Genomic DNA, 115343 nt, shown 5'->3' with positions numbered 1-115343 from the left:
CAATCCAGTGGTCAACCCCGAACGTGCTTTAGAACGTCGTAACTGGATTTTGGGTCGTATGCTCCAGCTAGGCTACATTAACCAAAGCCAATATGAAAAAGGCATTGCAGAACCAATTAACCTCGATATGCCTGACCGCGGGGTAAGCAACCGATTTCCCTACATCGGTGAAATGGTCCGTAGCGAACTGATTGAAAAGTTCGGCGAGCACGCGATTGACTCTGGTTATAAGGTTTACACCACCATCAACAGCGAACGCCAAGCCTATGCCGAACAAGCGGTACAAGATGGTTTAGAAGCCTATGACCGTCGTCATGGTTGGCGTGGTGCGGAAGCCCATGACAAACCCTTAAGTAGCTTTAGTGCTTTTGCCAATACCTTCCCTGCCGAAGTCACCCGTGTGAATCAAAATAGTTTTGATGCCTTAATGCAAGATGGCTCAACAGTAACCGTGCCATGGTCTGGCATGTCTTGGACACGTCCTTATCGCAACGCGAATGCCGTAGGCGGTACACCATCAAGAGCATCTCAAATTGTTAAAGTGAAAGACATCGTACGTCTGCGCCCCAATGACAACAAAACCTCATGGGCTTTGGTGCAACTGCCTAAAGTTCAGGGCCAACTGATTGCACTTAACCCAAACAATGGCGCTGTAGAAGCACTGGTTGGTGGTTATAATTTTTATCAATCTAAATTTAACCGAACCACCCAAGGCTGGCGCCAACCAGGTTCAATTATTAAACCCTTTGTCTATGCACTCGCTTTAGAGCGCGGTATGACACCGTATAGCATGGTCAATGACAGCCCAATCACGATTGGGAAATGGTCACCACGCAATGCCGATGGCCGCTATTTAGGCATGATTCCCCTGCGTCGTGCACTCTATTTATCGCGTAACACCGTGTCAGTTCGACTCCTGCAAACCGTGGGCATTGAACGTACACGCCAATTGTTCATGGACTTCGGCTTAACTGATGAACAGATTCCACGCAACTACACGATTGCACTCGGAACACCTCAGGTTTTACCAATTCAAATGGCTACTGGATACTCAGCCTTTGCCAATGGCGGTTATCGTATTCAACCGCACTTCATTAATCGTATTGAAGATGCCTATGGCAAGATCATTTATCAGAACAACCCTGAATATGCATGTATCAGTTGTATCTCTCAACAAGAATCAAAGCCTCAGTCTGCTGACACCATCACGCCTGATGATGAAGTAATTGAAGTCACCAACCAAGAGCTGAACCCTGCTGAAAAATCGGCAAATCCTGTTGAGATCAACAGTGACTATCGTCAAGCGCAACGTATTTTAAAATCTAGCTCTGCTTATGATATGGCGAATATTTTAAAAGACGTGATTCAACATGGTACAGGCCGTGCTGCGCTGCGTATTGGACGAGATGACTTGGGCGGTAAAACAGGAACCACCAATGATGCAAAAGATGCTTGGTTTGCCGGCTTTAATGGCAAATTGGTCACTGTAGCGTGGGTTGGTTTCGACCAACCAACAACTTTAGGACGCCGCGAATACGGCGGTGTGGCTGCGCTTCCAATTTGGACGGACTTCATGGGCAAAGCCTTACAAGGCACGCCTTCGGCGTGGGTTCAACTCGATGCCAAAGCCAAAGCACCGATTCAACGCCATCAGAAAGAAACACCTCAGAGTAACTTAGGCCCAACCCCACCTTTGGCGCAGCCGTTGTATCGCCCTGCACCGGTGGTAGTTCCACGTGCTCCTGAGCATGACTTTGATGATTTGCCGGGTGAAGAGGAAACGCTGGTTCCAAAGAACAGCACCCCACCCACCATGCAAGCACCCAAAGAACAACCAAAACCTAAATCGGATGCGCTCGATCATTTGATTGATCAAGTCCAATAATAAAAGCCCGCATCTGCGGGCTTTTTTATACTTATGCTTTTTTCTGAAACAGTAAAATTTGATACTGTGCCTGTAGTTCAAAAGCTGTTTGAGCCTCTAAAGCTTCACGGCGCTCTTGTTTCGCCTTATAGGCATAAGGTGTCATGGCAATCAGGTTTTTTAAGTCCTGCTGATTAAGCTTAAGATCAGCATCAACAACATCATCACTCACCAAATCAAACGCATCACTCAACTGCTCTACAAATTTGCTCGGTTCATGCGGCTTCACCTCTTCGAACAAAGCCTCACGCATGGCATATAAATGCTGAGGCGCAGGCGTCACCACCAACAAATATCCTTGCGGTTTGAGTACCCTTAAAATCTCTTGTATTGGAATCGGGCTAAACAAACTACTACATAAATCAATCGATTGATCCAACACGGGTAAAGTTGCTCCTGTACCCACTACCCACGTGATATTTTTATTGATTTTCGCAGCCACTTGCACTGCATTTTTTGCAATATCTACACCGACACATTGCAGTACCTCCGACTGCATTGCATCGGTGTAATAGCCTTCACCACAACCAATATCGAGTAAATTTTCAATACGTAACTCACGTACCTTATTGATCACTGCTTGCTGTAAAGGCGCGTAATGACCTGCACTTAAGAAGGCACGGCGGGCTTGTACCGACTCACGCGTATCCCCCGGATTTTTGCTGTGCTTGTGTTGAACGACATGCAAATTGACGTAGCCTTGTTTCGCCACATCATAACTATGTGAATTCGCACAGCGCCATGTTCTTTCGTTTAAAGTTAAAGCCTCACGACACACAGGACACATGAGCAGATTCATTATTTTCTCCAAGACCTTACCTCAGGCATAAAAAAAGCCGGCAAATACCGACTCTTTTCATACTTTTGCTTAACGCAATTTTAAGGTCATTAGACCTAAAACTACCAGCATAATTGTGATAATCCAAAAACGAATCACCACTTGGGTTTCACGCCAGCCTTTTTTCTCATAATGGTGGTGTAATGGTGCCATCAGGAATACCCGTTTATTGCGCATTCTGAGGGAACCAATTTGCAAGAAGACTGAAATCGCTTCGACCAAAAACACACCAGCCATAATGGCAAAGACAATTTCCTGACGAACCATGACCGCAATTGTACCGAGCATTGCACCCAATGATAATGCGCCCACATCGCCCATAAAAACCTGTGCAGGGTGTGCATTAAACCAGAGGAAGGCTAGACCCGCGCCAATCATGGCTGCACAAATCACCACCAACTCAGAAGCAAAGCGCACATAAGGAATATGTAAATAATTGGCAAAACGGACATCACCAGCCAAATATGCAAATACACCTAAACCCGCTGCAACAAGCACTACAGGCATAATCGCTAAACCGTCCAAACCATCGGTCAGGTTCACGGCATTTGATGCACCATTAATTACCAAATAGGTGAAAATGATAAAACCAATACCCAACGGAATCACCGACAAAGGAATACTTAAATCTTTAAAAAATGGAATCAGCAGATCCAGCATATTTGCGGTATGCACAGGATTGCTCTGTTGTTGCGCAATTACATATAGCGCAATACCTGCGCCCAATGATGCAAGCGACGTCCAAAAGAACTTTTTACGGGCAGGTAAGCCTGCATTGTCTTTATAGCGAATCTTGATCCAGTCATCGGCCCAACCCACTGCACCAAAAATCACCATCACTGCCAAGACAATCCATACATAAGGGTTGGATAAATCTGCCCACAACAGTGTGGAGATACCAATTGAGAGTAAGATCAACACACCACCCATGGTTGGTGTGCCCATTTTTTTGGCATGATTTTCAGGAGCATATGAACTCACGGCTTGACCATATTTGAGTGCTTGCAACTTGCGAATCATCACAGGACCGAGCACTAGACCAATGGTCAGTGCGGTTAAAACACTGAGCAAAGAACGCAATGTTAAATAACGAACCACCTGAAACGAACTATGGTAGCCCGCCAGTTGTTCAAACAACCATAACAACATTTAGAGTTTCTCCATCAAATCAGCCATCAACGTTTCCATATGGGTATAACGAGAACCTTTAAACAGGAAACTCATAGACTGGGGTTGATGTGTTTCAATTAAACTGAGTAAGAACGGCAAAGCCTGCTCTTGAGTTAAAAAAGCCTGCATTTTTTTGCCATATTGGGTGCTGCGTGCACCTTCTTGTGCCGCAGGTGCAAATTCACCGACAGCCACCACGAAGTTCAGCCCTTTCACTGAGACCAAATCGCGCCCCAGCATATAGTGCTGCTGTGCAGCAGAGCTACCTAGCTCACCGATATCACCCATCACCATCACTCGAACCCCCTCTTGCTGTGCAAGCACTTCAGCAGCGGCACGCATAGAGGTTGGGTTGGCATTGTAGGTATCATCAATCAACAAATGACGGCCTTGTTGAATAAAGTTCAAACGCCCTTTTGCACCGACCGCTTGCTCAAGGCCAAGCACAATATCATCCAAGCTAATACCAATCGCTAAAGCAAAAGCTGCCGCAGCAGTTGCATTTTGAACATTATGCTCCCCAGCAAATGGTAAATTCACCTGACGCACGCCTTGCGGGGTATTTAGCTTAAACGTTGCAGATTGTGCCTGTAACTCAATCTCAGTGGCAAAGATTTCACCACCCGCACCAAAGCTGAGCACCTGTTCAGTTTGCACTGCTTGGCGAATGCTATCGGCAAAATCATCGGCTGCAGGAACAATTGATGTGCCATTTGGAGCAATATGCGCATAAATCTCAGACTTAGCACGGCAGATGCCATCGCGTCCACCAAACTCACCCAAGTGTGCTGTACCAATATTGATAATGCCTGCAACCAAGGGCTGGACCAAATTCGAAGTATAGTCAATTTCACCTTGATGGCTTGCACCCAACTCCATCACTGCATATTGATGCTCTGGATGTAATTCCAATAACATGACTGGCACACCCAAGTCATTATTCAGATTGCCACGGGTCACCAACGTTGGTGCTATACGTGACAAAATACTGCCTAACATTTCTTTGGTGGTGGTTTTACCACTACTACCCGTCAGCGCAATCACTTTTAGCTGTGGGTTTTGTGCACGGCGATAAGCCCCCAGTTGTCCCAATGCCAAACGTGTATCGGGCACCACCAACTGACAAACCTCTGCATCTATAGGCTGACTCACAATGGCCACTTGGCAACCTTGTTCAGCAACTTGCGTAATAAAAGCATGTGCATCAAAACGTTCGCCTTTGAGTGCTAAGAAAGCATCTCCTGCTTCTGCATCACGTGAATCCGTCAAAATGCGTTTAATTTCAGTATTTGGCGCTTGATCATTTAGCCAATAACCTTGGGTAGCTTCGAGCAACTGTGCGGCGGTCCATGACACTAAAGGCACTGTGCTTGTTGTTGAGGTATGCATACGACTTCCTTAGTGTGCAGGATAAGCAGAATCAGTAGTGTGGTGCTGTGTATCAATCGCGGATTGCACTTCGACGACATCGTCAAACCAATGCCGAACACCCTCTATTTCTTGATAGTTTTCATGACCTTTGCCTGCAATCACGACAATATCACCCGCTTGGGCCTGTTGAACGGCAAATTTAATCGCTTCACGACGATCATGGATTTCATGAACCACACGGTTTGAGAAATCAATCCCCGCTTTCATATCGGCAAAAATTTGCTCAGGATTTTCTGTACGTGGGTTATCTGAAGTCAACAACACCACATCTGCTCCGTTTAATGCTGCTTGGGTCATGAGTGGCCGTTTGCCACGGTCGCGGTCTCCACCACAGCCAAATACTGCCCAGAGTTGCTGTTCCACATGGCGCTTCAACGTACTTAAGACTTGCACCAGAGCATCAGGCGTATGCGCATAATCAACCACAAACAAACGCGCATCATCACGAATCACTTGCATACGACCTGGCGCACCCTTGAGCTGTGCTGTTGTAGCAACCACATCGGCTAAATCAAAACCCGCTTGTTCAACCATAATTAAACTGGCGACCAAATTTTCAATATTAAAATGACCCAATAATGGGTTCTGTACCTGATATTCGGCCTGTGCCGTACACAAGCTAAAGTTTGCACCCGTCAGGCTATATTGAATATTCTTTACCAGATAGTCTGCAGGCTGCGTGGTTGAATAAGTTAAAATTTTCGGTTGGGCTGGATTATTTTGTGCCGCTTGAATCATGACTCCAGCATGCTCATCATCCAGATTGATGACTGCAACTTTCAATGATGGAAATTGAAATAAGCGAGATTTAGCTTCGGCATAGACCTCAAGCGTGCCATGGTAGTCCAAATGGTCGCGACTTAAGTTGCTATATGCAGCAATTTCAATTTCACTGCCCGCTAAACGGCCTTGTTCCAAACCATGTGAAGAGGCTTCAATCGATGCAAATTCAGCACCTTGCTTGGCATAGCTATGTAGTGCATTTTGTAGATGCAGCGCATCCAAGGTGGTATGCGACGATGCTTCTAAATTGGGCAAAATGCCATTACCTGTCGTGCCCATTACCGCACATGATTTGCCTTGTAGCATCAACAGTTCTGCGACTAAACGAGAAATGGTGGTTTTACCATTGGTTCCTGTCACCGCTAAAATACGAGCAGGCTGTACTTGGCTAGTGGCCAACAAAAATTGCTTTTGCCAGCCTCCCATCAAGTGACGCACATTCGGCACCACAATACTGTTTGCAAGTGCAAGCTCAGTTTCACTCACCACTGCTAAAGCCCCTTTGTCCAAGGCTATTTGCGCAAACTGCTCTGTTTTCTCAGGTTGTGAAAGTGATGTCAGCGCAATAAAAATTTGCCCTGCCTGTACTTTACGACTATCAAGAACAAAACCTTGAAATGGCTGTGCCATCCATTCAGCGCTTAAGTTAGCGGTGTAGAGTTGTTGAAATGTAATGGACATTCATCACCTATCTCTTGATTACAGGAGCATCTAAAGGTTTATCTAAAGGCACGTTCATTAAACGTAAGGATTCTTGCATAACACGGGCAAATACAGGCGCAGACACCGTACCACCATAGTAGGTCCCTTGCGGGTTTTCGACCACAACCACCATCGCTAAACGCGGGTCGCTGACTGGTGCAACACCGGCAAAAAGTGCACGATATTCATTGGTTGAGTAGCCTTTACGGTCAGCACGTAACTTATGCGCGGTTCCTGTTTTACCACCTACACGGTAACCCGGAATGGTTGCACGAGTCGCGGTACCACCCGGTAAGGTTGCCGTTTCCATCATCAACAAAACTTGATCCGCAATTTTTGGATCAATCATTTGTTCACCACGGGGAGGCGCATCTAACTTATACAAACTCAAAGGCATTTTCACACCTTTGTTAGCCAACATGGCATAAGCATCCACCATTTGCAGCACAGTCGCATTTAAGCCATAGCCATACGCCATGGTCGCCACTTCCGATACATTCCATTTACTTGGTGGAAGAATTAAACCACCACTTTCACCCGGGAATTTAACAGCTGAACGCTGACCAAAACCGAGACGTTTATAAAAAGTCGGTAAAGTTGCATAAGGGAGAGACAAAGCAATTTTAGCCACACCCACGTTAGACGATTTTTGAATAATTCCACCCAAAGTCAGTGGACCATAGTTATGTGTATCTCGAATGGTGTGGTTGCCGACTCGCATCGAACCCGGAGTGGTATTAACCACAGTATTCGGCATGTATTTGCCGCTTTCCAAGGCCATTGAAATGGTCAAAGGCTTCATGGTTGAACCCGGTTCGAAAGAGTCAACCGCACCACGGTTACGCATGGCGTCTTTATTGGACAAACTGTTTTTATCGTTCGGGTTATACGACGGCCACGACGCCATCGCTAAAATTTCACCCGTTTTCACATCGACCGCAATTGCTGTGGCAGAACGAGCATTATTGGCTACACCCGCAGCGGTCAGTTCACGGTACATAATGTACTGAAGGCGCGAATCAATACTGAGCGTAATATTTTCGCCCGGCTCAACTTCTTTAACCACCTCGGCATCTTTAAAACGATTGCCCTTTTTATCTCGAACAATTTGCTGCTCACCATCAATACCCGACAAGCGTTGATTCAGCTGCATTTCTAAACCTTCAATGCCCGAACCTTCACTGTTGGTCAAACCAATAATTTGCGCATTCGGTTGTGGCTGCGGATAGTAACGTTTGTAGTTCTTTTCGGTATACACACCTTGGAACTCACGTTTTGCAATCAGTTCGGCTTGCTGAGGTGGCACTTCTTTTTTCAAAACCAAGTAGCGCGAACGCGGACGTTCATTGAGTTTCCGCTTCAGTTCCGCACGATCCATGCCCACGGCATCAGCCAGTTCATCCAGATTTAGATTTTTGTCTGGTAATTGACGCTTCAATTTACGATTGTGTGGATCTTTGGCTAATTCAGCGGTAATTTCATCAAATAGTTTTTTATTATCAAAATAATCACGTGGGTCAATCACCACTTTCATAATCGGCGTACTGATCGCCAAAGGCACACCATGACGGTCATAAATCACACCGCGCATGGCCTTAATTTTTTCAGTTCTTAAAATATTGGCATTGGCTTTATTTTGCAAAAATTCGGTATTAATGACTTGTACGTAAAAAGCACGTCCAACCAAAGCAATAAAGCAGGCTAAAACCACCGCCCACATGAGATAAAAGCGCCACATTTCAACCTGTAGAGCCGATTTTTCAGTCACCGCTTGCTGTTTTTTACGAGTGGGTTTACGCTTTTCTACCATGTTACAGCGGCCTTATTTTTTGTCTTCTGAAGTCGTGGGTAAAGAAATCACTACGGTTTGCGCCGCAGGTGGTGAATACATCCGCAGTTGCGTCACCGCGCGCGTTCCAATTTGTGCAGTTGCGCCAAAAGTTTGCTGTTCAATCAGCAAACGGCCCCACTCTGCATTTAAGTCATCACGCTCGCGCATAAAAGAGCTCATTTCGCGATAGTCATGACGGTATTCAAACACTTGGAACACCACCATCATGGCACTGATAAACACCAGCACCAATAAAATGACATAGGCAATCAACTTCTTAAACTTTAACTTTGTTGGAATTTTTTCAACGACTTCAGTTTTCATTATTCGCCTTTAAGTGCTAAGCGCTCTGCAACTCTAAGCCATGCACTACGTGAACGTGGATTAGCTTTAACCTCTGCATCACTTGCTTTCACACGTGATACTTTCTTTAAACGACGCGTATCTGGTCGTTGTTGTGGCATACCCCAACCCATATCTTCCTCAAGTGTCGACTCTTTTTGAATAAATTGTTTAATTAATCGATCTTCTAAGGAATGGAAGCTAATCACAGCCAAGCGACCATTCGGTTTTAATACTTCTACCGCTTGCGGTAGGAAAACTTCAATATCTTCTAATTCTTTATTAATGGCAATACGAATTGCTTGGAAAGTTCGTGTTGCGGCATGTTTATTTTTTTCCCATTTCGGGTGCGCTACTTTCACAATTTCAGCCAACTGCGCTGTGGTTTCAATCAATCCGGCCGCTTTAATCGCTTTGGCAATACGACGGCTATAACGCTCTTCACCATATTGAAAAATAATATTGGCTAACGCCTCTTCCTCAATATTAACCAACCACTGCGCTGCGGTTGGACCTTTTGAATTGTCCATACGCATATCCAGTGGTCCATCTTTCATAAAACTAAAACCACGCTCCGCCTGATCAAGCTGCGGTGAAGACACGCCCAGATCGGCCATAACCCCATCGACCAAGCCAATGCCGCGTACTTCTAACTCATGTTTAAGGTCAGCAAAGCTGGCATGAATAATTTTAAAACGTGGATCTTCTTGTTCTAAAATCGCGGCTGTTTCCAGTGCTTGCGGGTCTTTATCAAAACCATAGACACGTGCATTTTCATCTAGCTTAGACAACAGCAAACGCGTATGTCCGCCACGACCAAACGTCCCGTCAATGAAAATCCCTGTATTGCGATCTGCTACCAAAGCATCAACAGTTTCGTGAAGTAATACAGAAATATGCGACATAAAGACTCAATATGATCGGAAGGAAAAATGTAACTGCACATTATTACCTTGTTTTAACAAAGCTCCAAACGACTTTTTGTAGGGAAATATTACTTTTCATAGACAAAACCGTTTTTAAACGGCATTCATTATCAAAAAAGCCTCCCAAGGGAGGCTTTGTAAGCAGCAGCTGAAATAATTAACTGGATTATTTACGGCTATTATAGATTTGGTCGAAAGTCGCCCCATTCACAAAGTGGGTCTTTTGAGCATTGGCCCAACCACCAAACACTTCATCAATGGTGAAGGTTTTTAACGGTGGAAATTGCGCTTTATATTTTTCTAAAACCGCAGCATTACGTGGACGATAGAAGTGTTTCGCCGCCATTTCCTGACCCAGTGGTGAATATAAATAGTTGATATAACCCTGTGCTAACCACTTGTTGCCATTTTTCGCCACGGTCTTATCCACGATTGCCACCGAAGGCTCGGTTAAAATCGAGATCGATGGATAAACAATATCGAACTGATTTTTACCTAAAGTTTTTTGTGTCACTAAGGCTTCATTTTCCCAAGTCAATAACACATCACCAATGCGACGTTCTGCAAAGGTGGTCATAGACGCCCGTGCCGCAGAGTCCATGACTTTCACGTTATGGTACATTTTACCTACGAACTCTTTGGCTTTGGCCTCATTGCCACCAGGTTGTTTCAGTGCGTAACCCCAAGCAGACAGATACACCCAACGTGGTAGACCACCTGTTTTAGGATTAGGCGTAATAATTTGTACACCCGGTTTGGTTAAATCAGACCAGTCCTTAATTTTTTTCGGGTTGCCTTTGCGTACCATGAACACAATGGTCGATGTATAAGGTGCAGAGTTATTTGGGAACTCTTTTTGCCAACCCGGCTGAATTTGACCTGATTTGACAATTTCTTCAATGTCATTGGCTAAGGCCAAGGTCACCACATCCCCTTTTAGACCATCCACGACCGAACGGGCTTGTTTACCTGAACCCCCGTGTGACTGTTTAAAGTCAACCGTTTGCCCTGTACGACTTTGCCAATAAGCACCAAAGGATTTATTGAACTCATCGTAAAATTCACGTGTTGCATCATAGGAGACATTGAGCATAGTACGGTCAGCTGCTTGAGCTGATGTCATACTGAATGTCAGACCTGTTGCCACTACGGCAGCAGCCCAGAGAGATTTCAAATGCGTTTTCATAGCGTATTAAATTAAATATCAAGAATTATGCTAAATATATGAAACAAAATCATAAATCGCAATTCGCTTTTGTTTTTTAAATACACATTATTTTTACATCACTAAGACTTAATGAATTGTTTTTATTTAAAATAATAGCAAACACTTTACTTATTCTTATTATATACATTTTTATGCTTAAAATATAATAAAAGTGGATATGCGTATATCCACTTTTATGTCCGAACGTGATCTCATTAAACCGCAGCACGTTTATTTTTCAGTATAAATTTGATCAAAGATCGCACCATTTACAAAGTGAGTTTTCTGCGCTTTGGCCCACCCTCCAAAGACATCATTAATATTAAAGGTTTTTTGCTTTGGAAATTGCGCAAGGTATTTGTTCGCCACTTGTTTATTTCGTGGACGGAAGAAATGCTTCGCCGCCAACTCCTGCCCTTTTGGCGAATACAGATAGTTTAAATAGCCCTTGGCCAAATTTCGATTGCCATTTTTGTCCACGGTTTTGTCTACAATCGCAACTGACGGCTCCGCTAAAAACGAAATAGACGGATAAACAATATCGTATTTGTCTTTACCTAGGCCTTGAGTTGCCAGTAAAGCTTCATTTTCCCAAGACAACAACACATCACCTATGCCCCGTTCAGCAAACGTGGTCAATGAACCTCGCGCGCCTGAATCAAGAACTTTGACATTTTGATACAGTTTTTCACCAATTCTTTGGCTTTAGCATCATTACCTCCAGGTTGTTTTAACGCATACCCCCAAGCAGATAAATAGATCCAACGCGGCGCATCGCTTGTTTTTGGTTTTGAGGTAATGATCTCACCCCCAGCTTGGTTAAATCATTCCAGTCTTTAATTTGTTTGGATTACCTTTACGCACTAAAAAAACAATGGTTGAAGTATAAGGTGCAGAATTATTTAGAAATTCGGTGGTGTATCAAAAAGTATGCTAAAAAAAAGCAGGTTGAATTTTGATAAAATAGAGAAATGCAAATAACTCTAGAAATCAAATGTCCAACCTGCCTCAGTGACAGTATAAAGAAAAATGGCATCAAAGTAGATGGGAAACAAAACTACCAATGCAAAGACTGCAAACGTCAGTTTATTGGTGACCATGCTCTGAGCTATCTAGGATGTAATTCTGGCATTACTCGTAAAATATTACAGTTAATGGTCAGAGGCAGCGGTATACGAGATATCGCTGAAGTTGAGCGCATTAGTATCGGTAAAGTCTTACGGACTTTAACTGAATCGGCCTATCAAATTCAGCCTAAACAAAGTCATTATGAATCTCTCGAAGTAGATGAATTCTGGACTTTTGTTGGAAATAAAAATAATAAACAATGGCTTATTTACGCCTACCATCGAGAAACAGGTGAGATTGTTGCTTATGTTTGGGGTAAGAGAGATTTAGCTACAGTCCAAAGGTTGAAGACAAAGCTTAAACAATTAGGTATTCACTACACCCGAATTGCAAGTGATCATTGGGACAGTTTCATCACTGCTTTTAAAAACTGCAAGCAAAGTATTGGTAAGTTGTTTACTGTAGGAATTGAAGGTAATAATTGCAAAATAAGGCATCGAATAAGGCGTGGTTTTAGAAGAAGTTGCAATTTCTCCAAAAAGCTTGAAAACCATTTTAAAGCCTTCGACTTAACCTTCTTTTACATCAATAATGGCTTCATTTAATGTCAGCATACTTTTTAAAACACCACCAGAAATTCTTTTTGCCAGTTTTTTATCAATTTGTCCAGTATTCACAATTTCATCAATATCATTGGCCAAGGCCACCACATCTGCTTGGAGACCCGTTGCAACGGCACGTGCTTGCTTGCCCGATCCACCATGAGACTGTTTAAAGTTGACCTCCTGCCCAGCTTTGCTTTTCCAATACTGATACTGTCCAAAGGCTTGGTTATATTCTTGTTGACATCCTCCCAGACCTAAAGAACGGGGATTCCTCCTCCGAGACGCTCATGTCCGAGCGCAAGAATATTCAGTGCGGAATTTATATCCCGATCATGGAGCGTACCGCACTCCATACACTGCCATTCTCTTATTCCAAGACCTGCTCTACCTTTCGGACTGCTAGAGCGTGAGCCACAGCACGAACATGTTTGGGTCGTATAGGCTTCGTTGACTTCTCCATACCATACTCCTGCGTTCTCGCATTTATACTTGAGCATGGTTCTTAGTGTTGTCCAACTGGCATCTAACACTGACTTCGCTAATCTAGTTTGTGCTAATGCTTTAGCATTCACATTGCCAACAAAGATTGCTGCATGTGCATTCACCAGTTTATGGCTGAATTGATGCAACATATTTTGGCGTATATTTTTAATCTTGGCGTGAATCGCTTTGACACGTTTCTTATTTTTTGCTCTTTGAGCAATGCCAAGTTTTTCCTCATATTGGCGATAGATTTTAGGAGCTTCGAGTTTCACACCATCTGAACAAGTGGCTAAATCTTTCAAACCCAAGTCTATGCCAATTGAGCCTTTAGCTATAGCTTTAACTTGTTGAATATCATCAACCACACACAAGGCAAACATACCAACGTCCACGACTGTCTTCTACAAATGAGCCTGTTTTGACGTTGTATTTGCTTAGTCCGTAGCTGTCCCATAGTTTAAATTGGTGCTTGCCATATTGCACATAGCCATCGGCGTATTTAATGGCTACTTTCTTAAAAGGTATCCAGCCTAATGAGCGTCTTGCAGATTTGTTGTTACTGACACGCCATTTTAGCTTGGCTTTTTTAAACTGCTTTCTTCGTGTAACTAATTCTTCTGCAATTGCCTGTATGGTTTGGCTATGTAAGTTACATTCTTTTGATGTGCCTTTCGTGTATTGAGCAATATCGTATGCTGAAAAGAATTGTTGTTTACGTTGTAGGTGCTTGAAACACAAATCATTGACATAATTCCAAACAAAGTTCACCTCTACTGCTAGTTGGTCTAGCATCTTGCAATGTTTGTCTTTTATTCGTAATTTAAGTGTTTTCATTACTAAAATATATTTGGTCTATGAGCAATAGTCAAGAGATTAGAACAGGTCGTCATTGTGTTTTTAATATGCACGTTCATTTAGTCTTTGTCGCTAAATATCGTAGAGATGTTTTTACCAAAGCAATGCTTGAAACAATGCGTGAAGTGTTTGAGCGTGTTTGTTTAGACTTTGAAGGTAAGCGTCCGCTGAACCCCACTTTTTCTAACTCATTAATACCGCGATAGTGTCCACTAAAATTTAAGTGGACACCTATTTATGGATTTAAAGACAGTTATAGACAGCACACCAACCCTAAAAAAGCCCCGTCGAACCTTCACGGCTGAATTTAAACATCAACTTATTCAGCAATGTCAGCAGCCAGACACATCAGTGGCCAAGGTGGCAATGCAACATCAGGTCAATGCGAATCTGTTGCATAAATGGATTCGTCAGTCCAGATCAATGGTTCCATCATTAACACCCCCATCTATTCCACAGACCGACTTCCTTCCCGTCATTCTTCACCCGACTCCAGTCAGACAAGAAGCACCTCCGCCACCTGTACCAGAGAAGAAAGTTGTCGCTCATATTAGGATTCCACTACATGAGGAACCAGGTTCCGTAAGGGGTCAGATGATCGAGATCGACTGGCCGGTGGAGTCAGTAACTGAATTACTGGTGCTGATCCAGGGTTTGACTCAATGATCCGTATTGATGAAATCTGGCTTGCTACCCAGCCGATGGATATGCGTGCAGGTATGGATACTGTCATGACTCAGGTGGTGAGAGTCTTTGGCTACATTAAACCGCATTGTGCTTACCTGTTCTGTAATAAACGTGGCCATCGCATGAAAGTGCTGGTACATGATGGACTGGGCATCTGGCTGTGTGCCCGGCGGTTGGAACAGGGAAAATTCCACTGGGCGCAGGTTCACCAGGGTGAAAGCATGGCGATCAGTCCGGAACAGTTACAGGCACTGATCCAGGGTTTACCTTGGCAGCGCATTGGACGACAGCAGGTGGTGACGATGCTCTAAACTAGGCTGGTCCATTCTACTATTCTCCAAACGTTCTATTTCCTCTGCGTCATGACCTCATGCATACTTCGGTCATGAAAATGCTGCCCGATTTAAGCCAACTGACCCATGAACAACTGCTGGAATTTACCCAGCAGTTGGCAATGCAGCATCAGTCTCTGGCACAATCAAATCAAGAATTAGAAAAATCAAACCAGCAATTGGATGCCAAAGTTCAACATCTTTCCATTCTCACGCAAAAATACGAGCATGAGCTCGCACTATTTAAACAGCACAAATTTGGCAGTAAAAACGAACATCTCACTGCAAAACAAATCCATCTATGGGATGAAGCGGTCGAAGAAGATATTGCCGCTGTTGATCTGGAACTGGAACGGCTGAATGCAGATAAAACTGATGCAGCGACACACAAAGCCACAGTCAACAAACCTAAACGTCGACTGCTGCCCGATCATCTACACACCATCCGTATCGAGCATGAACCAACATCAACCCAATGTGCTTGTGGCTGCACCTTGCGTCGTATCGGCGAAGATATCAGTGAAAAACTGCATTTCAGACCGGCACAGTTCTATAAGGAACAGCATGTACGTGGCAAATGGGTCTGTGATCAGTGTGACACCCTGACTCAGCAAGCGATGCCCGCCTATGTTATTGATAAAGGCATTGCTTCACCTGAACTGCTCAGCCATGTGCTGGTATCGAAGTATGCCGATCATTTGCCGCTGTACCGTCAGCGCCTGATCTATCAGCGGGCGGGCATTGATCTGTCCAGATCCACGTTATCTGACTGGATTGGTCGCTGCGGTGTGGAACTGGAACCTCTGGCCAATGCCTTAAAACAGGTGGTGCTGCAACAGCGGGTGATCCATGCCGATGAAACGCCGGTCACCATTATGCGGATGGGTGATAATGAGAAAAAACCAAAGAAAGGTTATGTCTGGGCCTATGCCACCACACAGTACAATCCAGTTCAAGCGGTGATCTATGACTTTCAGGATAGCCGTTCAGGTCAGCATGCAGAAGAGTTCCTGAATGGCTGGCAGGGCCATCTGATCTGTGATGATTACAGTGGTTATAAAGCACGCTTTAAATCAGGCCAGGTCATTGAGGTGGGCTGCATGGCACATGCACGTCGTAAATTTCATGAACTGCATGTGACCGGGAAAAGTCAGATCGCTGAACAGGCATTAGTGCTGATTCAGAAACTGTATGCCATAGAAGCAGAACTCAGGAAAAAGACCGATGGTACAGCAGAACAGCGCCGCGAATACCGACAACAGCATAGTCAACCGGTGATGCAACAACTGTATGAATGGCTCAACCAGCATCAACTGACGGTGCCATCGAGTTCTCCAACCGCCAAGGCCATCAATTACACTCTGAAGCGTTGGCCAGCTTTAAGCCGCTATCTGGATGATGGCAATTTACCTATAGATAATAATTGGGTTGAGAATCAGATGCGTCCCTGGGCGTTGGGGCGCAAGAACTGGCTATTTGCAGGTTCGCTGCGTAGTGGTCAACGAGCGGCCAATATCATGACCCTGATCCAGTCAGCAAAACTGAATGGGCTGGATCCGTATGCCTATCTCAGTGATGTGCTGAAAAGGTTACCGATCCATAAAGTGACCCAAATAGAAGAATTACTGCCACACCGCTGGAAATCCAACCCAAGTTAAAAAATAGCTATGGGGTTCAGCGCACGCTTACCTTTGAAGCCGAGTTGGCAGAATTTGATGGTGAAGATGATCATGTCCATCTACTTGTGCATTATCCGCCAAAGGTCGCTATTTCTAGCTTGGTAAATAGTTTAAAAGGTGCTTCCAGTCGTATTTTACGAACCAAGCACCCTGAAATTAGAAGCAAGTTATGGGGTAATGCTTTGTGGTCGCCTAGCTATTTCGCTGCATCATGTGATGGTACACCTATTGGGATTATCAAACAATATATTCAGCAACAGCAAACTCCGCATTAGCAATCCTAGCTAATCCCCACAAGGGGACTAGCGGATTGCAGCCTTACATCCCCGCCCTGAAGGTATAGGTATCTACACATCTTCGTGTGGATACCCCAACGCAATTTTAGCCATTTCCTTTAACTCATCCACCGAATAACTTTCCAGTAGCTTCAAGGTGTTTAATAAGATTGAAAGTCCAGCAAGTATTGATGGTGCACTTTCTCTTTTCCCTCGCTTTTGCTGTCGCCCAGATAGTCGTGTTAGTACGGCTCTTACTCGAGTAGTTTGTTCATCATTACAGCGTTTTATTCGCCATGTCAGTACGCAGGCCATACTCGCAACAAGTAGTTTTCTTAAAATTGCTTGAGGGGTCGTTTGGAGCCACGATTCAACATCATGACCCGCTTGTTTTAGAAGCTTGAAGTAGCTTTCAATTGACCAACGCCAAATTGACGATCCAACAAGTTAGGCGCTGTAGGCAAACGATGGTTTGAATCAGTCGTATGCTTGTATTTACGTGCAATCCTGCTACGTAAACCAAGCTTTTTAAGCATTCTTCCAACGGTTCGTTCGCTCATGCTGTAACCTAAATCATGCATGTCATGTACCAATGAAGGTGCACCCAATCGTGCATGATGCTGCCAATATACGGCTTTTAAATCATTATATTTCTGCGCTAGATTGGCCTGGCATTTTCGCCAGGCATAATAGCCTGAAGTGCTGACACCCAGGCATTTACAGGCAGAAGATACAGTGACTTCATTCACATCCAGATCTTGAATTACCGTGTACTTTTCTTGGCATGATCTGTCAGAAAGTACACATGCGCTTTTTTTAAGATGTCATTGGCGTCCCTGAGCTGTTTGACTTCTTTCTCTAATTCTAAAATCCGCTGTTGTTCTGATGAAAGTTGGCGTTTGCTTGAACCCACTGGATTGGCTTCACGAATCCATTTATCCAATGTTGAATAACCAACACCTAATTTCTGGGCGATTGCAGCTATAGGTTCGTGGGGGTTTGAAAGTGCATAATCAATCGCTTGCTGTTTAAATTCAGGACTAAAACGTTTAGCCATTTCTTGAATCTCCAAAGATTAAAGTTACGTTATCTTTAGAGGGACGTGCTGTCCATTATTTTGGCTAGGATCATAGATACCTATGCCCTGAAGGCGAGGTTTTACGGCTATACTGATAAAAAGATATCTCTAAAAGGACTATTTTGTGCACTTTTAAGGATAACCCATATCCACCCTCCACAGATCAAGCTCAAAATCTCCATGCTATCTCCACAGTTATTTGGTACAAAAAGCCAAATGATTTATATTTGATGTTTAAATGTCAATTTAGCCCAAATTTGTTTATAATTTTGTAAATTGTGTGACACGGTTCTACTTTTTTATTTGTGAAATCGGTTAAATTGAAACTAGATTACCAATGACTTTAATAAAAATCTGTTCCAATACCATGTTGAGAGGGGAAAAGGACATGAAAGCAACATTTTTACATACCGTTACGTTGAGTATCGGCTTGGCTTGTTTTAGCCAACTGGGACATAGTGCAGCCATTCAAAGCAATGATAAAGCGACGATGCCCACTGAGAAAACATCGTTGATTGAAAAAGCGCTCAGCCAACAAAAAGGCAGTGACCGAACCACGATGATGGATAATGATTTAAAAATCATGACCTCAATCAAAGTTGCACCGACACAAAATTTCTTTGCTACACAAAACCAGCGCTTTAGCCGTTTTGTGCAATCATTGTTCCTCTAAACTAAAAATAAGCCACAGTGTCGTAACCTCTCTCAAGTTATGACATTTGCGCACAAAAGCCTGATCACTGAATGTTGAATTAAGCATTAAGTGGTCGGGCTTTTTCGTTATAATAGACCTCAATTTACATTCTGAATCATAATTGGCTATGACTGTTCGTACTCGTATTGCACCCTCTCCAACTGGCTTCCCGCATGTGGGCACAGCATATATTGCGCTATTTAACTTATGCTATGCCAAGCAACATGGTGGTGAATTTATTCTGCGTATCGAAGATACCGACCAACTTCGTTCGACTCCTGAATCGGAAAAAATGATTTTAGATTCATTGCGTTGGTTAGGATTGAATTGGTCTGAAGGTCCGGACATTGGCGGGCCATATGCACCGTATCGCCAGTCTGAACGCATGCATATTTATAAACAATATGCACTGGATTTGGTTGAAAAAGGTCATGCGTTCTACTGCTTTGCTACGAGCGAAGAGTTGGATCAAATGCGTGCAGAACAACAGGCCCGTGGTGAAACACCAAAGTACGATGGTCGTGGTTTAAAATTATCTGCTGAAGAAGTTCAAAGTCGCCTTGCTGCAGGTGAGCCACACGTGATTCGTATGAAAGTGCCCGAAGAAGGCATTTGTACAGTCAATGACTTACTGCGCGGGGAAGTAGAAATCCCTTGGGCACAAGTGGACATGCAAGTCTTGCTTAAAACCGATGGTTTACCGACATATCACCTTGCCAATGTGGTCGATGACCATTTGATGCAAATCACCCACGTTTTCCGTGGCGAAGAATGGTTGCCTTCTGCACCTAAACATCAGTTGCTGTATCAATACTTTGGTTGGGAAATGCCTGTACTGGGTCATATGCCATTACTACGTAACCCAGACAAATCAAAACTGTCGAAACGTAAGAACCCAACCTCTATTAACTACTACAAAAATATTGGTGTCTTGCCTGAAGCCTTGTTGAATTACTTAGGCCGTATGGGCTGGTCGATGCCAGATGAACGCGAAAAATTCACATTGGCCGAGATGATTGAACACTTTGACATTCAACGTGTATCCCTCGGTGGTCCAATTTTTGATGTGGAAAAACTGAATTGGCTCAATGGTCAATGGATCAAAGGCTTAAGCCCTGCTGAACTGTTAGATACCCTATTGGCATGGAAAGCAGATCGTAAGATGCTCGAAGACATCGCCGCAGCAATTCAACCTCGTATCAACTTACTTTCAGAAGCGGTGAACTGGTCTGCGCATTACTTTAACCAGTTCCCAAGCTTGACCAAAGAACAGTTTGAAAGCAAGAAACTGAGCGAAGAACAAGTTCGTCAAAGTCTGCAATTTGCGATTTGGCGTTTGGAAAGCATGTTCACATGGAACAATGACACCGTAAGTCAAACCTTGATGGACTTAGCCAACCAAATGGAAATTAAGCTCCGTGACTTTATGCCAGCGTTCTTTATTGCGATTGCCGGTTCAACCGCTTCGACTCCAGTGATGCAAACCATGGTCACCATTGGCCCTGACTTAACCTTCGCGCGCTTACGTCATGCCCTTGAAATTGTCGGTGGTCCAAGCAAAAAAGAAGCAAAAGTTTGGGAAAAACTCAATGAAAGCCTAAAATTGCCGAAAAATGACGCAGTTGATGAAGCTTAATTGATTTTTTAGTTGACGCATGGGCGTTATATCCCTAATATAGCGCTCACACAGAGAGACGGTGTTAACCACTCAACGTGATGCCTCAATAAGTCCCTATCGTCTAGAGGCCTAGGACATCGCCCTTTCACGGCGGTAACCGGGGTTCGAATCCCCGTAGGGACGCCATATTTAAGATGGCAACATCTGGTAAAAAACCCAAGCATTATGACTTGGGTTTTTTATTGCCTCAAAATTATCAGCACTTCATTACCACGCTTTTTTGGCTTTCTGCTCCAATCCGATTAGAATACGGCATAGATTCGAATTTTGGAGTTGTAATGCAATATCGTTGTCCTCAATGTCAAAGCCCAAAAATTATGCCAGTTGCTCAAGCAGGGGTTCCAGCAACGCGCCCTGTTGTGCCTAAAAGTCTGGTTTTTTTGGTTCCAGCCATTTTTGTATTATTACTTTTGGTGCTCATTAGCATCGCAATGTGGCTGTTCGGGGATGGCGCTGGCTCAACACTACAAATTGCAACGGTCGTGGTTTTTATCGTGTGTGTGATTGCAGGCTTCCTGTTTTACCGTGACCTTCCTGATTTTAAGATTTCAATGCAAGGCTTCATGCAGTCTCAGAAAAAATGGAAATGTCGCGAGTGCGACCATGAGTGGGAAATCTAAGTTTTAATTTAGAACCCGCATCCAAAAAGGGAGTCTATGTACTCCCTTTTATCTGCTCAAAGAATAAATAATAATTATTATCACTTGTTAGTTTTTCTCGATATAATCAAAAACCTCATCTTACGAAATATTTTTAGGCCTAGTCTCTATGAAAAACGCTCTACTCTACACACTCTTGTTCTGTTCAGTGGCTCAAGCACATGAACCCTACGTCGCTCCACTGGCGTATCACACTGAAAACACCCAAGTCCCTGTATTGAGCGCCTATGCGGAACAAGCCTTTCATCCTGAATATGCCCTAAAAGATATTTCATTCAGCGTTTTCCAACCAAACCAAACACAGACTACGATTCAAGCACAGAAGCACTTAGAATCTGCAACTGCATTTGATCTTAAGCTACCAGAAAAAGGCACCTATACCATTTTTGCCAAAACCTCATATCCAATTGAATATGTACAACATAATCATCAATGGAAAATATTTGCCGATGTCGCAGCAGACAAAGTCCCTGCCTTAAGCGAGCGTGACTATGTCATTCCAAGTGACTTTAAAGGCAAAGTGCCAAGCAAAGTCTCTACGGTTCGCGAATGGAGCATTCAAAGCTATGTGAGCAAAGACAGCACCTCACCTGTTGCTGTAACGCCAGCCCCAATTCAAGTCAACTTCAGAACCCATCCAAACCAAATCACGGTGCAACAGCCTGTACAACTGCAAATTACTCAAGCAGGCAAAGCCCTAGCGCATGCAGAACTCATGGTTCGTGCTCAAGGTGAGCTTGAGCAACAAGCGAAAAGCACACCTGTCGACGCACAAGGCCATGCCACACTCACGTTTGCACAAGCTGGGCAATACCTGATTGAAGTGAGCGAAAAAGTCGATACCAAAGCAAAACCTAAAAATCAGTATTACACCATTATCAGCTTACAAGTGAATACCCCTAAAACACCTTAAGAGGCAATTGATAAGCATAAAAAAACCAGCCCGAAGGCTGGTTTTCTAATTGAATTAACGGAAGCGTTAACCGCCAATTTTCTTGTATTTGGTACGTTTTTGAACTGCAGCATCACCCAAACATGCTAAACGATAGGCTTCATACTCAGCATAGTTACCTTCGTAGAATTCAGGCTGTTCGTTCTCAAACGACAAGATGTGCGTTGCAATACGGTCAAGGAACCAACGGTCGTGCGACACCACCATTACCGTACCTGGGAATACAAGAATTGCATCCTCAAGCGCACGTAAGGTTTCGATATCCAAGTCGTTCGATGGCTCATCCAGTAAGATGACGTTTGCACCCATTTGCAGGATTTTCGCCAGTTGTAAACGATTACGCTCACCACCTGACAACTCACCTACACGCTTCTGCTGGTCTTGACCTTTAAAGTTAAAGCGACCGATATAAGCACGTGATGCAATTTCATAATCGCCAATTCTTAAGATATCCAAACCGCCTGAAACTTCTTCCCAAACCGTTTTGTTGTTATCTAAGGTGTCACGAATCTGACCAACATACGCCACTTTAACCGACTCACCCAAAGTCACTGTACCTGTATCTGGCTGTTGTTCACCAGTCATCATACGGAACAGTGTGGTTTTACCCGCACCGTTTGGACCCACGATACCCACAATTGCTGTAGGAGGTACGGTAAAGCTCAGGTTTTCGTACAGTAAGCGACCATCAAATGATTTACTGATGCCTTCCACTTCTACGACTTTATTGCCTAGGCGTGGGCCCGGTGGAATATAGATTTCAGAAGTTTCGTTACGCTGTTGGAATTCACGTGAGTTAAGCTCTTCAAAACGCTCCATACGCGCTTTGTTTTTCTTTTGCTGACCTTTCGCATTTGAACGAACCCATTCAAGTTCTTTCTTCAATGCTTTAGCAAAAGACTCTTCTTGCTTGTTCTCTTGTTCTAGACGCGCGTTCTTCTGCTCTAACCAAGAAGAATAGTTACCTTGATATGGAATACCCATACCACGGTCAAGCTCAAGAATCCATTCCGCCACGTTATCCAAGAAATAACGGTCGTGCGTAATCGCCACAATCGTGCCAGCAAAGTCTTTCAAGAAACGCTCTAACCAAGACACAGATTCTGCATCCAAGTGGTTCGTTGGTTCGTCTAGAAGTAACATGTCTGGCTTAGATAAAAGCAAACGACACAATGCAACACGACGACGCTCACCACCTGAAAGTAGTGTGACATCCGCATCCCAAGCAGGTAGGTTCAAGGCAGCTGCAGCTTGATCCATTTGGTTGCTCAGATTATGCGCATCCCATGAATGGATAATCGCTTCAAGTTTTTCTTGCTCTTTTGCCAATGCATCAAAGTCTGCATCTTCTGCTGCATATTCAGCAAATACTTCGTCCAAACGTGCCAAAGCATCCAATGGTTCACGTAAACCATCTTCTACGTTTCCACGGACATCTTTATTTGGATCAAGTGGCGGTTCTTGTTCTAGGTAACCAATTTTGATACCCGGTTGCGCACGAGCTTCACCAGAGAAATCTTTGTCTACGCCTGCCATAATACGAAGCAAGGTCGATTTACCTGCACCGTTTAAACCAAGTACACCAATTTTTGCACCCGGGAAAAATGACAAAGAGATGTCTTTTAAGATTTCGCGCTTAGGCGGAACCATCTTAGACACTCGGTTCATCGTATAAATATATTGGGCCACGTAGGACTCCTCAATAGAAAAACCAAAAAATCGCAAGAAGCGAAAAAATATTTGCGGGCATTATACGATGAATACGTTGAAAAAATAAGGCATGAAACCGATCTTCAATGCAATGTTACAACTTTCAGTGCGGTTATTTTTTAAACACTCTCTTTATCTTACTTTTCCGCAGAAAAGAAGCTACGCTCAGCTCATCTTTATGAATTTTTTAGATAAATATTCATTATTTTCACACTTTCACTCATATTCATTGATGGTAGACTGTGCAATATTTAACTCACGTAGATGAAGTCCCATGACCTATAAAGATGAAACTTTGGCTATCCATGCTGGTTATAGCCCCGAAGCCACCACCAAAGCAGTGGCCGTACCGATTTATCAAACCACCTCTTATGCCTTTGATAATACGCAACATGGTGCGGATTTATTTGACCTTAAAGTACAAGGTAATATTTATACCCGAATTATGAACCCGACCACTGCGGTGCTAGAACAACGTTTGGCTGCACTCGAAGGAGGCATTGGCGCGTTGGCCTTAGCCTCTGGCATGGCAGCCATTACTTACGCCATTCAAACCATTACCGAAGCAGGGGACAACATTGCTTCAGTATCGACCTTGTACGGTGGCACTTATAACCTGTTTGCCCACACTCTACCGAAGCAAGGCATTGAGGTACGTTTCTTTGATTATCAAGATCCAGAAGCCTTACGTGGTTTAATTGATGAAAAAACCAAATTGGTCTTTGTTGAATCGATTGGCAACCCACTCGGCAATATCATTGACCTCGAAGCCATTGCCAAAATTGCGCATGAGTATGGCGTGCCTGTAGTGGTCGATAACACGGTTGCAACTCCTGCGCTGCTGAAACCTTTTGAATATGGGGCAGATATTGTGGTGCATTCCTTGACCAAATATATTGGCGGGCATGGTAACTCGATTGGTGGAGCGATTGTCGACAGCGGTAAATTCCCTTGGGGCAAGTATCCTGAGCGCTTTAAAGTGCTGAATACGCCAGACCCAAGCTATCACGGCGTGAACTATGTCGAAGCTTTAGGCGAAGCAGCTTATATCGCGCGTGCCCGCGTGGTACCACTACGTAATACTGGCGCTGCGATTAGCCCTTTAAGCGTGTTCTTGATTCTACAAGGCTTAGAAACGCTAAACCTGCGTATGGAACGTCATACTGAAAATGCGCAGAAAGTCGCAGAATATTTACAAGCCCACCCCAAAGTGAAATGGGTCAACTATGCGGGACTGAAAGACCATCCTCAGCATGGCTTGGCGCAAAAATATGTCAAAGGAAAACCTTCGGCGATTTTATCTTTTGGGGTACAAGATGGCCGTGAAGGTGGCACCCGCTTTATTGATGCTCTGCAACTCTTCACTCGCTTGGTCAATATTGGCGATGCCAAAAGTCTGGCGTGCCACCCCGCCACCACCACACATCGCCAACTGAATGAAGCGGAATTAAAGTCTGCTGGAGTAAGTCTTGACATGGTGCGGTTATCTGTAGGCATTGAACATATTGATGATTTGATTGCAGATTTAGAGCAAGCCTTGGCTCAAGTCTAAAATACAGACCGCTAAACTTAAAACCTCAATCACATGATTGAGGTTTTTTATACGCTTGTCTTTTATATTTATAGCCCTTTCACTTTGATTGAATTCATGTTAAAAACAATTAATTAGAACCAATAAAATAGAGCTTTTACTCTAATTTTATTTATTATTTCAATAACTTATGCAGTGATATTTTTAAGCAGTTTAGGTATTATACCGTGAAGGAAAGCCGCTACATTTCTCAGAAAATGTAGCCTTAATAATCGAATATAAAAATAGCCATAACCCTCAAATATTTGACTTAGATCAGGAATGATAACGTGAATTCAAGAATGGATAGACTTTTTAAAGAACGTGTAAATGGAAAAACCGTCTTAATTACAGGCGCTTCAAGTGGTATTGGTTTAACCGTTGCACACAAACTGGCTGACGCAGGAGCGCACGTCCTTTTAGTTTCGCGCACCAAAGAAACACTAGAAGAAGTGAAAGCAGAAATCGAAGCCAAAGGTGGTTCAGCCTCTGTTTTTCCATGTGACCTAAATGATTTAGACTCGATTGATGAAGTCTCTAAGCAGATTTTAGCTTCAGTCGATCATATTGATATTTTAATTAATAACGCAGGTCGTTCGATCCGCCGTGCTGTACATGAGTCAGCAGAACGCTTCCACGACTTTGAACGCACCATGCAACTCAACTACTTTGGTGCTGTACGTTTAGTCATGAACATCCTGCCACAAATGATGATTCGTCGTGATGGGCATATTATTAACATTAGCTCGATTGGCGTATTGGCAAATGCCACTCGTTTCTCAGCCTATGTGGCGTCTAAAGCCGCATTAGATGCATTCAGTCGCTGTCTTTCTGCCGAAGTGCATTCACATAAAATTGCGATTACTTCGGTTTATATGCCTTTGGTACGCACTCCAATGATTGCGCCGACGAAAATTTATAAATACGTTCCGACTCTTTCGCCTGAACAAGCAGCAGATCTAGTTGCTTATGCGATTGTGAAACGCCCGAAGAAAGTGGCAACTAACTTAGGTCGTTTGGCATCAATCACTTATTCAATCGCACCAGACATCAACAATAAGCTCATGTCGATTGGTTATAACTTATTCCCAAGTTCTACCGCGTCTGTAGGTGAACAGCAAAAACTCAACTGGGTGCAAAAAGCGTATGCACGCTTATTCCCAGGTGAACACTGGTAAGTTTTCTTACAATTTACCCAACCTTTGATCAAAGGTTGGGTAGCTAAATTTTTTACAACTCTTTTATAGTTATTAATATTCGCTTAAGAAAAAAAGCCCATCATAAGAGCAACAATAAAAGGGGAAAAGAAATGCAGACATTTTATTTATTCAAGCTTTTTTGCTTCATCTTTGCTGCAACCACTGCTTTTAATCTATATACAGAACTTACCCTCTCTCATATTTCAATCTGGCAAGTGCTGATTCATGGCGGTTTGCTGATGATCTTGCTCGAATTTGGCTTTAAGAGCCAACGCGCACCGCAACAGCCTACCCCACTGACGAGCGAAATATACTCTCTAGAAACAAAAAACAAGCCAACCTCACAACCCTCAAGCATGTATTGCAATATTTTTTCAAAAATAGGTTTAGTCTCCATTTTTTCCAGCCTGATTGCACAAAGCCTAATCAGTTAAGACTCATACCTTTTTTTGTGGACAAAAAATAAAGACGACGTGACCCTTCTACTTTTTGTGTTATAAACAGCCGTCTTTTTTTATTTTGTGAATTTATGCGCGCTTTTACTTTCGTACTGCAATATGTGTGTATCGCTTTTGCGATTTATCTCTGCTACCGAGTAGGCAGTAGCCTGTATTTACAAGATTATGTATTGATGGATATCGTGGCCAATGTCGGGACGATTCTAATCTGTATCGACCTTGCTGTTTTCCTGTGGCATAGCCGCAGCACCCAAGCCATAAGCCTCAAAGATTATGCCACTCGACTGGAACAACCCGCTCCAACTTTTGTCAAAGTTTGCCGAAAGCTTGGGCACTTTGGCATTATGCTGATTATCACCAGTTGGATCGTGCCCATCATCAACGGATAAAAGTAACCATAAAAAAAACCTCCCACTTGGGAGGTTTTTTTATTCAAATCTTAAAGATTATTTCGAACCTTTAATCCCTGCTTGAAGTAACAATGCACCTAAACCACCAATTTTATTTTCTTGAGGTTTAGCCGTTTGCGGCTTCTTATTTGTTTGAGCACGCTCGCCTTGAGGACGTGTTTGTTGTGGACGTTTACCTTGTGGTTTACGTTCACTACGCTCTGTATTTTCACGACGTGGTTGACGCGGAGCTTTAGCCGCTTCAGCACCTTCCGGACGCATCGACAAATTCACACGATTACGCTCAGCATCTACAGTGAGTACACGTACTTGCACAATTTGCCCCGGCTTCACCACTTTATGCGGATCTGCAACGAATTCATTGGCCAACTCTGAAATATGAACTAAACCATCTTGGTGTACACCCACATCCACAAAAGCACCGAAGTTCGTCACATTGGTCACGACACCTTCAAGCTGCATGCCTTCAGTCAGTTGCGCAACTTCCGTAATGTCTTCACGGAATTTTGCTGTACGGAACTCTGGACGCGGATCACGACCTGGTTTTTCCAGTTCAGACAGTACATCTTGAATAGTTGGTAAACCAAATTTCTCATCTGCAAATTCTTCAGCATTCACTTGGCGAATGATTTCAGAGTTACCAATGATATCTTTCACCGTCGTCGCTTTCGCTTCAACAATTTTACCGACCAGCGCATAAGACTCTGGGTGAACAGCAGAAGCATCCAGTGGCTCTGAACCATCTTGAATACGTAAGAAACCTGCCGCTTGTTCAAAAGTACGCTCGCCTAACCGCGGTACTTTTTTCAAATCTTGGCGGTTGTCGAAACGGCCATTTTCTTTACGAAAATCGACAATTTGCTGCGCAATCGACTTATTCAAACCTGCGATATAACCCAAGATAGCAGATGATGCAGTATTAACATCCACACCCACTGAGTTCACACAGTCTTCAACGACTGCTTCAAGGGTTTTCGCTAAACCAGTTTGGTTCACATCATGTTGGTACTGACCTACACCAATCGATTTTGGATCGATTTTCACCAGTTCAGCCAATGGGTCTTGTAAACGACGTGCAATCGACACTGCACCACGAATCGACACATCTAGCTCTGGTAACTCCGCAGAAGCCAATTCAGATGCTGAATAAACCGATGCACCGGCTTCTGATACAGAAACACGCGTCAATTTAAGATCGCTATTTGCAGCCATCATTTCAGCCACAACGCTTTCTGTTTCACGGCTTGCTGTACCATTGCCAATGGCAATCAGGTCAACATTAAACTCGCGGCATAAACGGGCAAGTTCTGCAATTGAACCCGCTTTATCATCTTTGGGTGCAAATGGATAAATCGTGCTATGTGTAAGTACATCACCCGATGCATTCACCACAGCCAATTTCACCCCTGTACGGATACCAGGGTCCACACCTAGGGTTGTACGTGCGCCCGCGGGTGCAGACAACAGCAAATGACGTAAGTTTTCAGCAAAAACATCCATTGCTTCAGATTCAGCTGCAAGACGTTTTTCAGTGAGCAACGAATGTTCGATACTTGGACGAACCTTGCCTAACCAGAACAATTTAGCTGTTTGTTTTAAATAGTCTTGACGTGCTTGCGGCTGTGCAGTTTCAAGGCTGTATTCATTTTCAATACGCGCCACTGGTGCATCATCTTCACCATCAACTTTTAAACCTAAAACGTTTTCTTGACGGCCACGTAACATAGCCAATAAACGGTGTGACGGGACTTTATTTAAATTTTCAGAAAAGTCGAAGTAATCGCGAAATTTTTTGCCAACTTCTTTTTTCTCATCACTTGCCACTAAACTTTTTAAAGTGGCTGTTTTTGCAAACATTGCTTTAAGTTCAGTGGTCAGTGCAATGTTCTGCGCCCAGTCATCAATTAGAATATGTTGAATCGCATCCAACTGACTTTCTAGATCTGGATAATCTTCATGGCTAAAGTCTGCCAATGCTTCAGCTGGATCAACCGCTTCTGCAAAGATTTTTTCTGCAATCGGGCCTAAGCCTGCTTCTTTGGCTTTAAATGATTTACTGGTCCGTTTTGGACGGTAGGGTGCGTAAATTTCTTCTAAGGCATTTTTAGTTTCAGCAGCATTTACACGTGCCAATAAATCATCAGACAATTTGTCTTGTTCTTTTAATGATTCGATTACCTTGTCGCGACGTTCAAATAAGTCACGTAAATAAGCCAAACGTGTATCGAGCTGACGTAACTGCGCATCATCTAAGCCTTGCGTGACTTCTTTACGGTAACGCGCAATAAATGGAACGCTAGCACCTTCATCAATCAACTTGATGGCAGCCTCGATTTGATTTGGACGTACGGCAATTTCTTTTGCCAACTGCTGAACTAAGTCAGTCATCGTATGTGATCCCACAAGGATATGTACTAAAAGCCATGATTATAAAGACCAAGACTATAAAATCCACAACTGTTTTTATTAATTTAATGGCTTAAATGTGACATATTTCAGGCAAATTTCATAAATCCATCTCATTTTCAGTGTTAAATCTTATTTTTAGGTATTCTTTGCCATTTTTTTCTATGGGCTAAGATGTATACATTTGGTATCTATGTCTTGATTTTACCTGCAATATTTGTTGCTTTAGAGCATAGTAAAGACATACAAATGAGTCGTATACTCAAGACTATCCCGACTTTTGTTTACGATGACAATAAAGAATAAAGGAGCACTTCAATGAGTTTAGTTGTACCTGCTGAAAAAACAGATGCTGTACATAGCGATGCAGATCGCGTTGAACGCATTTTAGTGGTAGATGACGATGTGCGTTTACGTACGCTACTCCAACGCTTTTTAGAAGATAAAGGCTTTGTGGTGAAAACAGCGCATGATGCAACTCAAATGGATCGTCTCTTACAGCGCGAACTGTTTTCACTGATTGTGCTCGACTTCATGCTCCCTGTGGAAGATGGTTTAAGTATCTGCCGTCGTCTACGCCAATCCAATATTGATACACCTATTATTATGCTTACCGCACGTGGCAGTGATTCAGACCGTATTGCAGGTCTAGAAGCAGGTGCAGATGACTATTTACCGAAACCATTTAATCCAAATGAGTTGTTAGCACGTATTCGCGCTGTACTGCGCCGCCAAGTCCGTGAAGTTCCAGGCGCACCAAGCCAACAAATGGAAGTAGTCAGCTTTGGGCCATGGTCACTTGATTTATCAACACGCACTCTCACGCGTGAAGGTCAAGTCGTAACCCTAACTACAGGTGAGTTTGCGGTACTGAAAGCCTTGGTACAACATCCACGTGAGCCTTTGACTCGCGACAAATTGATGAACCTTGCACGTGGCCGTGAATGGGGTGCAATGGAACGTTCAATTGATGTTCAAGTATCGCGCCTCCGTCGCCTTGTGGAAGAAAACCCTGCGCGTGCACGCTATATTCAAACGGTTTGGGGTGTGGGTTATGTGTTCGTTCCAGATGGCGCGGAATAATTCAAAACTGAAAAATACGGCTTCGGTCTTTTTAAGCTGAGTAGCAATAATCAGCACGACGGAGTCCTAAAATTAAGCTCAACTTTATCGATTAACCTGCGGTTCGCCTTACTTTTGTTTCGACAAAAGTAAGCAAAACCATTGTCATCTGCAAAACTCGGCATATTTCTGCATTTCAACATCATGCTCGCAGAAACTTTATAACACCCAGACCTCCTGCCTCGAACAATTGCAGATGACTTTTCGCGTATCGCATACCTGTCACCATTGAACTATGTCTCTTACATAGAAACAGGAAATCACGTGAAACTCGAACCCATCGACCCTCAAAAATTTACAGATTACGAAGCGTATTCAGAACGGAAACGCACGCGTTGGGAACGCTTTTTAGATAAAATCAAGCCGCGTTCTGCTGCCATGCGCACCACCGTACTGGTACTCTTCATTGTATTTTTCAGTTTATTTATGTCCTTGTGGTTCTTTTGGCGAACTCTATATCTTCCAGAAATCCAACAACATGCTCGTTACCTTGCTGTTGAAATAGAAATTCTCAACAACCCCGATTTACGGATTTATCATCAAAATACTGAAGTCGATGTCGATGACTGGTTAAGAAGCCGTGTTGGCATTGAATACGTCACCGATCCCAAAGAATATCCCAATGTCAAAGATAAAGTCATCGCCGAATTCTTTACTAACCAAATTGAAGCTAAGCTGGCCAAAGAATTAAAAGTCGAACATGCCACGGTGTATTTCCAATTTAAGCCCAGTCCGCGGATTTGGATTCAAACTCCTGAAATGAACGGCAACTGGGTCCGCGAACCCCTGAAAACCTATGCCAACTACAGCCCTGAATTAATTTTCGGCTGGCTACTTGGCGTACCACTTATTGCAGCAGCCATTATTTTAACCTTGGTTCGTCAGCTCAATCGCCCGCTGCGTCGTCTGCAAAATGCTGCCAACAGTTATAGTAAAACAGGCACAGCACCATATTTAGAGACCAATCACGGCCCCCAAGAAATTCGTGAGGTCAACCAAGCGTTTAATCACATGATTTACACCCTAGATCAGACTGAACGTGACCGCCGGATTATGTTGGCAGGGATTTCACATGACTTACGCACCCCACTGACCCGTATTCGACTCAGTGCAGAAATGATGCCCGATGATGATTTTTTAAAAGAAGGGCTGATTTATGACGTTGAAGATATGGACGCGATCTTAAATCAGTTCATTTCCTATATGCGTGATGGTTCGGATGAGGAAATCCAAGACACCGATTTAAATATGCTATTACAAGAATTGGTGGTGCAATTCAAACCGCTGGATATTCGTTTTGAACCTGCTGAATTACCGATTATTCAGGCACGGAGTCTATCTCTTAAACGCCTGATTGGTAACTTGATTAATAACTCAAAACGCTACGGTGCTGAGCCGATTGAACTTTCCGCAACAGTGGAAAATGAACATATTTTAATTAGCGTAGCAGACCATGGTGAAGGCATTCCTGACGATCAAATTGAAGAACTCATGCAACCTTTTGTGCGTGGCAATGAAGCCAGAACAGTCCAAGGCAGTGGTTTAGGTCTCGCCATTGTGAAACGCATTGTTGATATTCACCAAGGTCAACTCAGCATTCATAATCGGGAACAAGGGGGACTTGAAGCAATTATTTCACTGCCTCTTCATCACAATCAAGATGTTGAAATTTCCAGCAACAACCCACTCGAAAAATTAAAGCAAACCTTGGTTGAGCATTTTTAAATTTTGTACAATAGTTGATCAAACGATTTTGTTCAACTATTCAACAATTTAATTTTACCAAATATATTTCAAACACTTGCAAATCATCAGAATCCCTTATACCCACATTTTTTCAAAAAATTAGACCTTAGCCTAACAGGTATGCACAATGTCGTTCTTGATCGGTACAATCGGTACCAGATCCAGAATATTAACGAGAGTAAACCATGTCTTTAGATCGTATCCGTTTAGCTTCACTTCACGATAAAGTCATCAGTGCAGAAGAAGCGTCTGCTTTTATTGAAGATGGCATGACTGTAGGTATGAGTGGCTTCACTCGTGCTGGCGAAGCGAAAGCTGTACCTTTGGCATTGGTTAAACGTGCACACACAAATCCTTTAAAAATCACATTAATTACTGGTGCTTCTTTAGGTAATGACCTAGACAAGCAATTGACTGAAGCGGGTGTATTGGCACGTCGTTTACCGTTCCAAGTCGACAACACTTTACGTAAAGCCATCAACAATGGCGAAGTGATGTTCATTGACCAACACTTGTCTGAAACTGTTGAGCAAATGCGTAACCTTCAGTTGAAAAAACCTGATGTAGCAATCATTGAAGCGGTTGCGATCACTGAAGATGGCGGCATTATTCCAACAACATCTGTGGGCAACTCTGCAAGTTTTGCAATTTTCGCAGAAAAAGTGATTGTTGAAATCAACACCAACTTAAGCCCTGCATTTGAAGGCTTACACGATATTTACATCCCAACTTACCGTCCAACACGTCAACCGATTCCATTGACTCAAGTGGATGAACGTATTGGTACGCACGCGATCAATATCGATCCTGCAAAAATCGTGGGTATCGTCATCAACAACGACTTACACGACTCTCCATCGACTGTGACAGCGCCAGATAATGAAACTCAAGGCATTGCAGACCACTTAATCGCTTTCTTTGAAAAAGAAGTGGCTGAAGAGCGTCTACCGAAAAACTTAGGCCCATTACAAGCAGGGATTGGCTCAATTGCCAATGCTGTACTTACAGGCCTTAAAGATTCGAACTTCGAAGACCTCGTGATGTACTCAGAAGTGCTGCAAGACTGTACCTTTGAATTGATTGATGCAGGTAAAATGAAGTTTGCTTCAGGTTCATCAATTACCCTTTCAGCTAAATACGGCGAGAAAGTATTTAATAACCTTGAAGCGTACAAAGATAAATTGGTTTTACGCCCACAAGAGATCTCAAACCACCCTGAATTGGTTCGTCGTTTAGGTATTATCGGCATCAACACTGCACTTGAATTTGACATTTACGGTAACGTGAACTCAACTCACGTTTGCGGTACGAAAATGATGAACGGTATTGGTGGTTCAGGTGACTTCGCACGTAATGCACACTTGGCAATCTTCGTGACCAAATCAATTGCAAAAGGTGGCGACATTTCTTCAATCGTTCCATTTGCATCACACGTTGACCATGCAGAGCACGACGTGGACATCCTGGTAACTGAACAAGGTTTGGCAGATCTTCGTGGTTTAGCACCACGTGAGCGTGCTCGTGCGATTATCGACAACTGTGCACACCCACTTTACCGTGATGCATTAAATGATTACTTTGATCGCTCATGTGCCAAAGGTGGTCATACACCTCACCTTCTTCGTGAAGCGTTGTCTTGGCATTCTAACTTTGAGGAAACAGGTCATATGCTTCCTGTTCAAGCAGAAGCGAAATCTGCTTAATTTAAAGTTTTAAAAACGCCCGATTGGGCGTTTTTTATGGCTGATGAAAAGTATAAGAAAACACTTATCAAAATAAAAAAACTCAATTAATCTAAAGGCATCCAAAAATAAAAATGCCAAGCTCATGTTCATTATTCGCCCCTATCTCGAAACAGATTTAGAAGACGTCATTGCACTTTGGGAGGTATGCGACCTCACTCGCCCTTGGAATAACCCTGAAATTGATATTTTTAGAAAAACTGCGCAAAAAGATGGTTTATTTTTACTGGCTGTTAAAGATGAACAACTCATCGCCACATTGATGGGTGGTTATGATGGCCATCGCGGCTGGATTAATTATTTGGCAGTACATCCACACTTTCAACGCAATGGAGTCGCAACTGCACTCATACAACAGCTCGAGAAGCGCCTGATTGCGTTAGGCTGTCCCAAACTACAACTGCTTGTACGTAAAGAAAACATCGACGTGCAAAGCTTCTATGAGCAGCTAGGCTATGAGGAAATCGAAGTCGTGTGCTTTGGTAAACGTCTGATTGCCGATTAAGCTCAGACACTCAATGCGCCGATACAGGTAGACGACCCAATCTTAAAAAAATTGGAAATTTAAGCTCAAAGAGTTGGTTCGCGTGATCATCCAACGCAAAGAATGCTTTGAACTCAAATAAGGGGTCATCTGAATTTTTCGCTCGATAATGTTTCAGTGCAGACCATGTATTTAAATAATCCAACAATTGAGCAGCAGACCATTGAAATGACATCGACAATTCAGACGTCGCTATTTTCTCAAAAGGAAAAGGAATGGTTTGATAGGCCTCGTCGATATAACGTCGTTCGGCATCCCAATAGCCTTTCAAAGTCTTAAAATAAAGTCGCTCAATACACCCCTGTAACTCAGGTTGCTGCAACTGAATTAAACCATAGCCAATGACCGCCAAAATGCCTTCAGGTCGTAAAGTCCGCCTCACTTCTGCATAAAAACCATCAAAATCAAACCAATGAATGGCTTGAGCCACTGTGATTAAATCAAAACTCTGCTCGGCAAAACTGGTGTGCTCTGCAGACTGAACTTGATAACTGACATTTTCAAAATAAGGTGCATGTTGTAACTGATGAGCACTGATATCTGTCGCCACCACGGCATCAAAATGCGGCGCCAACAATTGAGTCAATTGCCCCGACCCTGCGCCACAGTCCCATGCAAATTGAGGAGTCGCCACATGCTTGAGTATTTCTTGAATCAAACTTGCTGGATAACTTGGACGTGCGAGTTGATAAAGCTGACTTCCTGACGAAAAGCGGTCTTTCATAAGCTATTCTCAGTCTTATTTTTGACTCAAAATTAGCACATTTTCCATTAACTAAAGCATGATGTTGTCCAACATCTTACACAATCGCACTTTTCATGGGACAAAAAAAAGCCCCAAACATTGTTTGAGGCTTTTTTGAATATGGTGGCGAGACCCAGGATCGAACTGGGGACACACGGATTTTCAATCCGTTGCTCTACCTACTGAGCTATCACGCCGATGCCGTGTATTAAGCCGTATCTCGGATGAATAGTCAATAAAAATCATCACTTTTTTATTTGATCGGATAAATTTCAGGCAAAAAAAATCCCTGATGGGATCAGGGATTGAAATCTTTTAAATAAGATTTTGAATATGGTGGCGAGACCCAGGATCGAACTGGGGACACACGGATTTTCAATCCGTTGCTCTACCTACTGAGCTATCACGCCGATGTCGCGTATTAAACAGTTTAAGCGAAGCAGCGTCAAGTGCGTTTTCAAAAAAATCAGTTGAGTGTTTACTTTTACAGCAAACTCAGCACCCTTCGTACATTTTTTGAGTCATTCTTTGTACTTAGAGTGCATCACCATCACTATCCATGAAAAAAAGCAGTGTATAAACTGCTTGAAAAAAGCTTAAATTTTACCAATGTGCTCTAAGCAACGGTGAATCGCACCACAACCCGGCTCGAACACTTTGACACCTTTGGCTTCTTCCATACGACAAACTTCTTCAACCAGCCGCTCCGCAACCCCTCGTCCACGGTTAGCAGGATGTACTACGATGTATTCTAAGGTTTTATTTTCACCCTGCCCACTACACCAAATGGCGCCAATGACTTTAGTATTAAATTCTGCGGTATAAAGTAAGGTATACTGAGCTAGATTTTGCTCAAGTTGTTCTACGGCATCATGCCCATCGCCAAATTCAGGACTGGTGTCGTACAGTCGCTCTAGCTGGCTGCGCAACTCTTCTTTTTCCAGTGAAGTATAAGCGTGTACGGTAATAGGCATTGATAAACCCTCCTGAGCAATCTAATATGCGGTGACTTCGTTACGGCGAAACATTTTACATCAATTATTTGACGTCTTTGAGGAACGTGTCTATGACAGAACGTATCAGTGAAGTGGTAAGAAATACCAACGAAACCAAAATTCGAGTTCGTGTAAACCTCGATGGTACGGGTCAAGGCACGCTCAACACAGGTATTCCCTTTTTAGATCATATGATTGATCAAATCAAGCGACATGGCTTATTTGATATTGATATTGAATGTGATGGCGACTTAGATATTGATGATCACCACACGGTTGAAGACTGTGGTATCACGCTTGGACAGGCTTTTGCCAAAGCTTTAGGTGACAAAAAAGGTTTACGTCGTTATGGTCATTTTTATGCACCGTTAGATGAATCTTTAAGCCGTGCTGTGGTGGACTTATCAGGCCGTCCGGGTTTGTTTATGGATATTCCATTTACCCGCGCCATGATTGGTCGTTTTGATGTGGATCTCTTCTCGGAGTTTTTCCAAGGCTTTGTGAACCATGCGCTCATGACGGTACACATTGATAACCTCAAAGGTAAAAATAGCCACCACCAAATTGAAAGTGTGTTCAAAGCGTTTGCGCGTGCACTTCGTATGGCCTGTGAAATTGACCCACGTGCAACCAACACCATTGCTTCAACCAAAGGTAGTTTGTAATGACCCGTATTGCCCTTCTTGACTATGGTATGGGTAACCTACACTCAGCCGCAAAAGCGCTTGAGCATGTTGGTGCAACAGTCGATGTAACCAATGATCCCAAGTTAGTGGCTCAAGCTGATAAAATTGTGTTCCCCGGCGTAGGCGCTATGCGTGACTGTATGCAAGGCATGCATGAAGCAGGGATTGATGAAGTCGTTCGTCATGCGGCATTTAATAAGCCCGTATTAGCGATTTGTGTGGGTATGCAAGCGCTGATGCAACGCTCTGAAGAAAATGGCGGAGTCGATGCTCTCGGTATTTTTGAAGGCAGTGTGAAACGCTTTCCTGATGTAGACGGCTTGAAAGTACCCCATATGGGTTGGAACCAAGTTCATCAGGCTGATCCGAGTCATCCAATGTGGAAAGACATTGAGCAAGATGCACGTTTTTACTTCGTGCACAGCTTTTATGTTGAACCGAAGAACTCTAGCATTGTGGCTGCAACTTGTGACTATGGTTTAGAGTTCTGTACCGCCATTCACCAAGAAAATTTGTTTGCGACCCAGTTCCACCCTGAAAAAAGTCATACCGCAGGTTTGCAACTGCTGAAAAACTTTGTGGAATGGAGAATTTAATTCCTTCCAGCTTCTGTTTGATTGAAAAAGCTCAACTTCGGTTGAGCTTTTGTTTATCCAAAATTGATGCATCTAGACTAAAAATAAATCAGAAACAGCTTAAGTAAATGAGGCATGTGACCCCACTCCTGTGCCTTTCAATGTATAAAATCTTTGCTTTACAGCAGACTAGTGTACTCAAGATGGCTGAGATGCCTTTTCATTGTCACCAAATTTGATTATGATTTGCCTGCTTTTTAGACATTTTTATTTATAAAAAACTTAATTTACAACGATAAGGTAAGTCACTATGACTCAATATGCACAAGAATCTGCGCTGAATGCCGCAGGTCGTTTCGGACGTTTTTCATACCTAGCATGGAACTGTCTACTTGCCATTGTAGCGTCAATTATTCTTGGTATTTTCATCGCCATCTTTCCTAATACATTCGTGAACTTGGAAACAGGCAACTTCGGTGGCGGCATGATTTTTATCATCCTGATCTATGTTGCGCTGATGTACTTCACGTTTGTATTTACTATTCGTCGCCTACATGACCGCAACCATACGGGCTGGTTATCACTGTTGATGTTGGTGCCTCTTGCCAACGTGATCTTAATGCTTTACCTGATTTTCGCACCAGGCGATGATCGTAGCAACAGCTATGGCTCACCACGCCCAACCGCAGGCTGGGAAGCCGTTTTGGCATGGATTTACATCGTGATTTTCGTTTTAGCAATTATCGGCGGTATTGCGGCTGGTTTTATGTCCTAAAATCACCCGTGCAAAACAGCCTGCCTAGGTCGGCTGTTTTGCTAAATCAACCTAAAAGCTTTAGGCTTAAGCAACAATGGCATAGTCAAAGCATGATGGATTCTTCTTTTCAACACATCCTTCCCAGCAAAGTCGAAATTCAACAATTTCCTCGTTTTCAAAATTTGCCAAAACAAGCAATTCATGTCATTCAAAACTTAGAACAGTGTGAAGCAATCCGCGCTGAACTAGAACAGGTTTCCATCTTCGGTTTTGACAGCGAGTCCAAACCGACCTTTCAAGTGGGAGAAGTCTCCACGGGTCCGCATTTAATTCAACTAGCCAGCGTCGAGCAGGCTTATTTGTTTCAAATGAGTCCACCCATTTGGAGCTTCCTTGCACCATTTTTGGCGAATCCAGACCAGCTCAAAGTGGGCTTTGGTTTAAAAAATGATACCCATCTTTTCCGCAAAAAAGGTTTTGAGCTCAAAGGCGTGGTTGAGCTGTCAAAATGCTTTGCAAGCTTTGGTTTGACCAACCCTGTCGGCATTAAAAATGCCATCGCCCTGCTGTTTCAACTCAACTTCCCCAAAAGCAAAAAAGTCAGCACTTCAAATTGGGCGAGGAAAGTACTCACGCCTGAACAAGTTGACTATGCTGCTGCCGATGCCTATGCCGCGCTGTTGGTTTTTGAAGAATTGCGGCGTTTAGAGCGACTCCCAAAAGATATTTCCAAAGAATTAGAAAAAACAACAAAACCTTGTCGTCATGAAAAGCTGTAACAGATGCTTAGAAAATTGCCAATACTTTGCTAAGATGACGGACATTGATTTTATTTAAGATTTGGCTAGGAGCGAAAGCATGCTGATCATCCCTGCAATTGACCTGAAAGATGGCAAATGTGTTCGTTTAAAACAAGGTCGTATGGAAGACGATACGGTTTTTTCTGATGATCCTGTTGCAACTGCACAGCACTGGGTAAATGAAGGCGCGCGTCGCTTACATTTGGTCGATTTAAATGGTGCTTTCGCTGGTACGCCAATTCATAAACCTGTGGTTGAAGCCATTGCTCGCGCACAACCTGAACTGCCAATTCAAATTGGCGGCGGTATTCGTTCACTAGAAACCATTGAACACTACTTAGAAGCGGGTGTGTCTTTTGTCATTATTGGCACCAAAGCTGTTCAAGATCCTGAGTTTGTAGAAGAAGCATGTAAGAAATTTGCAGGTCATATCATTGTCGGCATTGATGCCATGAATGGCATGGTGGCCACCGATGGCTGGGCCAATGTGACCGATGTGAAAGCAACCGATTTGGCCAAACGTTTTGCCGATGCGGGCGTATCGAGCATTGTCTATACTGACATTGCACGTGACGGGATGATGCAGGGTGTGAACGTTGAGCAAACTGTTCAACTGGCACAATACTCTGGCTTACCTGTAATTGCATCAGGTGGTGTGACCAACCTTGATGACGTGCGTAACCTCAAAGGCCAACCTGGTATTTTGGGCGCAATTACTGGTCGTGCGATTTACGAAGGCAGTTTAAACCTACGTGAAGCACAATTGCTGTTAGATGAACAATCGCTCTAATTGTAGAATTTAAAAAAGAGGTCTATTGACCTCTTTTTTATGCGCTAAACATCAGTTTTTAAGATCTGCTTCTTAATAAATTGCATTACGAATAAACTTTAACGGTACAGTTCCACGGTTGATATATTGGTATTCGATGGCACTGGAAAAAACAATCGACTCTCCTACACCCAAGACTTTCATGTCGCCTGCCAGATCCAAAGTTAGCTCTCCCTCCATCACATAGAGCATCTCACGCCAACCTTCTGGGTCAGGTTCTGCACTATAGTGTTCATTTGGGGCAAGTACCCATGTCCACAATTCAACTTTTTGTGTTGCTGCCGCCGAAGCCATTAATTTTGCTTCACTGTGTGCTTGTGTGCCTTGCCAAGCTAAAACATTGACCACCGCTTGCCCTTGCTGTTCAGGCGCAGCAATGATCTGTACAAAATCGACCTCAAGCACATCGGCAATCAAGCTGAGTTTCGCCAAACTAATATTGTCCTGCCCTGATTCAACTCCAGCTACCATACGACGGCTTAAACCAGCCAAATCCGCCAGTTGTTGCTGGCTCAAGCCTTTTAAACTTCGATAATGACGCACATTTTGACTGACGTGTTGTAGTACCGCAGGAGACTTCATAAAGTTCAATCAAAAAAATATTGAGCAATATATTGCACACAAAAACAAAGCATGACAAGCTATGTGCAATATATTGCACACCAGTTCTTTTATGTTGAATACTCAGCTCGGTTCTAAAGCGCCTGTCATTGCACTGATTCTAATTACCTTTATTTGGGGCGGTACCTTCTTGGCCGTGAAATATGCCTTAAATTTCAGCTCCCCCATGTTCTTTGTGGGTTGTCGTTTCGCCTGCGCCGCGACAATTATTGGCTTATTTTCCTATCAACATTTAAAACATATTACCCGACAGGACCTGTGGGCAGGTGCACTCATTGGCTGTATGGTCACTATTGGCTATGGCACACAAACGGTCGGACTACAAACAGTCAGTAGCAGTGAATCTGCCTTTTTAACTGCACTGTATGTACCCCTAGTACCCGTACTATTGTGGTTAATCTTTCGTAAAGTGCCCCATTTTATGATTTGGATTGGTGCGCTCTGTGCGTTTATGGGCTTAGTCTTACTTACAGGCAATAGCCTGAATTCAATTTCACTGAATTTTGGCCAGACCTTAACCTTATTCGGTGCAATCGCTATAGCGATGGAAATTATCCTGATTGGTTATTTTGCCCCAACAGTCGATATTGGTCGAGTGACGGTGATTCAACTGGCGGTTGCCTCTGTGCTCGCCTTTGCAGCCATGCCACTGGCAGGTGAACACCACATTCCAGACTTTTCATGGCCTTTACTGAGTATTGCACTCGGCTTGGGGCTTGCTAGTGCCGTGATTCAATATGTCATGAATTGGGCACAGCGCTCAGTCAATCCATCTCAAGCGGCAATTATTTATGCAGGAGAGCCGGTGTGGGCGGCACTGTTTGGGCGACTTGCAGGAGAACGTTTGGCACCACTGGCTTTGTTGGGTGGGCTTTTGGTGGTGTTTGGTATTATGATCAGTGAATGGAAACCGAAACTGTTAAAATCGAAAAAGAATGTCGAACAACTTTAGCCTATCTCTGAAATGCAAAAACTGCTGAATCGAGTGATCAATGGACATCGATTCAGCAGTACGGTCAGGTATTTAGAATGACACCATCTTGCTCGGGTTCATCATTACTCCTAGTCTATACATGCTTTTGGCTATTGGAATCACCAGCAGCGCCAGTGCACAACCAAAAGGAATGTTTTGATGGTGAATACGGGTCAAACTATTTTTTATTGATACATCGGTTGATTGTCATTTAAACGAATAATGCCTTTAATGGCACGATATACAATCCACACCCATGACAACCCAATCACAGACACGCAGAATGTTGAAGCACCGAGTGCGACACCTGCGAAAGCGGTGGCATTTTCACCCGTAAAGAATAAGAAAATAAATGGCACAAAGGCAATCACGTTCCAAATCAAATACCACCAAAAGGTGCGAATCTGCCAAGTAAAATGGCTCTCAAAAATGGAACCACGCACAGAGCCACGCTTCACATAATTAATCACTAAAGCAATGATGGCTAAAATCCCTGCGGAAAAAATCGCAACGATATACAAAATATAAAGAATAAAAGTCAGACTACGATTCGGATCTTGATCGACTGAATAATTCATATTGTCCCTCATGAAGTGGGCTTGAACTTTAAATAGGCAAACTATTGAAAGGAGAAATAAGCCATAAAATTAAAAGAATATTGAATAGAATTGTACAAAAGTAAATCTTTCTAAACGGTTGTTTTTGTGTTTTATGTCGTAGCTTTTGCTGCGCTAACCATGCTGCAGGCCAACCGCCCAAAAATGAAAGGAGATGTAATGTATTTTCAGGGACACGGCGCTGTCCATTTTGTGCAGCCTCTTTGTCTTGTGCATAGAACCAATAACTGGCCGCATTCATCACACTAATCAACAGCAGCACTAATCCACTCAAACGCCCCAGCAATACCAATAACGCCAAAAACACGATGTATGCCACCGACGCAATTTGCATTGGACTCCAGCGTTGTGGTTCGGTCTTTTTCGGGGAGACTTTTTGGGTACGACTCTTTTGGGTTTGTGATGCTTTTAAATAACTAACTTGCTGTGCACGATAACGCCCTTGCGCATCCACAAGCACGTTGTATTCCAACGCACAGCCTAAAATAGGACGAGGACCTTGCCGAGCAAAGTCCTTGATATGTAAAAACACGCGATCTTTGCTGTCATCGTTGGGCTGAATAAAGCCATAGCCTTTTTCATCAAACCATTCAACGAGTCGTCCTTGGTCACGCATTTTTCTTTCCTATTTAAGCAGTTACAAATTTTAGGCGGTCAATCACCATATTACGCATTTCGGCAGGATTTTTCTGCAAAATGTCATCCCCCGTACGGCCTTGTTCAGCATTTTTTTGTGCCACTTGTAAACGCATCATCCAAAAACGCGCAGCAGCCATTGCGAGATACAGCTCTAGACAAGATTTTTCATCAGTCGTCAAAGGACGAATGCTTTCATATGCGTTTAAGAATGCGATGGCCTTGTCTTCATTTAAATGCACACTTGGATATTCGGTACAGAAGTCATTCAGGGTAATCGCAATATCAAACAAGAACTCATCTTTATTCAGTTCATAAAAGTCTAAAATGCCTTTGAGCTGATTGTCCTCAAACAAAGTGTTATCACGGAATAAATCCGAGTGGATAAAGCCCTTTGGACGATTCGGATAAACCGCCGATAATGCATCATATAACCCCAACAACTTATTGAGTAGTGCTTGATCCGCTTTACTTAAAGTTGGTTTCATCTGTAAGGCTACAGCAAGCCAGTAGTCATGGTCACGGTATTCTGCACGCTCCAATGGAAAATCTTGCAGTGCGACATGCATTTGCGCTTGCGCAATTGCAATCGCCTCGGCTTGTTCAAGGGTCGCAGGCATGGGATGCTTGCCCATCATTCGTGGGGCAATTTGCGCAGGCTTCTCTTTTAAACTATGAATGGCTTTGCCTGAGTGACTTAAAGGTACAGGAACCGCTAAACCAGCCTGACCTAAATGCTCAAGTACAGGAACTAACTCGCCTGCGCCCTGTTCATCCATTTCTTCAAATACAGTCAATACATACTGCACAGCATTTTCACACACAATAAAATAGTTCGTATTTTGAATACCGCCTTGAATTGGGATCAGATCGATTACCTCAAGTCCATAAGGTGCTGCAAACGCCTGAACTTCCTGTAAAGTCAAAGTGGTATAAACCGACATATAAAACCTGCAAAAAAACTTACATAAGTTTGATAGAATACCCGCTCCGACTATTAAGGTGTAGCATCTAAGTCGCGAAGTTTCATAATCGGCTGTTATTTTTGGAAAAAATTATGCTAGCTAAACGTATTATTCCTTGCCTCGACGTGGACAACGGTCGTGTAGTGAAAGGTGTTCAATTCCTTGATATTCGTGATGCAGGTGACCCAGTAGAAGTAGCACGTCGATATAACGAACAAGGTGCTGATGAAATTACCTTCTTAGACATTACCGCAACTTCGAATGGTCGCGACACGACTTATCGTACGGTTGAACGTATGGCTGAAACGGTTTTTGTTCCCTTAACGGTCGGTGGTGGCGTTCGCAAGGTTGAAGACATTCGCCTCTTACTCAATGCTGGCGCGGACAAAGTCAGCATTAACTCAGCAGCGGTGTTTAACCCAGAATTTGTACAAGAAGCATCGCAACGCTTTGGCGCACAATGTATTGTGGTTGCCATTGACGCAAAAAAAACGGGCGAGAATAAATGGGAAATTTTTACCCATGGCGGCCGTAAACCAACGGGTATTGATGCAATTGAATGGTCCGTGAAAATGGCCGACTTTGGTGCAGGCGAACTGCTGATTACCTCGATGGATGCCGATGGTACTAAAGCAGGTTATGACCTTGAGCTGATGCGTCAAATCAATGACCGCGTGACAATTCCAACCATTGCTTCGGGCGGTGTCGGAAACTTACAACACTTGGCCGATGGTATTTTAAAAGGTGGGGCAGACGCTGTACTGGCTGCTTCGATTTTCCACTTTGGACAACACACCATTCCTGAAGCGAAGAAATACCTTGCAGAGCAAGGCATTGAAATGCGTCTATAAACAGACTATCACCGTAAAACCTATGAAAAGAGTGCTTTCGAGTACTCTTTTTATCATTTTAAAGATGAGCAAAAATGTATCACTTAGAACTAATCTTATTTATTTGTGGTCTATTGATCTGTTTTGTTTTCATTCTGTTGATGAAGAAATATGCTGGCCGCCCTTTCGGTATGCTGGCCGTACTGTTACTCCTCGGTTTATGCCTGTTTAGCTATATCAGCTTCTGCAAATATCAGTTTAAACAGTATTATGAAAAAGCGCTGATTGCACCTGATCAAATTCGTGCTTGTGGTATTTTTACACAATGGTCGGAGGTCACCCATTATCGACGGCACAACATCAGTACTGAAAAAGTGTTTTACTTTCAGAGTGATCGACAAGCTTTTTTATTTAGCAATAGTCCGCGTGCCAGACAAAGCTTCCCTGATCTCAAAACCTTAAACATCAACGAGCATGTTTGCTTTCAGTTTTCCCCGGACTATACCGATGAAATGGATCGCTATATTTTAACCGACTTTAAAAAGCAGACGAATTAAAAGGCTCAGTTACGCTGTACTTCGGCACAGCTGAGCTAATGCTAAGTCGGACAGTAACTATCGCCTCTATTATGCAGCAAATGTTAAAGCTTAGAATGTTCGCTGGATCTTGATCGAACTTACGCTCTGAATTGTTGAGATAAAAAAAGGGAGTCTTGCGACTCCCTATAAACCTAGAATAACGACAACATTGTCTTGTTAAACTGGAAAATGAAAAATGACGTACTAGTGCTCATGAGATGATTTAACCTCATCAACAGCTTTACTATAGAATGTTCAAATGACGAAATATTGACAATACATACCAATATTATTGACAAATCACGACAAAAATACCCCATTCCATTATCCTGCAACCGTTTCCGTCGTCTGCGCTGAGTTCAGTGGAATCGCTTCAGGTACCTTAACCCATTTTGCAGGGAAGACCTGATTGACCCACTGGGTGAGCTTATCCGACACCACTTGAGGTAAAGCAATACCCAACGGATTTTGCTCTTGCAAATCCAGCGAGGAAATGACCCGCGTTCCTAAAATATAATCAAACCACGGCTTGGTCACACACCAGTTGGCATCCTGATTGGAGTTCATATGATGATCATAATGCCAAGGAATCTTACGCATTGCCCAGTCTGGCTCTAAGTGCGCACGGCGGTGGATATAATAATAATTTCCTGCACTGTACAACACAGACAACGTCATGCCTTTGGAGACTGGATAAAATAACGTCCCAAACACACCCGCCACGACAGCGAGTGATACGATTTCATTTTTGGTACGCCAGTTGCTCCAACCTTCAACATAACCATGATCGTGAAACGTGGTTTTCCGCACTTCTCGGTGATGCTCCCAATGCGATTTCATACTCTCAGGCACAGGGCTATAACGTGGCTTTCCAGCACGGTGTGTTCCATGCAAAATATATTTATGTGCAACCCACTCAAACGCATTGACAACCACTAGTCCTGCGACAAAACCCTTCCACATGGCAAATTCCTCCTATATTCAGATTGAATATAATGTGGAAACTATGCTAAATATTGACCCTAGCATTCAAATTCATTGACAAATTACGACAAGAACAATAGAGCCAATAAATGCAACATTTCAAAGATTACACAGGTTCTGTCTACGGTGGACTGGGACATTTACTCTATGCCTATTGCCAAGCCGTGGGCTATCCAATTTCTGAACAGCTTGAAAAAGCACAGAACTTAGAACGTTTTGATTATGCCCTGTGGTTAGAATTACTGAATGATCTTGACAGCCATCTGCACATCCCTGCGCTCGGACTCGAGATTGCAAAGTATGTACAGCCCAAGCATTTAGGCATTTTGGGCTATATTGTGCTGTCCTGCGAAAATTTAAGCGAAGCGCTCACCCGTTATCATGACTTTCACCGTCTCATTTATGATGGCAGCTCGCTATATGTTGCAGTTGAAGGTGAAAATCTATGCTTTGGTTGGGTGGAGATGCCAATTGAACTGACCACACAACTCAGCAATGAAGTGGCAATGGCGCTGATCATTCAGTTTATGAAACACTTTGTCGCCCATGATGACATCCAGCTCAGCGAGGTTCATTTTACTCACCCAGCCCCGAAAAATATGGCACTGTATGAGCAGTACTTTAATTGTAAAGTTCGCTTCTCTCAAAGCCGTCCGATGATGATGATTCCCCTCAGCGAATTATCCATGCCCTTTCAGCAAGGTGATCAAACCCTGCAAAAACTGCTCTTACAACAAGCCGAAGTATTGCTGGAAAAACTTCCCAACTCTACTCACATCGACCAGCGCTTACAGCATGCGATTTTAACGGGGCTACAAAAAAACCAATATCAAATTGAACATATTGCTCGGCAACTGAATTTTTCAGTCCGACAGCTGCAACGTTACTTACAACAACAAGGCACGACCTACCAACAGCGGATGCAAGAAGTCCGACGTATTTTGGCGGAGCAATACTTAAAAGATCCACACCTTAGCTTGCAGGAAATTGCACTGTTGCTAAGTTACTCTGAACAAAGTGCTTTTCAACGTGCCTTTAAACACTGGACCCAAGTCACACCTCAGCAGTGGCGTATCCAGCATTTTCACTAAAATCTGATCTGTTTGATCTACGTCATCAGGATGTCATGCTTTTTTTGTTAAATTGACTGAAAAACGAGCATTTTCTCGTTAAATATAAAGTTCTACGCGAATAAAACATCAATAACTACAAAAGGCGCATTATGAATAAATATCTTGCTGAATTCATCGGAACGTTTTGGTTGGTCTTCGGAGGCTGTGGCAGTGCCATTTTTGCAGCAGCTTTTCCCGAGTTAGGCATCGGCTTTCTTGGCGTTGCGCTTGCCTTTGGTTTAACCGTTTTAACGGGTGCCTTTGCACTTGGACATATCTCTGGCGGGCACTTTAACCCTGCGGTCAGTGTCGGCTTATGGGTCGGTGGACGCTTTGATACCAAAGATCTGATTCCTTATGTGGTCTCCCAAGTGGTCGGTGCAGTTTTAGCCGCTTGGGTGTTATACCTGATTGTCCAAGGCCAAGCTGGTTTCACCGGCACAGGAGGCTTTGCGACCAATGGTTATGCCGAGCTGTCACCAGGAAAATACTCCTTAATCTCCGCTTTAATGATTGAAATTGTACTGACCGCAATGTTCTTAATCGTGATTATGGGTGCCACAGATAAACGTGCACCTGCTGGTTTCGCACCGATTGCGATTGGTTTAGCCCTAACCTTGATTCACCTGATCAGTATTCCTGTGACCAACACCTCGGTTAACCCTGCACGAAGTACAGGTGTTGCAATATTTGCTGAAACAGCCGCGTTAAGCCAGCTCTGGTTGTTCTGGGTTGCTCCGATTGTCGGTGCCATTATCGGCGCTATTATTTATAAAATTTTAGAAAAAGAGGATTAATTTTTTCTCTCCCCATTAATAACAAAGCCCACAATCTGTGGGCTTTTCCTATTGTTCCACATGGAACATAGATAGGCCTATATTATAAAAAAGGATTGTCAATTTCACCCAACTGCGGATGTTCAATTTTCTCAGGAAGCTGAGCTTCACTTTCAAGCTGTTGCACAATGGCATTCAGATACGCCTGCAATGCTTTGGCCGCAGCTAGGCCAGCTTGGTCTTTGGTGAGTTGTAAATTGCCATAAATACTAACGCAGTCCGTGTCATTTTCAAGGGTCAAATCATGAATGGCATGGGACTCGTTACCTTGTACAAAAGGTTTAAACATTTTATTTTTACTCTTGTTTGTTTTTCAGGCATTGGGCACTGCAGTCGAAGGTCTATACATCCAACTGCATAGAACTTTAACGTAACAGCTGCAAAATATATTGCAATAAGGCGTCGACCAATTGTTTCACAATCGCATCTTGATCCGCCGCATCAATACCCGTGCCTGTTTTGACTGTGCTACCACTACTCGACTGAGTAGAGCCCGATTTAAAGTTTTTTTGTAAGGCTTTGAGCTGCTCGGATGAAACCTCTTCTGCACACTGACTTTCCGCATCCCAATGTGAATACTGAATTGCACTATTGGCTTTTACCGCCGTTGCTGTCAACGGTAGTTTATAGGTATTACGTTTTTGCTCTTCTGTCAGTTGGGGAAATAAATTCACACCCAACTGCTCTTCCAAATAGCAGACACTGACAATTCTTACCTGCTGTGAATTATCATTCGGTGCGTAATAAGCGCCAATTGCACCCGTTTTTGGCATATAGACCGCTTTGTAAACCGCACTCGGAACAATCACTCCCTGACCAATGGTCTTGAGCTTTTTGCCCTGAAACACTGGTCCAGTCACCACAAAAACATCTAGCTTTTGCTTGGTCACAAGCGCCCGTGTGGCTTCTTCCAATTCACGCCACACTTGCTGATTATTTTTAGGGGCCTGTGTTCTGTGTACTACATTCAGTATCATATTTAAACAAAATAACAATAACAAACTGAATAAAAAATAGACAAAATATTTAAAAGCTCTGTTATGCTTTTGATATTATAATCAAGTTGATAATAAGGTATAAAAGAATGATAACTAAATTAAATGTTTTAATAAAACAAGATTTAAATAGTAGTTCATTAAAACTACCTGTATTATTTATTGATAATTATCCATTCCTACCACTTCTACATTATATGATTGATAGGAATACCTCACCTTCTAAAAATGAAAAATTAATCCAAGCATGGAAATTATTTTTAAATTTTTTTTTAGTTAAGGGAAACTTATATAACTCTCCCAAAAATATATTATCTGAATTCATAAAGAATTTATATGATGGCACCATTGGCCAAGATGGCATTGACCATTCAAATTTATATTGGGAAGTAAGAAATATTAAAAATGCTAATACAATAATTTCAGAGATAAATTGTGCATTTGATTATTTCTTAGAAATAAACCCCAATGCAACACATTTAAATCCATGGCGTAAGGCTACAACCTTAGAACAGAAAATATTAACAAGCGCATGGTACTACAAAAAAAATAATTCTTTCTTTAATCATCTAATTGGGAAAGATGATAAATCGAATAATACAACAAAGAAAAGATCAGCACATCAAAGAATTCCTACTAGCTTTGATAAGCTTAATAATACAAAAAGCTTTCCAGAAGAAATTTTCTCTAAATTACTTGTAGAAGGGTTTAGAAATAGAAAAAATATCTCAAACTCTGATATATGTAAGATTTCTCATGAAACACATAATATTCGAGATATATTGATTACACTTTTAATGCACTATGGTGGGCTCCGTATAAGTGAGGTGTTCCATCTCTATGTGACCGATGTTATACCGGTTCCTGATGATTCTGATGATTCTGATGATTCTGATGATTCTGATATTGCATTAGTTCGTATATTCCATCCAGAATATGGTCTTCCACCAGAAGATAAATCTATAAATAATAGAAAATCTTTTTTTAAAAACAGAAGAGATTGGTTAAATAAAAAATATGGATTACATCCGAGAAATATTTTAAATAAAGATGATATTTATTATGCAGGATGGAAAAATTTAAGATTAGATGACCAGCAGAATCAATCTATTACCATCCAGTGGTTTCCTAAAAGTGCAGGTAAAATTTTTCTTAAACTCTGGTATGTATATTTAATTGAACGAGCAAAGCATACTCGTCTCTCTAAAAAACACCCTTATGCTTTCGTAAACTTAGAAGGTCATCCATACACAATAAAAAGTTATCAAAATGCTAGAGATAGGGCATTCAAGAGAATAGATTTGATAAATTCAACCTCGTATGGAACAAATACACATTCGCATAGACATGCATATGGTCAACGTTTAGCAGACTGTCATGTTACTGATAAAGTGATCATGAAATGTATGCATCATAATTCATTAAAAAGTCAGTTGATATACACATCACCAACTCAGGAAAGGGTCAGAACAGAATTAGATATTGCAGAGAAGAAACTACAAGAAAAAATATCTAAATATCCTTCTAAGGTTGACAAGCTATCTACTAATGCTAGCTATGAAATACAATCTATTTTAGTTCTTGAAAATTTAATCAGAGAATAACAATCATGAATAATAAGACATATATTAACGCAGATACAGGAACAACAAGATCTAAAGAACAAATAAAATTGGGGCTTTTCCCTAGTAGATCCTCATCTTTTTCGTGGCTACTCATTTATGATCCATTGCTTGAAAGTTGGATTGAGCCTTTAGAAAAAGCAATAACAGATATTGCAAAAGATACGAGTAGGTCACGAACTGACTTTATTTATAAAACTATCAATTTATTAATAAAAAATATTGAAGCTTTGGGGTTATCTAAAAAATGTAGTGAATCTTTTTCAACTAAGAATAAAATAGATTTTGATCTTTTTATTAAACTAGAGTTGGATAATAAAAAGCCAATTCAAACTTATACTGGGCGAATTCAAACATGAGGTGCGACAGTTTCAAAAGCCTTATGATAATCAACAAGCTGAGCAAATTTCTCTAATGGTGTAAGCCAATCTAACGCTTTTCTAGGACGAGTATTCAGTGACATGGCAACTTGATTTAAATAATGCTGATCTGCCTGATTTAAATCAATCCCTTTAGGTAAATATTGCCTAATTAAACCATTCATATTTTCGCATGTGCCTTTTTGCCAGGGTGAATGTGGGTCACAGAAATATACATCTATGCCTAAATCTTCTTCGAGTATTTTATGTTCTGACATCTCACGTCCACGGTCATAGGTCAACGTTTTACGCAGTTCTGCAGGTAAATATTTCAGAGCTTCAGTTAAAGCCTTGCGCACTGATTCTGCCTTTGCATCAGGTAATGTTGCCAAGATACAGAGCCGTGTATTTCGTTCAATAAGTGTTGCTATCGAACTTTTATTGTCTTTACCTTTAATTAAATCAGCTTCCCAATGACCCGGTATTTTTCTTTCTTGAACTTCGGCTGGGCGCTCATGAATAGTTTTAATATCCTGTAATATAGAATCTTTTTTAGGTTCACCGTTAGCTTTTCGCTTTTTATTTTCATGACGCAGACAGGATAATAAGTCTTTTTTCAACTCACCCTTTGGTAATGCTCGTATCGTTGAATAAATCGTTGTATGGCTTACATTCATTGTTTGATCCAAATCAGGAAATGTCTTTAAACGCTTTGCTATTTGCTGAGGAGACCATAAACAACGGATCGCTTCAACAATAAATTTCCAAAGGATTGAATCGATTTTGAGTTTTCTATGACCACGTCTACGTCTAGCGAAGGTGTGATCAGAAGCATATCGGGCTTGATAAACGTCATTGATGCTATTTCTTTTAAGTTCACGATAGATCGTACTAGGATGTCTTTTAATAAGTTCAGCAAATTTTCTGGGTGAAAAGCCTTCTTTTCTTGATTCAAGCATTAATGCAGTACGATCTTCAAAGTTAAGATGATGGTATGACAATTTTATATACTCCATAAACCCTTTAAATTAATTAGGTGGTTTATGTCGCACTTCAAGTTTTACTCTGCCCTGCTATGAGATTGATATTGGAAAAAATTATAAAAAATGAATATTCTACTTTCAATAAAAATGAAGTAAAAGTTTTTAGTAATATCAAAAATCCAATGATCCCTATCCCTATAAATAAACAAAATGGTTGTTCTGTCATAACAAATCAATTTTGGGATAAAGATTTCAAATGGTTAACAGATTTAGATACCGAGCTAGAATCGTTACGAGAAATGTTAGTCAGGCAATGGCCCAAAATATGTCAAGAAAAAAATTATTCAAAAAATACTCAAGCATCATTACAACCAGTTCTTAGATGGTTTTTCAGCAATTTAGATAAATTAAATTTACCTAAATATATTAGAGATATCTTATTATCTTCTAGAAATCTTGATTTTTTTGAGTTTTCAGCATTGATACCAACTCAGACAAATTTATCAGCATCATTTCAACTCATTCATACGATTTTTATGAGTGAAATTATTGATAACTACAGCTATATTGATAACGGTAAATTACGAGCACATAAAGAGCATGATAGCCCTTTAAATATTACGAATATAATTCAACCTAAAACAGAAAAGTCCATGCTTTGGATAAGGGACATAAGTACTAAATTATGGAAAATCCAAGAATTCTTCGAATATTATATTCCAATTGTTGGTGAGAGATTTGAACCACACACTCTCCTAGCACATTTACCAAAAATCAATGTACTAGTTAAAAAATTATCAGAATTAGATCTGCCCTCATCGCCAGAAAAAATCATTATTTCTGAAAAAAAAATTCACCTAGATGATTTTTCTAAAATTTATGGATTCAGTAATATTTCACAAAGTTGGGACTTTATTTGTGATATTTTTGATGAGTATATCCGAACAGAACACTCTCATCTCAACGAAAATCAATATCGCATTCCAAACAAAGGGTTTTCCAATCCCTTTGTTCGAACAAAAATATTATTCAAGCCAAATATAACATACTCTAACCTATTAAAATATAATGAAAATTATATTAATTGGATTCCAATTCTTACAGAATTTACCACCACATATTATCTTAATCAAGATAATACTTTTGGCAAAGGCAAAGCTAGCATACATTGGGAAAGGCAAGTAATTAGCTGCTTACATATGTTTTTTTGTATTTTAATGCCCACTTTCAATATAAATTCTGAAATAAAGAGTTTACTTTTTTCATCTGAATTAGAGGAAAGCTATACTAAATTTGCAGAAAGTGAAAAATACTCTGTTGAATATCAAAAAAAACACAGATCAATAATACATGATTTATTTTATTTCATACTGAGAAAAAGACCTGAATTTATCGGTATGACATTAGAGGAGACATGGGATATTGAACCCAATTTCAAAAGAAATTCAACTCGTATGAAGGGAATTAAAAGATATGGATTTAAATTTATATCTCTTATAAATCCAAATATGAATGATTGGGTTAATTTTGCAGAGAACTATATTGCTGACAAAAGAACAGAAAAGTTAGATGGATTAAAAAACAACCTAATTCCTTTTTTAGAGTACTTACTTAAATATAATATTATTAATCCTATAGAATACATAACTAGAACTAGTTTTGATTCTGATTTTTTGAGTTTTTTAAATTTTAAGCATAGCAATTTAGCTGAATATTCGAAAAAAGATAGAGTATTCGAAGCTTATAAATTTATTGAATATTTGAGATTGACTTTATTTGAGAATGATCCCGACTCCCCTGAAACAGTATATGGATTTAATCCCCTAAAAAAAATCTATAATGATTTTCTAAGTATTAGAGACCCTGTTTTATCAGAGTCTAACAAAGTAGCGATGCCTGCTTGGCTTGTTCAAAAAATAAAAAAATTATATTTTCCTCTGGATTCAGAATACTTTTCTGAATGGATAAACTGTCACTTGGCACTTGAAAAAGACTTCGTAGAAGTCCCTGAAAATTTGATAGATAAAAATGATCCTGATTGCGTGTGGAGATCAAGAAACATACAGCAACGAGGTCAAATTTTTGAAATATGGAATCCAGTTACTGCAATATTATTTTTTTTATTATTACATACACCACTTCGAAATATTCAGATTAGAGCACTAGATTCTGGAGAATTTGATACATTTACTTTTAATATTAATAAATCTAAAAGTTGGTTTTCAAAAAATAATAACCCTCTGATTACCCATCACACGAAAAAACCTATTTGTCGTGGTGTATTTCATATCTCTGATATAAACAAATTAGATCAAGATTGTAACTCATTATTTATTAATACAAATAAAACCGCTGACATAGATAAAGCTGCAAATAACAAAGGCTATGTAATGCCCTTATTAAATGCCCATCACATCTTGTTTTGGTTGCATAAACTGCGTACTTGGCAACAAAAATATAACCCTATTACTAAAGCCACCCAATGGGAATCAATAACAAATTCCATATATTTTGGCACCTTGAATCCAAAAGTCGTACGACACCGCAATCCAGTAGCATTTCTTTTCCGCAGTGTAGCCAATAATCCTAACGAAAGTCACCTACCTATCCCTGCTGGTAACTGTCCTAATAGATGGTTGGATTTTTTACTATATGCAGAATTATATTTTAAAAACAACAACTTACTTGGAGAAGATAATGACCTAATAATCCTAACAAAGAACTCAGAAACCAATGAAAATAAAAAAAATCCTGTTTATACGCAACATGGTATGCGTGTAACCATGATTTCATTTTTAGTGCTTGATCTAGGAATCCCTTTGGAAATAGTTTCTAAGATGATAGCAGGTCATTCTAGTATCATTATGACTCTTCACTATACGAAACTTAATACCGCTTATGTCAGAGATATATTAGACGAAGCTGAACGTAAGGTACTAGATGCTCAACAACAAAATTCTTTAAGAAGTTTAAAGCAAAAAACTATCGATTCTCTTAGTAGTGAATTTGCATCTCTAGATGTCGTTAATGCACTCTCTTTAGCTAAAGGTTGCAATGAGTTAGGCTACATAGTCACTGAGGTTGGTATATGCCCAAATGGTGCCTCACTATGCCATATTGGAGGGGAGTGTCTAACACCTGATAGAAACAAAAATATTGAATGGGCTTCTGTTTCTGGTTATCCAAAGAAAAATTGCATCAGATGCCGATTTAATTTGAGCAGTTTAGCCTTTATTAATGGTTTGAAATTCCAGTTTGACCAAGCTGTATATAATATCAATGAACTACAAACTGAAATTGCGAAGGTTTATTCCGAAATCAATCTGTTGGAATCAATTGAATATCAATCATCAATAAATAGCTTACCTTTTTCAGAGGTTAACAAATTAAGAAGATCTAGAGAAAGAGAAGTCGAAATTTCAGCTCAATTGTCTGAAAATATTTCTAATATGCAAGCTGCTCATCATCTTATACAAACATTAATAAAGCTTAATTCAGATTCTTCTAGCAATAATCATCAGCTTGTCACTATAGGAAATATAGGTGATTTACATACAAGCATACATGAAACCTCAAGTAAACTTTACAGCCTGAGCATCATATGTCAGCAAGCTGAAATATATCATACAGATGACGCTGGGAAATATGCAATAAAACAAGCTCAGGCTATAGATTGTATGTTAGACATGAATGGATTAAAGCCTATCATGTATAGGATCCCAACTGAGCTTCAACTTGCAGCGGGTAATAGTTTAATAAAACTTATGCAAAGCCATATGCCTAATGACACCATTATTGAGATTATGCCTTTTCTCGAATGTGAACGTAAATTAGAAGAAATTGGTTTACTACAACCATTTAAAGAAAAGATAGAAAAAATGTCTATTCAATTAACGGCACCGTCAACCTTTAGTCAAGATTTTAAACTCAAATAAACAGAGGTAAAGAAAATGAATGATCCTGAAACATTATTTCAAGAACTATATATCTCAGCTTCAGAAAGGAAAAAAAAAGTTTTGAAGAGAATTCATGATGCCTGTAAGTCTCAATATGAAATACATAAATCCAATGACTTTTCGGTGGCCACCATTTCAAAAATCATTGAAAATGAAGGACCATCAGAGAGAGCTATACATAATAAAACAGGTGCAGATTATAAAGCTTTAATATTAGCTTGGGCTGCATTTGCTGGTCCTAAAAAAACTATAAAGAAGGTCTCTTATGCGAGCCAAGTTGAGCAGGAGCTTTCTCTTATAGAAGATATTGGCTTAAGAACCTTGGCATTAAGTTTATACTCCCAGCTTAAGCAAAAAAAATCTGAAGTTAATCAACTTAAAAAAATTCTCGAATCTAATCTAACAATCAATTTAGCAACTAATCAAAAGCCTTCTGATCAATACATAGATCTAAATATAACTAAAATTGATACCTTACTCCCTATTGAGGTCTCTGCTTTACAAGAGGCAATAAGTAGGTCAACAATCGAAACGAACAATTGGATCATTGACGAAAATGGTGCAGTGAAAGCAGAAAGTGGGCGTAGAATATTTAGAGCTGGGTATGTTTCCGCTGTAAAGAAAATTTTATCAAACTATTGATTACTCTATGTGGATATCAGAAATATAAGCTTAATGACCAATCTGTAATCTAACTGACTTATTACAAAAAACACTGTTATCAACAGTTGGACAAAGTGAACCGTACCAGGTTTGTCGGAGAGTCAATATTCTGAGAGACTACCCCGATGACAAAATTAAAATATACCCCTGAAATCAGAGAAAGAGCGGTTCAATTATTGATTGAATCTGAAAAAGATTATCCTTCTACTTGGGCTGCAATCACAGCAATTGCGCCTAAGATTGGTTGTACTCCTGAAACACTTCGTGCCTGGCATCAAAAGCATTTAGATCAGCAAAATCCTATTAAAGTACAACAGATATCTGATCAAGAAAAAATGAAGCAAATGGAACGTGAAATTAAAGAATTAAAGCGTGCCAATGAAATTCTACGTAAAGCAGCCGCTTTTTTCGCCCAGGCGGAGCTCGACCGCCCACACAAATAATGGTGGATTTCATCCATAACAATAAAGACTTATATGGTGTTGATGCGATTTGTAGGATTTTACCGATCGCAGCTTCAACCTATTACCGGACTTTAGATCTCTGTGAAAATCCAGAACATCGAGCGAAACGAGATCTACATGATGAGCATCATGCTGAGCAAATCAAACGAATTTGGAAAGAAAGTTCAGGTCGATATGGTGTGCGTAAGGTCTGGCAACAATTGAAACGTGAAGGTTATGTTATTGCACGTTGTACAGTTGCTCGATTGATGCAGAAGCTAGGTATACAAGGTGTTTGGCGTGGTAAGAATAAACAAACCACCCGTAGCCGAGATGATCAAAAAAGAGCAGATGATTTAGTGAAACGTAATTTTAGTGCTGATCATCCAGATCAGCTGTGGGTTGCTGACTTTACGTATATTCAAACTCATTCAGGCTGGGTCTATACCGCCTTTATTATTGATGTGTTTTCACGAGCAATTGTTGGATGGAAAGTATCTACACGAATGAATACAGATATGGTGCTCGATGCATTGGAGCAAGCATTGCACGATCGAGGCATGCCAAAGAATGTGATTCATCATTCCGACAGGGGTGTGCAATATCTTTCCATTCGCTATACCAATCGTTTAGAAGCAGCAAATTTACGAGCATCAGTCGGTACGACTGGTGATTCATACGATAATGCTCTGGCTGAAACGGTGAATGGCTTATACAAAACAGAGGTGATTGAATATTTAAAAGCAGATTGGCAAGGTTTAGCAGATGTACAACTTGCGACACTAAACTGGGTAGATTGGTTCAATAAAAAGCGTGTACACAGTGCACTGGGTTATGTATCGCCTTTTGAGTTTGAAGCAATGTACTATGATAAGATTAACCCGTTAGGTCAGGTGGCCTAACTTAAATAAAAAAGCCTCCGACAAACCCGGTACGGTTCACTGTCTGAGATAGTATTCATTTTTTCTTTTAATACTTTTTCAATCTTTTCGTTAATTTTTTTCGCTCTATAATCCACAATTGGTTGTGTCTCTGTGTACAAAAACACTTTACTGTTTTTGGGATTTTTCTTACGTGTTAAATAACCACATTTATAAAGAACATTAATTCCTTTATAAATTTTTTTCTTATTTTCATCATTGATAAGATCTTCTGATAAAACATTGTTAATAAAAGTCTTAGCCTCCCATTCTTCAATTACAAGTCTATCAAAAAGATCAAAAAAACGATTATAGAATGGCAATACTCTCTTAGACATCCAGCAATCCAAAATTAAAATGAGGATTATAAACCGTGGACTTATAAACATCAAAAATTAATAGTTCTATTTTTTACTGATCCATCTGAATGAAAGAGTTAGCTAAAGATATTGGAAAATTAATACGCAAAAATCGTGAGATTAAAAAAATTAGCCAAGAGCATTTGGCATTACTGACTGGGATAGATAGAAGTTATTTAGGACGTATCGAAAGAGGGGAAGTCAATTTAACTGTCTTAAAACTTTATATAATTGCTAAGTCAATCGATATAAACCCTAAAGATTTATTGCCCTAATATTCTATCTTCTCAAATACTTAAGAACATTTTAAAATATTATTTCTCCGCCAGTCCCATGGAGGGGTGGGACATTTTTCTTTCCATAATCCTATTTTAGATTTACGACTTTCTATTTCTGCATTAGAGTACAATTGGCGATCAAGATCTGTCTGATCTTTTTGATAAAATTTATAGTGCCAAGCATAACCTTGTTTTATTTGAGACAAATTACAGTCTGTTTCATCTACTAAAACTTTTCCAAGTAACCTTCCATATTTGTCTTTTTCAGTCCATTCAATACGAATTTTTTTAGCTTTATACAAACAGTTAGCTAAAACACGCATGCTCTCTTTACCAAATGCTTGGTCTTTCTCTGGTGCATCAATTCCTTGTAAACGAATTTTTTTCCATTCATCTTTATCTTTTATATGGATGGTATCTCCATCAACAACATATAAAATATTACTAATTACGATACCTGCTGAAGAATAGCGAGGATTATTAGCATAGATAGAAGAAATGCAATTTAGATTTAGAAACAATACTAAACTGCAAGTCATTAATTTATTTAAACTTATTAAGAATTTCAAATGTATTACTTCATCAATCTTAGAAACTGCGGGTTCTTAATTTGCATTTGCATATTATTCTTATATTCCTCTATAGTTCCTCGACCACAAAATCTCTGCCCAATTTTTGCATCAATTTTACCAAAGCGCTCTTCAAACCAACGGTAATCATTATCCCATACTAATATTGTTAATGTTTGGTTTGGATACTTTCTATCCAGATTCAAATAATGTCGATTAGATAAATGCTTTATTTCAACTAATTTACCGCAAGCCATGACTGATTGACCTACATAAAAAGGAGCCTTTATAGCTTCTACTTTCACTTCTGCGGCAAATGCAGAGGACACCATACTTAAACAAAATAAACTTATGCTAAATTTCTTGAACATTATTTTCTTCATGACCTTAGATATTCCAAACAGTTATAAAAACTACTAATGCAACAATAATTATGAGTAAATACCATAGTATAATTTGATCTTTATTAAGTCCCATATTTTTTAAATTACTTTTATTTAATAATTTTGACTTATATACCTCAAGAGCTATACGGTCTTTTTCCAACTTTAAGCTATGTAATCTTTGTGCTTCTAATTTTCGTTTAGCATCATCTTCTGCTTTTTTCCTGTCTCGTTCCTCTTGATCTTTAAAATATTGTTCTAAAACGAGGAGAAAAAAAACAAAACCTACTATTCCTATGATGATACCCATAATATTAATTTACTTGCTCTAAACTGCTTAATTCAATCTGTGGCGTACCTCTATATGACGTAATTTCACCAGAAATACAGATACTATTACCCACATATTGATTCAAATTTCCAAAATTAGAAATATCACTTGACCAAACGACAGCTGTTAAATTTTGTCTAGGATAATTATTACCAAAATTTAAATATATGCCTTTTGAAAATTCTTTTATTTGTACAACCTGTCCACAAACTTTCCTGTATTCACCAATATATTTTGACGCGTCGCTAGCATGTATAAATGATGAGTCTTCTGTATGTGATTCAATATTCTGCTCCTGAGCAGTAACCTGTTCCACTTCAATTTGAGGTGAATCATTCACTAGAGGATCAATGTCTGGAGACTCATTAGAAATTTTATTAAAAGAAGGTTCAGAGTCCACAATTTTGCTTACTGTATCTTTAGAATCAGTATATTTAATATCTGAAGATTTTTCATTTTTCAAAATATATGTAGTTATACCTACTATAAAAATAACTATGAGCCCTAATAAAGCCATATGGATATGCTTTATACCAACAGATTTATTTGATGTAACTATTAATTCAGGACTAGTATTAAGCACTTGTTCCGGCCATTGTAGGTTTGTAGCACTTACCTCTTTATCTTGTTTAGATTCTGGGTTGATGTCTTCTTTTGACTTTGCCTTCAATTCATCAATCTGTTGGCTAAGCCCTTTCATCATTTGTGCAATATTTTTTAATTCATCAGTAGTTCCTACCTCATTCGGAGCTTCTTTTTTCTCAGCCATTTGTGCTTTTAAAGCCATAATTGCTGAGTTTAACTTTTTAAGTTCCTGCTCATGATTATTTTTTATGCTAAGTTCTTTTACCTCCAGTAATTCTTTTTGATAATCACTTAGAGATTTTTGTATCTGTTTTCTAGACTCTGCATCATTCATGTGCTTAATTTTTTGCTTATATAAAATTGTCTGAATTTCGTTGATAACTCTATTTGGATTATTCAACCAAGTCGTATTTGCATAACGTACTAAAGTACCAACATTAGCAACTAATGCATTTTGTCTTTCTAAAGTTTTTTCCAATAGATCATTTTGAAATTTAAAACGACCATCAAGCTCGATTGATAAAAAATACCCTTTTTCTGCATTTTTTATACAAAAGTCAATATAACGATTACCTCCATCAAAATCAGTAAAATGATATTGAGGAATAACATCCTCTGGCTTTAAACCATTAATTTTTTTAAGGATATCAATAACAAATCTTTCTTCAAAATCTACAGGGTGCTGCATCAATTTCCTATTGGAATCTAACCAATTTTCCCAAGTTTGCATCATGCACCCGAAATAATAATATTAAAAATATTGTATTAATAAATAAAGTTTTTTCATCAAAAATCAGAATAACTTCTTTGTTGATATTATCATAAACAACTTATTCAAAGCTAAACTTCTTCTGAAGCATGCTTATATCTTTTTCTGAAATATCAGTTGCACATTGACTTTCGGCATCCCAATAAGAATATTCAATTTCTTTATCTGATGCTAAGTCATTTGGGCTTAAAGGAAGACTATATGTATTTCTTTTTTGATCTTCCTCTAACTGAGGAAAAATATTAATTCCAGTGAGATCTTCCAACGCACATACACTGATCACCTGCACTTTTGGAACAGTATTTTTCAGGGTATTTTCGGCATAGTACACACCTGCAACCCCTGTTTTTGGCATATATATGGCTTTATAGGTTGCTGTTGGAACAATGACCCCCCTACCTATCGTTTTAAGTTTTTTCGTAGCAAATACTGGTCCAGTAACCACATATACATCTTGATTCTTCTTAATCGCAATACCCCGTATTAAATATTCTATTTTTGTTAGTACTTCTAAATTTGCAACTGGTGCTATATTCGCCAATGAAAAACTGTCAAATTGAGCAGTTTTATTTGGCATATCTGCATTTGGAGCTAAACGCCAACGAATATATCCAGAACCACGATAGTCTGAAAGCTTAGAACGATAATCAAGAGGAATCCTTTCCTCTTCATGAAAATTAACTTCTCTAGGCACATTTTGACTTAATCGTTGAACAGTTAAACGCTCAGCTACCCAAAGTGGAGTTTTTGATACTCCTGAGTACATCAGATTAAAACCATTAAAACATAATGGATAAGTATCTCTCTGCAAACTCTCTTTATTTAAATAGGGTGGAACATTTTTGTAAAACTGTTCTAAGCATTTTTTATCCCCTATTGGATAGAGCTTAACCAAAGTTGTTGATACCTGATCATAATAGAAAGCTAATCCAAAACTACTGATTGCTATAATTGCTAAAACTACTTTAATAAAATTTCCAGATAAAAAACCAGAGTCAGTTTTATATTGACTTTTATGTTTTGGCATAACAATCCGACTAATTAATAAAAATATACATTATTTAAAATAATCTCTTAATGAAGAATTTTAACAATTAAACTTTGCAGAAAGTTCTGCAACCATTCCAAAATTTTTGATTTTATATTCTCAATGAATATATCTTGTTCTTTAACAGGCTGACTAGATGAATTATAACTAGACCCATTACTGTTAATGAATCCAAATTTTATTCCTGTCTCAGTAACAAATTCTTCATAAGATATTGGTTCAGGTACAATCTTTATAGATTCATTTTTAATGAGATATACCCAAACTTTATCTTCGCTAGGGTTATAAATTAATTTAAATATTCTAGATGGTTTCCAAACTCTATTTTTACCGATCTTAACTGAATTTTCTTTTTTATCGAAAATAATGCCAGAAAGAATATAAGTATCTCCTTCAGATCTTAAGATATATTTTCTAACATCAGTCTCAATTTTTTTCCATGGACCTCTATTATTGTCTGAATCTTGCGGAAAAATATTAGATAATGCAAAAGTTTGAGCCATACCCCGAGCCGTAATTGAATTACCAGCTGGTACTAGATGTCCTCTATCAACGCTAGGCCGAACATTTTTATAATCAGATGCTTTTGCTCTACCATTAGTAGGTGTTCTAGGATCAGAATAAAAGAAATCTGTCCGTTTCAAACCTTCGCTTTTATTTTTAATTTGTTTAGCACTTAATTTTTCAATAACTAGAAGCGGTGTTTTAGTACGATCTGAATATACTACAGCAAAGTTATCAGAACATAGCTCCCTTATACTCCACTTCATCTTATTAAAATATGTTAACTCAGTTGTCTCTTTTGGATTTTTTTTAGGAAATAAATCAGAACAACCATCAAATGAATTTTGTTTTTGTTTACTGCTATATAATTCTATCGGTCTTTTCTTAGCAATTTCTGAATAATCTATACCACTAATATTTTCTTTAGCAAACACTAATGAACTATTTAGGCAGATACTAAATATGATTAAATAAAAACTAAATTTCACGATTATCAACTTAATAAAAAATTTATATGATATAAAAATATGACTATCATATTTCTATAATTATTTAAAAACAAATACTTAATACCAAATATGATATGATTAGGTGGACAGAACACAGGGCACCATATTGGCCAAAGAAAAACTGTCGAATTGTGCGGCTTTGTTGGGCATATCAGCATTCGGTGCCATATGTCCACGGTCATAGCCTGAACCACGGTAGTCCGACAATGTCGCTCGATGTTCGGTTGCAACATTATTTTCTTCGTGAAAACTATCTTCACGTGGAATTTTTTGGCTCAGGCGCTGTGGCGTCAGGGCCTCTGCAACCCAGAGAGGTGTTTTCGAAACGCCCGAATACATCACATTAAAACCGTTAAAGCACAGTGCATAGCTGTGTTTACTTAAACTTTCTTTGAGTAAATAAGGTGGAATTTCCCGATAAAATTGTTCTAAACAGGCTGAATTTGAGCTTGGGCTTAAAGACACGTATTGCTGAATTTTTTCTTGACCAAAGGCAATCGCAAAACTTCCCGTTGCCACCAATCCTAAAATCACTTTCAGGCCATTTTGATTAAACATGTTAAAGACTGACTTACCTGAACTACTTTTCTTCTTCGCCATCACAACTACAATAAACATCGGTTTTTCACGAGCTTAACAATCAGCGTATACGAAGTATATCGCTCGAGTTCTATTCGCATAACAATTAAACAAAACGCCATATTTAGATGATTTTGCATGTAACAAAATGTCTTTTTTGTAGAGTTTTTCTACGGCAACGTGATGCGATTGCGTATCTTTGATTGCTGTCGTTTCAAAAAATATGCCAAGGTAAAAAAGAATCGAACGAAATAATACATGCAATTTACGGAGTTCTTATGCATTCTAAGATTTTAGCTTCTCTTGGTTTAATCGGCACAGTGATAAGTGCTTCAGCCTTCGCCGAGCCACCTATCCAACCGGGTGACACCTTAGAAAGTCTCTCTCAAGCCAAAGTCACGACTACTGTTAATGGCCAACCGGGTTCTATTCAAGAACTCGTAAGCTCAGGGCAAATTAAATTGCTTGATCCAAATGCAGCAGCTATCAGCCCAGCGGGCCAAGGTGTACCCAATGACCAAGCAGTGATGCCAACAGCACCACAGAGTGAAGCTCCTGTTCAACAGGCCGCACCTAATACCACAGCGCAACAACAAGTCGCTGCGACTCCAACAGAGCAACATCCGCTGGTACCAAATGCAGAACTCTCAGCACAACAAGCTGAAGCGGCGTTAAATGATGCTGTCGCACCCACGGCAAATGCAGACATGAATGCTGCCCCAGCTGCTGCACCTCAATTAGATTCATCAGCAGAGGCACCCGTCAATGCGGTTGAGCCTGATTCACTGCCATCACCTGATGCCTCTGCACAGGCACTTCCTGACGCTTCAGCAGAACAGCCTGTCCAAGCGATGCCTGAGGCACCTATAAATGACCCAATGAACTAAGACTTCACTGATTTATCCTCCAAAAAAAACCAGCATATATGCTGGTTTTTTTATTGATGTTTTAAATCTCGATCTGACTACCGAGCTCAACCACACGGTTAGGTGGAATCTGATAGAAGTCACTCACAGGACTGGTATTCCTTTGCATTGAGATAAAGAGCTTTTCACGCCACGGCGCCATACCATCACCCACGGTACTGATAATCCGTTCACGCGATACAAAGAAGCTGATCTGCATTAAGTTATATTCCAATTCAATCGCTTGATACACCGCTTCAAGCGCTTGAGGAATGTTCATTTCATCTTTAAAGCCATAGTACAATTCAAGACGATAGAAATGCTGATTCATGGTTTCGACATGGAAGCGGTTGGACTCTTCCACATAAGGAACATCTTGAATTTTAACAGTCAGAATAATGTTCTTTTGATGCAGTACTTTATTGTGCTTCATATTGTGCAACATGGCATGTGGCACAACGGTCGGCGTTCCTGTTAAAAAGACCGCCTCGCCTTCAACCCAATTGGCTTGATCACCAATACTTTGTACAAATAAATCGAGTGGTAGCGTATCTTGCTGAAGCTTGGCAAAGGTTAACTCGCGACCTTGTTTCCATGTCATTAATAACATGAATGCGATACCGCCAATCAGCAATGGAACCCAACCGCCCGATAATACTTTAAGTGAGGTCGCGCTCACCAAGACCAAATCTAAAACAAGGAATGGAATAATCAGCAGCACCAATTTTGGCATGCTCCATTTCCATGTATAACGAATAAATACCGCAATCAATAAGGTGTCACATAGCATGGTCATGGTGACCGCTAGACCATAGGCATGCGAAAGCTGTGAGCTGGTTTGGAAGATTAAAATTAAGACAATAATTGATGCCAACAATATCCAGTTCAGTAAAGGTACATAAATCTGCCCCTGTTCCGAGTCTGAAGTATGCTTCACATTTAAACGTGGTAAATAACCCAATTGAATGGCCTGACGCGCTAAAGAGAAGACCCCTGAAATTACGGCCTGTGAAGCAATAACGGCGGCCATAGTGGCCAAGAAGATCATTGGGTACAAGCCCCACTCTGGCACCAACAGGTAAAATGGATTTTCAATCGCAGTCGGATCACGCAAGAGCAATGCACCTTGCCCTGCATAATTAAGCAGTAAACACGGCAAAACCACAATAAACCAAGCCAAACGAATCGGCACAGGACCAAAATGGCCCATATCTGCGTACAGGGCTTCGCCACCTGTGACGGTCAACACTACCGCACCCATAATGAAAAAGGCCATTAAAGGGTTGGTCACGATAAACTGAAATGCCCAATGTGGGCTCAGCATGCCCAAAACCAAAGGCGTTTGAATAATGCTCGAGATCCCAAGAAGACCGAGAGAGAAGAACCACAATAAGGTCAGTGGGCCAAAGAACTTACCGACAAAGGCTGTCCCATACTTTTGCATGACAAATACAGCAGTGACGATGCTAATCGCAATTGGCACAATATAAGGATCCAGTGCATCGGTTGCGATGGATAAGCCTTCTACGGCAGACAAGACTGAAATGGCTGGGGTGATGATCCCATCCCCAAAAAATAGTGACGCCCCAATAAAGCCAATCGAAATTAACAGTAATTTTTTCCGATGGCTAAAATTGGTATTGCGCAAGTTCAGTGCAAGCAAAGCCATAATCCCACCTTCACCATTGTTATCTGCACGCATGACAATTGCAGAATATTTAATGGTAATGACCATGGTCATGGTCCAGAAGATAATGGACAAAATACCCAATACGTTTGCAGGGGTGATGCCCAAGCCATGTGCAGCGTGAAAGGATTCTTTCAATGCATAGAGTGGACTGGTTCCAATATCCCCAAACACGACCCCTAATGCTGCCAAGGTCATCGCAGGCAAGGCGGCTTTTTTTGCAGTACTTTGCATAAGCTTGTCTTCAATTATCGACACTATTTTTGCGAATCATATCATTGAGCTAAAACTTTTGCTCGAATTCAATTGTTTCACCTTGTCGATGGCTATGTTTTTCGATATTATCCTCCGCCATGGTGAAGTGTCCGAGTGGCTGAAGGAGCACGCCTGGAAAGTGTGTAAACGTTTATAGCGTTTCGAGGGTTCGAATCCCTCTTTCACCGCCAAATTAGCTTCCTATGGCATCTCATAGGATCTTAAAAGACTTAAATCTTAATGGTTTAAGTCTTTTTTATATCTAATACTATCTAACAACATCTATTGAAATCCTATACCTATTGGGGGTATAAATGGGGGTAAGTATTTATACCCCTATTTTTATACCCCCAAATACTCCATAGGACATGCTGTCATGCTTACAGATGTAAAAATAAGAAATATAAAACCATCAGAAAAAAAAGCCAGATACTCTGACGAAAAAGGCATGTATTTAGAAGTCACACCCTCAGGTGGCATGTATTGGCGAATGAAATTCCGTTTTAATGGCAAAGAGAACATTTTTAGTATTGGGACCTATCCTGAAATTACACTCGCTCAGGCTCGCCGTACTAGAGATGAAGCACGATTAAAACTTAAAGATGGGATTAATCCCAATGAAGATAAAAAACAGAAGAAACAACAAGTCGATGAAAATATTCTTTTCAAAGCTCTTGCTATGGAATGGATGGAAGATCGTAAGGCCGTCATTAAAGAAGGAACATATTTACGTGACTTGTCTGTATTTGAAAAAGACCTGTTCCCTTCTTTAGGTAATATACCTATTGATCAGATTAAAGGAAAAGATGTCCTTGCTTGTGCTAAGCAAATTGAAGCACGTGGTGCTCAGGAGATGGCTAAACGCTCTATTCCTTTAGCTGGGCGTATTTTTCGTTATGCGATCCGTAAAGGACTCATTGAGAATGACCCTACACCCCACCTTCAAGAAGCTCTCAAGCCACGTAAAGTAAAACATATGGCTCGCCTAGATATTTCTGAGTTTCCGCCTTTCTTAGAACGGATGGATCGTTATCACGGCAATATCTTGGTTAAGACAGCTTTACAGTTTATGACTCTAACATTTGTAAGAACTGCCGAGCTCATTAACATGGAATGGAATGAGATTGATTTTGATAATCATTTATGGAGGATTCCAGCTTATAAGATGAAAATGGCGTTACCACATATTGTTCCTTTATCTAGGCAGGCTATTGAATTACTCGAAGGGTTACAGCCCATTACTGGTAATAAGCAATTTGTTTTTTATAACCACAGTACAGCTAAGCCTTTGAGCAACAATGCTCTGTTAAGTGCGATTCGCACCATGGGATATACGGGAAGAATGACTGGTCATGGTTTCCGTGGACTTGCATCTACAACATTACATGAGCAAGGCTATATGCATGATGCCATTGAAATACAGTTAGCACACACTGTAGGTAACGCAGTATCTCAAGCCTATAATCATGCGCAGCATTTAGAATACAGAACAAAAATGATGCAGGAGTGGGCTGATTTTATTGATGGGTTGAGAAACAAAATAGTGCCTTTTCCAAAACGAAAGGTGATGTAAAAGTCTATGTAATAAACTCAATTCTGATTCCATTTTATATGGCTATTTTGTAGAGACAATGCTTTTTCTACTTAAAATTTTTACAAGTTTCTATGGTAGGTTTCTTATTTCAGCAGCCACCGAAGTGGCTGCTGAAATAAAATTTGGATATTATTTTAATAAATAATTAAACAGCATAGTGAACTAGGTAAAATTACTTAAGATCGCCTTGACCTATAGTTTCTTATAATACCTCTATAGTTACTTGATCTATGTTTTTACGTTGCTCCTCTTCATCAGTAAACTTATATTGGTCTATTCTTTGTCCATTAATTGTCCAAGACAAAAGAGCTAAATTAAGTAAAACTTGCTGACGCTGGTGAATCTGCTCCTTTTTCCATTCATTAAAAGCATAGTTATAATCATGAATAAATTGATTCGTTGAGGTATTTTTACCAATACTAAATTCAACATCTAGCATTTTGCTCAATACTAGTGCTGAATTTTTATATTCAGATTGCTTTTGCTTAAACCAATCTGCACTTAAGTCATTAAAATTATTAACTGCCTGATTAATCTGACTTTCTAATAATGTCACGTTACCTAACATGTAAACGTGACTAGAATATTCTAAATAGTCAGCTCCATATGCTTCAGGAATTACATCTGCTTTAGGTGTCTGAGGTAAAATATGTTCGACTTGAAGATTTTGGATAAATCCATGATCTTTCAGTGGCATATTACAAAGTTCAGCTGCTTTATTTTCTAAAGTACCTAAAATATAACGTAAACGATAAAGAGGATTAAAAGCATCATGACGTTTCGTTAAGAGAGTTTGTTTAAATTCCGCTGCCTTTTTAGTAATATATTTTGCAATGGTTTTTTCAACAGCAACTTTTACTTGTTCAATAGTTTTTAAACCGCGGAAATATTGCACCCAAATACTAAAATTATTCTCATTATATTTAGCTTGTATACCTAAGGTATTGTTCACAAAAAATAAAGTTTCTAGTTGTTTCGCTAGATAATTAATTACTTCATCTTCACAATTCACATCTAATGCCAATAATAGCAATAAATGCTGTCTGGACATATATTTATTAATGTAGCCTATGTTAACCACAGCAGGATAAGTTTGATGGTGATCGACCAAACTTGTCGCATTAACCAATTTAGAATAGCGCTCTGAAGCACTTAATAATGCATTCACAAATTCTATTGGCTTATTTTTATAGTTGATTAATGGCTCGCCCTCAGAAATGATCCATTTATAGATATCTTCCTCACGTAAAATTCCATTATCACAGTAGCGTGCCATTAAAAAATAGCGTAGAAAGCGTAATGGATTCTCCCCTTCCTTGCAGGCATGAATATTACCAACAACTATTTTCCATTTAGCTTTAATATCAGGAAAGTCTTTTTCATTAGCTTCACTAAAAATCAGATTTTTAACCAAATCCATAGCATCTAGACTTGCGCCACGCTGATTACTGGTTTCAAATATTTTCAATGCGCCATGAAGATCTGCAGAAACAATAAAAACTAGGACTATTTTATTAAAGAAGAAAGCAATAAAATCAACTAAATGCTCTTGTCTTTCATTATTCAAACTTGCAACATACTCATACATTGCATCATAGGCAGCCTGCATTTTTTGAATAGATGGCGTGACTTTTCCTTTGTATTCTTTTTTATGGATAAGATAGCTTAAATAATTTTGGCTTTCTTCGTATTGCAACTCTACGCGGTTTTGATGGGATGCCGTCTTCATGTTGAAAGTAGACAACCATGATTTAATCGCATTATAAAAGTTTTCAGCAGATTCAGTACGGGTAATGCTTTCTAAAAAATCTTTTAATGCACAAAGAGTTAATACAATTGTAGTAAGACGTTGCTGACCATCTATGACATCATAATTATCTTGTTTTTTAACAATAATGACTGATCCTAAATAGTAACTCGAATCATTATTCGAAGTCTCAAAAGCATTATCTATGTCTGTGATAAATTGTTTTACTTGATCATTAGCTTTCCATACATATTCTCTCTGATAATCTGGAACAATAAAGAATTGATTAATATCTGAAATACTTTTTACTTGAGCATCAATTTGCATTTTACCCCCTCTCCATCTCTAAAATTATTAACTTTTTAAGTACCGCATTCTCTAATTACCTAACGTAGTGGCATCTGCTCACGATTCGCCAACATATCAAAAATCAAATGACCAAAAATATGTGCCTTAGATGGATCTGAAAGCAATTGCATCATTTGCTCTCTATGCGCTTCATGACTGCCTAGAATGGCATCATCAATAGCACGAGGGAAATCACCTAGCATCGCTTGCTCACGTGTATTATTGGCAATCTGTGACATCACCCCATTATTTTCATATACCTTGTCTGCAATAGTATTGGCATAATTGATCATGTCTTGATCGGTTAGCTTATCTGTCACAAAGACTTCATTTAAACGATGAATAATGCTTGATAAAAAATCTTCCTTTTTGTCTTTTGCGGTCGCACTCCCCACATCATTACTTGGCTCTAACTGATGTTCAGTGCTATTGGCTTGTAACTCAATATCAATCTGACGCAGTTTAGACAACCGATAGTGACTCATCTCGATATTACTTAAATCAATTTCATCATCTAAGATGATATTTTCACGTAGCATCGGTCTCAGGTTACGCGCAAACAGACTTAGCTTCTCCAGCTCCTTATCATCATAATCCACGATTTGTGACATGAACTCATAAAAGCGAGTGAAAGTGCCTAAATCCTTTTTAAAGATTTCCAGTTCATCTTTGGCTTTTTTGGCTTCAGCAAAATCCCTTTCTGCATTACCAATCAAGACAGCATCACCCGTTTGTTTACAGCGTTCCAGCATGTCTTTGGTTTTACTATATGCAGCAATCGCCGTGTTATAACGCTGTTGCCAACGTTCAATCGCAGGCTTGCAGATATTGGCCAGTACTGCATTGGATTTATTACGACTAAAGAATGCCGTGGCAAATTGCTCAACTTCCGACCACAAAAAGATGCCATTGCTTTTGAGTTTGTTAAATAGCTCAAAGACTTTATCGGGATCGGTCACATCTGCCAGTTCAGCGGTTTGATAATAGGGCTGGAAGGATTCTAAAATTTCATCCGGTTCATTAAAGAAATCCAGCACAAAAGTGCCTGACTCGGCTTTACCCGGATAGGTCCGGTTTAAACGCGACAAGGTTTGTACGCACTCTACCCCGCCAAGTTTTTTATCCACGTACATGGCACACAGTTTCGGTTGATCAAAGCCAGTCTGGAACTTGTTGGCGACTAACATCACCTGATAGTCATCACTGTCAAATGCCTTACGCATTTCACGCCCTTTTAAATTCGGGTTCATGTTGTGTTCAGTAAATTTCTGCCCGACCAAGGCACTGCTGTTGGGATCTAAATCATTAAACTCAACCTCACCCGAGAATGCCACCATCGCTTGAATCGACTGATAACCTTGTTCGGTGACATATTTATCAAAGGCCAGTTTATAGCGCACGGCTTCTTTACGTGAGCTGGTTACCACCATAGCTTTGGCTTGACCGCCCAATAGGCCCATCACATTCTTTTTAAAATGTTCAATGATCACTTTTACTTTTTGTGAAATATTGTGGTCATGCAAACGTACCCATTGATTGACCTTCACCTTGGCTTTTTTAGCATCCACCTCATGGTCTTTGCTTGCCAGCTTTTGCGTCAGTTTATACACCACTTTATAGTTGGTGTAGTTCTTCAGGACATCTAAAATAAAGCCTTCTTCAATCGCTTGGCGCATGGAATAGATATGATAGGCTTCAGGTTTATTCTCTACTGACGGTGGCAATAAAGGATTTGGGCAACGTCCAAACAATTCTAGGGTTTTGGCTTTAGGTGTTGCGGTAAAGGCGTAATAACTGACGTTTGGATTGGCACGACGCGCTGCCAAAGTTGCATCTAAAATATCTTCTGAAGACAGCATGACATCTTCATCACTGCTGTCCGTCATCAAGACTTCTTTGAGTTGTCGCGCCGTTGAACCGCTTTGTGATGAATGTGCTTCGTCGGCAATGACTGCGTAACGTCTTTCTTTTAATGCGGTGCTATTTTCAATGGCTTTGAGTACAAAGGGGAACGTCTGAATGGTGACAATAATAATCGGTTGAGATTTTTCCAGTGACATTGCCAGTTTCTCCGACTTGGAGCCATCACCTTCTTTATTATTAATGCGTCCGACCACGCCATCGGCATGTTCAAACTGATAAATCGTATCTTGTAGCTGCGCATCCAAAATGGTGCGATCTGTCACCACAATCACAGAATCAAACTGTTTATTGCCATGTTCATCGTACAAAGTGGAAAGCTGATGTGCTGTCCATGCAATCGAATTAGATTTACCTGAACCGGCGCTGTGCTGGATCAGGTATTTATGCCCTGTGCCATTCTCTTTGGCATCTTGAACCAGTTTGGTCACCACATTCCACTGATGGTAACGTGGAAAGATCAGACTTTCTTTTTTGTATTTACGCCCTTCAGCATCTTCTTTGTCTTCAATATTCAAATGAACAAAACGTCCTAGAATATTCAGCAAATTGTCAGGCGTTAAAACTTCATTCCACAAATAATCGGTGGCATAGCGGCTCTGGTCTTCAGGCACATCATTGCCTGCACCACCGTCATGCGTACCTTTGTTAAAGGGCAAGAAAAAGGTGCTATCTCCTGCCAAGTGTGTGGTCATATAGACTTCATACTGACTTACGGCAAAATGTACCAGTGCCCCACGTTTAAAGGTCAGTAAGGGTTCAGGCTTGTTGGTATCAGGGTCTTTCGGCAAGCGCGTTTTTTTATATTGGGTAATGGCGTTTTGCACAGTTTGCTTAAATTCAGATTTAAGCTCCAATGTAGAAACAGGTAAACCATTAATAAACAGGACCAGATCAATGCGCCATTTTTTGGCTTGCACACCGGTACTTTCTAATTCTGCTTTTGTGGCATATGGGCTATACACCAACTCAGGCACCACACGGCAAATGTTCTGTTTGTAACGTGCCAAGGTCTCGGCATTGAGATGATGCTCAGGTTTAAACTGGCAGAGTTTAAAACGAGCATTACGGATTTTTAGCCCATGACGTAACACGCCCAGGGTGCCGTAACTACGTGAAGCTTGATCGGTGGCATTGATGTCGGCTTTTTTTAGTTGCGCCACCAAAGCATCAATAAATTTTTGTTCTGAGTCGACAGGATAGTTCTGGCAAAACTTTTTCCATTCTTCAGGCTGCGTCGTTTGTACAAAGTTTAGAACGTCTGCGCTATACAATGCATTTTCACGGTCGTAGTGTTTGGCTGTACCCAATACCCAACCGTTGGCTTGCATGTGCTGAATCATGTCGTTTTGGAAGATATTTTCCCGAGTAGCATCTAAACTCATGCGCTCAACTCCGTTTTAGCCTCATTGTTATTCTTGGGATTTTGCCAATTTCTTACGTCGATTTTGCCAGTCACGGCTGCTGAGATTAAGGCGGTTCGGCGTTCTTGCATGAGTTGAATTGCTGATTGCGCCTTATTCATCAAGTATTCATTTTTTATCAAGTATTGATTTAAGTATTTTGTGATAGCTATCTGTTCTGACAAAGGCGGTAAAGCAAATTCAAAATTATTCAAAAATTCTGATGGTACTCGTTTTAGTCCGCCTGCTCCTGTCATTGCACCTGTTCCCAATTCCATAAATTGGTCTTCTTGCAAACGATAGTATAAGAATTGAGTATTAACCTTATGATTCGTTCTCAACACATAAATTTCAGAAGAACCAAAACCAATTCCATTCTTTAAATCACTTGCAACGACCATATTTTTGTTCTCAAAACATGGTGTTACCTTAGCTAAAAGTAAATCACCATTTTTGAAATATGTATATCCGCCAATAACTTCAGAAATAGGTTTTTCTTCATCCTTAATTAGACTACCTAGTTTTAATTTCTCCATTGGGACGAAAGTACACAGTCGATTATCATTGCTTGATACTTCACTTTTCTTCGGTGTTAGTTCCGCAACATATTTAATTTTGGTTGTGTCCCAATGCTCCGGCACTTCCCCTAACCATTCCACACCTGAATCTTTCATTGCCACATCAGGATTTAAACCTTTGGTTACGGCATGGCTAATCACCGCTTGACGTTTTTCTTTAAGCAGTTCAATCAGCTTTTCTTGTTTGACAATTAAGCTGTCAATTTTTGCGGTTTCATAGTCGAGAAATTTAAAAATTTGATTTTGCTCAGACTTAGGAGGTAATACCAATTCGATACGTTGAAACTCCTCTGGATCTAAATCCCATTGATTTACACGAATCCCTTTTGATTGTCTTAAATACTGTGCGATATAACGAGGATTTCTCAATAAATAATGCACATACTTCGGAAGAGCCCTCTTGAATAGGCTTCTTAATGGCTGATAAACAAAATAAGCTGGACTAACGATACCTTCATATTCAGATATAGCAATTGAGCCTTGCCATGCTTTCATCTTATTCATTACCAAGTCATTTGGATTAACTAATTGATACTGACCTAAATCATCCGAAGGCTTATTGTTATTATCATCACGGCTTGATTTTGGAATTACACCGTAGTCTCTATAAACAGATAAAAGCTCCTGATCAGGAAACCCTGTTCTTTTAAGTCGTATAAATAATCTACCAACAGGAACAATCTCCCAATGGCTAGGGATGTTACCTAACCAATCAACACCTGAATTTTTATATTCAGCATATTTCTGGTACTTCGCCATTAAGAATGCACCTCTTGCAAAAGTGCCATAATTTCACGGCTGACCGCATCTAGATCCGCATCAATCTCGGCCAGGTCACGTGGCGGTTCATACACATAAAAATGACGGTTAAACGGAATCTCATAACCCACAATACCAATCTCGCCATCTTTATCATCACGCTTATCTGCATTCATCCACGCGTCCGGCACATGCGGCTGAACTTCGCGTTTAAAGTAAGACTCGATTAAATCGGTGGTATCTACGTTTGGATTAAGCGCAATATTTTCTGCATCACGCAAATCACCATCCTGTACAAACTCAACCACTTTACCTTTATAGCTAAACTGACCATAAAGCGGGTTTTCAGCACCTTTTACCACTTTACCAATCACGGGTTCCGCTTCAGGGTTTTTCCACGTAATCGCATCAAGGAATTGTTTTTTCTCTTTATTGTCTAGTTTTAAGCCGAGCTTAATATCAATCGCTTTAAAGGCTTGCTTTAAGGTTTCATCAAAACGATTAAAGTCATCAGATTGCGCTATGCCAATGTAGTCTTGTAAGGCTTGAGCCTTGTGCATCAGTTCTTTCTGCAATAGCCAGATTTTGCTATCCAGTACATCTTTAATGTCTTTTTCTTTCAGCTCGGGATATTCAGCTTTAATCAAGGCACGTACTTCAAGCGCAACCTCGGATAAATTGCCATAGCTTTGGTCTGTAGGTGCATCTGTCCATGTCTTACCAAACTGCGCATAAATGCTTTGCATTACCGCATTAAATGGCTTCGGTGCAAAACGTAAAGAAGCAATCGCCTCATCGGTAATCTGTGCCGATAAACGCAATGGACGTTCAATGGTCACGCGGCGATAACCGAATTCATAGCTGTTAAAAATTTTACTGGCAAAGGTTTTGGCAGACTCACTTTTAGGATTAGCAGACTGGCGACCACGATTAGACTTAACTTCTGCTGGTTTATCCAGTGTGCGTGCGTCCATCACTTCAAAGTCACCAAAGCTGCGGATAATGGTCTTGATATCGTCTTCGCTCATCTCATTACGTTTAGAGCCGAGAGACTTACGCATCTTGCTGTATAGATGACTGCCATCAATCAGCTGTACTTTTCCTTTACGCTCGGCATCTTTCTTGTTACTGAGTACCCAGATATAGGTGGCAATACCAGTGTTATAGAACATGTCATTTGGTAAAGCGATAATCGCTTCAAGCAAATCAGCTTCTAGAATATAACGGCGGATTTCACTTTCACCGCTGCCGGCACTACCGGTAAAGAGGGGCGAACCGTTCAGGATAATCCCGATACGACTACCTTGATCATTGGCTTGATCACGATTACGCATTTTGCTAATCAGGTGCATCAGGAATAGTAAGGAACCATCCGATACACGTGGCAAGCCTGCACCAAAACGGCCTTCAAAGCCTTTGACCTGATGTTCATCTTTAATATCTTGTTCAATCTTTTTCCAGTCCACACCAAAAGGTGGATTGGACAGCATGTAGTCAAATTTGTCGTGTGAGAGTTGGTCATTAGATAAAGTATTGCCGAGTTTGATTCGGCTGACATCCTGACCTTTAATCAGCATGTCTGCTTTACAGATAGCATAAGACTCAGGATTTAGCTCCTGACCAAAAGCACGCATCACCGCATTCGGGTTGAGTTCTAATACATATTCCATCCCTGAGGATAAAAAGCCGCCCGTCCCCGCCGTTGGATCGTATATGGTACGAATGATGCCTTCTTTACTTAAGGCTTCATCATCCTCCATAAATACGAGAGAGGTGGTTAAGCGCACAATGTCACGCGGGGTAAAGTGCTCCCCTGCGGTTTCGTTCGAACCTTCGGCAAAACGACGGATCAACTCTTCAAACACTAAACCCATTTCATGGTTAGAAACGGCTTCAGGACTGAGATCAGTCGTGGCGAACATCTTTACGACTTTATAGAGTAAGTTGGCATCATCGAGTAAACCGACAAATTCATCGAATTTAAAATGCTCAAAAATCTCACGTGCATCTTTAGAAAAACTTTGCACATAAGTTTTTAAATTGGCTTTAATATCGGTTTGACCCATCTTGCCTAAATCCATAGGCGATGTATTAAAGAATGCCAATTCATTGGTGACACGTAATAAGAACTTTTCTTGTGCTTCTTCAGGCAGGTTCAACAGCTGAATTCTTTCATGCTCTGCCACAACAGCTGCTTTACTTTCCGCAAGGACACACTCTAGGCGACGCAACAAAGTGAACGGTAAAATGACACGTCCATATTGCGATTGTTTAAAGTCGCCCCGAAGTAAATCTGCAACCGACCAAATGAAGGCTGCAACTTGAGAAAAGTTATTATTTGACATACCAGCAATTTCCAAAGCGTGAAAGCTATAGCATTTTTAAATTAGTTTGATTGTGCCTGAAAAAAGCATAGATTTTCTAGAGATAAAAAAAATAACGTCAGTACATGTCGTGCTGACGTTATTGATCGTTTATTCATTATGCCCTTTAGAGCTATTGAAATAAATAAGGAAATAAAACCTCAACAGCATGTGGTGATAAGCGAACTTGTAAAGGTCGTTTAGGTGGAGCAAAGATCAGGTGATCTTTCGCCATTTCAGTGATGATATCCCTTAGTTTCCGTTCACTCACTTGCAACTTATCTTGTAACTCTTTACGCGTATGTGGGCCATTGTATAAAAGCGTTTTATAAATATCTTTCGCTTCTAATGGTAGTTTTTTTAATGGCTTGCCTTTACTGTCAAACAAACCACCATTAAAGCGCAATTGGAAATAAACATTGATTCTTTCTTCCAGCTTATAAGGCTCTAAAAGACTGGTGAAGTAAGTCATTTGATCAATTGCGACATCCACAAAATATTCAGTAAAACTTACTAAACCCGCATCAGATAGGATTCCACGACCATCTTCTCCACCTTGTCGTGGTCTATCAGCAATCGATAGGTAACGATAGTACTGCTCACTCGAACGAGCAAAACCCCGAGACATTGACCATAATCCATAACTTTTCAAACCAATGGCTCGCATAAAGCAATCAGTAAATAAACGGGTTACTCGTCCATTCCCATCTAAAAATGGATGAATCCAAGCAAGGCGATGATGCGATGCGGCCATAGCGTAGTACTTACTTAAGCCATGCAAATATTCAATTTTATAAGCACTCGCAAACCAACTCATGTAGGCAGGCACTAAATCTGGTTTTGGGGGTCTGTGCTGTCCTACAACAACATCCGTAGCCCTATATTCGCCTGGCTCAATTTCATAAAACTTAGCGTTATCGCTGGATGAAACTAAAAGCTCATCAGGTGTACATTCAGCATAGAAAGCTTTATGAATTGCTTTTATAAAATCTTGCTTCGCAACATCCTCACGAGGATTATTCTCAAAATTAAGTTTTACTTGAACTTCAATATGGCGCTTAATTTCCAAAAGCCCTTTCGATTTATGTTCGATTGAATCATCTACCAATGCAATCAATTCACTTGGCTTAGTCGGGTTACCTTCGATTTTATTACTGTAATATGAGTTCACTACTCGAAGTAAGCCTTCTACCGACTCACGAATAGTGACAGGCACAGTAGCATCCAACTGCGCATCTAAACGAGCTATTTCTAATAATTTCTCTTCAAGCTCAGGTGAGTACACACGTGCTATAGGGGTAATATCCACTTTAACGACCTCCACAAACAACTAGCATTAGTATAGGGTATTTGTGCCGAAATAAAAAAAATATAAACTCATATATATCAAAAATATAAATAATTTTAATAAAAATATTTGCCGCTATTTTTGCAGCTATAAAAAATAATTGAGATGGGCTCTATATTACAAATAAAAGGATATCAATGGACTACATGCACTTTATTTACTTTTTATAGTTTCCTACTCGGAGTAGCATAAATTACGATTTAGATCAATTCGATCATCAATCGTCTGGTTGATTACTTGGATATGCTTGTTTAACTGTTCAATACCTTTATTAATAACCTCTTAGCAAGGGCTAACTGTTGCTTAATAATTGAAAGCTCACAAGGGCATAAAAATAAAAAAGAGCCTACTCAATAGGCTCTTTAATTAATTTAAAGATTAAATCCAAAACAATCTTTTTTAAATATCACTAAGAGTTTTTGGTTTTTCTGACGAACTTGTTGGGACTTTAAATTCGATACCCGCTTTTTTAAACAGTTTCGGGTATTCCACCAAAGCCATACTTGAGTTTTTAGCAATACCTGTGATATCACCAACCATACCTTTAGCATCAACTAAAGACATTCCTGTATTAGTTAGGCTGCTTGGATTTGCAATTAAACTGGTGCTCACCTTTTTAGCTCCTACAGCTAATTCGCGAGCAGTTAGGCTTGCTATGGCAAAATTAGTTGCAGAATTCAATAAATGTTTTTTCTGCTCAGCATTCAGTGCCGAAAGTTTAGCTACAGTTGCTTCCTCATCTTTTTGTGAAGCTTCTAAAACACTGTCTGATAATGCAACAATCTGTTTTTGAATTGCTTCTTTTTCTTTCAAGTCAGAGGTCGTTTTCAAGCTTTTCTGTTTTGCTTTTAATTCATCTGAATCCTGCTTACTTGCAAGCAATGAAGCTAAAGCCGTACGACTCTGAATAAACATTGCATTTGTTGCTTTAGCCTGCGTGAAAAAACCATTGAGGTCCATATTTGAAGAAGATACGCCAGTTACAGATTCAGATAATGATGACGAAAGATTACTCAACGATCCAAAACCCGCATAGACACCTGATGCACTTATTGAAGCAGCTGCTGCTAAAACAATCGCAATTTTTTTCATACCCTGTTACCCCTATTGTGAAGAATCGGCTTTTTGCACGATTTGATTTAAAATTTTTGGTAAAGCCTCAAACATCTGAATGTTATACATTTCATGACGATGCTGATAATCAATACCCTTCAATCCAATTTCTTGTTGCAAACCATAAGCCCCTATTTTTTCAGCCTTTTGGTTAAATCTGCGCGCCCCACTAGCCATAACTAATGTGGCATCACAATTACTTTTGTCTGCATTACATCGAATACTGTCTTGTTTCACTTCAAGCTTAAGCACTGGCTGTAAACATTCATCTGTTGGAATATGAAAGTTAACTTTCATATCTTTTTTAAACCCTGCATTTTCAGTCATCGCAATCACTGAGTCTTTTAATAAAGTCTGTCCTTTAAAGCCTGAACCTGTCGCATAGAATGGTCGTTTTGATTGACTGGTAAAAGCGTGATAAATCAATGGACCAAAACCATAAAATGGAATTTCACCAACTTGCTCAGTATGCAGTCCTAAACATAAGACACGAGATTGTTTTGAATCTCCCACTGGGGCAGAGCTATCAAGCAAAACGCTGTCCCCTGAACGCACAGGTAAACGATCAATGCTGTTCACTGGAAAATCTAATTGCGCATTAACTTTCGTGCCTTGGCGCTCTAAAACAGTCGCTTCCCATGTAGGAATTAAAATATTACGCCCTGCTGCTTTATCTGAATGATAAACATGGACTTTCATTCCTGTACTTAAGCGCTCTCCAGCATCATCAATAACGATGTTCTGACCACTTGAACCAGAGACTTTTAAATCAGAACGAGTAAATTGAATCCCTTTTTGAAATTGTTGGCCTAATTTCAAAAGTGCATTTTTCAATACAACTTCTTTACGAGCCTCGAGAGAAAATCCCATTCCATCTGAAATCACATCTTTGATATCATCGGTCGCATGCGCGGAGTAAATTACCCGGCCAGAACGATCAATCATTTCAGCAAAGACTTCACTATGAAAAACCTGTTGCTGAGTTATTTTTCCAATTTGTTGCTGATAAGCAATTACAGGGATGACATTTATTCGAATGAAAAATTCAGGTAATTCACGTTGGTTAATGTCTTCACTTTGCGCTAATCCAGTTTGCTCGCTAATACTTTGTGCCATCGCACTATAACGCCGATTGACTGGTGTTAAAGTAAATGAGGCTTGCTCACCCACTGCATCAGAAAAAATTTGTTCGATTAAATCTTTCGATTCGCCTTGATAAGTCAGCACATCGACCACCAAAGCTTTGGGCTTATTCATAGCCTGTCGTGTATTGTTTGAAACTTTACTAAAGTGCTTACTACTGCTCTGCATCAACACTGGTACAGCCACAGCATAATCACTGTCTGCATGCACTACACGAATCAAATCACCATCTGCTGAACTGAGCTCATCTTGTGCAGCAATCCCTTGCTTAAAGCCTTTATCTAAAACCAGATAAGATTTCCACTGATCAATCACTTGAGTTTCTGTTTCAGAAACTTTAAGTTTTGATTTTAATTCTTGAGTCACTTGTTGCGTTAGCATCAACAAAGTACTTTGAAATTTCTGCTTAATTGCTGTTTTGGTTACGCTGGAATCAATCTCTGTAGCAAGTACCTGAATAGGTTGTGACAAGGTCTTACTGTCACTATATATAACCTCTCCAGATAACACATTGGTGAGTTTGAGACTTAAGGTCACTGGAAGAAAAATCTCGGCGGTCGAATCCTTTTTCACAATGTATTCACTTGCGCGTAAAACTTCTAGTGATGCAATATAAGTGCGGTTTTTCGTTTTTTGTGAAATAGTATCGACTATCTGCTCATTAAAACCTTGCTTTAAACTTTGTACAAAAAGTTGCTCAACTTGTTTACGAATGCTTTCATTGTCAATCGCTTGACTGAAGTCACATACAATTGAAGACCCATTCGCTTCGTATTTGCTAGGATCATTACGACAAGGTTGCTCTAGCCCAAAAATTCCTTTCGATGGGTAGATTTGAATATTCGCGTTTGCCCATGCCGAAACAAGCATCGGCATAGCTAAACATAAAGCTTTTAACTTTATTTGCATTGTGTACCACCAATACAAAGCGTAATCGTATTGCCAGCTTGTAAACGCTCAGCACTTGATAGAGTTGGATTTACTTTACGTAGTGCTTTAGCCAATTCTGCACTAACAGGTTTCTCACTCTTATAAGTCATGGTCATTTCGACCAATTTTCCATCCTGAGTGCGAATATCGATATTTTCTGCACCATCCATTTCATCTAAGGCAATGTATAAATCATCCCCTAAACGAGAAGAAACATTGCCAGAAACACTTTTCACAAAAATGGTAATTTCTTTACCATACATAGTGCGATTTTTTGCATAACCCAGAATCTGTGGCCCTACTTGGCTAACGGCCAATTCGCCAAGTTTCTTAGCAACATTCGTACGACAAGAATCTGTAGTCGCACCTGTCGAAGATTCTGTACGGGTTTCACCACCCATCAAAGTTGAATCATCGACTGAATAAATTTTGAAACTAACGGCACCATCACAGACAAATTGCCCAGTAGCACTCGAACGACCACGATCATAAATATAAGAGCTACCCGCCATAAACCAATCGGCTTTTTCTTTTCGTGCAGCGATTACGAGTTTATTCAGCTCTGTATCACTCATCAGTTGCTGAATCGACATACTCCGACCATTCAAATACTGACTTCTAAAACGGTCAGAATCGAGCAACCGCAAATCATAACGTGAAGCAGAACTCGCAATTGAATTTAAGGTTTGATTATCACGCTCAGCTTTAGTACTTGGAGTCTGATATTCCACATATTTCACAAAGCTTTGGATATCATTTTGTCGTTCGGATTGACTGTATTTAGCTGATTCACTAGCGTTGTAGCTACTTGAAGAAGCTGATTTACCTGAATTATTATGGCTTGCTGAACGAGCGGAAACACCAACACCCGCCCCATAGTAATTATCATAAGCATAACCAGATGCAGCAGCTGAACGTCCTTTTGAAGAATAAGAATCTGAAGCACTGGCTTTGGCACTTTCGCTAGCTTTGTAACTCGCATCTTCATCATAGCTATAACTACGATCAGAAAAATATGATGTGAACTCTTTAACAGGTTTTGAGTTATCTTTTGGTACCCCAAAATATTCATCCATTACAATCATAATTGGACTCGTTCGGCTACTTTTCTTCGCCAGCCCTAAATCATTGAGAATTGAACGAAATTCTTGATCATCCATTTCTAGACTAACTTGGGTAACTAGCTCATTGTTACTATTGGTATTGCTGCCTCGGTTTAACACGTAGCTGCTATCGATTTGTTTTACAATATCATCTAAATATTGATTCGCTTCGTTCATGGCTTGAGGGCCATTAATACGTTTAATCAGAGTAATCACAGCATCTTTTTTTGCATTATTAAATGCTTGATTTCGTGTACTGTTTAAATCTTTTTTAATAACAGGTGCAACCCCTTCCCCATTCACTTTAATGATTTCAGCATTACTCATTTGAACAACGCCCAAACACAATAGTGTCAATAAAGCCTTTTTCATCATTTCCCTCTTCATTAAAGTTTCTAGTTACATCTATAATTTCTTTATTAGATTTTAAAGTGATCTTTTATTCACACATAAAACATACAGATAATAAACAAAATTTAACATTAACTCCATCACACAATTTTACTTTTTTATTGATTTTTCACAAAAAAATTATTCATAAGAAATCTAATAGAACATATTAATGACCTAACGTTTAAGCTAGATACAATGCAAAATGGCTTACACTGATCAAATCATATTTTCGTGGGGCTCGACCTAACAAACTATTTAATAAGAAAAAAGGAGTAACTACATTCAGAATAGCTACTCCTCTCAATATCAAGTTTAATAACAAATCCAACTTTTAGCAGAATTCCACGCTTTTTATTCACGACTCTCTAACTTATCTTCAATCCATTGGTGCACTTCCCAAGCTGACCAGCCGATACGGGATTCACTTAAACGTACAGGTCGAGGAAAAGTAGGATCATAGTATTTTGATTTCTTATTAATCATTTCATAGATCTTAGCTCGGCTAATACTCGTAAATTGGACAAGATCTTGAATGTTAATAATTTTATTCATTTGGAAAGTCTGGCCTGTGAATGTATTCATGATATGTACTCCTATCTCATGGTGACGAGCAACTCGCTCATGAGATACGGGATTCCTGTAAGGTTTTAACCAGCCCAACTCAGTTCAACGCCGTAACCGACCCTTGCAATCCCTGCTGGATATTAAACACTTTATCCTCATCTGTTGGCTGACCTTCCTCTCCTTGATAAAACTCCTCAACGACATTCATGCCATCCTCACTATCCACCTCAAACTGCGAATGCCCATAACCCTGTAAAGCTATCTGATCTAAAGCATGCTGATTAAATCCAGCCAACTTACTTTTCTGATCAATCTCCTTGGCTGTTTGAATCGCCTCTTGTAAATGAATCCCCTCACGTAGGGTTAAGTCCACGTAGTACACAGGGGTACGATAGCTTTGTGTCGTGGATTTGCCTCGAAGGGTCAATTGCAACGGCAGGCATGACAGCAAGCCGTTCGATGCTGCGTGGTAATAACTGAGCCGTGCCGCCAAAGTTCGGATACTGTTAAAGCCTGTGGTCCTAAATACAAAACTGCCAAACTCATCCGACTCATCCAAATTCACATAGAGACGACCATAGGGCTTGCATAAGCCCCCTTGTGCCAAAGCGCATAAATCAGGGGATGGACATGGATGTTGCTCTACGCCTTGATTGGTTAAGCGTTGACAGGTTTCACCATTGCCCATGCAAACAGGTCGCCCCGTCTGCCGATCAAATAAGCTGTATTCCGCACGTAAGTTCAGTTCGGGATCATTAAAGATCATCCGTACTGGAATGGTTCTGAGTTTTTGGCTAGGGGCTTTAACTCGAAGTTGCTCATCTAAAGGATGTTTCACCCAACCCTCCTTGTTCTGGATTTGGCTGGTGATGGTGAATTGGTCATCCTTTTCAGGTAGGCGCTTGCCGTTCTTTTCTACAATTTTTCCGATACTGATTCGTCCGAGTACCGGCGGTGTAATTACTAAACCTTTAATCATGGGGATATTCCTTCTATTCATTTTTATACTGATCAGCCGAATGTATTGAAGCACCTGCTCTTACGTCATTCTTTGATAGCGTCAAGCAAGACACATCAAGCAATGACTACAGGAGAATCTGTTGTGCATCGGTCAATCGATCTGGCAAAGCTGTCCAATGCCCTTTCTTCTTTGAAGGAGGGGCGAAGGGGCTGCTTTGCCGATTTTTTTATGCAGACGCTTAGATCAAGATTCAGCATCAGTAAAGATATTGAATCGACGACTGCCCTGCTTGTGCAGTGGATATTGCTGTATTAGCTCAGGTTGATGTTCGATCAATGTTTTGGTATTGAGACTGATCGTATCTTTCGCTTTTTTCCAGACCACCGAACCCCTGCTAAACACCGCACGTTCGTTGTCTTTCATTAGCATTTGGATTTGATGTTTCAGTTGATCAAAGTGTTCTTGCTGATCTTGAAGATCGGCCTTCATTTTGATGAGCTGATCAAACAACTGATTGGCATGTGGGTCATGACTTAAATCTTCAACACTAAGTGGCACATGTGCTGGATATAGTAGTTGCAATGCTTTGGCTGCGGATTCACTGGCATCGGCATCAGGTGGAATATCCTTTTCAACACAGTCCCAGAAATAGCGTTCTGCATTTACGATATGTTGAATCACCGATTCACTACGGGTGACTTTAAAGATACGTGTTTCATGTCCACAGATCAGTACACAAACATGCGCCGCCTTTTTTCCTGTGACTGCCAGTTGATGTTGTACCTGACATAGTACATACAGCGGGATGCCATCTCGCCAAAGTTTGGCACCATGTTCGCCTGCGGTTTTACATTCCAGAATTTGCACATCTGCATTACCCACCACTGAATAATCCAAATTAGCCAGCATGAAATGTTTGTCTGGATCTGGATGTTGGAGTACTGCATTGACACGACGCACTTTATACTGGGTGTGCATGCTGTAGTATTCCGCCACTAAGGGTTCAAGTCGTTTCCCCCAATATAAAGGGGCATGGCCTTCAGTTTGTTCATCCATGTTGTGCTGGATACGACCTGTTTTGATCATCCAGAGTTCCAGCATCGACATATATGGGTTGAGACCACAGGCTGCGGCACAATCACTACTGCCGATCCCTTTGCGTCGAACTTCTAACCATTCTGCATGCGTCAGGTTTTTGGTATCGACAAATCGTTTGGCTGTAAACAATTTGGGCCGAGGAATATGGATACTCGGTATTGCATTGTTCGGGTTAATCACCGCTGAATTCATAGTAATGTCCTCTATCTGTAAAATTTTGCGCATAAAAAAAGCTGTGTCCGTAGACACAGCTTTGAATGAATGGGTTAAGGTCTTTGAAATATGAAAATAAGGATGCTTAGGCTAATAAATTAACTCATCTCATTGATTAAACTTAAGCAATCATCGCGAGGGCTTGTTCTAATCCTCTTTGCTTAAGTCCAGCACCTGCACCGAACCATGCAGAATCCAAACGATGATCCTGACTCATGGCTCTGCGTTCGTGGTCGGCAAATTCCGTTATAGAGCAAAGCAAGCCATAGGCGGTATCTTTGACCGAACTCAGTTCAGCCCCACGCCCCTGTCCATTAAACATAGTCATCACCTTCGACATGGCTCGGCCATTCGGTTCTGTCTTGTTATCGGCTTTGGTTGCTGGGTTATTGCTTTGAGCCTGCATCGCCACATTACGGTAGAACTGGATAATGCCATCCTCCTGTTCAGGCACACTCAGACTGGTATTGTTAAATACTGCATCGAAATAAGCTGCTGCTTCGGTCTGTGTGACTTTACGTTGACTAAGTTGTTTCATCTCATACATGTGATCTTCCCATGCACGGACTGAAATACCCAATTGCTGCTTAATCTTCTCAGCATCGAACTTGGTGCTGTGCGGGACTTTCACCACGCCTGCACTAGAATTTTGACCCTTTAAGGCAATGGCTAAGGTGTTATTACACACCACACGAATAGAGGTGAATTGTGCCGTGGTTGCCAGTGTACCGTCGCAAGCGGTTGCCAGTAAGATATAGCCATTGCTGACATCTTTACCTTTTAAAGCCGATGTTTGCCCCGTTTTGGCTAAAGCCCAGAATTTCTTACCACCTTTCAGCACGCCTGCGGTTTCTAGCTCAAATCCTGATTGTTCAGTCAAATCACGATAAAACTCTAAGATCTGTTTCGGTTGCACTTCCTGATAGCGTTGACTGACCACAGATAAAGGGGCATGCGTGTCGGAACGATACAGCACCCGCTGTTCCTCATACGGCATGATGATGCTTTGCCCACGTTCATTCTGTGCCATATAACTCACATCGGAAGATTCAATCCGCCAATCCATGCCTGCCTGCTCTGCCCAGACTTCAATCGGTTGATGAGGACTGAGTTGATTCCCAAGGCCATGCCAAGGGGTTTCGCCCACATAGGCGATCTGTTCAATTTGATGTGCCATTGTTCATTTCTCCTCTGTGAACTTATTGGAAGTTTTGGTTACAGTGGTGGCAGTGGTAATAACACATCGGAATGTGCTGTTTAGGTGAATCGAATAAGCTACTGAATACCCCACCGATCACAGCACCTGCAATTCCACCAAGCAATGGAGATAGCGGTAAAGGTAGGGTTTTAGAAATCGATGCGCCAATCGTGGCAAAGGAGGCTGATGCTGCAACGCCTGTTCCAGCCGAGCCATTTACCTGTTGATTCATCACTTGAACGATTTGATCAGAAAAACAGTAAGGACAATGTTTACTCATAAGATATACCTCTAAAATGAAAAAAGGCTTACCGTATGGCAAGCCTTAGATTTTGAATGTCGGGGGAAATAAACATTCACAGTTCATGTTAATGATGTATATCTATGATTTTTTGGGATCAACGGTCTGCCGCTCTAGGCTTTAACTCCCCTTTACTAAATTGCCCCTTTACCTTCACAGATGCTCTCAAGTATTGATTGTCTTTTTCAGGATCAGCCAGATAGCTGATGGCGAGCCAAGCATTCTCGACCTCTTTTAAATTCCGCCTTTCGATCATTCCTATACCTAGTTGATCTAGGTCCTTGTAATATTTTTTATGGCTGACTTGATTGCAGTTATAAAACTGTCCACACCCTCCTGTAATTTTATCTTTCCACAATTCACCAATGCACTGCGCTAAGTACGAATCTCGATTACGCAAAGAACCGTTATAGATCACCAGCAGATGACAATGATACCCTTTACTCTTCCCTCCCTGCTCTAAGCGATAGGCATAACCCACCTGATCTCTAAAGATAGTGTCCTTGTCCTGAATACGCCGTACCAATTTATTCACATCACGTTTAAATTGTTTTATATCTGGCTGAGCATTGAATCGATATGAAAGATCAACCCTGACCAGCAATAACTTGCGATGGTTTTGTACAAGATTATTAAAATACTCTTTCAAGCGATTGCGGTTGCGACGGTTATTACTGCTGAATTTATCAAGAAAGGATTCATGCTCTTCAATAAGCTCATTCTGAAAACAACTGAATGCTCTGCTGTTTTTAAAGACTTCTAGATTTTCGAAAGATGCATGCTCTGGCAATAATTCAAAGTAGGCTTGAACCAAAGGACAGTATTCACATTTTGGATCGTAGACCGCTTCAGCTGATCTTTTTAGTTCGTCATAGTCCGCTTTAAAGTAAATCCAGCGGTATGTTCTTTTAGTCGCCTTAAGCATAAAGTTTTCAATTTCAAGTAAGGTTTGTGCTTCGTTCATGAGTATATTTCCTATGGTTGATTAAACTCATAGGAATCACTGCTCAGTATTTTTTACACATGGACTGAAATATTGAACTCAATAAAAAACCTTCATCATTTGGGGATGATGAAGGTTCATGAAGAAGATTAAGTAATTAATAAATAATAATATTAAATATATATCCTAGCCCAATAAACTCAAAACACACTCACTCGACATCTCATAAAATTAAAAACGCTGCTTCTATAGCAAACTGTCGAAATTCTACAATTTCTCCTATTTTTATAGAAAAGATTGAAGCGGAAGTTACGCACAAAGTACTCAGTCTATTTAACTATCGGCTTAGCGATAGCTCTAACTCTGGCTTTAGATCGCGCGATTACAGCTTTTCTTATGAACTTATTCCCTACATCTGGTTTTGATATATCAGCTTGTTCTACTTTAATTTCTGGGGCCACACTAGGTATCGGCTCCAAAAGTTTTTTATCTTGCTCTAAGGCAAGCATATTGCTTGAATTTTCATAACTACCAGAAGTATCAACGGACTCACCTTCCGTACAGTATTGTTCATTCGATTTTGGAGTTTCAAATGCACTTGTTTCAACATTGTACAAAGTTGATATTTGAATATCACTCTTATGACCCGCAGCTTCGCCTGCGGTAGGCTTAGAGCCCCCCTCTTTTTTATCTTTTGCTTCCTGACTTTTTCGTTTTCGCCCCATAATTAAACAATCTTTCCTTGGTAACAAGTTACGATCTTCATCGTCAACTAAAATTAAAGGACCATAGGCATAAAATTTAGAGATACTCTCCATTAATAATTGTTTGTTTTTTCTTTGATTTGGGAAAACTTCTACATACTCTTCATTTAATGGACCTTCCATTCGCAACACATCTACCGATCTCGCTGACAATTGCTCCCCCCTAAAACATTCAAATGCATTAGTCATATTGTTGGTTTTTTTCTGCTTCTGAACATAGGTTTGAATTTGTTCACTCTTTCTAAAGACGTACTCAACCCAATATTCAGCCACTTCTTTTTTTAGAGTATTCGGCTCAATTTCTTTTTTTTCATCGTACTCAAAAATAAGCGTTGCATCGATATAAGGGGCATGACAATAAGGAACATAGATTCCGACATGATCAACTAAGCGTATCCCTGCTGTGTGGCGGCGTTTCAAATTATCAATGTAGTCTTGGAACATTGCATTAAATGTTTTAGCTTTATCTAATTGCCCTACCGCTCCACACGTAAATATAAATCTCAAAACAATTACACCTTTTTGAAGGACTTGCTCAAGATAGTTTTTTATTGATACCTGATGCTTTTTAGCTTTCTTAAATGCCACTTTTTCATCTTTTGCTACAACCCGAAGGATGCTGTTTTGATAATTATGTAGCTTATTTTTAATCGTTTGAATGGAATCGATTCTGACTAGCTGCGGAAAGTCATTGTTAATTTCTTTTAAGAACCGCACCGCTTCCGAGCGTAAGTTCCTAGATTGAAAACTCTTACTAGAAGAATAATTCCCTAGCATGTGGTTTGCATTTTTGAAACAACTCATCTCTAAAATTAAAATGAATTGTCGAAATAAAACTGTCAGTTTCAAAAAGGAAGGCTTTGCATTAAAGCCTTTCTGTATCATTTCTGTCTCAAAAGCATTCACACGTCTTAAAAACATCAGTTGAGTTAAAAATTTTTCAATTCGAATCAAATCTTCCAATAAGTACTCATCGCATTCCAGAATCGATGCTTGCTGACGATACAAAAACTCAATTACTTCTATTCGCTCTATGGCTTGAGGAGTCAAATCCCTTAAATAAAAATATTTGTCTAAATTATCCGTATTTCCATCATCTAACAGATCGCTCAAGAATACTTTATTCTCAACCAGCTGCTGAAACAAAGATCTGTGAACTTTTTGAGACTTTGGTTCAATATAAATTTTTTCTTTAAAATATCTGAAATGATTAAAGAAAATAGAATAATAATTTTCATACTCTTCAAGAAAAGTTCCTTTATCAACATCCAACAAAAAAACACTCGATAAAAAATATCTCAGGAATTTTTCTCGAAAATCAATTTTTTGTTTTTCGCCTTTTAATTCTCCAATGAAATGATCTAAAGGATAGATCTTCTTGATCATTTGCCCTCGATCAATCACTTTTATATGTTCAGCCTTTCGTGTACCTGCAAACGTGTATGTTCTTTTTAAATAATGTTCCACCAGTTTTTCTGGGGAATCATAATTTTTTTTCTTATAAATAACCAAATATGATAAAGCAAATGTGTTGTAGCTCACCACATGCGCATGGTTAATAACTAATAAGACGCCATCATCCCCACTAAACTCTCTATCCATATAACGAGCAAATTCAGCTACAAACTTAGACGAAAAAAACCGTACATCAGGATCACTTAGATCATTCAAACTACTAGGTAAATTAACATCAAATACACTCACCCCAAATTTTACTTTTTGATCTAACAAATTGTTGTAGCTGGAAAGCAGTCTTTCATAATTTGCATTTTGTTCTACAATTCTTTCGTTAATCAAGTCAGACTTTTGTCCTTCTTCATCACTTAAGACTAGAGATGAATCAACGAAGTTTTTATAACGATCTAGAAAATCAAAAAACTTTGTGGCATCAAATTTTTCCAAACTCCACATTTTTAGCTCAGTACGGTCCCAATCTTTCATTTCTTCCGAACTATGCAGAAATTTTTTATAACGATAAATTTTTGAATCCCAATAGTAATACTTATGAAAATTATCAAATGCACTAGCCATTTCATCAGATGAACTGAGCCCAAGCACCTTAAAGAAATCGATGATCTCTTTAGTTTTATCGACTTCTTTTTTTATTACAGAATCCTCGTAATCTTCACGTGTATATGCAGAACCATTTTCAATTTTTGTCAGCACGTTATGGATCTGTTCTAACGCAACAATGGTCTCATTATAAATAGGCTGTTCAGTATAAATTTCACTCCCCACGGCTTTCGGCCTTTTATTCGAAAACTTAGCTTTCAAATAAGTGAAGCACTCTTTATAGAAAGCTTCAGTCTGCCCCATCCATTGCTTATTCATTATTTTTGCCCACCTACAGCCACTGAAGTACTACATTTATCTTAAATTATTCGATTTTATTAATATTATGCATGAAATACAATAAAATAAGGCCTTAAAGAAATTTGCTATTCATTTCTATCCCTTAAAAAAAATTTATTAAATACTAATTTATTTAACATTATATACTATTTTTTATAACTCTATCTCTCACTCTAAATTCCTTCAATACATCATCCAATGTTGTTGAATACCCATTTTTAGTAAACAGCATCAGTAGCCTAAATAGGCTTTTTTTACTCTTTAAACCTTGGTTGAAATAGTAGTTGTATAGTCACTTACAATAGGAAACCCTCAAATTTTCAGCATAAAAAAAGACGTGCTAGGCACGTCTATAAAATTAATTGGAAAAATGAAATGAAAATTAACCCACTTCATCCATCCAACTTCTTGCCTGCTCCCCATACCACTCCATAATTTTTACCCGCTCATCCCAGTACTGCGCTCTGTTATAAGCGGAACGAATTCTGTTTTGAGGAACATGAGCAAGTTGGCGTTCAATAGCATCAGGATTAAACAGATTTGATTCATTCATGACTGTACTGAATAGCAATCTAAAACCGTGTGTTGTCATTCGACCTGCATAGCCTGAACGCTTAATGACTGCCAAAATGGATTCACTATGCATCAGCTATTTACTCTTTATTGTTTAGACAATGTGGGAAAAGCTCTTCCTGACTATGGGTAAACCTTTAAGCTCAAAATCATAACTTAATAGTGCCGAGATAAGCTTAGATGGTTAGTATATAATCATTTGATTGTCTGTGAAGTCCATGCAGGACCACCATCGCTCTTCTGGGGGTATAAATGGGGGTATTTTTCTAATTTATTAAAAAATAATATTTTATATTCATTATCTTAAATTAAAAATACGAATCCCTCTTTCGCCAAAATTTTAAAGACCTTAATCGAAAGATTAAGGTCTTTTTTTATGCTGAACATTCTTATTTTGACTTGGCACAAAGTCTGCTTCATAAAAACGACTCTTCACCCAATAGGATAATTCGCACCACAAAGTGAAATATTTATTCAAAAATAAACGCTTGAACATGATTCAAACTTGAGCTAAAACAATTTCTAAGGGAGGTTAAAATAAATCATCAATGATCATCTAGATGCAATGTTTATGAAGCACAATTCATTTGCGGTATATAACTAGCGAAACACAAAATTGACCAATAAAACTGCTATTCGGGAGTCAGAATGAATAACAGCACCAATTATGTCAAACAAATTAAAAACGCTAAACGAGGCGGTTATACCCCAACCCTTGCAAAGGATGTCAACAAACATAAAATTCAAAAAGCAATTCGTCTGATTGAACAATGGAGAACGCTGGCCAATGAACTCAAACCTCAAATGCAACTCGACATGGCTTTTACGTTGGAAGAATGTGCCCAAGACCTCGATCAAATTTTAAGGAGCAAATAAGTTCCATGTTTTCACTTAACCCTATTTAAAAACAGTTTCATCACAGCCCCCGAATTTTATTCTTAGCTTTCACCCACCCTTTGGTGGGTGAAGTTTGCACAAACAACCATGTGCATTTCAATCGCTCACTTTTTGGCTTGCGTTTTCAAGAAAATCCGCTATTATTCTCACCACGTTGCCGGCATAGCTCAGTTGGTAGAGCAACTGACTTGTAATCAGTAGGTCCACAGTTCGAATCCGTGTGCCGGCACCATTTTATACTTAGCCTCGCTTTTTAGTGAGGCTTTGTTGTTTCTGACCTTTGGTTTTTTATTTCACTTTAAATGTCTTTCATTGCCGTAATTTGAACATAGCGCACGATGCCTTGTTCAAATAATTTTTGGCAGAGTTTTGCCGTCATTTTAATTTTGAAATGATCCAAATTTTGAGCGGCCTGCTGGGCTAAATGTGCATGATAATAACGAGAAAACCCAGCCAAAACTGCATCTGATAAATCTTCAATAACAATCTGCTGATAGCCTTGTTCTTCTATCGAATGCTTCAAATTCGCTTCTAACTGAAGATGTTCCAAATGAACATCGGCTGCTTTTAACAGCATTTTCAATTGAAGTTTCTCAAAACGATTTAAATTCAAAAATGCATTACTCAACATTAGATAGTGAAAACCAATCCGCCCTTTTGAATTTAAAACAGAATGGGTTGATCTCAAAAATGAATTTAAATCACTGTGATAAGCGGCATCAAGGCACAACACCACATCAAAAGGTGCTGAAAATAGCTTTGAATTTAAATTTAAAAATGACGTTTGAATGATGTGTATCTTTGAATTTAACGTGTGTTGTATGCGCTGGACACATTCGGCTTGTAACTCAACCGCACAAAGTTGCTGAACATGGTAATGCTGCTGCCACAGTAATAGACTCGCACCCTGTCCACAACCCAAGTCTAAAACACGGTCATTTGATTTTAGCTGTAATCGATCAGCAAGATGCGTTGCCAGTGTTTGGCAAGCCTCAGGATAGGAAGATTGGCTATTTTCCCAATAGCCAAGATTGCTCCAAGCCAATACAGCGTGATCTCCCAATTGTTTTGCATCAATTGCATATTTATGTTTGGGCAGATGTCGCTGTAAGGTTTGGAGCCATTTCATGCTTTAGTAGCCGAGTTGTGGGGCAACCTCAACTTTAGGTTTTAATCCAACAAACGGCAATGGTGCATCGAAAATTTCTGCAATATGCATTGCTGAAGTGACGGCAGACTCTAAAATAGGCAGACCATCGCACGACCATGAACCACAGAAGAAGACTTTTCGGTTGGCACTCTTATGGCGTTGTTGTAACTCTTTATTCAAAGCCACCGTTTGCGAGTCCACCACCGCACGGGTCAAAGTTACAGTTGAAATTACTTTTTTCGGGTCAATCTCGGTCACAGGCTGCCACGTTTGGAACACGGCATTTTTACCAACCAGACTCGGTTCGACTGAATTGAGCCAAACCGTGAACTGTTGACGGGTAAACTTACGGTCCATCATATAGCTCAGCACCGACCAGTCTTTACGCTTAGGCGGCATCACGGAAGGATCAGTATGGATCACCAGCTGACCTTGCTCAAAACGGAACTGCTTTAACAGCGCAATATCATCTGCAAATTGAACAGGATCTAAAAACTCTTCAATTTTTGTGGTTGGCGTTGCGACCACCACACGGTCAAACAATTGCTGTTCGCCCTTATTATTTTCAACCAAAACTTTGTCACCTTGTTCAGTGACTTTGCTAATAGCAGATCCGCTTTGGATATTGATGTTTTCAATCAATTTATCGACCAAGGCAGGTGTTCCCCCTTGTATACGCAATAAAGCATCGCCATCCGTCAACTGACGTAAAAAGATCAGCAGCGGTTTCGCTGGCCATTCGCCAATGGTTTTTGGATTGCAGGTACAGATGGTGTAGAGCACAGGCATGACTGCACCATGCCAAAACACTTCTTCAATGTCATGCTGGTTGATAAATTCAGCCAAGGTAATGTCTTGATCTTTAGATTTGAAGAATTTAGCAATCGCGGTTTTAAGCTGCAACATACCTTTAACCAAGCGCCATCCATACTGCTGTAGGCCTTTGCGGTTATTGATAATCGGGAAATTGCCAATGCGACTACGCGTAGTGGTTAGCCATGTTTCTGTACGGTCTTCAAACAGCCAACTACATGCCATGTAGGTGCGTACTGGATACGTTTTGATGCCTAAATAAGTCGCAAGACTTAAGGTGTTTTTCCATAAGTGTGGGTTCATGACACGTAACGGAGCATCAATCAGACCACCTTCAAACTCTGTACTGTGGCTATCCATCCCTCGCCCAGTCAGTGCTTCGAAAATAGTAATATTATGCCCAGCATCCTTTAGAATTCTTGCGGTAGCAAGACCGGCCATGCCGCTACCAATAACTGCAATATCCAAAATTATGATCCGTCAGTCTGACTTATATTGACTGAAATTATGACCCAATGTCGAAAAAATAGGGCTATTAAAAAATACCAGAATCACATTTTTTCATGTGCCGCACTGGTAGGACGACATTTGCTTAAATTACATTTCATTACACTAAAAAGCCACTTAAATAAACACAGGTTTTTTATGCATTTTATTTTAAATAAAAATATAAACCCTTTAAAAACAAAGTATATAAATTAACTATTTTTATAACATCTGTTTTACAAACCAGCGAAAAAGCGCTAATATGCGCCCCGCATAAAAAAGATAATTACATCACATAATAATTCATGACCAACTATGCAAAACAAGAAGACTACAGCGCCTAAAAAATCCCTACCCTTGACCGAGTAGGGATTTCTTCTTTTTAGCGCCAAGATTTTAGTCCACCACAGCAACAGAGATTTCACCAAACTTGCCACGATTAAAATCGTCAAAAGCTTGCACAATTTCCGCTTTGCTATTCATCACAAATGGACCATAACCTTGAATTGGCTCATTCAGTGGTTCACCGGTCAACACCAAGAATTTAGTGTCTTGCAGCGCTTGTAGTTGAATTGCAGCTTCGCCATCTTGAGCAAACATCACAATGGAACTATCCACCACTTTTTGCGTGCCATTAATCAGCACTTCACCACTGAGCACCACCACAATCGTGTTATGCGTGACGGGCACATGGATAAAAGTTTCATACTCTGCTTTTAACTCACCATCCCAAACATTGATGGGACTATACGTTTGAGCAGGGCCATGATGACCACCAAACTCGCCCGCAATCACGCGTATGTGTCCAGCATTATCATCCATTTCGATGCGCGGGATATCTGCCACGGTCAAGGCTTGATAACGGGGTGTGGTCATTTTTTCTTTGGCTGGCAAATTCACCCAAAGTTGTACCATTTCAAACAGACCACCATGCTCAGCAAAGGCTGGAGAATGAAACTCTTCATGCACCACACCTGAACCCGCAGTCATCCACTGTACATCGCCAGTATTGATGGTACCACCGCCGCCGCTAGAGTCTTTGTGTGTCACTTCACCGCTATAGGCGATGGTGACTGTTTCAAAGCCACGATGCGGGTGTGAACCCACACCACGTTGCGATGTGGTTGGATCAAATTTGTAAGGTGCAGCATAGTCCAAAAGTAGAAACGGACTAATCGCTTGTCCTAAGCGGTCATATGAAAAGAGGTTTTTGACAGGAAAACCATCTCCAACCCAATGCATGTCTTGATTACGATAAACACCGATTACTTTTTTCATCTTGGAACTCCTATCTCGATAGGATGAATATGCAATCTATACTACCCCTTTCCTCATCCGTCTTATAGCACTGCGCTAGTACACACAATCACACGAATAGGACAATCCAATTAAAATCATCTCACCTGCATAAAAATCAATTTAAAAACAAAGCCATTCCTTATTTTTATGGCATATTTTTGCTCAAATTTTCCTATTTTTAAGATTAAGCATCTCATTTGGCTTATTTTATTGTCTCATTTTCCTACCTATGATGATGTTCAAGCTCAAGGCCATAACCTTCTTAGTGATTGCCTTGAGACTCGACTGATAATCACAACGAGGACAGAAAAATGGCGAAACCTTATATTCGTTTAGACAAAGATAATGCAGCGGTTCTTTTGGTTGACCACCAAGCGGGTCTCCTTTCATTGGTCCGTGACATTGACCCAGACAAATTTAAAAACAATGTGCTGGCACTGGCTGCTGCCGCGAAATATTTTAATCTTCCCACCATTCTGACCACTAGTTTTGAAGAGGGTCCAAACGGTCCTTTGGTCCCTGAGTTGGTCGAAATGTTCCCCGATGCACCCTATATTGCACGCCCAGGGCAAATCAATGCATGGGACAATGAAGACTTTGTTCAAGCCGTAAAAGCCACAGGTAAAAAACAATTGATTATTGCGGGTGTAGTAACTGAAGTCTGTGTGGCCTTCCCTGCACTGTCGGCACTGGAAGAAGAGTTTGATGTCTTTGTGATTACTGATGCATCGGGAACCTTTAACCCCATCACCCGTGATGCAGCATGGGATCGCATGTCTCAGGCAGGCGCACAGCTAATGTCATGGTTTGGTGCAGCTTGCGAATTACACCGCGACTGGCGTAATGATATTGAAGGCCTCGGTTCACTCTTTGCAGCGCATATTCCAGACTATAAAAACCTGATTCAAAGCTATAGCAAAAATACAGCGCAGAAATAATTCAACCTGAGCAAAAGCGATCTTCGGATCGCTTTTTTGTCGTGCGCAATCGTTAGCGATGATACAGTATCAGATCATCCATCGCAGACTGCCTTCGGTCACAAATCAATACAGGCTTGAACCCATCATGCATTCATTTGACGACTATTATTATTTTTATCTTGTGGTCAAGCACGGCGGTTTCAGTGCTGCAAGCGATGCCTCGAACATCACCAAGTCTAAGCTTAGTCGCCGTATTTTAGACCTTGAAGCCAAGTACAACATAACCCTGATTCAGCGTTCAACGCGACATTTTAAAGTCACCCCCTTGGGACAAGAGCTGTTTGAAGAATGTCGTCAAATCATTCAGCAAGTCGAAAGTGCACACAATGTTTTACTGAAACAGAAAAGTGAACCGCAAGGTTTAATCAAAATCAGTTGCCCTTCTGTGATGATGCGCTATCAAGTGCGAAGCTTACTCAATCATTTTTTAAAACAATATCCCAAAGTCCAAGTGGAAATGGAGCTAACCAGCCGTCGTGTCGATGTCTTGCATGATTACATTGATCTTGCCATTCGAACCAATTTTAGCGCCAATGAAGACTCAAGCATTGTGGTCCGTGATGTGGTCAAAACCACGCATTGTTTGGTGGCCAGTCCTGATCTGCTACAGGGCCGTGAAATTCAGTTTGCCACCGAGCTGAATGATTTTCCAACACTCACACTGGGAGTACAAAAGTCTGATTATCAATGGTTATTGCATCATACCCAGAGTGATGAACAGATCGTGATTCCTTTAGAACCACGGGTCAAAAGTAATGATGTCGCAGGCGTGTATTACTCGGCTCTGGATGGACTTGGCATTGCCAACCTACCTTACTTAACGGTAGAGGCAGATATTGCTTCAGGTCGCCTGATTCACATTTTGCCCGACTGGTGTTCCAATATTGGAACCGTACAGTTGGTCTATGCTTCACGTAAAGGACAACGTTTGGTCATGGAAAAACTGATTGAGTATTTGATTCAGGGTTTAAGAGACTTTGCCAGCACCAGCAAGGGTTACCATCTGTAAAAGCTAAAAGAACCCTGCATAAAAAAATCAGCCACTTGGGCTGATTTTTTACAGGTATCATGCTCGTGACTCAGCACGATGCAACTATCGAGGTCAGCTTAGATTTTACCAACCAAGTCGATTGACGGCGCAAGCGTTGCTTCACCTTCTTTCCATTTTGCTGGACATACTTCACCTGGGTGTGCATGCACATATTGTGCTGCTTTCACTTTGCGTAAGAGTTCAGATGCATCGCGACCAATACCGCCAGCATTAATTTCAATAATTTGGATTTTACCTTCAGGATCAATCACAAAAGTACCACGGTCTGCTAGACCTTCTGTTTCAATCAGCACGTCAAAGTTTTTAGACAACGTCCAAGTTGGATCACCAATCAATGGATACTGAATTTTACCAATCACATCTGAAGTGTCGTGCCATGCTTTATGGGTAAAGTGGGTATCGGTCGATACGCCGTAAATTTCCACACCGAGTTTTTTAAACTCAGCATAGTGATCGGCTAAGTCGCCCAATTCTGTTGGACACACAAAGGTGAAATCAGCAGGATAGAAAAATACGACAGACCATGTGCCTTTCAAGTTTTGCTCAGACAACTCAATGAATTCACCATTTTGGTAAGCAGTTGCATTAAACGCCTTAACTTCAGTATTGATTAAACTCATGTATTCGTCCTCAAAAGATTTGTGAGAGTGCTTAAGTGATACAGCGAGAATACGCACAAATCTAAAATAGGTAAAACAGTAAGTTTTTATTATTTTTATCGAATTTTTAGATTAAATATTTCCCCCTCACGCTGTTGCCCGATTTTCACCATCTTGTGACCTAAATGAAAACCTTTCGATTATCCAAATGAGCTCAATACAGTCAAATCCAGAGTCAAGCCGAGAAAAATCTATGATTTGGGAGGGCATTTCCAAGCGTTGATGTTCAATAAAAAGTGAATTTAAGCCGTTTCGGTCTGCCCCACCTGATGATAAGCACGATTAAAATACACTAAACTTTGCTCATACTGGCTTTGTTGAATCGCGACAATACGGCACATAAAAACCGAATGTGTTCCCACTTCTTGAATATCATCAATTTCACAATCAAAATTGACCAAAGCATCCTTTAAAACAGGTGCGCCCGTTTCTAGCTCTGTCCACACACCATGTTTGAAACGCTCTTCAGACGTCATTTTAGATGCAAAGACATTCGAAATATGCTGATGTTGTGCACCTAACACATTCACCGATAAAATTTTATTATCGACAAAATGTGCATGTGAACGCGATGCTTTATTCATACAGACCAATAATGTCGGTGGTGTATCCGTCACACTGCATACGGCAGATGCTGTGAATCCATGACGATCAGCCATGCCTGCCGTAGTTACGACACTCACGGCACTGGTTAACAAAGACATTGCATCTCTAAAGTCTGTTGCTTCAATCATCATTTTATTCCTCAGTAGAACGGACACATGCTTTTAAATGGAATACGAGCTACCCATTTCTGATCAAATAGATAGCCCGTTCACATCACGCGCTTGCTGCGTATGAAGCCGAAAGTTCTTTACGAATAATTTCTGCACCTGCGCTTAACGCATTCAGCTTACCACGTGCCACTTCACGTGCTAAAGGTGCCATGCCACAGTTGGTCGAAGGATAGAGTTTATCTGCATCGACAAACTGAAGCGCCTTACGTAGTGTATTCGCAACTTCTTCAGGTGTTTCAACGGTATTGGTTGCCACATCAATCGCACCGACCATGACTTTTTTACCGCGAATCAGTTCAATCAGATCCATTGGTACACGCGAGTTTTGACATTCAAGTGAGATGATATCAACTTTAGATTGTTGCAGTTTAGGGAATGCTTCTTCGTATTGACGCCACTCTGAACCCAAGGTCTTTTTCCAATCGGTATTGGCTTTGATGCCATAGCCATAGCAAATATGAACCGCAGTTTCACATTTCAGACCTTCAAGTGCTCGTTCAAGCGTTGCAACACCCCAGTCATTCACTTCATCAAAGAACACATTAAATGCAGGTTCATCGAACTGGATAATATCCACACCCGCAGCTTCTAACTCACGTGCTTCTTGATTCAGGATCTTAGCAAATTCCCAAGCCAGTTTTTCACGGCTTTTATAGTGACCATCATACAGCGTATCAATCATGGTCATCGGGCCAGGTAATGCCCACTTGATCGGCTGATTTGTTTGGCTACGTAAAAACTTAGCATCTTCAATAAAAACAGGCTTTTGACGGCTTACTGCACCGACTACAGACGGCACACTCGCATCATAACGATTACGGATACGCACCGTTTCGCGTTTCTCAAAATCAACGCCATCCAGATGTTCAATAAACGTCGTCACAAAATGTTGGCGGGTTTGTTCGCCATCACTAACGATATCAATGCCTGCATGGAGTTGTTCTTGCAATGACAAACGTAAAGCATCTTGTTTCGCTTCGAGTAATGCGTCACCTTCGAGTTTCCAAGGTGACCAAAGTTTCTCAGGCTCAGCAAGCCAAGAAGGTTTCGGTAAACTGCCCGCAGTTGATGTTGGTAATAAAATGGCCATTTTAAATCTCTATTTCAATATTCTGTTTCAGGTAAATTAAGCAGCGTTGCTGTTTACGGTGTAATTCGCAGCCCATTTTTCAAGGATGTCTTGATACGGCTTGATAAAGTTTTCTTCTGTCCATTTACCTTGCTTGACCGCGAGCTGACCACGTTCAACGCGGTCATAGACGATTCGCGTTAATGAGTAATCTGGGTACTCTAGGCTGGCTTGATAGACTTGAGCTGCTGATGAATTTGCATTGTAAATTTCAGGGCGATAGATCTTTTGGAAAGTTTCCATGGTGCTAATCACACTGATCAATTCAAGATCGGTGTAATCACGCAGTAAATCACCCGCAAAATAGAATGCTAAAGGTGCAGCGCTCCCTTTCGGCATAAAGAAGCGAACCTGTAAGCCCATTTTATGGAAATACTCATCGGTACGTGAATATTCATCTTGTTTATACTCAACACCTAAAACAGGATGCTCATTGGCAGTACGGTGGTACTTCTTCGCCGTTGAAACACTCAAACAAATCACAGGCTGTTGATTAAACTCTGCTTTAAACGTCTCTGAGTTCACCAAATATTGATACAGCTTGCCATGTAGATCACCAAAACCTTCAGGTGCATACGACTTCGAATTCTCTTTATTATGTTCTTTCAGCACCACGCTAAAATCGTAGTCACGTACATAAGATGAGAAGCTATTCCCAATCATGCCTTTAATACGTTGATTGGTGTGATGATCTGTAATTGTGCTTTTCAGCATTTCAATGATAGGGAAAGCTTGACCATTCCCCTCAATGTCTAAATTTGCAGAAATAATATCGATTTCAAGCGAATAACGATCACCATTCGGGTTATCTGTTTGTGCTAAGGCATTGAAACGATTATTGATCATACGAAGTGTATTACGTAGGTTCTGCTCACGACTTTCACCGCGCGCCAAGTTAGCAAAGTTCGTCGTTAGACGTGTGTTATCTGCTGGTTGATAGTTTTCATCAAAACGAATGCGTTTAATTGAACATGCAAACTCTGTACTCATGGCGATCTGTTACCCTATATTTCTGCGATAAAACTGAATTTCTTTCATGCTCTTTCTAGAGGGTCCAATTTTCTTTTTGGACCTTTCTAGCGAATCGTCTTTCCAGCCTTTTCAGTTTTTTCTGATCCTCAGGCTAAGAAGTAACGATGAATATCATCTATCGTTAAGAGCGTGGTTTAATTTATACCTGAATGATCACATGAATAAAAATGATTTAATCTCACACCAAAGTGAACTAAATTCATGTTTGGAAATTCTGTCGCTTTAACAATGAATTGTGCGTGGATAATTTCTTGTGGATGTACGAAATGAAAGAATGAAAACATCAAGCCCTCGTACGTGAGCTGTGAAAAGTCATGATATTGCTAAATCAACGCCATCAACACGCTACCGCTCTATTTTAATTATCTATTTATATCAGTAACTTAAAGTCATGAGCTGATTATTAAAATTTTAGATAAAACAGGCAATTCAATGGTTTTGTCCGTGGGAAAATGATGAGCGAAAGCTTGGTTTTGAGTTCTTGTATTGATTAACTTTGGCTTCGCTTTCAGATCTTGGCTCTTCCTCACAGAGTCAGGAAATGTAGTATCTTTCCTATCACCAATCAGAATTTAAAAAACAAACATTCAGTCTTAATCTCAAGAACAGCTCACCTATATCAAGTAAAACTAAAGAATCATCTCATGCATTTTTTGCATAACTGAATTAAAAATTGCATTGTCGTTTTTTTTTAAAAAAAGTAACACTTGCCACAGTTAAATCCCCAATCGACGATTTAGCACTCAATACCTAAAGCAATGCCTCTATAAATTGATCAACATGGAATGTCATCAATGCCTTGCTACATCGGGCCAAAAGTTGATGAAAAGAAGATTAAAAGAAGGAACGATAAGTATGAAGCAGAAGAAATTACTGAAATATATTCTGATTGCCATGATCTCAGGAATACTGATTGGTTGGGCTTTTCATAGCACTTTAACAACTGCACAAACCACAGAACTTGCCGCCTATTTTAAAATAGTGACCGATGTATTCTTAAGATTAATTAAAATGATTATTGCACCCTTAGTGTTTGCAACAATCGTTTCTGGTCTGCTCTCGATGGGAAAATCCTCATCGCTGGGATCAATTACCTTAAAAGCCATGAGTTGGTTTCATTGGTGCATCATTTATTTCACTTTTACTGGGCATGGGCTTAGCCAATTTATTCCAACCTGGTGCTGGAATGAATCTCACCGTCCCTCAAACAGCGGTTGATATTGGTGTCAGTGCGACAAGTCTGAGCTTAGAAACGTTCATTACGCATATTTTCCCGCGTAGTTTTGCTGAAGCCATGGCCAATAATGAGATATTACAGATTTTGGTTTTCTCAATTTTCTTTGGTTCTGCACTGGCCTATGTTCAACATCATAGTGAAGTGATCGTCATTGGCAAAATTATTGATGAACTCTGTAAGGTGATGTTCCGAATTACAGATTATGTCATGGCATTTGCCCCTATCGCCGTTTTTGCAGCCATTGCTTCCGCGATTACCATTCAAGGCCCTAAGCTGATTATCGATTATAGTATTTTCATTGGACAGTTCTATGTAGGATTACTGGTGCTTTGGACTCTCCTGATTGCTTTCGGCTATATCTTCTTGAAAAAAGATATTTTTAGATTGATGCGAATTGTGCGTGAACCCACCATGTTGGCATTTGCGACCGCAAGTAGTGAATCGGCTTATCCAAAAACCATGGAAGCTTTGGATAAATTCGGTGTGCCTAAACGTATTACCAGTTTCGTGCTCCCTTTAGGTTATTCTTTCAACCTCGACGGCTCGATGATGTATATGGCATTTGCCGTGTTATTTATTGCACAAGCTTACAACATTGATTTAAGTTTTTCCCAGCAAGCACTCATACTCTTTACCCTCATGATTACGAGTAAAGGGATTGCAGGTGTTTCACGGGCATCCATTGTGGTGATTGCCTCCACTCTGGCTATGTTCAAGCTTCCTGAAGCCGGTATTCTATTAATTTTAGCGATTGATCAGTTTTTAGATATGGGCCGTACGGCAACCAATGTGATTGGAAATAGTATTGCAACTGCCGTGATTGCACGTACTGAGGGCAATAAAGATGAGCTTACGGAGCAAGAAGGTATCATGGTGAACAACATTCCTCCCGCAAACCAATTGGCCGATAACAGTTAGAATTATTTATAGATAAAATAAAAGGTGATTTTTAAATAGTAAGTAAAAGTCCTTTATTTACTATTCATAAAATCACCATATTTATTATTAACAATATGTTTCACAATGATTAACTAAAATAATTCATAAAATCCAATTATTTATTTTTCTGAATTAAAATATTCCAAATATAATTAATTCGATTTAAAAATGACATTTCTCGTTTAACCAGATAGACATCTTGAAATAAATAGTACTGCTTACCGTCTAGTACTTTTAATTTATTTTCTTGAATTTCTCTTTCAACCAATAATTTAGGCAGCCATGCCACACCTAAACCTTGTAATACCAACTCTTTTAAATCACCGGCATTATCAGTCTCATATAAAGTTCTATAATCCAAATTATTCTCAATCGCTTCATCCACACAGTTTCTTAAATATGCTTGTTTACTATAAGACAACAAAGGAAATGACTGATCGAGTGAATATTTGGCAGTCCCGTCATGATCTAAGGCCGTCACCGGGAGTATTTCCATTTCAACAATTTTATGAAATTCGAACAAAGAACGATCGAATTGTTCTAATGTTTTTTGATCACAATAACTGATTAAAAAATCACACGAGCCATCTTTTAATAAGCGCATCCCCTGTTTGAAATTTGAGGCAATAATTTCCAATTTTAAGTCCGTCATATCCATCGATAACTCATGAATAAAGCGGGGGAAAAACTGGGTAATGAGCGAGTGTGACACTGCAAACTTGACGGTTAACTCATCATGTTTCACATTCTTTTCTAAATATTTTATTGTTGTAGTGAGTTGATTTTGTATATTTTTTGCCGAAGCCAGTAAAACTTGGCCTGCTTCTGTGAAATCAATATTTTTACTATATCTTTTCAAAATTTGGAAACCCAATGAGTTTTCAATATTCTGAATTCTGCGCGTAAAGGCAGACTGCGTGACATGTCGTAGAGCTGCTGCTTGAGATATCGATTTTTCTTGCTCTAACGCAAGTAAATCTTCAATCCATCGAATTTCTAAAGTCATAACTCATTCTTCACTCATCCTTTGATCAATTATAATCTATTATGCAAAAAATGCATGTAGTAATATATTTTTACATTAGAAAAAAAAGTGTGCGCACTTTAATATCGATTTATTCGAGATTAGAGTCTATTTAAATGAACATTAAGATTAACACACGCGTTGAAAAGGATTTATTAGGACATAAAGAAATTCCTGCTCATTGCTATTATGGTGTACAAACTTTAAGAGCTTTAGAGAACTTTAATTTAAGCCCAAATAAACTCAATCAATTCCCTGTTTTTATTAATGCCCTTGCAATGGTTAAATCAGCATGCGCAGAAGCCAACTTTAAACTCAATAAACTTGAAGAAAATAAATACAATGCAATTCAATATGCATGTGAACAAATTATTAATTATAAATATCATGACCAATTTCCAATTGATATGATTCAAGGTGGTGCGGGAACGTCCACCAATATGAATATCAATGAAGTACTGGCTAATATTGGGTTAGAACATTTAGATCATTTGAAAGGCGAATATCAATATTTACATCCAAATAATGATATTAATATGTCTCAGTCAACCAATGATGTCTATCCAACGGCAATTAAAGTAGGTTTAATTTTTGCAATAGAGCAATTGAACAGCCCGTTCCAAAATTTAATTCAAAGTTTTAAGAATAAATCAGATGAGTTTTCGCATATCTTAAAAATGGGTCGCACCCAATTGCAAGATGCCGTTCCAATGACCTTGGGCCAAGAATTTGGCGCATTTGCAAATACCTTACAAAATGATTTAAACAAGCTCAATGACATCATGCCGTCTGCTTTAAGTGTTGTAAATTTGGGCGGAACAGCAATTGGAACAGGCATCAATACCGAAGTTAAGTATCGTGAATATGCCATCGCAGCGTTGTCTGAAATTACGCAAAAGCAGATCAGCAGCTCACCTGATTTAATCGAAGCAACCTCAGATATGGGTGATTTCGTTTTATTATCGAGCTTCTTAAAACGTACCGCGACTAAACTCTCAAAAATTGCCAATGACCTGCGTTTACTTTCTAGTGGCCCTCGCACAGGTCTGAATGAAATCCATTTGGAACCGCGTCAACCAGGCAGCTCAATTATGCCTGGCAAAGTGAACCCTGTTATTCCAGAAGCAATGAATTTAGTGTGTTTTCAAGTGATTGCAAATGATTTAGCCATTACTTTGGCGGCCGAAGCAGGTCAACTGCAGCTCAATGCGATGGAGCCATTAATTGCTTTTAAACTGTTCGAATCGATCGATTTGTTGGGTAAAGCGATGCAAATGTTCCAATATAAATGTATTGAAAACATCCGTGCCAATGCTGAACACTGTCAGGCAAATGTAGATAATTCAATCGGCATTATTACTGCACTCAACCCATATTTGGGCTATGAAACAACGACTCGTATTGCAAAACAAGCGAATGAAACTGGTCAAAGTGTATTGGCTTTAATTAAAGCTGAAAACCTATTGTCTGATCAACTTTTGGCTGATGTGCTATCCATCAAAAATATGGTTCATCCTCAGCAATCTTTATCATGATTTATTAGCATTTCGTATTTTTAAAAAGGGATCTCATCAGAGGTCCCTTTTTTATAGAGAGGAAAAGTATGCTATGTCACTCGTATTAGCTGAACATCTTTATTCTATAAAGCTCTTTTTTAAATACCAAATTTGCCTAGCCATAAAAAAAGAACTTGATATAAATCAAGTTCTTTTTCACTTCATACAATATTTAGATATTATACAAATCAGAACGGAAGATCATCATCCATATCTGCTGGTGCTGCCGCAGGCGCTGACTGAGGAGCCGCCTTTGGTGCAAAACCGCTTGGGTTATTGTTCGCATAACCACTTTGTTGATTGTTGCTATTACCCGCTGCAGGATTGCCGCCATAACCACCTTGGTTGTTGTTATTGTTATAACCACCACCTTGGTTATTGTTGAAACGTGGTTGTGCATAACCATCATTTCCGCCTTGCATTTGCTCACCTTGCTGACGGTTGTTGTCGAGCATCTGCATTTGCTCACCACGAATTTCTGTGGTGTAGCGTTCTTGACCATTTTGATCTGTCCACTGACGGGTACGCAGTGACCCTTCAATATAAACTTTCGAACCTTTACGTAGGTATTGTTGCGCAATTTCACCTAGGCGGTTGTGTAACACAATACGGTGCCATTCGGTTTGCTCTTTACGCTCACCGGTGCTTTTATCTGTCCAAGAGTCGCTCGTTGCAATTGAAAACTGGGTCAACGAACCACCGTTTGGAAAAGTTTTCGTCTCTGGATCTCGGCCTAATGTGCCCACTAAAATAACTTTATTTACACCGCGCATCTGATGTTTACTTCCTATCTATTTCTATTATTTACTTTATAAGAGTTATGCTTAAATGGCTACCTCTTTCCCCAACAACTGCGTTAAATCTTGTCGCGTAGCATCATCTATTTGCTGCTTATCGACTTTTACATACGCTACTTGCTGATCAGACATCACCACGACCTCTTCAATACCACGAATCGCTAAAAGCTGTGAAGTCCATTCGTCCGTTTGTTTATGTTCAGGTAAACGCAACACCATCGAAGACAAATAACGCGGTTGCGCCAAGCCAAAACTAATCAATAACCAAACAATCGCCAGTCCAGTCAGGATGCTCCAACCCAAGGCAGTATTGTTTAACAGCAGCAACTGACCGCCTGTGACACCACCAAAGAATGCGCCTAAAAACTGGCTGCTGGCATTTACGCCCATCGCGGTGGCTTTAGACTGAATTGGCGCAGCTTTCGATAACCATGACGGCAGCAACGCTTCCATGACGTTAAAAGCAATAAAGAATAAGCCCAAACCTGTCAGCAAAATATACTTCGACTCAAAGCCAAAAATTAGGATGCCTAAACCTAAAATAATGCCGCCAATAGCCGTTAAAAAGATGCCTCGCATCTTGCGATATTTTTCAGCCAACACAATACTTGGAAAGGCAAAAAACAGGCTAATCACCAACAACGGTAAATATACCCAGCCATGTGAATTTAGTGGAATTTTTGCAAAATCGATAAGCTGTGATGGAACATAAATAAACATTGCTGTCAGCAATAAATGTAAGCTAAACACCGACACATGCAGACGGTTCAGATCACCCATTTTTAAGACTTGTTTGAGCTGAGCCAAATAACCTTGCTGATAATTACGATGATGGCGGGTGACTTTGGGCACCAAAAATAACATCGAAATGGCTGCTAAACCCATGATGGTCGTTACCCAAAATAATCCTGAAATCCCCACCAAACCGGTAAGCCACGGCCCCAAACTAAAAGCCACAGCAAAAGAAACTCCGATACTCATGCCCATGGTTGCCATGGCTTTCATACGGTTTTCTTCACGGGTCACATCCGCCAGTAGTGCCATCACCACGGCAGACACTGCTCCACCACCCGCAATGGCACGACCAATAATCACCCCATAAATAGTGTCTGACATCGCTGCAATTGCACCACCCAAAGCAAACAGAAGCAGCCCAAAAACCACCAAAGGCTTACGGCTATAACGGTCGGCAATCAAGCTAAAAGGAATCTGTAAAATGGCCTGTGTTAAGCCATAAATCCCCACAGCCAAACCGAGCAACGCAGGTGTTGCATATTCATAGGTCTGCCCTGCCACAGAAAATACAGGGATGATCATGAACAAACCCAACATGCGTAAGGCAAAAATACTGCTTAAGGCAAAAGTTGAACGACGTTCTAAAGCATTCATCATAAACGAGGACAGACTGTATTGAATTAATCTTGGATCAAGATTATAGGCTATTCAATCCGACTAGCGGCATGAATTTTATGTTTAATAAAAGCCTTCCTGATCTGAAAAACAAAAAGCGCAGCCTGAGCTGCGCTTTTCTGTGGTTTAAAGCAATCTGCTTTAAGCGGCTTGATGCTTTTTGTATTGAATAGAAGCAATAACAGCCCAAACAATAAAGGCTACACCAATTAAACCCGTGACAACTTCTGGTACATGTAGACCTGTACCACTTGCCAGCATAATAAATGCTAAAGCGCCAATGGCGTAGTGTGCACCATGTTCAAGAAAAACATAGGCATCCAAAGTCCCTTTCTCTACCAAGTAAATGGTCATCGAACGCACGAAGATCGCACCAATCGCGAGACCCAGCATAATAATCACAACATCGGAAGTAATCGCAAACGCGCCAATTACGCCATCAAAACTGAACGATGCATCAAGTACTTCTAGGTATAAGAAACCACCAATACCTGCTTTGACCACACCTGTAGTTGCGCCATTGGCATCATGCGTAACTGCATTGCCGTCTTCATCAACTTCAGGTTCACCACCCAACAAATGACTCAAGACTTGTACGCCAATATAAACCACGATGCCCCAGATTCCCGCCATGGTCACCACGAGACGTTTAGCTTCATCGACATTAGCCGCCATCACCAAAAGTGCAATCAGTGCAAGGAAGACTGACATTGCAGGAACATTAGCCAAGTTCGCCAAACGGCGCTCCAACCAACGGAACCAGTGCGTATCTTTACCTTCATCCAAAAAGAAGTTAAGAAACACTAACAATAAGAACGCGCCACCAAATGCAGCTATTTCAGGGTGGTGATCCATCAGACGTTGTGAGTAGGTTTTTGGATCATTTAAAGCCAATTGAACAACTTCAACGAAGCCCATATCTGCAGTTACCGCCACAATTGCGACAGGGAAGATTAAACGCATACCAAATACAGCGACTAAAATACCCACGGTAAGGAATAACATTTTCCAAAAATGATCCCAACCTCGTAACACAGATGCATTGACAACGGCATTATCAAAAGATAACGAGACCTCCATCACCGCTAAAATTGCAGTGATGGTCAAAGCAGTAAACATGGTCTTTAAGCCCGCTTCTGGTCCATGGGTAAAACCCCAGTACGCAGACAACGCAAGACACACGATCGTAAAAATGATAGAGAAACCAAAATGTTTCATCATGACAGATCGACCTATAAAAAAATTTGGAGATGAACGAAAACTAAAAAAACAGGTTGAGTTTTATGGCCGCAATTATGACGCTTTTTGCGCCTGAAACCAAAACATCTTCGTTAATTTTTACTTATCTCACCGATGTACGGAGATGGATTGTTGTTCCGCGCAAACTGTTGTTATAGTCTTGCCCATATTTTGGCTTCCCTTAGGATCTAATCATGGCTTTTTCTCAAGACGTTTGGCAACGTAATGTCGACTTATATCAAAAAACACTGGCTTTACCTTTTAACCAAGAATTAGCTTCAGGCACACTTAATAAAGAAGCATTTTGTCATTATGTGATTCAAGATGCGCACTACTTGGTGGCTTATGGTCGTGCTTTAGCGGTGTGTGGTGCCAAAGCGTATGAGGCTGACGACATTATTCAGTTTAGCCAAGGGGCTAAAGAAGCAATTGTGGTGGAACGCAGTTTACATGATGGCTTTATGAAAAATTTTGATATTTCAAAACAGCAGTTTGAAGAAACCCCGCTGACTTTGGCATGTCACCATTACACTTCATTTCTAACGGCAACAGCATGGTCTGAAAGCTACCCAGTGGTGTTAGCGGCACTCTTACCTTGTTTTTGGATTTATGCTGAAGTCGGTAAAGACATTGTGGGTAACTCTATCGCCAACAATCCATACCAAGCGTGGATCGATACTTACGCGGGGGAAGAATTCAACCAAGCGGTACGTAATGTAATTGCAACCATCGATAAAGTGGCTGCACGTTGCGATGCGGATACCATTGAGAAAATGCATAAAGCCTACCGTAAAGGGGCTGAACTGGAATGGTTGTTCTGGGACAGCGCTTATAAACAGCAACAATGGCTCGGTTTAGACCACGCTTAAAAGCGAAAATGATCCCAAAAGCCCTGAACTCTTCAGGGCTTTTTATTGACCAAATCTCGTATTTTTCAGATGGCGCGATTGCTATTTTAAGCATTTAAAACTAAACTTTAATAATGATAATAATTATCATTTACACAATTAACTTTCGAGGGCCATTCTCATGCATCCTGATACTCTAGGTACTGAAGCCATTCGTGCATTTTTTACCGTACAATGCTGCTGGCTAAATAACGAAGAAATATACCTTGAAAAAGGCTGTTTACACTGCGGTTCTGCCGCGACCTACCTCATTTATTATACCAATCCACATATTCAAAAATTGATGTTGGCTTTTATTAAAAAATATCATTGTGTTTTAAGTCGAGAACAAGACTTACTCGACCTGCCAGACTTTGAAGATGACTACAACGCCTTCTTACAAACTCTTGAGCATGAAGTCAATTTCTATGCCCGTCTCCATCATGACATTATCCGTCCCTTTGCTTTTGAGACGCTCGATTCAATCTTTGAACGTCGTTATGCGCTAGCATGCTAAATACTGCAACCATGACAATACTCTATCCCTGAAGGCGTACGGCAAACAAAAAATAGTACAGCCATGATTCAACTTTTGCACTACGCCGAATGGGAGATCCACTCTTTTTTACGCAACTTATAAATACCTTCCAGTTTTCAGCCACAGCCAATGTCGATACGTTGAGACTTGTTTCAACACTGAAATCTAGCTACAGTCTAGCAGCATCACTTTTCTTTTGGCCGACATGATTTGTCGCTATAAAATCATGTTTAACACTTGAATAAAGCATAAGTCGTTATCATATACCTCCTTCATCTGCACAATTTCGAGATAGTTTTATGAGCCAAAGTCATATCCGTATTCGAGGCGCACGTACCCATAACTTAAAAAATGTGAACCTTGATATTCCCCGCGACAAATTCGTGGTGATCACGGGACTTTCTGGTTCAGGTAAGTCATCGCTTGCATTTGATACGCTGTACGCCGAAGGCCAGCGTCGTTATGTCGAATCACTCTCGGCCTATGCGCGCCAGTTCCTATCACAAATGGAAAAACCTGAAGTTGATTCAATTGAAGGCTTAAGCCCAGCGATTGCAATTGAACAGAAATCGACCAGCCATAACCCACGTTCTACGGTGGGAACCATTACCGAAATTTATGACTATTTACGTCTACTCTACGCACGTGTCGGCACGCCATTTTGCCCAGAGCATGATTTGCCGATGGTCGCACAGACCGTATCGGAAATGGTAGATGCAGTAAAAGGATTGGATGAAGGGACAGCACTGATGCTGCTTGCACCAGTGGTACGTGAACGTAAAGGCGAATATTCCAACCTGTTTGAACAATTACAAAGTCAAGGTTTTGTACGGGCGCGCGTCGATGGTGAGATTGTTGATCTAGACCCAATTCCAGAACTCGATAAAAAGAAAAAACACACCATTGAAGTGGTGGTGGATCGTTTTAAAGTCCGTGATGACCTCGGCAATCGTATTGCAGAATCTTTTGAAACTGCTCTACGTTTGGGCGGTGATATTGCCATTCTCTCGTGGATGAACGGTGAACACCCAGATCGGGTTTTTTCGGCTAAACACTCATGTCCTGAATGTGACCGCGCCGTTGCAGAACTTGAGCCACGTTTATTTTCATTTAACAATCCCTTTGGTGCCTGTCCAACCTGTGATGGTTTAGGGACCCGTAGCCATTTTAGTGCTGAAAAACTCATTCCAAGCCCTGAGGTTTCCATTAGCCAAGGTGCAATTCGTGGTTGGGACAGACAACGTCCGTACTACTACAGCATGATTGAGAAAGTAGCAGCGCATTTTGGTTTTTCTTTGGATACCCCGTGGAATGAACTGGATGCCGATACCAAAAAGAAATTTCTCTACGGCACAGGCAAAGAAAAAGTTGATTTAAGTTATATCGATGAACGTGGTCGCAAACATAATCGTGTGCAACCTTTTGAAGGAATTTTGCCGCATTTAGAACGTCGTTACCGCGAAACTGAGAGTAACTATGTTCGTGATGATTTGGCACAGTATTTATCCAATGCGGCATGTGATGCCTGCGGTGGATCACGTCTAAATGAAATTTCACGCCATGTTCGAGTGAAAGACAAAACTATTGCTCAAATTACCAAAATGTCGATTGGTGATGCTGAAAGCTATTATCAAGACTTAAACCTCAGCGGTGCAAAAGGTGAAATTGCCGATAAGATTTTTAAAGAAATCCGTGAGCGCTTACATTTCTTAGTCTCAGTGGGTTTGAATTATTTAAGTCTATCTCGTTCAGCAGAAACCTTGTCTGGTGGTGAAGCGCAACGTATTCGTTTAGCTTCGCAAATCGGTGCAGGTTTGATGGGTGTAATGTATGTCCTCGATGAACCATCCATTGGTCTGCATCAGCGTGATAATGACCGCTTGCTTGAAACTTTAGTCCGCCTAAGGGACTTAGGCAACACAGTATTAGTAGTTGAGCATGATGAAGATGCGATTCGTGCAGCAGATCATATTATCGATATTGGTCCTGGTGCTGGTATTCATGGTGGTCATGTGATTGCTGAAGGAACTTATGATGAAATCCTTGCCAATAATGAATCACTTACAGGTCAGTATTTATCAGGTAAATTGAAAATTGAAGTGCCGAAAAAGCGCACTGAACCGCCAAAGCCTGAAGAACAAATTAAATTGATGGGTGCTGCGGGTCATAACCTACAAAATGTGGATTTAACCATTCCTTTGGGTGTGATGACCTGTGTGACGGGTGTGTCTGGTTCAGGTAAATCTACGCTGATTAACCGTACTTTATTGCCTTTGGCAGCAACACAGCTGAATGGTGCGACCACTTTAACCGCTGAAAAGTTTGATTCAATTGATGGTCTGCAATTCCTTGATAAAGTGGTTGATATTGACCAAAGCCCGATTGGTC

At 40.4% G+C, this 115343-nt stretch carries 95 protein-coding genes, 5 tRNA genes, 10 pseudogenes and 1 other annotated feature (2 of these 111 running past the window's edge); of the genes and pseudogenes, 47 read left to right on the top strand and 63 right to left on the bottom strand.

The features are described from left to right. A protein-coding gene (ponA, locus tag AC4CUZ_RS05130; protein WP_005401356.1) for a penicillin-binding protein PBP1a crosses the window boundary here: on the top strand, positions 1 to 1885 show its 3' portion. It extends 644 nt beyond the left edge of the window; the window shows 1885 of its 2529 coding nt (coding positions 645-2529); the start codon falls outside the window, past its left edge; its stop codon occupies positions 1883 to 1885. Positions 1886 to 1916: 31 nt separating this feature from the next. Here the strand turns inward: ponA and AC4CUZ_RS05125 are convergent, their stop codons facing one another. From AC4CUZ_RS05125 to AC4CUZ_RS05085, 9 genes and pseudogenes are all read right to left on the bottom strand, one after another. After that, positions 1917 to 2723 (bottom strand): putative RNA methyltransferase, encoded by an 807-nt coding sequence (locus tag AC4CUZ_RS05125; protein ID WP_039890567.1) that lies wholly within the window; start codon positions 2721 to 2723, stop codon positions 1917 to 1919. A 69-nt stretch (positions 2724 to 2792) separates the two neighbouring features. Next, positions 2793 to 3911 (bottom strand): phospho-N-acetylmuramoyl-pentapeptide-transferase, encoded by a 1119-nt coding sequence (gene mraY, locus AC4CUZ_RS05120; RefSeq protein WP_004691502.1) that lies wholly within the window; start codon positions 3909 to 3911, stop codon positions 2793 to 2795. Further along, on the bottom strand, positions 3912 to 5321 hold the full coding sequence (locus AC4CUZ_RS05115) for a UDP-N-acetylmuramoyl-tripeptide--D-alanyl-D-alanine ligase (RefSeq protein ID WP_005401358.1): 1410 nt from the start codon (positions 5319 to 5321) through the stop codon (positions 3912 to 3914). Positions 5322 to 5330: 9 nt separating this feature from the next. Next, complete coding sequence (locus AC4CUZ_RS05110; protein ID WP_005401359.1) at positions 5331 to 6827, bottom strand: UDP-N-acetylmuramoyl-L-alanyl-D-glutamate--2,6-diaminopimelate ligase; 1497 nt, start codon at positions 6825 to 6827, stop codon at positions 5331 to 5333. A gap of 7 nt (positions 6828 to 6834) precedes the next feature. Beyond that, the gene (ftsI, locus tag AC4CUZ_RS05105) at positions 6835 to 8658 is read right to left on the bottom strand and encodes a penicillin-binding protein PBP3 (protein WP_010327652.1); all 1824 of its coding nucleotides are present in this window, start codon (positions 8656 to 8658) and stop codon (positions 6835 to 6837) included. 12 nt (positions 8659 to 8670) lie between these two features. Then, positions 8671 to 9003: a cell division protein FtsL gene (gene ftsL / locus AC4CUZ_RS05100; protein WP_004691506.1), complete on the bottom strand. Its 333-nt coding sequence runs from the start codon at positions 9001 to 9003 to the stop codon at positions 8671 to 8673. Continuing rightward, positions 9003 to 9926, bottom strand: coding sequence for a 16S rRNA (cytosine(1402)-N(4))-methyltransferase RsmH (gene rsmH, locus AC4CUZ_RS05095; RefSeq protein ID WP_004978100.1), 924 nt, complete (start codon positions 9924 to 9926; stop codon positions 9003 to 9005). The genes ftsL and rsmH overlap by 1 nt, the downstream gene beginning before the upstream one ends. Positions 9927 to 10113: 187 nt before the next feature. After that, on the bottom strand, positions 10114 to 11133 hold the full coding sequence (locus AC4CUZ_RS05090) for a sulfate ABC transporter substrate-binding protein (protein ID WP_039890570.1): 1020 nt from the start codon (positions 11131 to 11133) through the stop codon (positions 10114 to 10116). Positions 11134 to 11385: 252 nt separating this feature from the next. After that, positions 11386 to 12066: pseudogene (locus AC4CUZ_RS05085) on the bottom strand (sulfate ABC transporter substrate-binding protein); the annotation flags it as partial. A gap of 59 nt (positions 12067 to 12125) precedes the next feature. Here AC4CUZ_RS05085 and AC4CUZ_RS05080 point away from each other — a divergent pair. Further along, the gene (locus AC4CUZ_RS05080) at positions 12126 to 12827 is read left to right on the top strand and encodes an IS1 family transposase (RefSeq protein WP_005005861.1); all 702 of its coding nucleotides are present in this window, start codon (positions 12126 to 12128) and stop codon (positions 12825 to 12827) included. A gap of 29 nt (positions 12828 to 12856) precedes the next feature. Here AC4CUZ_RS05080 and AC4CUZ_RS05075 read toward each other — a convergent pair. Continuing rightward, positions 12857 to 13064, bottom strand: a pseudogene (locus tag AC4CUZ_RS05075) (substrate-binding domain-containing protein); the annotation flags it as partial. A gap of 17 nt (positions 13065 to 13081) precedes the next feature. Continuing rightward, a pseudogene (locus tag AC4CUZ_RS05070) lies at positions 13082 to 14144 on the bottom strand (RNA-guided endonuclease InsQ/TnpB family protein). Between the two features lie 20 nt (positions 14145 to 14164). Here AC4CUZ_RS05070 and AC4CUZ_RS05065 point away from each other — a divergent pair. From AC4CUZ_RS05065 to tnpA (AC4CUZ_RS05045), 5 genes and pseudogenes are all read left to right on the top strand, one after another. Continuing rightward, a pseudogene (locus AC4CUZ_RS05065) lies at positions 14165 to 14326 on the top strand (transposase); the annotation flags it as partial. A gap of 76 nt (positions 14327 to 14402) precedes the next feature. Further along, on the top strand, positions 14403 to 14831 hold the full coding sequence (gene tnpA, locus AC4CUZ_RS05060; RefSeq protein ID WP_005401365.1) for an IS66-like element accessory protein TnpA: 429 nt from the start codon (positions 14403 to 14405) through the stop codon (positions 14829 to 14831). Beyond that, complete coding sequence (gene tnpB, locus AC4CUZ_RS05055; protein WP_005401366.1) at positions 14828 to 15163, top strand: IS66 family insertion sequence element accessory protein TnpB; 336 nt, start codon at positions 14828 to 14830, stop codon at positions 15161 to 15163. The genes tnpA (AC4CUZ_RS05060) and tnpB overlap by 4 nt, the downstream gene beginning before the upstream one ends. A 74-nt stretch (positions 15164 to 15237) precedes the next feature. Beyond that, positions 15238 to 16842 carry an IS66 family transposase gene (gene tnpC / locus AC4CUZ_RS05050; RefSeq protein WP_490747348.1) on the top strand — a complete coding sequence of 535 codons (1605 nt, stop codon included), beginning with the start codon at positions 15238 to 15240 and terminating at the stop codon, positions 16840 to 16842. A 32-nt stretch (positions 16843 to 16874) separates the two neighbouring features. Continuing rightward, positions 16875 to 17138, top strand: a pseudogene (gene tnpA / locus AC4CUZ_RS05045) (IS200/IS605 family transposase); the annotation flags it as partial. Positions 17139 to 17210: 72 nt separating this feature from the next. On the opposite strand, the gene AC4CUZ_RS05040 reads toward tnpA (AC4CUZ_RS05045), so the two are convergent. Then, entirely contained in the window at positions 17211 to 17453 is a 243-nt protein-coding gene (locus AC4CUZ_RS05040) for a hypothetical protein (RefSeq protein WP_039890574.1), read from the bottom strand. A 101-nt stretch (positions 17454 to 17554) separates the two neighbouring features. Further along, a pseudogene (locus AC4CUZ_RS05035) lies at positions 17555 to 18195 on the bottom strand (transposase); the annotation flags it as partial. Positions 18196 to 18604: 409 nt separating this feature from the next. On the opposite strand from AC4CUZ_RS05035, the gene AC4CUZ_RS05030 reads away from it, so the two are divergent. The 5 genes from AC4CUZ_RS05030 to AC4CUZ_RS05010 all read left to right on the top strand — a co-directional run bounded on the left by AC4CUZ_RS05030 (position 18605) and on the right by AC4CUZ_RS05010 (position 22160). Next, complete coding sequence (locus AC4CUZ_RS05030; RefSeq protein ID WP_039890577.1) at positions 18605 to 18889, top strand: hypothetical protein; 285 nt, start codon at positions 18605 to 18607, stop codon at positions 18887 to 18889. A 148-nt stretch (positions 18890 to 19037) separates the two neighbouring features. Beyond that, the gene (gene gltX / locus AC4CUZ_RS05025; protein ID WP_005401371.1) at positions 19038 to 20546 is read left to right on the top strand and encodes a glutamate--tRNA ligase; all 1509 of its coding nucleotides are present in this window, start codon (positions 19038 to 19040) and stop codon (positions 20544 to 20546) included. Between the two features lie 92 nt (positions 20547 to 20638). Further along, positions 20639 to 20714: transfer RNA gene (locus AC4CUZ_RS05020), tRNA-Glu, on the top strand. Positions 20715 to 20866: 152 nt separating this feature from the next. After that, a complete protein-coding gene (locus AC4CUZ_RS05015) occupies positions 20867 to 21208 on the top strand; it encodes a hypothetical protein (protein WP_005401372.1) in 342 nt (113 codons plus the stop codon). Positions 21209 to 21356: 148 nt separating this feature from the next. Then, positions 21357 to 22160, top strand: a complete 804-nt coding sequence (locus AC4CUZ_RS05010) for a DUF4198 domain-containing protein (protein WP_005401373.1) — start codon at positions 21357 to 21359, stop codon at positions 22158 to 22160. Positions 22161 to 22226: 66 nt separating this feature from the next. Here the strand turns inward: AC4CUZ_RS05010 and ettA are convergent, their stop codons facing one another. Next, positions 22227 to 23888: an energy-dependent translational throttle protein EttA gene (gene ettA / locus AC4CUZ_RS05005; RefSeq protein ID WP_279045254.1), complete on the bottom strand. Its 1662-nt coding sequence runs from the start codon at positions 23886 to 23888 to the stop codon at positions 22227 to 22229. Positions 23889 to 24183: 295 nt separating this feature from the next. On the opposite strand from ettA, the gene AC4CUZ_RS05000 reads away from it, so the two are divergent. The 3 genes from AC4CUZ_RS05000 (at position 24184) to AC4CUZ_RS04990 (ending at position 27525) form a co-directional block, all read left to right on the top strand. Next, positions 24184 to 25461, top strand: coding sequence for an O-acetylhomoserine aminocarboxypropyltransferase/cysteine synthase family protein (locus AC4CUZ_RS05000; protein ID WP_114836339.1), 1278 nt, complete (start codon positions 24184 to 24186; stop codon positions 25459 to 25461). A 320-nt stretch (positions 25462 to 25781) separates the two neighbouring features. Next, a complete protein-coding gene (locus AC4CUZ_RS04995) occupies positions 25782 to 26657 on the top strand; it encodes an SDR family NAD(P)-dependent oxidoreductase (protein WP_238893368.1) in 876 nt (291 codons plus the stop codon). 550 nt (positions 26658 to 27207) lie between these two features. Next, positions 27208 to 27525 (top strand): hypothetical protein, encoded by a 318-nt coding sequence (locus AC4CUZ_RS04990; protein WP_029575131.1) that lies wholly within the window; start codon positions 27208 to 27210, stop codon positions 27523 to 27525. 57 nt (positions 27526 to 27582) lie between these two features. On the opposite strand, the gene AC4CUZ_RS04985 is transcribed toward AC4CUZ_RS04990, so the two are convergent. Further along, positions 27583 to 29934: a Tex family protein gene (locus AC4CUZ_RS04985; RefSeq protein WP_490747347.1), complete on the bottom strand. Its 2352-nt coding sequence runs from the start codon at positions 29932 to 29934 to the stop codon at positions 27583 to 27585. Positions 29935 to 30270: 336 nt separating this feature from the next. Here AC4CUZ_RS04985 and ompR point away from each other — a divergent pair, with 336 nt between their 5' ends. The 4 genes from ompR to AC4CUZ_RS04965 all read left to right on the top strand — a co-directional run bounded on the left by ompR (position 30271) and on the right by AC4CUZ_RS04965 (position 35067). Beyond that, complete coding sequence (gene ompR / locus AC4CUZ_RS04980) at positions 30271 to 31035, top strand: osmolarity response regulator transcription factor OmpR (protein WP_004691545.1); 765 nt, start codon at positions 30271 to 30273, stop codon at positions 31033 to 31035. 303 nt (positions 31036 to 31338) lie between these two features. Continuing rightward, on the top strand, positions 31339 to 32799 hold the full coding sequence (locus AC4CUZ_RS04975) for an ATP-binding protein (RefSeq protein ID WP_125273607.1): 1461 nt from the start codon (positions 31339 to 31341) through the stop codon (positions 32797 to 32799). A gap of 206 nt (positions 32800 to 33005) precedes the next feature. Continuing rightward, the gene (gene scpC, locus AC4CUZ_RS04970) at positions 33006 to 34523 is read left to right on the top strand and encodes a succinyl-CoA:acetate CoA-transferase ScpC (protein ID WP_270428400.1); all 1518 of its coding nucleotides are present in this window, start codon (positions 33006 to 33008) and stop codon (positions 34521 to 34523) included. Positions 34524 to 34647: 124 nt separating this feature from the next. Next, a complete protein-coding gene (locus AC4CUZ_RS04965) occupies positions 34648 to 35067 on the top strand; it encodes a GNAT family acetyltransferase (RefSeq protein ID WP_004691549.1) in 420 nt (139 codons plus the stop codon). 10 nt (positions 35068 to 35077) lie between these two features. Here AC4CUZ_RS04965 and AC4CUZ_RS04960 read toward each other — a convergent pair whose 3' ends face one another. The 4 genes from AC4CUZ_RS04960 to AC4CUZ_RS04945 form a co-directional block, all read right to left on the bottom strand. Beyond that, the gene (locus tag AC4CUZ_RS04960; RefSeq protein WP_426978161.1) at positions 35078 to 35830 is read right to left on the bottom strand and encodes a class I SAM-dependent methyltransferase; all 753 of its coding nucleotides are present in this window, start codon (positions 35828 to 35830) and stop codon (positions 35078 to 35080) included. 142 nt (positions 35831 to 35972) lie between these two features. Next, positions 35973 to 36048: transfer RNA gene (locus tag AC4CUZ_RS04955), tRNA-Phe, on the bottom strand. 137 nt (positions 36049 to 36185) lie between these two features. Then, positions 36186 to 36261, bottom strand: a tRNA-Phe gene (locus tag AC4CUZ_RS04950). Between the two features lie 186 nt (positions 36262 to 36447). Continuing rightward, on the bottom strand, positions 36448 to 36825 hold the full coding sequence (locus tag AC4CUZ_RS04945; RefSeq protein WP_004691552.1) for a GNAT family N-acetyltransferase: 378 nt from the start codon (positions 36823 to 36825) through the stop codon (positions 36448 to 36450). Between the two features lie 92 nt (positions 36826 to 36917). Here AC4CUZ_RS04945 and hisB point away from each other — a divergent pair, with 92 nt between their 5' ends. The 5 genes from hisB (at position 36918) to hisA (ending at position 40454) form a co-directional block, all read left to right on the top strand. Next, the gene (hisB, locus tag AC4CUZ_RS04940; RefSeq protein WP_078389532.1) at positions 36918 to 37511 is read left to right on the top strand and encodes an imidazoleglycerol-phosphate dehydratase HisB; all 594 of its coding nucleotides are present in this window, start codon (positions 36918 to 36920) and stop codon (positions 37509 to 37511) included. After that, a complete protein-coding gene (hisH, locus tag AC4CUZ_RS04935; RefSeq protein WP_279731440.1) occupies positions 37511 to 38128 on the top strand; it encodes an imidazole glycerol phosphate synthase subunit HisH in 618 nt (205 codons plus the stop codon). Before hisB ends, hisH begins: the two co-directional genes overlap by 1 nt. 289 nt (positions 38129 to 38417) lie before the next feature. Continuing rightward, positions 38418 to 38882: a DUF805 domain-containing protein gene (locus AC4CUZ_RS04930; protein ID WP_004978134.1), complete on the top strand. Its 465-nt coding sequence runs from the start codon at positions 38418 to 38420 to the stop codon at positions 38880 to 38882. 92 nt (positions 38883 to 38974) lie between these two features. Continuing rightward, on the top strand, positions 38975 to 39643 hold the full coding sequence (locus AC4CUZ_RS04925; protein ID WP_279691640.1) for a 3'-5' exonuclease: 669 nt from the start codon (positions 38975 to 38977) through the stop codon (positions 39641 to 39643). Positions 39644 to 39722: 79 nt separating this feature from the next. Next, entirely contained in the window at positions 39723 to 40454 is a 732-nt protein-coding gene (hisA, locus tag AC4CUZ_RS04920; protein ID WP_004691558.1) for a 1-(5-phosphoribosyl)-5-[(5-phosphoribosylamino)methylideneamino]imidazole-4-carboxamide isomerase, read from the top strand. A gap of 72 nt (positions 40455 to 40526) precedes the next feature. On the opposite strand, the gene AC4CUZ_RS04915 is transcribed toward hisA, so the two are convergent. Next, on the bottom strand, positions 40527 to 41075 hold the full coding sequence (locus AC4CUZ_RS04915) for a helix-turn-helix domain-containing protein (RefSeq protein WP_094148590.1): 549 nt from the start codon (positions 41073 to 41075) through the stop codon (positions 40527 to 40529). A 91-nt stretch (positions 41076 to 41166) separates the two neighbouring features. On the opposite strand from AC4CUZ_RS04915, the gene AC4CUZ_RS04910 reads away from it, so the two are divergent. Next, the gene (locus AC4CUZ_RS04910; protein ID WP_490747346.1) at positions 41167 to 42066 is read left to right on the top strand and encodes a DMT family transporter; all 900 of its coding nucleotides are present in this window, start codon (positions 41167 to 41169) and stop codon (positions 42064 to 42066) included. A 206-nt stretch (positions 42067 to 42272) separates the two neighbouring features. On the opposite strand, the gene AC4CUZ_RS04905 is transcribed toward AC4CUZ_RS04910, so the two are convergent. The 3 genes from AC4CUZ_RS04905 to AC4CUZ_RS04895 are packed head-to-tail and all read right to left on the bottom strand — an operon-like array spanning position 42273 to position 44284. Continuing rightward, entirely contained in the window at positions 42273 to 42665 is a 393-nt protein-coding gene (locus AC4CUZ_RS04905) for a DUF4870 family protein (protein WP_004691561.1), read from the bottom strand. 28 nt (positions 42666 to 42693) lie between these two features. Further along, positions 42694 to 43320, bottom strand: a complete 627-nt coding sequence (locus AC4CUZ_RS04900; RefSeq protein ID WP_087011819.1) for a DUF1294 domain-containing protein — start codon at positions 43318 to 43320, stop codon at positions 42694 to 42696. 13 nt (positions 43321 to 43333) lie between these two features. Beyond that, positions 43334 to 44284, bottom strand: a complete 951-nt coding sequence (locus AC4CUZ_RS04895) for a homoserine kinase (RefSeq protein WP_195728328.1) — start codon at positions 44282 to 44284, stop codon at positions 43334 to 43336. A gap of 113 nt (positions 44285 to 44397) precedes the next feature. Between AC4CUZ_RS04895 and hisF the strand changes: the two genes are divergently transcribed. Further along, a complete protein-coding gene (gene hisF, locus AC4CUZ_RS04890) occupies positions 44398 to 45156 on the top strand; it encodes an imidazole glycerol phosphate synthase subunit HisF (RefSeq protein ID WP_004691571.1) in 759 nt (252 codons plus the stop codon). 74 nt (positions 45157 to 45230) lie between these two features. Beyond that, positions 45231 to 45692: a hypothetical protein gene (locus AC4CUZ_RS04885; protein ID WP_490747345.1), complete on the top strand. Its 462-nt coding sequence runs from the start codon at positions 45231 to 45233 to the stop codon at positions 45690 to 45692. Positions 45693 to 46037: 345 nt separating this feature from the next. Here the strand turns inward: AC4CUZ_RS04885 and AC4CUZ_RS04880 are convergent, their stop codons facing one another. Beyond that, entirely contained in the window at positions 46038 to 46676 is a 639-nt protein-coding gene (locus tag AC4CUZ_RS04880) for a hypothetical protein (RefSeq protein ID WP_490747344.1), read from the bottom strand. 110 nt (positions 46677 to 46786) lie between these two features. Between AC4CUZ_RS04880 and AC4CUZ_RS04875 the strand changes: the two genes are divergently transcribed. Next, the gene (locus tag AC4CUZ_RS04875) at positions 46787 to 47788 is read left to right on the top strand and encodes an AraC family transcriptional regulator ligand-binding domain-containing protein (RefSeq protein ID WP_490747343.1); all 1002 of its coding nucleotides are present in this window, start codon (positions 46787 to 46789) and stop codon (positions 47786 to 47788) included. Between the two features lie 131 nt (positions 47789 to 47919). After that, complete coding sequence (gene aqpZ / locus AC4CUZ_RS04870) at positions 47920 to 48606, top strand: aquaporin Z (protein WP_279699044.1); 687 nt, start codon at positions 47920 to 47922, stop codon at positions 48604 to 48606. A gap of 82 nt (positions 48607 to 48688) precedes the next feature. Here the strand turns inward: aqpZ and AC4CUZ_RS04865 are convergent, their stop codons facing one another. Beyond that, positions 48689 to 48934, bottom strand: coding sequence for a hypothetical protein (locus AC4CUZ_RS04865; protein WP_004978163.1), 246 nt, complete (start codon positions 48932 to 48934; stop codon positions 48689 to 48691). A 76-nt stretch (positions 48935 to 49010) separates the two neighbouring features. After that, positions 49011 to 49595: pseudogene (locus tag AC4CUZ_RS04860) on the bottom strand (DNA/RNA non-specific endonuclease); the annotation flags it as partial. Between the two features lie 134 nt (positions 49596 to 49729). Here AC4CUZ_RS04860 and gmtY point away from each other — a divergent pair. Then, a complete protein-coding gene (gene gmtY / locus AC4CUZ_RS04855; protein ID WP_419381339.1) occupies positions 49730 to 51244 on the top strand; it encodes a gamma-mobile-trio recombinase GmtY in 1515 nt (504 codons plus the stop codon). Between the two features lie 5 nt (positions 51245 to 51249). Further along, on the top strand, positions 51250 to 51621 hold the full coding sequence (locus tag AC4CUZ_RS04850) for a hypothetical protein (RefSeq protein ID WP_490747342.1): 372 nt from the start codon (positions 51250 to 51252) through the stop codon (positions 51619 to 51621). Here AC4CUZ_RS04850 and AC4CUZ_RS04845 read toward each other — a convergent pair. Then, positions 51612 to 52637, bottom strand: a complete 1026-nt coding sequence (locus AC4CUZ_RS04845; RefSeq protein WP_201702131.1) for an IS30-like element ISAba125 family transposase — start codon at positions 52635 to 52637, stop codon at positions 51612 to 51614. The two genes, AC4CUZ_RS04850 and AC4CUZ_RS04845, sit on opposite strands and share 10 nt — an antisense overlap. Before the next feature lie 71 nt (positions 52638 to 52708). Between AC4CUZ_RS04845 and AC4CUZ_RS04840 the strand changes: the two genes are divergently transcribed. From AC4CUZ_RS04840 to AC4CUZ_RS04830, 3 genes are all read left to right on the top strand, one after another. Further along, complete coding sequence (locus AC4CUZ_RS04840) at positions 52709 to 56539, top strand: VPA1269 family protein (protein WP_490747341.1); 3831 nt, start codon at positions 52709 to 52711, stop codon at positions 56537 to 56539. A 15-nt stretch (positions 56540 to 56554) separates the two neighbouring features. Next, entirely contained in the window at positions 56555 to 57202 is a 648-nt protein-coding gene (gene gmtX / locus AC4CUZ_RS04835) for a gamma-mobile-trio protein GmtX (RefSeq protein WP_180081170.1), read from the top strand. A 146-nt stretch (positions 57203 to 57348) separates the two neighbouring features. Beyond that, positions 57349 to 58568 (top strand): IS3 family transposase gene (locus AC4CUZ_RS04830; protein ID WP_490747340.1). Its coding sequence is split into 2 segments (ribosomal slippage): positions 57349 to 57625 and positions 57625 to 58568, totalling 1221 coding nucleotides; the frame shifts between segments, so codons are not numbered across the junction. After that, positions 57624 to 57740, top strand: a sequence feature (AL1L pseudoknot). It overlaps the preceding gene by 117 nt. On the opposite strand, the gene AC4CUZ_RS04825 is transcribed toward AC4CUZ_RS04830, so the two are convergent. Further along, positions 58565 to 58924, bottom strand: coding sequence for a hypothetical protein (locus tag AC4CUZ_RS04825; RefSeq protein ID WP_490747339.1), 360 nt, complete (start codon positions 58922 to 58924; stop codon positions 58565 to 58567). The genes AC4CUZ_RS04830 and AC4CUZ_RS04825 overlap by 4 nt on opposite strands. An 89-nt stretch (positions 58925 to 59013) precedes the next feature. On the opposite strand from AC4CUZ_RS04825, the gene AC4CUZ_RS04820 reads away from it, so the two are divergent. Then, a complete protein-coding gene (locus AC4CUZ_RS04820; RefSeq protein WP_067727935.1) occupies positions 59014 to 59220 on the top strand; it encodes a helix-turn-helix domain-containing protein in 207 nt (68 codons plus the stop codon). A gap of 20 nt (positions 59221 to 59240) precedes the next feature. Here the strand turns inward: AC4CUZ_RS04820 and AC4CUZ_RS04815 are convergent, their stop codons facing one another. The 7 genes and pseudogenes from AC4CUZ_RS04815 to AC4CUZ_RS04785 form a co-directional block, all read right to left on the bottom strand. Continuing rightward, positions 59241 to 59792, bottom strand: a complete 552-nt coding sequence (locus AC4CUZ_RS04815; RefSeq protein ID WP_490747338.1) for a thermonuclease family protein — start codon at positions 59790 to 59792, stop codon at positions 59241 to 59243. Positions 59793 to 59797: 5 nt separating this feature from the next. Continuing rightward, positions 59798 to 60175 (bottom strand): hypothetical protein, encoded by a 378-nt coding sequence (locus tag AC4CUZ_RS04810; protein WP_227509873.1) that lies wholly within the window; start codon positions 60173 to 60175, stop codon positions 59798 to 59800. A 4-nt stretch (positions 60176 to 60179) separates the two neighbouring features. After that, the gene (locus AC4CUZ_RS04805) at positions 60180 to 60485 is read right to left on the bottom strand and encodes a hypothetical protein (protein ID WP_071850241.1); all 306 of its coding nucleotides are present in this window, start codon (positions 60483 to 60485) and stop codon (positions 60180 to 60182) included. A 4-nt stretch (positions 60486 to 60489) separates the two neighbouring features. Further along, entirely contained in the window at positions 60490 to 61824 is a 1335-nt protein-coding gene (locus tag AC4CUZ_RS04800) for a hypothetical protein (protein WP_157883247.1), read from the bottom strand. A 97-nt stretch (positions 61825 to 61921) separates the two neighbouring features. Next, on the bottom strand, positions 61922 to 62887 hold the full coding sequence (locus tag AC4CUZ_RS04795) for a DNA/RNA non-specific endonuclease (protein WP_067727928.1): 966 nt from the start codon (positions 62885 to 62887) through the stop codon (positions 61922 to 61924). 47 nt (positions 62888 to 62934) lie between these two features. Beyond that, positions 62935 to 63846 (bottom strand): DNA/RNA non-specific endonuclease, encoded by a 912-nt coding sequence (locus AC4CUZ_RS04790; RefSeq protein ID WP_419381121.1) that lies wholly within the window; start codon positions 63844 to 63846, stop codon positions 62935 to 62937. A 171-nt stretch (positions 63847 to 64017) separates the two neighbouring features. After that, positions 64018 to 64521: pseudogene (locus tag AC4CUZ_RS04785) on the bottom strand (DNA/RNA non-specific endonuclease); the annotation flags it as partial. Between the two features lie 257 nt (positions 64522 to 64778). Here AC4CUZ_RS04785 and AC4CUZ_RS04780 point away from each other — a divergent pair. Then, entirely contained in the window at positions 64779 to 65387 is a 609-nt protein-coding gene (locus AC4CUZ_RS04780) for a hypothetical protein (RefSeq protein WP_438330938.1), read from the top strand. A gap of 61 nt (positions 65388 to 65448) precedes the next feature. Here AC4CUZ_RS04780 and AC4CUZ_RS04775 read toward each other — a convergent pair whose 3' ends face one another. Beyond that, positions 65449 to 67326, bottom strand: a complete 1878-nt coding sequence (locus tag AC4CUZ_RS04775) for a potassium transporter Kup (protein WP_176538388.1) — start codon at positions 67324 to 67326, stop codon at positions 65449 to 65451. A 121-nt stretch (positions 67327 to 67447) separates the two neighbouring features. Here AC4CUZ_RS04775 and AC4CUZ_RS04770 point away from each other — a divergent pair. Further along, positions 67448 to 67538, top strand: a tRNA-Ser gene (locus AC4CUZ_RS04770). A 185-nt stretch (positions 67539 to 67723) separates the two neighbouring features. After that, positions 67724 to 68920, top strand: coding sequence for a tyrosine-type recombinase/integrase (locus tag AC4CUZ_RS04765; RefSeq protein ID WP_490747337.1), 1197 nt, complete (start codon positions 67724 to 67726; stop codon positions 68918 to 68920). A gap of 223 nt (positions 68921 to 69143) precedes the next feature. Here AC4CUZ_RS04765 and AC4CUZ_RS04760 read toward each other — a convergent pair whose 3' ends face one another. From AC4CUZ_RS04760 to AC4CUZ_RS04685, 16 genes and pseudogenes are all read right to left on the bottom strand, one after another. Continuing rightward, a complete protein-coding gene (locus tag AC4CUZ_RS04760) occupies positions 69144 to 71015 on the bottom strand; it encodes a DUF262 domain-containing protein (protein ID WP_490747336.1) in 1872 nt (623 codons plus the stop codon). Between the two features lie 59 nt (positions 71016 to 71074). Next, the gene (locus tag AC4CUZ_RS04755) at positions 71075 to 74341 is read right to left on the bottom strand and encodes a type I restriction endonuclease subunit R (protein WP_490747335.1); all 3267 of its coding nucleotides are present in this window, start codon (positions 74339 to 74341) and stop codon (positions 71075 to 71077) included. Continuing rightward, positions 74338 to 75696 (bottom strand): restriction endonuclease subunit S, encoded by a 1359-nt coding sequence (locus AC4CUZ_RS04750; RefSeq protein ID WP_490747334.1) that lies wholly within the window; start codon positions 75694 to 75696, stop codon positions 74338 to 74340. The genes AC4CUZ_RS04755 and AC4CUZ_RS04750 overlap by 4 nt, the downstream gene beginning before the upstream one ends. Further along, positions 75696 to 78041: a type I restriction-modification system subunit M gene (locus AC4CUZ_RS04745; protein WP_490747333.1), complete on the bottom strand. Its 2346-nt coding sequence runs from the start codon at positions 78039 to 78041 to the stop codon at positions 75696 to 75698. Before AC4CUZ_RS04745 ends, AC4CUZ_RS04750 begins: the two co-directional genes overlap by 1 nt. Before the next feature lie 151 nt (positions 78042 to 78192). Beyond that, on the bottom strand, positions 78193 to 79368 hold the full coding sequence (locus tag AC4CUZ_RS04740; protein ID WP_490747332.1) for a Fic family protein: 1176 nt from the start codon (positions 79366 to 79368) through the stop codon (positions 78193 to 78195). Between the two features lie 438 nt (positions 79369 to 79806). Beyond that, complete coding sequence (locus tag AC4CUZ_RS04735; RefSeq protein WP_490747331.1) at positions 79807 to 80499, bottom strand: hypothetical protein; 693 nt, start codon at positions 80497 to 80499, stop codon at positions 79807 to 79809. Between the two features lie 12 nt (positions 80500 to 80511). Next, positions 80512 to 82572: a hypothetical protein gene (locus tag AC4CUZ_RS04730; protein WP_428870617.1), complete on the bottom strand. Its 2061-nt coding sequence runs from the start codon at positions 82570 to 82572 to the stop codon at positions 80512 to 80514. Beyond that, a complete protein-coding gene (locus AC4CUZ_RS04725) occupies positions 82563 to 84071 on the bottom strand; it encodes a hypothetical protein (protein WP_227556774.1) in 1509 nt (502 codons plus the stop codon). The genes AC4CUZ_RS04730 and AC4CUZ_RS04725 overlap by 10 nt, the downstream gene beginning before the upstream one ends. 369 nt (positions 84072 to 84440) lie before the next feature. After that, entirely contained in the window at positions 84441 to 84671 is a 231-nt protein-coding gene (locus AC4CUZ_RS04720) for a helix-turn-helix transcriptional regulator (RefSeq protein ID WP_317112808.1), read from the bottom strand. Positions 84672 to 84750: 79 nt separating this feature from the next. Then, a complete protein-coding gene (locus AC4CUZ_RS04715) occupies positions 84751 to 85632 on the bottom strand; it encodes a recombination directionality factor (protein WP_490747330.1) in 882 nt (293 codons plus the stop codon). Between the two features lie 225 nt (positions 85633 to 85857). Beyond that, a complete protein-coding gene (locus AC4CUZ_RS04710; protein WP_317112806.1) occupies positions 85858 to 86904 on the bottom strand; it encodes a YqaJ viral recombinase family nuclease in 1047 nt (348 codons plus the stop codon). Positions 86905 to 87046: 142 nt separating this feature from the next. Next, the gene (locus tag AC4CUZ_RS04705) at positions 87047 to 88102 is read right to left on the bottom strand and encodes a DUF932 domain-containing protein (RefSeq protein WP_348959028.1); all 1056 of its coding nucleotides are present in this window, start codon (positions 88100 to 88102) and stop codon (positions 87047 to 87049) included. 22 nt (positions 88103 to 88124) lie between these two features. After that, entirely contained in the window at positions 88125 to 88403 is a 279-nt protein-coding gene (locus AC4CUZ_RS04700; protein ID WP_005400084.1) for a hypothetical protein, read from the bottom strand. Positions 88404 to 88521: 118 nt separating this feature from the next. Then, positions 88522 to 89388, bottom strand: a complete 867-nt coding sequence (locus AC4CUZ_RS04695) for a YagK/YfjJ domain-containing protein (protein WP_490747329.1) — start codon at positions 89386 to 89388, stop codon at positions 88522 to 88524. A gap of 308 nt (positions 89389 to 89696) precedes the next feature. After that, positions 89697 to 92462, bottom strand: a complete 2766-nt coding sequence (locus AC4CUZ_RS04690) for a hypothetical protein (RefSeq protein WP_490747328.1) — start codon at positions 92460 to 92462, stop codon at positions 89697 to 89699. A 403-nt stretch (positions 92463 to 92865) separates the two neighbouring features. Then, positions 92866 to 93193: pseudogene (locus AC4CUZ_RS04685) on the bottom strand (tyrosine-type recombinase/integrase); the annotation flags it as partial. A gap of 511 nt (positions 93194 to 93704) precedes the next feature. Between AC4CUZ_RS04685 and AC4CUZ_RS04680 the strand changes: the two are divergent. After that, entirely contained in the window at positions 93705 to 93932 is a 228-nt protein-coding gene (locus tag AC4CUZ_RS04680) for a hypothetical protein (RefSeq protein WP_004691623.1), read from the top strand. 177 nt (positions 93933 to 94109) lie between these two features. Beyond that, positions 94110 to 94185: transfer RNA gene (locus tag AC4CUZ_RS04675), tRNA-Thr, on the top strand. Between the two features lie 66 nt (positions 94186 to 94251). Here AC4CUZ_RS04675 and AC4CUZ_RS04670 read toward each other — a convergent pair. The 3 genes from AC4CUZ_RS04670 to AC4CUZ_RS04660 all read right to left on the bottom strand — a co-directional run bounded on the left by AC4CUZ_RS04670 (position 94252) and on the right by AC4CUZ_RS04660 (position 97680). Beyond that, positions 94252 to 95082 (bottom strand): SAM-dependent methyltransferase, encoded by an 831-nt coding sequence (locus AC4CUZ_RS04670; RefSeq protein ID WP_438330929.1) that lies wholly within the window; start codon positions 95080 to 95082, stop codon positions 94252 to 94254. Between the two features lie 3 nt (positions 95083 to 95085). Further along, positions 95086 to 96384, bottom strand: coding sequence for an FAD-dependent oxidoreductase (locus tag AC4CUZ_RS04665; RefSeq protein ID WP_279734547.1), 1299 nt, complete (start codon positions 96382 to 96384; stop codon positions 95086 to 95088). Between the two features lie 414 nt (positions 96385 to 96798). Continuing rightward, positions 96799 to 97680, bottom strand: coding sequence for a pirin family protein (locus AC4CUZ_RS04660; protein WP_438330928.1), 882 nt, complete (start codon positions 97678 to 97680; stop codon positions 96799 to 96801). A gap of 332 nt (positions 97681 to 98012) precedes the next feature. Here AC4CUZ_RS04660 and ycaC point away from each other — a divergent pair, with 332 nt between their 5' ends. Both ycaC and AC4CUZ_RS04650 read left to right on the top strand, forming a co-directional pair. Further along, positions 98013 to 98639, top strand: a complete 627-nt coding sequence (gene ycaC, locus AC4CUZ_RS04655) for an isochorismate family cysteine hydrolase YcaC (RefSeq protein ID WP_004691629.1) — start codon at positions 98013 to 98015, stop codon at positions 98637 to 98639. A gap of 127 nt (positions 98640 to 98766) precedes the next feature. Continuing rightward, positions 98767 to 99690, top strand: a complete 924-nt coding sequence (locus AC4CUZ_RS04650; protein WP_438330927.1) for a LysR substrate-binding domain-containing protein — start codon at positions 98767 to 98769, stop codon at positions 99688 to 99690. A gap of 98 nt (positions 99691 to 99788) precedes the next feature. Here AC4CUZ_RS04650 and ahpC read toward each other — a convergent pair whose 3' ends face one another. From ahpC to AC4CUZ_RS04630, 4 genes are all read right to left on the bottom strand, one after another. Next, on the bottom strand, positions 99789 to 100352 hold the full coding sequence (gene ahpC / locus AC4CUZ_RS04645; RefSeq protein WP_004691631.1) for an alkyl hydroperoxide reductase subunit C: 564 nt from the start codon (positions 100350 to 100352) through the stop codon (positions 99789 to 99791). A gap of 281 nt (positions 100353 to 100633) precedes the next feature. Then, positions 100634 to 101125: a flavin reductase gene (locus tag AC4CUZ_RS04640; protein ID WP_438331091.1), complete on the bottom strand. Its 492-nt coding sequence runs from the start codon at positions 101123 to 101125 to the stop codon at positions 100634 to 100636. 85 nt (positions 101126 to 101210) lie between these two features. Next, positions 101211 to 102257: a methionine synthase gene (locus AC4CUZ_RS04635; protein ID WP_279741407.1), complete on the bottom strand. Its 1047-nt coding sequence runs from the start codon at positions 102255 to 102257 to the stop codon at positions 101211 to 101213. A gap of 36 nt (positions 102258 to 102293) precedes the next feature. Continuing rightward, positions 102294 to 103286 (bottom strand): DUF1852 domain-containing protein, encoded by a 993-nt coding sequence (locus AC4CUZ_RS04630; RefSeq protein ID WP_438330926.1) that lies wholly within the window; start codon positions 103284 to 103286, stop codon positions 102294 to 102296. Positions 103287 to 104183: 897 nt separating this feature from the next. Here AC4CUZ_RS04630 and AC4CUZ_RS04625 point away from each other — a divergent pair. Then, positions 104184 to 105483 (top strand): annotated as a pseudogene (locus AC4CUZ_RS04625) (dicarboxylate/amino acid:cation symporter). Positions 105484 to 105619: 136 nt separating this feature from the next. Here the strand turns inward: AC4CUZ_RS04625 and AC4CUZ_RS04620 are convergent. Further along, complete coding sequence (locus AC4CUZ_RS04620) at positions 105620 to 106510, bottom strand: LysR substrate-binding domain-containing protein (protein ID WP_438330925.1); 891 nt, start codon at positions 106508 to 106510, stop codon at positions 105620 to 105622. Between the two features lie 134 nt (positions 106511 to 106644). Here AC4CUZ_RS04620 and AC4CUZ_RS04615 point away from each other — a divergent pair, with 134 nt between their 5' ends. Further along, positions 106645 to 108063 carry an aspartate ammonia-lyase gene (locus tag AC4CUZ_RS04615; RefSeq protein ID WP_438330924.1) on the top strand — a complete coding sequence of 473 codons (1419 nt, stop codon included), beginning with the start codon at positions 106645 to 106647 and terminating at the stop codon, positions 108061 to 108063. 209 nt (positions 108064 to 108272) lie between these two features. Here the strand turns inward: AC4CUZ_RS04615 and ssb are convergent, their stop codons facing one another. The 3 genes from ssb to AC4CUZ_RS04600 form a co-directional block, all read right to left on the bottom strand. Further along, positions 108273 to 108857 (bottom strand): single-stranded DNA-binding protein, encoded by a 585-nt coding sequence (gene ssb, locus AC4CUZ_RS04610; RefSeq protein WP_004691666.1) that lies wholly within the window; start codon positions 108855 to 108857, stop codon positions 108273 to 108275. Positions 108858 to 108908: 51 nt separating this feature from the next. Then, positions 108909 to 110273: an MFS transporter gene (locus tag AC4CUZ_RS04605; RefSeq protein ID WP_004978200.1), complete on the bottom strand. Its 1365-nt coding sequence runs from the start codon at positions 110271 to 110273 to the stop codon at positions 108909 to 108911. Positions 110274 to 110432: 159 nt separating this feature from the next. Next, positions 110433 to 111512 carry a DUF475 domain-containing protein gene (locus tag AC4CUZ_RS04600; protein WP_058952492.1) on the bottom strand — a complete coding sequence of 360 codons (1080 nt, stop codon included), beginning with the start codon at positions 111510 to 111512 and terminating at the stop codon, positions 110433 to 110435. 212 nt (positions 111513 to 111724) lie between these two features. On the opposite strand from AC4CUZ_RS04600, the gene tenA reads away from it, so the two are divergent. The 3 genes from tenA to uvrA all read left to right on the top strand — a co-directional run. Further along, a complete protein-coding gene (tenA, locus tag AC4CUZ_RS04595) occupies positions 111725 to 112399 on the top strand; it encodes a thiaminase II (protein WP_004691671.1) in 675 nt (224 codons plus the stop codon). 160 nt (positions 112400 to 112559) lie between these two features. Beyond that, on the top strand, positions 112560 to 112934 hold the full coding sequence (locus AC4CUZ_RS04590; protein WP_339422039.1) for a hypothetical protein: 375 nt from the start codon (positions 112560 to 112562) through the stop codon (positions 112932 to 112934). Between the two features lie 320 nt (positions 112935 to 113254). Further along, on the top strand, positions 113255 to 115343 hold the 5' portion of the coding sequence (gene uvrA / locus AC4CUZ_RS04585) for an excinuclease ABC subunit UvrA (protein ID WP_339422038.1). It continues 743 nt past the right edge of the window; only the first 2089 of its 2832 coding nucleotides appear in the window; it begins with the start codon at positions 113255 to 113257; the stop codon falls past the right edge of the window.

Source organism: Acinetobacter sp. 789_lipA, assembly GCF_058242845.1.
Note: the sequence above shows the minus strand (reverse complement) of the source record. Positions and strands in the feature narration are given on the sequence as shown.

Excerpts from the sequence above, each read along its gene's own strand:
- AC4CUZ_RS05125 (WP_039890567.1), bottom strand. The coding sequence starts at position 2,723 with ATGAATCTGCTCATGTGTCCTGTGTGTCGTGAGGCTTTAACTTTAAAC.
- mraY (WP_004691502.1), bottom strand. The coding sequence starts at position 3,911 with ATGTTGTTATGGTTGTTTGAACAACTGGCGGGCTACCATAGTTCGTTT.
- AC4CUZ_RS05115 (WP_005401358.1), bottom strand. The coding sequence starts at position 5,321 with ATGCATACCTCAACAACAAGCACAGTGCCTTTAGTGTCATGGACCGCC.
- AC4CUZ_RS05110 (WP_005401359.1), bottom strand. The coding sequence starts at position 6,827 with ATGTCCATTACATTTCAACAACTCTACACCGCTAACTTAAGCGCTGAA.
- ftsI (WP_010327652.1), bottom strand. The coding sequence starts at position 8,658 with ATGGTAGAAAAGCGTAAACCCACTCGTAAAAAACAGCAAGCGGTGACT.
- ftsL (WP_004691506.1), bottom strand. The coding sequence starts at position 9,003 with ATGAAAACTGAAGTCGTTGAAAAAATTCCAACAAAGTTAAAGTTTAAG.
- rsmH (WP_004978100.1), bottom strand. The coding sequence starts at position 9,926 with ATGTCGCATATTTCTGTATTACTTCACGAAACTGTTGATGCTTTGGTA.
- AC4CUZ_RS05090 (WP_039890570.1), bottom strand. The coding sequence starts at position 11,133 with ATGAAAACGCATTTGAAATCTCTCTGGGCTGCTGCCGTAGTGGCAACA.
- AC4CUZ_RS05080 (WP_005005861.1), top strand. The coding sequence starts at position 12,126 with ATGCAAATAACTCTAGAAATCAAATGTCCAACCTGCCTCAGTGACAGT.
- tnpA (WP_005401365.1), top strand. The coding sequence starts at position 14,403 with ATGGATTTAAAGACAGTTATAGACAGCACACCAACCCTAAAAAAGCCC.
- tnpB (WP_005401366.1), top strand. The coding sequence starts at position 14,828 with ATGATCCGTATTGATGAAATCTGGCTTGCTACCCAGCCGATGGATATG.
- tnpC (WP_490747348.1), top strand. The coding sequence starts at position 15,238 with ATGAAAATGCTGCCCGATTTAAGCCAACTGACCCATGAACAACTGCTG.
- AC4CUZ_RS05040 (WP_039890574.1), bottom strand. The coding sequence starts at position 17,453 with ATGGCCTGCGTACTGACATGGCGAATAAAACGCTGTAATGATGAACAA.
- AC4CUZ_RS05030 (WP_039890577.1), top strand. The coding sequence starts at position 18,605 with ATGAAAGCAACATTTTTACATACCGTTACGTTGAGTATCGGCTTGGCT.
- gltX (WP_005401371.1), top strand. The coding sequence starts at position 19,038 with ATGACTGTTCGTACTCGTATTGCACCCTCTCCAACTGGCTTCCCGCAT.
- AC4CUZ_RS05015 (WP_005401372.1), top strand. The coding sequence starts at position 20,867 with ATGCAATATCGTTGTCCTCAATGTCAAAGCCCAAAAATTATGCCAGTT.
- AC4CUZ_RS05010 (WP_005401373.1), top strand. The coding sequence starts at position 21,357 with ATGAAAAACGCTCTACTCTACACACTCTTGTTCTGTTCAGTGGCTCAA.
- AC4CUZ_RS05000 (WP_114836339.1), top strand. The coding sequence starts at position 24,184 with ATGACCTATAAAGATGAAACTTTGGCTATCCATGCTGGTTATAGCCCC.
- AC4CUZ_RS04995 (WP_238893368.1), top strand. The coding sequence starts at position 25,782 with ATGGATAGACTTTTTAAAGAACGTGTAAATGGAAAAACCGTCTTAATT.
- AC4CUZ_RS04990 (WP_029575131.1), top strand. The coding sequence starts at position 27,208 with ATGCGCGCTTTTACTTTCGTACTGCAATATGTGTGTATCGCTTTTGCG.
- AC4CUZ_RS04985 (WP_490747347.1), bottom strand. The coding sequence starts at position 29,934 with ATGACTGACTTAGTTCAGCAGTTGGCAAAAGAAATTGCCGTACGTCCA.
- ompR (WP_004691545.1), top strand. The coding sequence starts at position 30,271 with ATGAGTTTAGTTGTACCTGCTGAAAAAACAGATGCTGTACATAGCGAT.
- scpC (WP_270428400.1), top strand. The coding sequence starts at position 33,006 with ATGTCTTTAGATCGTATCCGTTTAGCTTCACTTCACGATAAAGTCATC.
- AC4CUZ_RS04965 (WP_004691549.1), top strand. The coding sequence starts at position 34,648 with ATGTTCATTATTCGCCCCTATCTCGAAACAGATTTAGAAGACGTCATT.
- AC4CUZ_RS04960 (WP_426978161.1), bottom strand. The coding sequence starts at position 35,830 with ATGAAAGACCGCTTTTCGTCAGGAAGTCAGCTTTATCAACTCGCACGT.
- AC4CUZ_RS04945 (WP_004691552.1), bottom strand. The coding sequence starts at position 36,825 with ATGCCTATTACCGTACACGCTTATACTTCACTGGAAAAAGAAGAGTTG.
- hisB (WP_078389532.1), top strand. The coding sequence starts at position 36,918 with ATGACAGAACGTATCAGTGAAGTGGTAAGAAATACCAACGAAACCAAA.
- hisH (WP_279731440.1), top strand. The coding sequence starts at position 37,511 with ATGACCCGTATTGCCCTTCTTGACTATGGTATGGGTAACCTACACTCA.
- AC4CUZ_RS04930 (WP_004978134.1), top strand. The coding sequence starts at position 38,418 with ATGACTCAATATGCACAAGAATCTGCGCTGAATGCCGCAGGTCGTTTC.
- AC4CUZ_RS04925 (WP_279691640.1), top strand. The coding sequence starts at position 38,975 with ATGATGGATTCTTCTTTTCAACACATCCTTCCCAGCAAAGTCGAAATT.
- hisA (WP_004691558.1), top strand. The coding sequence starts at position 39,723 with ATGCTGATCATCCCTGCAATTGACCTGAAAGATGGCAAATGTGTTCGT.
- AC4CUZ_RS04915 (WP_094148590.1), bottom strand. The coding sequence starts at position 41,075 with ATGAAGTCTCCTGCGGTACTACAACACGTCAGTCAAAATGTGCGTCAT.
- AC4CUZ_RS04910 (WP_490747346.1), top strand. The coding sequence starts at position 41,167 with ATGTTGAATACTCAGCTCGGTTCTAAAGCGCCTGTCATTGCACTGATT.
- AC4CUZ_RS04905 (WP_004691561.1), bottom strand. The coding sequence starts at position 42,665 with ATGAATTATTCAGTCGATCAAGATCCGAATCGTAGTCTGACTTTTATT.
- AC4CUZ_RS04900 (WP_087011819.1), bottom strand. The coding sequence starts at position 43,320 with ATGCGTGACCAAGGACGACTCGTTGAATGGTTTGATGAAAAAGGCTAT.
- AC4CUZ_RS04895 (WP_195728328.1), bottom strand. The coding sequence starts at position 44,284 with ATGTCGGTTTATACCACTTTGACTTTACAGGAAGTTCAGGCGTTTGCA.
- hisF (WP_004691571.1), top strand. The coding sequence starts at position 44,398 with ATGCTAGCTAAACGTATTATTCCTTGCCTCGACGTGGACAACGGTCGT.
- AC4CUZ_RS04885 (WP_490747345.1), top strand. The coding sequence starts at position 45,231 with ATGTATCACTTAGAACTAATCTTATTTATTTGTGGTCTATTGATCTGT.
- AC4CUZ_RS04880 (WP_490747344.1), bottom strand. The coding sequence starts at position 46,676 with ATGTGGAAGGGTTTTGTCGCAGGACTAGTGGTTGTCAATGCGTTTGAG.
- AC4CUZ_RS04875 (WP_490747343.1), top strand. The coding sequence starts at position 46,787 with ATGCAACATTTCAAAGATTACACAGGTTCTGTCTACGGTGGACTGGGA.
- aqpZ (WP_279699044.1), top strand. The coding sequence starts at position 47,920 with ATGAATAAATATCTTGCTGAATTCATCGGAACGTTTTGGTTGGTCTTC.
- AC4CUZ_RS04865 (WP_004978163.1), bottom strand. The coding sequence starts at position 48,934 with ATGTTTAAACCTTTTGTACAAGGTAACGAGTCCCATGCCATTCATGAT.
- gmtY (WP_419381339.1), top strand. The coding sequence starts at position 49,730 with ATGATAACTAAATTAAATGTTTTAATAAAACAAGATTTAAATAGTAGT.
- AC4CUZ_RS04850 (WP_490747342.1), top strand. The coding sequence starts at position 51,250 with ATGAATAATAAGACATATATTAACGCAGATACAGGAACAACAAGATCT.
- AC4CUZ_RS04845 (WP_201702131.1), bottom strand. The coding sequence starts at position 52,637 with ATGGAGTATATAAAATTGTCATACCATCATCTTAACTTTGAAGATCGT.
- gmtX (WP_180081170.1), top strand. The coding sequence starts at position 56,555 with ATGAATGATCCTGAAACATTATTTCAAGAACTATATATCTCAGCTTCA.
- AC4CUZ_RS04825 (WP_490747339.1), bottom strand. The coding sequence starts at position 58,924 with ATGTCTAAGAGAGTATTGCCATTCTATAATCGTTTTTTTGATCTTTTT.
- AC4CUZ_RS04820 (WP_067727935.1), top strand. The coding sequence starts at position 59,014 with ATGAAAGAGTTAGCTAAAGATATTGGAAAATTAATACGCAAAAATCGT.
- AC4CUZ_RS04810 (WP_227509873.1), bottom strand. The coding sequence starts at position 60,175 with ATGAAGAAAATAATGTTCAAGAAATTTAGCATAAGTTTATTTTGTTTA.
- AC4CUZ_RS04805 (WP_071850241.1), bottom strand. The coding sequence starts at position 60,485 with ATGGGTATCATCATAGGAATAGTAGGTTTTGTTTTTTTTCTCCTCGTT.
- AC4CUZ_RS04800 (WP_157883247.1), bottom strand. The coding sequence starts at position 61,824 with ATGATGCAAACTTGGGAAAATTGGTTAGATTCCAATAGGAAATTGATG.
- AC4CUZ_RS04795 (WP_067727928.1), bottom strand. The coding sequence starts at position 62,887 with ATGCCAAAACATAAAAGTCAATATAAAACTGACTCTGGTTTTTTATCT.
- AC4CUZ_RS04780 (WP_438330938.1), top strand. The coding sequence starts at position 64,779 with ATGCATTCTAAGATTTTAGCTTCTCTTGGTTTAATCGGCACAGTGATA.
- AC4CUZ_RS04775 (WP_176538388.1), bottom strand. The coding sequence starts at position 67,326 with ATGCAAAGTACTGCAAAAAAAGCCGCCTTGCCTGCGATGACCTTGGCA.
- AC4CUZ_RS04765 (WP_490747337.1), top strand. The coding sequence starts at position 67,724 with ATGCTTACAGATGTAAAAATAAGAAATATAAAACCATCAGAAAAAAAA.
- AC4CUZ_RS04760 (WP_490747336.1), bottom strand. The coding sequence starts at position 71,015 with ATGCAAATTGATGCTCAAGTAAAAAGTATTTCAGATATTAATCAATTC.
- AC4CUZ_RS04755 (WP_490747335.1), bottom strand. The coding sequence starts at position 74,341 with ATGAGTTTAGATGCTACTCGGGAAAATATCTTCCAAAACGACATGATT.
- AC4CUZ_RS04750 (WP_490747334.1), bottom strand. The coding sequence starts at position 75,696 with ATGGCGAAGTACCAGAAATATGCTGAATATAAAAATTCAGGTGTTGAT.
- AC4CUZ_RS04745 (WP_490747333.1), bottom strand. The coding sequence starts at position 78,041 with ATGTCAAATAATAACTTTTCTCAAGTTGCAGCCTTCATTTGGTCGGTT.
- AC4CUZ_RS04735 (WP_490747331.1), bottom strand. The coding sequence starts at position 80,499 with ATGAAAAAAATTGCGATTGTTTTAGCAGCAGCTGCTTCAATAAGTGCA.
- AC4CUZ_RS04730 (WP_428870617.1), bottom strand. The coding sequence starts at position 82,572 with ATGCAAATAAAGTTAAAAGCTTTATGTTTAGCTATGCCGATGCTTGTT.
- AC4CUZ_RS04725 (WP_227556774.1), bottom strand. The coding sequence starts at position 84,071 with ATGATGAAAAAGGCTTTATTGACACTATTGTGTTTGGGCGTTGTTCAA.
- AC4CUZ_RS04720 (WP_317112808.1), bottom strand. The coding sequence starts at position 84,671 with ATGAATACATTCACAGGCCAGACTTTCCAAATGAATAAAATTATTAAC.
- AC4CUZ_RS04715 (WP_490747330.1), bottom strand. The coding sequence starts at position 85,632 with ATGATTAAAGGTTTAGTAATTACACCGCCGGTACTCGGACGAATCAGT.
- AC4CUZ_RS04710 (WP_317112806.1), bottom strand. The coding sequence starts at position 86,904 with ATGAATTCAGCGGTGATTAACCCGAACAATGCAATACCGAGTATCCAT.
- AC4CUZ_RS04705 (WP_348959028.1), bottom strand. The coding sequence starts at position 88,102 with ATGGCACATCAAATTGAACAGATCGCCTATGTGGGCGAAACCCCTTGG.
- AC4CUZ_RS04700 (WP_005400084.1), bottom strand. The coding sequence starts at position 88,403 with ATGAGTAAACATTGTCCTTACTGTTTTTCTGATCAAATCGTTCAAGTG.
- AC4CUZ_RS04695 (WP_490747329.1), bottom strand. The coding sequence starts at position 89,388 with ATGAACGAAGCACAAACCTTACTTGAAATTGAAAACTTTATGCTTAAG.
- AC4CUZ_RS04690 (WP_490747328.1), bottom strand. The coding sequence starts at position 92,462 with ATGAATAAGCAATGGATGGGGCAGACTGAAGCTTTCTATAAAGAGTGC.
- AC4CUZ_RS04680 (WP_004691623.1), top strand. The coding sequence starts at position 93,705 with ATGAATAACAGCACCAATTATGTCAAACAAATTAAAAACGCTAAACGA.
- AC4CUZ_RS04670 (WP_438330929.1), bottom strand. The coding sequence starts at position 95,082 with ATGAAATGGCTCCAAACCTTACAGCGACATCTGCCCAAACATAAATAT.
- AC4CUZ_RS04660 (WP_438330928.1), bottom strand. The coding sequence starts at position 97,680 with ATGAAAAAAGTAATCGGTGTTTATCGTAATCAAGACATGCATTGGGTT.
- ycaC (WP_004691629.1), top strand. The coding sequence starts at position 98,013 with ATGGCGAAACCTTATATTCGTTTAGACAAAGATAATGCAGCGGTTCTT.
- AC4CUZ_RS04650 (WP_438330927.1), top strand. The coding sequence starts at position 98,767 with ATGCATTCATTTGACGACTATTATTATTTTTATCTTGTGGTCAAGCAC.
- ahpC (WP_004691631.1), bottom strand. The coding sequence starts at position 100,352 with ATGAGTTTAATCAATACTGAAGTTAAGGCGTTTAATGCAACTGCTTAC.
- AC4CUZ_RS04640 (WP_438331091.1), bottom strand. The coding sequence starts at position 101,125 with ATGATTGAAGCAACAGACTTTAGAGATGCAATGTCTTTGTTAACCAGT.
- AC4CUZ_RS04635 (WP_279741407.1), bottom strand. The coding sequence starts at position 102,257 with ATGGCCATTTTATTACCAACATCAACTGCGGGCAGTTTACCGAAACCT.
- AC4CUZ_RS04630 (WP_438330926.1), bottom strand. The coding sequence starts at position 103,286 with ATGAGTACAGAGTTTGCATGTTCAATTAAACGCATTCGTTTTGATGAA.
- AC4CUZ_RS04620 (WP_438330925.1), bottom strand. The coding sequence starts at position 106,510 with ATGACTTTAGAAATTCGATGGATTGAAGATTTACTTGCGTTAGAGCAA.
- AC4CUZ_RS04615 (WP_438330924.1), top strand. The coding sequence starts at position 106,645 with ATGAACATTAAGATTAACACACGCGTTGAAAAGGATTTATTAGGACAT.
- ssb (WP_004691666.1), bottom strand. The coding sequence starts at position 108,857 with ATGCGCGGTGTAAATAAAGTTATTTTAGTGGGCACATTAGGCCGAGAT.
- AC4CUZ_RS04605 (WP_004978200.1), bottom strand. The coding sequence starts at position 110,273 with ATGATGAATGCTTTAGAACGTCGTTCAACTTTTGCCTTAAGCAGTATT.
- AC4CUZ_RS04600 (WP_058952492.1), bottom strand. The coding sequence starts at position 111,512 with ATGATGAAACATTTTGGTTTCTCTATCATTTTTACGATCGTGTGTCTT.
- tenA (WP_004691671.1), top strand. The coding sequence starts at position 111,725 with ATGGCTTTTTCTCAAGACGTTTGGCAACGTAATGTCGACTTATATCAA.
- AC4CUZ_RS04590 (WP_339422039.1), top strand. The coding sequence starts at position 112,560 with ATGCATCCTGATACTCTAGGTACTGAAGCCATTCGTGCATTTTTTACC.